This window comes from Halomonas saccharevitans (genome assembly GCF_900116405.1).
In the GTDB taxonomy this organism is placed as follows: Bacteria; Pseudomonadota; Gammaproteobacteria; order Pseudomonadales; family Halomonadaceae; genus Halomonas; species Halomonas saccharevitans.
The window spans coordinates 1-87733 of the sequence record NZ_FPAQ01000012.1; the positions used below are offsets into that span (position 1 = coordinate 1).

The following is an 87733-nucleotide window of genomic DNA, read 5'->3' on the forward strand; positions in this document are numbered from 1 at the left end:
CCGGGGCAGACCACGTAAGCGCTGTCGATACATCGTGGCCGACAAGGGCTATGACAGTGATCCTCTTCGCCGCTACTGCGACCGGCACCGCATGAAACCGATCATCGCCCGGCGCAAGATGAAGCGAAAGCCTCGACCAGGCGCCCCTCGGGGCTTCGACAAGCCCCGTTATCGAGAGCGCAACATCATCGAGCGCTGTTTCGCGTGGATCAAGGAACTGCGCCGCGTCTGCACCCGCTACGACAAGTTGGCCAGCAGCTTCAGAGCGATGGTATGCCTGGCCTGCATAGATCGTTGCCTACGTGCTGACTTTCCAGACAGAACCTAAGCGACACCATCACTCTGCCCGATCCAGCAGAAGGGGTTGAAGGCTACCTCCCACAGGTGGCCGTCGGGGTCGGCGAAGTAGCCGGAATAGCCGCCCCAGAAGACCGGCTGCGCGGGCTTGACTAAGGTGGCACCCGCGGCCACCGCCTGGGCGATGAGTGCGTCGACCTCCGCCTCGGAGCTCAGGTTATGGGCCAGGGCAACCCCGCGAAAGCCGCTTCCCTCGGCCGGCACGCCGGCGTCCTCGGCGAGCGCCCCGCGGCCATACAGGTCCAGCCAGCTGCCATTGAGCGGAAAGAAGGCCACTTCCGGGGGCGAGTCCATCCGCGGCAGGCCCAGGCCCTGCTCGTAGAAGCGGATCGCGCGCGCCAGGTCGCTGACGCCGAGGGTGATCATGCTGATTCTGGGATTCATGCGGCCTGCTCCTTCGCCGTGGCCTGAGAGACATCACGCCTCAGGGTGGTTGGCCTGGCCAGGCGGCACAAGCCGGGCTTGGTGATGGGGCACAAAAACGCCCGCCCCCGCCAGGCCGGAGCGGGCGTGGTGCTCTGCCACTATCCGCCAATCAGGCCGCTCAGGACGGCTAGCTGAACTGTGCACCCCCCTTGGTGCTGGGCTCAGGCCAACGCTGAGGACTCCCCAGCGGCGGGTGTCGAAGTGCACATCCACGTTACCTGTCGGAACGCGGCATGGAGCCCTCGTCCGCACCCTCTTGTGCTGGCCGAGACGGCTGCTGGCTTGCTCGCCGGTCCAGAAGGGCCATCACCCGATCACGGGCATGCCTGGGAAAGGTGCCGTGCACCGCGCCTCATCGCCCATGGCAGTTTCCTGCTGTTATATGTCGTCTATCTGTCAGTCAACGGTGCTCCATCTCTCTAGCCTGTGTCCTGCACGATTTTTCAATAATCACAACATCAAGCGAGGCTCTTGCATGGATTGGTTCCACTACGCTGTCGGCAACCTCGACCTGCTGATCTCACGAACGCTCGAGCATATCTCCCTGGTTGGAGTCGCCGTGGGCATCGCGACCCTGACCGGGGTCCCGATCGGTATCGCCATCACCAAGAACGAACGTGCGGCCAAGATCGTGCTCTATGTGGCGTCGATCATCGTCACCGTCCCGTCGATCGCACTGTTCGGCATCATGATCCCGGTGCTCTCGCTGATCGGCCAGGGCATCGGCTATCTGCCGGCGGTGATCGCCGTGCTGCTCTACTCGCAGCTGCCGATCATCCGCAACACCTATACCGCCATCAACAACGTCGATCCGGCGTTGCGCGAGGCGGCGCGCGGTATCGGCATGAGCCAGAACCAGCGCCTGCATAAGGTCGAAATCCCGCTGGCCGTGCCGGTAATCATGGCCGGCGTGCGCACCGCGGTGGTGCTCAACATCGGCGTCATGGCGATCGCCGCCTATATCGGCGCCGGCGGCCTCGGCACCTTTATCAGTCGCGGCATCTCCCAGTCCGATCCCCGCCAGCTGATCCTCGGTGCCGTGGCGGTCAGCCTGTTGGCGATCATCGTCGATTACGGCCTGCTTGCCCTGCAGAAGCGCCTGACGCCCAAGGGCATGGAACGCGCCGCTCTCGCCAGCTGACTCTCACGCTATCCCCTATTACAAGAAAGGATGACAGCATGATTCGTCTCGACAACCTGACCAAGGTGTTCGACACCCCCAAGGGCGCGGTGACCGCTGCCGATCAGATCACCATGGAGGTCCCCGCCGGAGAGATCTGCATCCTGCTCGGGCCTTCCGGCTGCGGCAAGACCACCTCCCTGAAGATGATCAATCGCATCATTCGTCCCACCTCGGGCAAGGTGTTCATCAACGGCGAGGATACCACCGGCCTGAATACCCAGGAGCTGCGCCGCAACATCGGCTACGTGATCCAGCAGATCGGGCTGTTTCCCAACATGACCATCGAGGAGAACATCTCGGTCGTGCCGAAGCTCCTGGGCTGGGACAAGACCAGGTACAAGGAGCGCGCCCGCGAGCTGATGCGCATGATCGCGCTGGAGCCCGACGCCTTCCTCAAGCGCTACCCCAGCGAGCTCTCGGGGGGGCAGCAGCAGCGCATCGGCGTCGCCAGAGCACTCGCCGCCGATCCCCCCGTGATGCTGATGGACGAACCCTTCGGCGCCATCGACCCGATCAACCGCGCGGTGATCCAGGATGAGTTCCTGAAGATGCAGCAGGACCTCAAGAAGACCATCATGTTCGTCAGCCACGACATCGACGAGGCGATCAAGATGGGTGATCACATCGCCATCTTCCGCGCCGGCCGGCTCGAACAGTACTCCCGCCCGGATGAGTTGCTGGCCAATCCCAAGGACGAATTCGTCGAGTCCTTCCTCGGCGAAGACCGCGCGCTGAAGCGCCTCAACCTGGTCAAGGTCCGCGACTTGGCCAGCGAGAACGTGGCCACCGTACTGCCGGAAGAGGACCTGCAGACGGCGCTCAATCGCATGGACGATCACGGCTATCCGGGTTCCATCATGATGGTCAACGACCGTCACCAGCCGGTGGGCGTCGTCCAGCGTCCGGTGGCCCAGACCACCAAGGGCTATTGCCGCGATCATTTCGAGACCGTGCCCACCATGGCGCGCCTGGATGACGACCTGCGCAAGGTGGCCTCGCTGATGTTTGCCCACGACATGACCTGGCTGCCATGCGTGGACGACAACGGCCGGCTGTGCGGCCAGATCACCCAGCGTGCCATCACCCACCACCTGGGGTCGCGCTATCGCGTCCAGCAGGCCGAGACCATCGCGGAGGTGTGAGTCATGCCGTTGCAGAATATGCGAGGCGCGCTGCGCCTGTTGCTGATCATCTTCGTCTTCGTCGCCGGCGTCTGGGTGCAGGCCAGCGGCACCATCGAAGAGCTGCTGTTCTACCTGCCCGACGTCAAATATCTGGTAGGCCAGCACCTGTGGCTGACCGTCATGTCGGGGGGGCTTGCCATCCTGGTCGCCATTCCGCTGGGCATCGTGCTCTCCCGGCCGAGCATGGCGCACCTCGCCGAGTCGGTCATGCAGGTGCTCAATGTCGGCACAACCATTCCGACCCTGGCGGTGCTGGCGCTGTCCATGAGTTTCCTCGGCATCGGCACACTGCCGGCGGTATTCGGGCTCTTCGTGGCCACCCTGTTGCCCATCACACGCAACACCTATGCCGGCCTCAAGGGGGTCTCCCCCGCCCTGCGGGAAGCCGCCTCGGGCATTGGAATGGCGCCGCTCCAGCGCCTGTTCAAGGTGGAGCTGCCCAATGCCCTCTACGTGATCTTCGCCGGCATCCGCACCGCGCTGACCATCAATGTGGGCACCGTGCCGCTGGCCTTCCTGATCGGCGCCGGCGGCCTAGGCGAGCTGATCTTCACCGGCATCGACCTCTACGACCCGTTGATGATGCTGGCCGGCGCCATTCCCACGGCGCTGCTGGCCATCTCGGTCGATGCCCTGATCGCCACCACCGCCTTCGCGGTAGTACCCCGTGGCGTCAACCCGTCGCGGGCCTGACGCCTCTCGACCTGCTCAACAATCACAACCAGGAGCCACACCATGAAACGACTGATCGCCCTGCTGTCCAGCCTCACCCTGGCGGGATCCATGACCACCGCCCACGCCGATGAGATCGTGGTCGGCGGCAAGAACTTCACCGAACAGCAGATCCTCGCCAGCATGACCGCCCAGTACCTGGATGCCCTGGGCTACGACGTCGAGAAACGTGCCGGCATGGGCTCCGCGGTGCTCCGCCAGGCTCAGGAGAACGGCCAGCTCGACCTCTACTGGGAATACACCGGAACCTCGCTGATCAACTACAACGACATCAGCGAGTCGCTCACCCCGGAAGAGACCTACCAGCGCGTGAAGACCCTCGACGCCGAGAAGGGCCTGGTCTGGCTGGAGCCCTCCGATGCCAACAACACCTACGCCCTGGCCATGCGCGAAGAGACCATCGAAGCCACCGGCATCGACAGCCTCTCCAAGACGACGAGGCGCTGACCTTTGCCATGAACGCCGAGTTCTACGCCCGCGAGGACGGCTGGCGCCCGCTGCAGCAAGCCTATGATTTCCGCGTCAGTCGCGGCGACATCAAGCGCATGGACTCCGGCCTGGTCTACCAGGCACTGCGCGATGGCCAGGTCGATGTGGGCCTGGTATTCGCTACCGATGGCCGTATTCCGGCCTTCGACTTCCAGGTACTCAAGGACGACCAGGACTTCTTCCCCGCCTACGCCCTGACGCCGGTGGTGCGCGAGGAGACCCTGGAGGCCAACCCGAAGCTGGCCGAGCAGATGGATGCCCTCTCCTCACTGCTCGACGACCAGACCATGGCCACTCTCAACGCCCGGGTGGACGTGGAGCGCGAGACCATCGAGGACGTGGCCCAGACATTCCTGAGCCGCAACGACCTGATCTAGCGCCACCCGGTCCGCAGAGAAACCTCTCATCCCACCGCCCCGAAAAGGCCGCGCCATGCGGCCTTTTCGCCGTTTCGCCTCTAGTACGGAGCCCCCGACATGCACTACCAGGATTCGCTTCGCGTCGCAGCCGCCCAGATCAACGCCAGCCTCGGCGAGGTGGATGCCAACCTCCAGCGCCATCTCGAGGTGATCGTCGAGGCCGCCGCGCACGGCGTCGAGCTGCTGGTCTTCCCCGAACTCTCGCTAACCGGCTATGGCCTGGCCGGCAACGTCATGCAGGTGGCCATGCCGCTGGAAGACCCGCGTCTCGCTCGGCTGGCTGAGGCCTGCGGCGCGATGCAGGCGGTCGTCGGTTTCGTCGAGGAGGCCAGCCCCGGCGAATACTACAACGCCCTGGCCATTCTCCAGGGCGGCGAGATCCTCGCCGTGCATCGCAAGCTCAACCTGCCCACCTACGGCGGCCTCGAGGAAGGCAAGTGGTTCAGCCACGGCAGCGAGCTCACCCAGGCCAACGTGCGCCGCGGCTGGTCGGCCACCCAGCTGATCTGCGCTGACCTTTGGAACCCGGCGCTTGTGCATGCCGCCCTGCTGCCGCGCCCCACCGTGCTCTGTGCGCCGATCAACTCGGCCTCGGGCATCGTCAGCGAGGACTTCTCCAACGAGCAGAATTGGCTGCTCAACGTGCGGTTCTACGCCATGACCTATGGCACCCCGGTCATCATGGCCAACCGCTTCGGCCCGGAGGGCGCCAGCCACTTCTGGGGCGGCTCGCGCATTCTCGGCCCCCGCGGCGAGGTGCTGGCCGAGGCCGAGGACCGCGAGATGCTGATCACCGCCACCCTGTCGCGCACGCATATCGCCAAGGCGCGCTTCGAGCTGCCCACCCATCGCGATGCTGACACCCCGCTGGTCCGCGAGCTGATGGCAGGCTACCGGTGAGGCAACATCGTAAAAGGCCGCTCGCCTGGGGCGAGCGGCCTTTTACAAGGGCAAACCAGCAGGGATCAGTCTCGGAAATAGAGTCGCTGCGGATTGTCGACCAGGATCTTCTCGCGAAGCTCGGCGCCGGGCGCCCAATCGGCGAGGGCATCGAGCAGCGGGCCATCGTTGGGCATCGGCACCGGGATATGCGGGTGGGGCCAGTCGGAGCCCCAGACGCACCGCTCGGGATTGGCCTCGATCAGTCGTCGGGCAAACGGCACGACGTCGTCGTAAGGGGTCTGTCGCTGACCGGTGATGCGATAGGCCCCGGAGAGCTTCACCCAAGCATCACCGCGCGCCATCAGCCGGCACAGCGCCTTGAAGCCGGGCTGGTCGATCCCCCGGCCGCAGTCCATGTGTCCCATATGATCCACGACGACCGGCACGGGCAGGCGCGCCACTCGAGCCTCGAGATCCTCGAAGGCGGATACGTCGACCAGGAACTGCAGGTGCCAGTTGCGGTCCGCGAGCCGCCCGGCGAGGGACTCCACGTCACCCCAGGCGATGCCGCCCTTGAACAGCAGATTGAGGCGCACGCCCCGGAAGCCGTCGGTGGCCAGGGCATCCAGCTCCTCGTCGGCGACCTCACTGTCGACCACCGCGATGCCGCGGTAGTCGTGGCCGTCGTCACGCAGGGCCCGCACTGCATCCCGGGTCGCTGAGTTATCGAGGCCGTAGACGCTCGGCTGGACCAGCACGCCCCGCTCGATGCCCAGGGTGCGATGCAGGTGGCGATACTGCTCGAGGCTGGCCTCCGGCGGCGTGTAAGTGCGCTTGGCCTGGAAGGGATAGCGGCTCGCCGGCCCGAAGACGTGGGCGTGGCAGTCCACCGCCCCCGCAGGGGCGATGAAGCCAGGGGCACGCGGTGCCGGGTCCATGGGATCACAGTAGGGAATCATGGCATCACCCGATTCGAGGCTCGTCATGTCGACGTCAGGCCACGGCCTGCTGGCTGACCGGCGACCAGATCGTCTCCTTCAACCACATCGCCACCTGGCCGGCGAAGGTCTGGAACTTGGGATCTTCGTCCAGCATCCACTCGGTGTGGCCGCCGTTGGGGAGCAGGTACATCGCCTTGGGTCCCGGATAGGTGGCGTACAGCGACTGTGCCTCGGTGACCGGATGGAGGTCATTCTGGCCGCCGTGGGCGATCAGCAGCGGCGTGCGCGCGAAGCGCTGATCGATGTGCGACTCCGGGCGGAAGGCGATCAGCGAGTCGGCGAAGTCCAGGTCGGAGGTCAGCCCGTAGCCCGGGTTTTGCCACAGCACCTCGTCGACGTAGCCCTTGGAGATCGGGTCCAGCGGGTAGATGTGGTGGGGATCAAGCTTCTGGGCCTCGCCGCCCTGGGCCAGGCGACGACGCTCCTGGTTGAGAAACTGCCGGAACTCCTTCCAGCCGAGCTCACCGCGCAGCGCCTTCTGTACGCGCACGGCGTCGAAGAAACCGTTCATGCTGATCAGGCCGTCGATCAGGTCCTCGGCTTGACGGAAAGCATCCAGCACCAGGCCACCGGCCATTCCCCAGCCAGCCAGCACCAGCTTGCGACCTTCCTGATCGGCGCGGGCCCGGACAAAGGCTACTACATTGGCGATATCGCGGACCTGCTCTTCCAGCAATACCTTGCCACGCGCGCCTTCGCTTTCACCGAAACCGCGGTAGTCAAAGCCGAAGCAGAGGAAACCCCGCTTGGTCAGAAAGCGGGCGAAACGCTCGGGGTGAATATCCTTCAAACCGGTAAAACCCGAGCAGACGATGACGATGGGTGAATCCTCGCTCACGACACCATCTTCCCAATAATAGGAACCGTCGAGTTTGAGGCCATCGCTGATGACTGAAACGCTTTCTGACTGCATGATTCTCTCCAGGGATTGTTTGTTGGCGCTGCCCTTATCGGCATTGACATCTTGCGATAAGCCTCGCATCGTTAAGAACATCGACACGACAAAAAAGACAAGGATCATGACACCCTCACATGATGACGCCCCACCCTTCACCGTGGGTTTCCTGCTCTTCCCTCACTTCGCCATGCTGTCATTCAGCTCGGTCATCGAGCCGCTGCGGATCGCCAACCGCCTGAGCGGTCAGTCGCTATATCGGTGGGAGCTACTCAGCCTCGACAACCAGGTCGTGGAAGCCAGTAACGGCATCCCCTTCACGCCGACCCTGGACCACGATGAGTGGCGACGCCTGGATGCCATCATCCTGGTGGCGGGCACGGGCACTAGCCTCATCGCGAGCGACAGGCTGTTCAAGTGGTTGCGCGAGGTGACACGCAGTCGGCGACTGCTGGGCTCGACCTCCACCGGTAGCATCCTGCTGGCCAAGGCCGGCGTGCTGCGCCACAAGCGCTGCACCATTCACTGGGAGGATCAGGCCAGCCTACAGGAGGAATATCCCGACCTGCTGGTCACCAACGAGCTCTTCGAGATCGAGGAGAACATCCTGACCTGCTCGGGAGGCACGGCAGGACTCGACATGATGCTCTCGCTCATCGATCGCCAGCAGGGCAGCGACCTCTCGAAACACATCGCCGATCAATGCATTCACCCCGACATCCGCCCCGCTCATGACAAGCAGAGAATGTCATTGGAAGAGCGCCTGGGCATTCACAATCCGGCACTGGCGTCCGCGATACATGTCATGCATTCACATATCGAGGACACCATCAATTGCGAACAACTCGCCGGGCTCGTCGGCATTTCTCATCGTCAACTCCAGCGACTCTTCAAGGAAAATTTCGGCATGACGCCGGCGGCCTATTATCTCGACATGCGGCTGGAACATGGCGACAACCTGCTCCGCAAGACCTCGCTGGACATCATCAATATCGCCACCGCTACCGGCTTCTCCTCCACATCGCATTTCAGCAAGTGTTACCGCAAGCGCTACGGCCTCGCTCCCCGCGAGCGCCGCAAGGCCCGTCACTGATTCACGCGGCCCCTCGCAGCACCTCCAGCAAGCCCTGAAGCGGATGGGCCAGGGTCGCATCCGACAGTCGCTTGACCTGGCTACGACAGGAGTAGCCGGTGGCCAACAGGCGGCCGGCATTGACCGGATCTTCTACCTGCGGCTGCCAGGACTGGGCGTAGATGGCCTGCGAAGTGTCGCGATTGCGCGCCTCGTGGCCATAGGTGCCGGACATCCCGCAGCAGCCGCTCGCCAGTACCTCCAGCTCCAGGCCGAAGGCGGCGAACACCCGCTGCCAGGCCTTGGGCGTGACCGGAACGTTGGTCTTCTCGGTGCAGTGGGCAAGCAGCCGGAAGCCAGGATCGTCCAGCCCCCGCGACTCGGGGGCCAGCGCCGAGGCCCGCTCCACCAGCCACTCGGGCAGCAGCTGCACCTCGGGAACGGCGTCCGCGCCCAGGGCCGTCACGTACTCCTGGCGGTAGGTCAGGGTCATGGCCGGGTCGATGCCCACCAGCGGCACCCCGAACTCGGCCAGCGCCTGGAGCCGCGCGGCCTGCCTCGCCGCGGTGCGCTCGAAGGCGCCGAGGAAGCCCTGGACGTGGAGCGGCTTTCCATTGGGGGCAAAGGGCGCGATGAAGACGCGCACGTCGAGGCGCCGCAGGAGTTCGACGATGTCCATGACCAGCCGGGACTCGAAATAGCTGGTGAAGGCGTCCTGCACCAGCACCACGCTGCGGGCCTTCTGGTCACCGGTGAGCCGGCCTAGCGTCGTGGGGGTCGCCTCGGCGACGCCCCAGGCGGCAAGCTGTTTCCTGAGGCTCGCCCGGGACAGGCGGGGGCTGTCGACCATGCCCACGGGGCCGGCCAGAAGGCGATCCACCAGGCGATTGCTCAAGGCGGCGTTATAGAGCGGCGCGACCCGTGACAGGGCCGGCACCATGAATTCCAGCCCGCCGATCAAGTAGTCGCGGACCGGGCGCAGGTAGCGGCCGTGATAGACCTCCAGGAACTGCGAGCGAAAGGCCGGCACGTTGACCTTCACCGGACACTGGCCGGCGCAGGACTTGCAGGAAAGACAGCCGGCCATGGCCTCATGAACCTCATGTGAGAAGTCCGCCTCGCCGCGCCGCCGGGCCAGGGTGTTCCTCAGGCGCCTCGGGAACGCCTTGACGAAGCCCCAGGCGCCCTCTCGCCGCTGCCGGCGCGACGCCTCGAGCACGTCGACACCGGCCTGGCCCTGCAGGCGCAGCCATTCACGCATCAGGCTGGAACGCCCCTTCGGCGAGTGGATGCGCTGCCGGGTGGCCTTCCAGGAGGGGCACATGGCGTCATCCGGGTCATAGTTGTAGCAGGCGCCGTTGCCGTTGCAGTAGACGGCATCGCCGTGAGCCTGCCAGACCCGCTCGTCGATCTGGCGATCGAGCTGGCCGCGCAGCGGCACGCCGTCGATGGCCAGCAGCCCCGGGTCGACCCACTTCACGGCCTGCTCGTCGACGCCATGCGTCTCATGATCGGCTGCGGGCGCCCACCCCGCGGTTTCGGGCGGGGTAGAGAATTCCGCGTCCTTGGGCGGGCTCCCCACGGTGTCGGGTGGGAGAGAAGGAGCGATCGGCGTGGCGATCTTGCCGGGATTGAGCTGGTTATGCGGGTCGAAGGTGCCCTTGAGCCGCTGCAGACTGGGATAGAGCGGGCCGAAGAAGGCCGGGGCGTACTCCGAGCGCACGCCCTTGCCGTGCTCGCCCCACAGCAATCCACCGTACTTCCGGGTCAGCGCGGCCACCTCGTCGGAGATATCGCGGATCAGCGCCACCTGAGCGGGGTCCTTCATGTCCAGCGCCGGGCGCACGTGCAGTACCCCGGCGTCGACGTGGCCGAACATGCCATAGTCGAGCTCGCGGGCGTCGAGCAGCGCGCGAAACTCGGCGATGTAGTCGGCCAGGTGCTCGGGAGGCACCGCGGTGTCCTCGACGAAGGGCAGCGGGCGCCGTTCACCCTGAACGTTGCCGAGCAGGCCCACGGCGCGCTTGCGCATGGCGTAGACCCGGGTGATCGCCTCGCGGCCATCGGCCCGCGTATGGCCCAGGCGATCGACGCTGGCGTCATCCTCGAGATGGCGGCAGAAGGCCTCGATCCGAGCGGAGAGGCGCGCGGGGTCGTCGTCATTGAACTCGACCAGATTGATACCGTGGGTCGGCATGCTCCCGGCATTCGGGAAGAACTCATCGACGCTGTCCCAGATGAAGTCCTGCTGGGCCAGGCCCAGCACGGTGTCGTCTACCGTCTCGATGGAGGTGGGCGCCGCAGTGGTGGCCATCAGCGCCTTGGCATCGCGCAGGGCGTCCATGAAGCCGGTGTAGCGCACGTTGACCAGGGTCGAGTGGGCCGGGATCGGCAGCACATTGAGTACCGCCTCGCTGGTGAAGGCCAGCGAGCCCTCGGCGCCGCACAGCACGCTGTTGAGGTCGAACTTGCCGTCCGGCGTTCTCAAGTGCGCCAGATCGTAGCCGGTCAGGCAGCGGTTGAGCGGCGGGAAGGTCTCGCGGATGCGCGCGCGCTCGGTGTCGATGATCTCGCGGGCCATCCGATGCACCCGGCCCAAGGCGTCGTCGCGTGCGCACAGGGCGTCGAGCTCGGCCTCGTCGACCGGCCGGCTGATCAGGCGCTCGCCGCCGAGCAGCACGCTGTCGAGTTCGAGCACGTGGTCGCGGGTCTTGCCGTACTCACAGCTGCCCTGGCCGCTGGCGTCGGTGGCGATCATGCCGCCGATCGTCGCGCGGTTGGAGGTGGAGAGCTCCGGGGCGAAGAAGAGGCCATGAGGCTTCAGCGCGGCGTTGAGCTGATCCTTGACCACCCCGGCCTGGACGCGCACCCGGCGATTCTCGACATCGATATCGAGGATGGCGTTCATGTGCCGGGAGACATCCACCACCAGGCCGTCGGTCAGCGACTGGCCGTTGGTCCCGGTGCCGCCGCCGCGAGGCGCCAGTACCACGCGGCGAAACTCGTCGCGTCCGGCGAGTCGGGCGAGGCGCTCCAGGTCGTCGGCGCCCTTCGGATAGAGCACCGCCTGAGGAAGACGCTGGTAAATCGAGTTGTCGGTGGCCAGCACCGTGCGGTTGGCGTAGTCCGGGGCGATATCGCCCGCGAAGCCGGCATCCGTCAGGGCCTCGAGGAAGTGCAGGTAGGGAGCATACCGATCCTGACGGTCGTCGGGGGCGAGTCGAGCGATCATGGTAGGGGTCGACCGGGCAAGAATGTGCGGCCCATCAAACCACGGCCCCCCTTCTATCGAGCGGCAGGAAGACGCCACCTCGGGACACTTTTCCGACATCCCGTGTCGGCCGGAAACGACGACGCCCCCGCACCGAAGGGCGCGGGGGCGTCGTGTGTATCGGCCCGCCAGGGTGCCGGAGAGACACGGTCAGTCCGACACGGTCAGTCCGACACGGTCAGTCCGACACCATCAATTTGACGGGAAGTTGAACTGGGCGCTCTCCTGGACGCTGCGCTCGGGCCAGCGCTGGGAGACGGCCTTGCGGCGGGTGTAGAAGCGCACGGCATCCGGGCCGTAGGCGTGCAGGTCGCCGAACAGCGACTCCTTCCAGCCGCCGAAGCTGTGGAAGGCTACCGGCACGGGCAGCGGCACGTTGATGCCGACCATGCCCACCTCGATGGCATCGGCGAAGCGGCGCGCGGCCTCGCCGTCGCGGGTGAACACGCAGGTGCCGTTGCCGTACTGGTGGGCGTTGATCAGCGCGATGGCCTCCTCATAGGTGTCGACGCGCACCACGCAGAGCACCGGACCGAAGATCTCGTCGCGGTAGATGCCCATCTCCGGGGTCACCCGGTCGAACAGGGTGGCTCCCAGGAAGTAGCCCGGCGACTCATCGACCAGCGGATGGGTACGGCCGTCGACCACCAGTTCGGCGCCGGCGGAGGCGCCCTGCTCGATGTAGCCGGCGACCTTGTCGCGATGGGCGGCGTTGACCAGCGCGCCCATGTCGAGGCCACGCTCGGTGCCCGGGCCGATCTTGAGCGTGCGCGCCTCGGCGGCGAGCTTGCCGACCAGGGCATCGGCGGTGTCGTCGCCGACGCAGACGGCCACGGAGATCGCCATGCAGCGCTCGCCTGCGCTGCCGAAGGCGGCCCCGATCAGGGTGCTGGCGGCGTTGTCTAGGTCGGCATCGGGCAGCACCACGGCGTGGTTCTTGGCGCCGCCCAGGGCCTGGACGCGCTTGCCGTTCTCGGCGCCGCGACGATAGATGGACTTGGCCACCGGGGTGGAGCCGACGAAGGAGAGCGCCTTGACGTCGGGTGCGTCGATCAACGCCTCGACCGCCTCGCGGTCGCCGTGCACCACGCTGAAGATGCCCCGGGGCAGGCCCGCCTCGTCTAGGAGCTCGGCCATCTTGATGGCGGCCGAGGGCACCTGCTCGGAGGGCTTGAGGATGAAGGCGTTACCGCAGGCGATGGCCATCGGGTACATCCACAGCGGCACCATGGCCGGGAAGTTGAACGGCGTGATGCCGGCGACGATGCCCAGCGGCTGGTGGTTGGACCAGGTGTCGATGCCGGGGCCGGCGTTGTGGGAGTACTCGCCCTTGAGCAGCTCCGGCACGCCGCAGGCGTACTCGACGTTCTCGATGCCGCGCTTGAGCTCGCCCATGGCGTCCTCGAGCACCTTGCCGTGCTCCTCGGCGACCAGGCGGCATATGTCGTCGGCGTCGCGCTCGAGCAGCATCTTGAAGCGGAACATCACCTGGGCGCGCTTGGCCGGCGGCAGGTCGCGCCAGGCCGGCTGCGCCTCTCGGGCGGCGGCGATGGCGCGCTCAACGGTGGCCACATCGCCCAGGGCGACGCGGCGGATCGCCTCGCCGGTCGCCGGGTTAAACACGTCGATCCTGCGCTCGCCGGCCACGAGGTCGCCGGCGATCCAGTGGTTCACGTCTGTCATGGGGTCTCTCTTTATCAATCGGAACGTCGGGCGATCACGCCGCCCGCTGATGCGGTGTTCTCAAGGGCCCGAAGAGAGGGACCCGGAGCCCCCCTCCCCGCCGGGATGAGATCAAGGAAGTCGTCTCAGACCTCCCGGTCGAGCAGCGCCTCGTCGAAGGAGTAGCGCGAGAGCTTCTCGATGCCGGTCTCGGTGACCAGCACCTCCTCCTCCAGCTTGACGCCGTCGGCGGCGCCGACCTCGCCGATGTAGCTCTCCACGGAGACGACCATGCCGGGCTCGAGGATGCCGTCCTTGGAGAAGCGGTCGAAGTCCATGTGGTGGGCGACCAGCGGCGTCTCGCCGTGCATGCCCACGCCGTGGATGATCGACGGGTAGCGGCGGTCGAGGAAGCGCTCGGGGATCTTCCAGGCGCTCTCGGCGATCTCGCGGTAGCTCATGCCGGGCTTGAGGATGCCCATGTTGTGGTGCACCTGGTCGTAGGCCATGCGGTAGAGGCTCTTCTGGTAGGCGCTCGGCTTGCCCGGGCCGACGTGGAAGGTGCGCGAGAAGTCGGAATAGTAGCCGTGGCAGCCGATGGTATCGGTGTCCAGCGCCACCAGTTCGCCGGGGCGGATCACCCGGTCGCTCGCCTCGTTGAACCAGGGGTTGGTGCGCGGGCCCGAGGAGAGCAGGCGCGTCTCGATGAACTCGCCGCCCTGCTTGATGATGTTGCCGTACATGGTGGCGAACAGGTCGTTCTCGGTGACGCCGGGCTTGATGGCGGCCTCCACCTCGGCCACGGCGGCCTCGGCGCCGGCCATGGACTGGGCCAGGCAGGCGATCTCTTCCGGGGTCTTGATGCGCCGGCAATGCAGCGTGTCCTGCATGCAGTCGTAGACCTCGAGCCCCTGGGCCTCCAGCGAGCGCGCCAGGTTCAGGGCGCAGCGATCCAGGCCGATCTTCCTGTTGCCGCGGCCGTACTCCTCCATCAGCTCGGCGATCTCGATGCCGAAGGGGTCGGACGACATATTGTCGCGCTGGTTGACCGCCGACCAGACCACCTTGGAGGTGCGCGCCTCGTCGATGGTCTCGAGCCAGGTCGAGACGTGGGCGCTGCCCGGGTATTCGAAGAGGATCACCGGGCCGTCGAGCGGCACGTAGATATAGCGGGTGGAGTTGCGCAGGAAGTAGCCGAACATGTTGCGCGAGCCGGTAGCGTAGCGCTGGTTGTAGGGGTCGAACAGCACCACCGCAGCATAGCCCTGCTCAGCCATCATGGCGCGCAGGCGCTCGAGGCGGCCGGCCCGCAGCTGCTTGGGGTCGAAGGCGGTGGGGATGCTGTCGCCGTTGGCCATGGGGGCCGAGGGAATGACCGGGATCTGGTCCGGTTCGTTGTCGGTCAGCTTCTCGAAATCCACGATGCTCATGTCAGGGTCTCTCTTGTGGGGCTCGCGTCAGGGTCTATCTCGGGCGTGTCGTCGAGATTGTCGTTCTCGGGCGGCGCCCGGAATACGGCGCCGCGTGCAGCGAGGTCAATCGGCCAGGCTGTCGGTGCGCTCCATCCCTTCCTCGAGCAGGCGCTCGTGGATCGGGGCCATGCGACCGAAGATGCGCTGGGCGCGCTCGGGGCGGCCGATGAAACCGGGCTCCTTGGCGTAGGCGAAGATCACCGTGTGGCGCTCCTTGTCGCCCTCCACCGGGGTGACCCGGTGCAGCGAGTAGCGGCCGAAGAAGACCTGCAGGTCGCCGGGCTGAAGGTCCAGCGACTTGAGCCGCGAGCGGTCGCCGTCGATCACCCGCTCGACCTCGTCGAAGTTCTCGCCCTCGGGGCTGCGGATGCCGGGGGCATACTCGAAGCGTCCGCCGCCGTGGGACTGGCGCGTCATCATGGTGACGATGAATTCGTTGGTGTCGTAGTGCCAGGGGTGCTGGCAGCCCTCGCGCAGCACGTTGATCACGAGCCCCGCCAGCGGGTCGGCGTAGGGGTGGATCTCCTCCTGCTCCACCACGCTTGCGATGAAGCGCTGGAAGCCGTCGTGCTGGTAGACCCGGCGGATGATGGTGTCTTCGTCGATGCAGTCACCGGCGACGAAGCCGTTGGTGCGGTCGTCGAAGCGGTTCTTGGGGTGACTGTCCGGCAGGTCGGGGTCGCCGGCGCTGTTGTAGGGGTTGGTCTCGGTCTGGTTGTAGTGCGCCTCGGGCGAGAGCCGCTCGGTCTCACGCTCCAGCCGCGCCAGCGCCTCATCCGGCACGAAGCCCTTGAGCACCACGCAGCCATCAACGCCCAGCTGGCGGCGGCACTCGGCGATCATCTCGCGGCCGCGCGGGCTGCCGAGGTGGTGGATCGGGTAGCGCTCAAGGTCGATCAAACCGTGAAGTGAAGCGTCGTCTTCCTGAACGAGGGCGTCTTGCATGGCGAGTCTCCTGCCTGATTCATAACGTCTGGACAGGGTAGTCAGCCGAGTTTAATAATAGAAATGAATGGTTCAGATAAAATACATTGCAAAGGCTCATAGATCATGGACACCGACCTGCTCCGCGCCTTCGTCACGGTGGCCGAGTGCGAAGGCTTCAGCGCCGCCGGCAAGGTGCTGCACCGCACTCAGTCGGCGGTCAGCCTGCAGATCAAGCGCCTCGAGGAGCAGATGGGCGAGACGCTTTTCGAGCGCACCAGCCGCAGCGTGGTGCTCACCACGCCGGGCGGCCGCCTGCTGCCCTACGCCCGGCATATCCTCAAGCTGCAGGACGAGGCACGCCAGGTGATGGGCGTGGATCGCCAGGGCGAGCTGATTCGCCTCGGCACCTCGGAGGAACAGGCCAGCACCTATCTGCCGGAGCTGCTGCCGCGCTTCGCCGCCCGCTTCCCCGAGGTGCGCCTGGAGGTGATGTGCGGCATCAGCGGCTCACTGGTCAACGACTTCCAGGAGGGGCTTTTGGACGTCGCCCTGGTGGTGCGCCACGGCCCCACTCACACCGGCCGGCTGCTGGGCCGTGAGCCGATGGTCTGGGTGGTGGCCGAAGGCCGTTCGATCGACGACTGGGAGACCCTGCCGCTGGCCCTGAACCCCGAGGGCTGCACCTTTCGCGCCCACGCCTTCGCGGCGCTGGGGGCCTCGGAGCGGCGCTGGGACGTGCGCTACGCCAGCCAGTCGCCCACCGGCAACAACCTGCCGGTCCAGGCGGGGCTCGCGGTGACCGTGAAGACGCCGCGCAGCATCCCCGAGGGCTGCCGCATCGTCGGCGACGACGAGGGCCTGCCTGAGCTTGGGTACGTCGAGATCGAGCTGCACCGCACGCCGGGCGTTTCAAGCGATGCCTTCACCGCCTTCTGCGATGAGCTGGAGGCGATCGTCACCGGCACCGACTCGCTGGAGTCGCTCGAATACGTGACGGGCGCAGGCTGAGAAAGCCGAGATACGGCGAGAAAGACCGTTGGAGTAGCTGCGGGATACCAAGGAGGGATTCAGGAAATACCAAGGGGGATTCAGGGGACAGAAAACGAAAAATCCCCGGCTGCGCCGGGGATGATGATCAACGCAAGACTAGCCGAAGGATTACTCCGGGTTGACCGAATCCACGCCGCTATCCGGGGCGACTTCGTCGTCGTCCAGGGAAGCGTCATCCGGCGTTTCAACCTCGACCTCATTGGCGCTGTCGACACCGCCCTCTTCGACGACGGCGCCTTCTTCCAGCATGCCCTCATCGGTGGTCGTGGTTTCACTGACCTCGTTGGCGGAGTCGACGCCGGTCGGCATCTCTTCAGTGTGGTGCTCCGCAAGGGCGGCACCAGAGAACATCATCATCAGAGTCAGAGCTGAAGCAGTGGTCACGACGCGATTCATATAGTGAACCTCTCATTCAGTGAATAGAACTTCGATGCATCCTTCGTACTTGTACGAATGCTGTACACAACCTATTCAAGTATTAGACATAACGCAACCCCTCGATCTTGGGGCATATTTAACGCACACCCTCGGGACACCCCGCCGACGGCGAGAGTTCCTGACACGACGAGAGGGGAATGGCTGACACCACGGGACGGTCGACGACAGATGCCAGCAGCGCATACTCAGCGGCGATAGCAGGCGGCTACTGGCGGCGCACCTGCCGTGGCGTTGTCCCGAAGTGCGCCTTGAAGGCGCGCGCGAAGCTGGAACCGGAAGTAAAGCCGCAGGCCAGCCCCACCGAGAGCACGTCCATGTCCGTCTCCACCAGCAGCTGACGGGCCCGTTCGAGCCGCAGCTTCAGGTACCAGGCTCGAGGGGAGCTATCGAGATGCTGCTCGAAGAGGCGCTGCAGCTGGCGAGGCGAGACCCCGCTGCGGCTGGCCACCTCGGCGAGCGACAGCGGCGCCTCCTGATAACGCTCCATCAGCGCGACCGCCTCGACCAGGCGGCGGTGGTGCACTCCGAGGCGCCGGGCCAGCGACATGCGCTGCTGATCGCGCCGGGTGCGAATCCGCTGGTGGATCAGCTGTTCCGAGACGTCGATGGCCAGGCGTGAGCCGTGTCGACGGGCGATCACTTCCAGCACCATGTCCATGGCGGCGGTGCCGCCGGCGCAAGAAAAACGCCGCTTGCCCAGCTCGAAGAGCTCGTCGGAGGTCTCGATGGCCGGAAAGCGTTCCTGGAAGGCCGGCAGGCTCTCCCAGTGCAGCGTGACTCGCTCGCCCTCCAGCAGGCCCGCCTCGGCGAGCAGGAAGCCGCCGGTGTCGAGGCCGCCGAGCACGCAGCCGGCCTGGTCCAGGCGGTGCAGCCAGGCCATCAGCGGGCGGCTCAGGGTGTCTTCGGGGCCGAAGCCGCTGCACACGGCGAGCGAGGGCAGATGGTGCACCTCGCCGATGCCGCGATCGGCGAGCAGGGTCATGCCGTTGGAGGCCGTGACCGGCGCCCCGTTCTCGCTGATCAGCTGCCAGTCGAACAGCGGCCGCGCCGCGATCCGGTTGGCGATACGCAGCGGCTCGACGGCCGAGAAGAAGGCCATCATCGAGAAGCGCGGCAGCAGCAGGAAGCCGACGGCTTCAGGCAGCAGCCCATGGTAGTCCAGACGCAAGGTACGACTCCTTTCGAACGATCGGCCCCCCTTCGACAACGGGGCGCGCGACCGGTATGCGTGTCCACGGCGATGAGGATACCCGCTGTGCGGCGAGCGATCACGAAGCGAGAGCCCATCCCCTCGCACCAGGGGTGGCCCGGCGGCTAGACTGAGCGCCAGAGTTCCCAACGCGAGGCGTCGCCATGTCTGACCACGAGAAAACCATCCTGGCCTTCGATGAGGCCGGTAACGAATACTTCATCGACATGTTCGTCAGCGTCCGCGATCTCTCCGGCCTGCAGCACGCCGGCGCGACCGGAAGCGGCCTGCCCGCCTTCCGGACCCGCGAGGGTCATGCGGTCACCCACCTGGGCGGTGGCGAGTTTGCCGTGACGGTCCCCGGGGAGGAAGCATCGCTTACCGTCAGGACGCAGGATTCCGACTTCGTGTGAAGGATCGGCGGCGCCGTACGACGTCGCCCTCAGGCAAGCGCATGACGCCCTCGCCCCTCCGAGAGCCCCTCCGCCGCCACGTGAAAGGCTATACTGAAGGATGCGCCAGTTCGGCAGCGCCCACCTCACAGGAGGGACGAGAGTCATGCCTTCATCGACGCATCACGTGTCACCCAACCCCAAGGGGGGCTGGAGCGTTCGCCGGCGCGGAGGTCAGCGCGCCAGCCGTCACTTCGCCACCAAGAAGGCCGCCGAGGCATACGGCCGGCAGGTCAGCTTCAATCAGCAGACCGTGCTGATCGTCCATCACGCCGACGGTTCCACGTCCTCCTCTAACGAGTCATCCTCCGATCGGCCGAAAACGCGCCGGCGGACCTCGACCCAGGAACACTGACCCGCCTCGGTGCCTCCGCCACTCTGGCAACACCAACGTCAAGGCCAACGTCCATCCCCCGCCACGCCGCGCTGAGGTAGACTCTCCTGCATCATGCGTCACTGATCTAACCGGCGAGGGGAACACCCATGAACTATCTCGGCGCTCACGTCAGCGCAGCGGGCGGGGTCGACAAGGCGGTCGAGCGGGCCGTGGCGATCGGCGCCGACGCCTTCGCCCTGTTCACCAAGAACCAGCGCCAGTGGCAGGCAAAGCCGCTGGCCGACGCGACCATCGAGGCCTTTCGCGCAGCCTGCGAGGCCCACGGCTTCGGCCCCGGCCAGATCCTTCCCCACGACAGCTACCTGATCAACCTGGGCCATCCGGAGGCCGAGGGGCTCGCCAAGTCGCGCGCCGCCTTCCTCGAGGAGTTTCGCCGCTGCGAGCAACTCGGGCTCTCGCTGCTCAACTTCCACCCCGGCAGCCACCTGAGAAAGATCAGCGAAAGCGACTGCCTCGCCCGCATCGCCGAGTCCATCAACCAGGTGCTCGCCGAGACCCAGGGCGTCACCGCGGTGATCGAGAACACCGCAGGCCAGGGCAGCAACCTCGGCTGGCGCTTCGAGCAGCTGGCCGAGATCATCGATCAGGTCGACGACAAGAGCCGCGTTGGGGTATGCATCGATACCTGCCATGCCTTCGCCGCCGGCTATGACCTGCGCACGTCCGACGCCTGCACCGCCACCTTCGACGAGCTCGACCGGGTGGTGGGCCTTGGCTACCTGCGCGGCATGCACCTGAACGATGCCAAGAGCGAGCTCGGCAGCCGCGTGGATCGCCACCACAGCCTGGGCCAGGGCAACATCGGCCTGGCGGCCTTCACCACCCTGATGCGCGACCCGCGCATCGGCGGCATCCCCATGATCCTCGAGACCATCGATCCCTCGATCTGGGCCGAGGAGATCGCCTGGCTGCGTGCCCAGGCGGGTTGATCGCCTGAAGGGCGGCGCTCAAAGGGGGGCACTCAAAGGGGGCGCTGTCACGGCCCACCCGATGCTCAGGCCTCATGAGATGCGTGCCTGAAGTCCAGTTGACCCTCGGCACTGGCCTCGGGCATGCTCAGCAAGCGATTGACACAACAAGGAAAAACGATAATGAAAGGTTTTGCACGCACGACGCTGGCACTCTCCGTCTCGCTGGCCATGACAGCCGGCGCCCAGGCCGCCGACTTCGATGACATGGATCCGATCACCCTGCGCCTGGCCCACGTGGTCAACGAGCAGGACGGCTTCCATATCGCCGCCGAGAAGTTCGAGACGCTGGTGGAGGCGCGAACCGAGGGCAAGGTGGACATCGAGCTCTATCCCAACGCCACCCTGGGCGATGAGCGCACGCTGCTCGAGGCCATGCAGATCGGCGCCGTGGACATGGGCGTCATCACCAACGGCCCGGTGGCCAACTTCGTCGAGGAGATGGCGGTCTTCGAGCTGCCCTTCCTCTTCCCCTCCCCGGAGGCCGCCTACGAGGTGCTGGACGGCCCGATCGGCCAGGAGCTGCTCGCCAAGCTCACCGACGTCAACCTCAAGGGCCTGGCCTACGCCGAGCGCGGCTTTCGCAACCTGACGAACAGCGAGCGTGCCGTGACCTCCCCCGCGGATATCGACGGCCTGCGCATCCGCGTCATGGAGAACCCGGTCTACGTCGACACCTTCCGGGAGCTGGGCGCCAACGCCATCCCCATGGCCTGGACCGAGGCGCTCACCGCCATGCAGCAGGGCACCATCGACGGCCAGGAGAACCCGGTCAACGTCATTCACTCCTTCAAGCTCTACGAGACCCAGGAGCACATGACCCTGTCGCGCCACACCTATGCCCCGGCGATCTTCGTGATGGGCATGCCGGCCTGGAGCCAGCTGCCCGAGGCGGCCCAGGCGGTGCTGGCCGAGGCCGCCCAGGAGGCCGCCGAGCACGAGCGGCGCGTCAATGCCGAAATGGCCGCCGAACAGCTGGCAGAGCTGCGCGAGGCCGGCATGCAGATCGTCGAGGAGCCGGACATCGCAGCCTTTCAGGAGGCCGTAGCGCCGGTCTATGAGCAGTACGGCGAGCAGTTCGGCGACTATCTGCCGCGCATCCAGGAGGCGCTGAAGTAAGTGTCTCGACCGCTCCTGTCCGTGCTGTCAGCCGCGCTGACGCCCCTGCACCGCATCGAGCGCCTCATCGACGCCGCCCTTCGCCCCGTGGTCTTCGCGGGCATGGCGGCGTTGATCGGCGTGATCACGCTGCAGATCGTCTCGCGGGTGTTCTTTCAGGCGGTGGGCTGGACCGAGGAGGTGGCGCGGTTCCTGCTGGTCTGGATCACCTTCCTCGGCGCCACCCTGGCCTTCCAGCGGGGCCGCCATATCGCCGTGACTTTCCTGGTCGATGCCCTGCCCGGCGGGCTCCAGCGGCTCGCGCGCAGCGTCGCGGTGCTCGTGGTACTCGGCTTCATGATCGCCCTGGTGATCATCGGCTGGGAGTACATGCAGGTGCAGAGCTTCCAGAAGTCGGCCTCGCTGCGTCTCTCCATGACCTGGGTGTATGCCGTGATGCCGCTCTGCGCCGCGCTGATGGCCTGGTACGCCTTCGTCGACCTGGTCGGCCTGATCGTCACCGGCAACGTGGACGGTGATCCCGGCGGTGACGACGACGGTGATGCCGACAGTGACGACCAGCCCCGCCGCACCGAGGAGCCTCCGGCATGACCGCCCTGCTGTTCGTGCTGTTCTTCGTCTTCATGCTGCTGGGCGTGCCGGTCGCCCTGGCGATCGGCGCGAGTACCCTGCTGGCCCTGCAGGCTCAGGGCGTGCCGCTGATGGTGGTCACCCAGCAGATGTTCCAGGGCATCAACTCCTTCGCCCTGGTGGCGGTGCCCATGTTCATACTCGCCGGCGACCTGATGGCCCAGGGCAAGGTCAGCGAGAAGCTGGTCGACTTCGCCGATGCGCTGTTCGGCTTCCTCAAGGGCGGGCTCTCCATCGTCTCGGTGGGCGCCGGCATGTTCTTCGCCGCCATCTCCGGCTCGGGGGCGGCGACCACCGCCGCCGTGGGCTCGAGCCTGGTGCCGGAGCTGCGCAAGAAGGGCTACGAGCCCGCCTCGGCGGCCAGCCTGATCGCCGCCAGCGGCACCATCGGCGTGGTGATTCCCCCCTCGGTGCCGATGATCATCTATGCGGTGATCGCCCAGCAGTCGGTCTCCAAGCTCTTTCTCAGCGGCTTCTTGCCCGGACTCGCCATGGGGGTGGGCCTGGCCACCATCGCCATCGTCCAGGCCTACCGGCGCAACTACCCGCGTGGCGCGGCCTTCTCGCTGGCGACCATCTGGCAGACCCTGAAGAGCGCCAGCTGGGGGCTGGCCACGCCGGTGATCATCCTCGGCGGCATCTTCTCCGGCATCTTCACGCCCAGCGAGGCCGCGGTGGTGGCGGTCAACTACGCGCTGATGGTGTCGCTGTTCGTCTATCGCGACCTCGGCATCAAGGACGTCTATCGCATCCTGATCCGCTCGGCGATCACCACCTCGGTGATCATGCTGGTGATCGCGACCTCGGCGGTGCTCAGCTGGACGCTCTCCAGCTGGCAGGTGCCAGGCGCCATCGCCCAGTCGGTGCTGTCGATCTCCACCGATCCCTACGTGATCATGCTGCTGGTGGTCGCGGTGATCCTGCTCACCGGGGTGTTCATCGAGACCGCCAGCGCCCTGATCATCCTCACCCCGGTGCTGCTGCCGCTGGTCACCCAGCTTGGCATCGACCCGATCCACTTCGGCCTGATCATCGTGGTGGGGCTGGCCATCGGCATGATCACCCCGCCGGTGGCGATCAACCTCTACGTGGCCTCGTCGGTCACGCAGCTGCCGCTGGAGCGCATCACCCGCGCCATCATTCCCTACCTGCTGGGACTGATCGCGGTGCTGCTGATGGTGGTCTATGTCCCGATACTGCTCGGCCTCTCCGGCTAGGAGAGGCCGCAAACGTCACGTCAAGGAGACCCCCCTGGATGCATAGAACCTTACCCCTGGTCGCCGGCTTGCTCGCCCTCGGCCTGCTGACCGGCTGCACCACCTACACCTGGGAGGACGGCCGCCGGGAGACCGTGTGGGGCGTGCCCGCCGAGGACGAGACGTCGACTCGCCAGGAACGCCAGGCCGAGGGCGTGCAGTATCGGGTGCCGGGCGAGCTCCCGGAGTAGCGAGCACGCCGAACGGATCGTCAGGCCCAGGCCGCCTCTGAAGCTAGCCGCGTCTGAAACGCTAGGCCCGGCGCAAGATCAGGCTGAGGTTGTTGGCGGGCATCTCCACCACCCGCTCGAGGACGAGATCGCGCTCCGCGGCCGCCTCGGCGACCGTTGCCAGATCGCGGATGCCGAAGCGCGGGTCGCGCTGTCGCAGGTCGGCATCGAAGGCGGCGTTGCTGGGCGACGTATGGCGCCCCTCGCGCGTGAAGGGGCCATAGAGGAAGAGCACGCCACCCGAGGGCAGTCGTTGCCCGGCGCAGTCGAGCAGCGCCTCGCCGACCGCCCAGGGCGCAATATGCAACAGATTGATCGCCACCATGGCATCAAGCTGCTCCGCCGGGCAGAGCGTGGTCACGTCCAGCGCCAGGGGCGCGTGCAGGTTGGCCAGGCCCGAGTGCTCACGCCAGGCCTCGATCGAGCCGCGCGCATGCGGGTTGGGGTCGCTGGGCTGCCAGGTCCAGCCCGGCATCGCGCCGGCGCAGTGAACGGCGTGCTCGCCGCTGCCGCTGGCCACCTCCAGCACCCGCGCCCGGTCCGGCAGCACCGTCTTCAGCACCTCGAGGATCGGCTGGCGATTGCGCGCCGCGGCGGGGCTCTGGAGCCGCTCATCGCTCATGACGTTCTCCTGATCGCGCGCTGGCGATTATCGATAGTTACTTCTTGCCCCGCGCCTTGCGCGCCGCGTTGCCGGGCTTCTGGCGCTGGCCGGTCGCGCGCGACGGCTGGGCCTTGACCTTCCTGCCACCGGGCGCCGGCTTGCCCCCCTTGGCCTGACGGGGCGGCGCCTTGCCGGCGCCCTTGGCCGGACCACTGCCCTTGCCAGCACCGCTCCTGGCCGGCTTGGCGCCCTTGGCGGGTGCGCCCCGCTTGGCCGAGGCGCCGGCTTTGGCAGGCCCATCGCGCTTGGCGGAGGCACCGGCCTTGCCAGGCGCACCGCGTTTAGCGCTCTTGCTCGGGGTCTTGGCCTGGGGCTTGCTCTTGGCCTTAGCCTTGGCCTTAGCCTTGGCCGGCGCCTGAGCCTGGGAAGATGAATGCTCGGTCTGGGCCAGAATCGTGGCCACCTCATCCTGCGTCAGGTCGCGCCAGTCCCCCAGCGCCAGGCCCTTGAGCGAGACGTTCATGATGCGGATGCGCTCGAGCTTGACCACCTCATAGCCGAACACCTCGCACATGCGCCGGATCTGGCGATTCAGCCCCTGTACCAGGGTGATGTTGAACACGAAGCGCGACTCCTTGACCACTCGGCACGGCTTGGTGGTCTCGCCGAGGATCCGCACGCCGCTGCCCATGCCGGCGATGAAGTCGTCGGTGATGGGCTTGTTGACGGTGACCAGGTACTCCTTCTCGTGATGGTTGCTCGCGCGCAGAATGCGGTTGACCAGGTCGCCGTTGTTGGTCAGGAAGATCAGGCCCTGGGAATCCTTGTCCAGGCGGCCGATCGGGAAGATGCGCGTGCCGTGCTTGACGAAGTCGACGATGTTGGCCTTCTCGCTGGACTCCGTGGTGCTGACGATGCCGACCGGCTTGTTGAGCGCGATGAACACCAGGTCCTCTTCCTCCATGGGCTCGATCACCTGGCCGTTGACCTTGACCACGCTGCCCGGGAAGACCTGGTCGCCGGTGGTGGCACGCCGGCCGTCGATGGTGACGTTGCCCTGCTCGATGTAGCGGTCCGCATCCCGCCGGGAGCACATCCCGCTCTCGCGAATGTACTTGTTGATGCGCTTCGAGAGGTCTTGGGCCATGGGATCACTACCGGGCTGCTGGAAGAAGGGAAAAGGCCGTGGAGGCACGGCCGCTCGACCGGGCAGTGTAAGGGCTGCCCCGCCCGGCGGCCAGTCGCGCCGCAGCGCAACGCCTGTCGTAAAGAGCGTCGCGTTCAACCCAGGCCGCAGCAGGCCTTGAACTTGCGCCCGCTGCCGCAGGGGCAGGCGTCGTTGCGGCCGGGCTTGAGACGCGTCACCGAGGGCTCGCCGTCGAGATAGCGCCAGCGTCCGTCTTCAAGCACGAAACGCGACGCCTCCACCAGGACGCCCCAGCGCCGCCCTTCCTGGAAGGTGGCGCGAAAGTGCACCCGGCCGTGATCGCCCTGCTCGTCGTGGTCGAGGATCTCCAGGCGCCGCCAGCGGGTGGCGTCGTCGGCCGGCAGGCTCGCCGGGCGGCTGCTCGAATGCCAAGTCTCGCGCAGGTAGTCGGTGAGGTCGAGGGCGAAGGCGCTGTAGCGCGAGCGCATCAGCGCCTCGGGGCTCGGCGCCGCCTCGCCCTGGTGATAGCGGCCGCAGCACTCGCAAAGAGGCCGTTGGCTGCCGCAGGGGCAGGCCTGATCGGGGGGCGTGGCGGCGGTCATGGCGGGTCTCCCAAAAAAGTCGCCATTGTGCCATCTCGCGAGACGCGGTTCCCGCCCCCGCGCGTCCCATGAACCATGACCTGGATTACCGCACTGCAGCATAGAGTGTGGTACACCTGTCAGGGTACCACCCTCACGCGACGCAAGGAGGACAGGGATGACCCGCCACGCACCCGCCCACGACCGCCACTGGCATGCCCTATCGCCCGAGGAGGCGCTGGCGGAGCTCGACGCCGCCCAGGATGGGCTCTCGGAAGACGACGCCCGCGAGCGCCTGGCGCAACACGGGCCAAACCGGCTCCAGCAAGGCCAGGGACGGCCCGCCTGGCGGCGCCTGCTGGCCCAGTTCAACAACCTGCTGATGCTGATCCTGCTGGTCGCCGCGGTGGCGAGCCTGGGGCTTGGCCATGCACTGGACGCCGTCGCCATCGCCGGGGTGGTGCTGATCATCGCGCTGATCGGCTTCTTCCAGGAGGGCAAGGCCGAGCAGGCGCTGGACAGCATCCGCAACATGCTCTCGCCGCGCGCCCAGGTGCTGCGCGACGGCCGACGCCATGAGGTCGATGCCGAAGCGCTGGTGCCCGGCGACGTCGTGCTGCTGGAGAGCGGCGACCGGGTGCCCGCCGACCTGCGCCTGCTCGAGGCCAAGCGGCTGCGCGACGAGGAGGCGGCGCTGACCGGGGAGTCCACCCCGGTGGACAAGGCGATCGGCGCGGTGGACGCCCAGAGCGAGCTGGCCGAGCGCAGCTCGATGGCCTATGCCGGCACCCTGGTGGTCCAGGGCAGTGCCCAGGGGCTAGTGGTGGCGACCGGCGAGCGCACCGAGATCGGGCGCATCTCCGAGCTGCTGCGCGGGGTCGAGACGCTGAGGACGCCACTGCTGCGCCAGCTCGACCGGGCCGGGCGCGTGCTGGCGCTGATCATCACGGTGATGGCGATGCTGACAGCGGCCTTCGGGGTGCTGGTGCATGACGAGCCCCTCGGCGACATGTTCATGGCCGCGGTGGGGCTGGCCGTGGCCGCCATCCCCGAGGGCATGCCGGCGATCGTCACCATCGGCCTGGCGCTCGGCGTGCAGGCCATGGCGCGACAGAACGCCATCATCCGCCGCCTGCCCGCGGTGGAGACCCTGGGCTCGATCTCCACCATCTTCTCCGACAAGACCGGCACCCTGACCCGCAACGAGATGACCGCCCGGGCGATCCGCCTGCCCGAGGGCGAGTTCCGCCTAGAGGGGACCGGCTTCGCCCCCGAGGGCGCGTTCCACCGGGTGTGCGACGGCGAGGCGCTCGATGCCCCCCTCGGCCTCGACGACGCCCCGGCGCTGCGCCACTTCCTCAAGGTCGGCGTGCTGTGCAACGACGCCGAGCTCGCCCGGGACGAGGGCCGTTGGCGCATCCACGGCGACCCCACCGAGGGCGCGCTGGTGGTGGCCGCCGCCAAGGCCGGCCTCGAGGCCCGCGAACTGCGCGGCCATCACGCCCGCCATGACGCCATCCCCTTCGAGTCCGAGCGCCAGTACATGGCCACCCTCCACGAAATGGACGGCGAGCCGTGGCTGCTGGTCAAAGGCGCCCCGGACCGCCTGCTGGAGCGCTGCCAGCGGGTGCGCAGCGCGGCCGGGGACGTCGCGCTGGACCCCGCCGAGTGGCAGGCGCATCTCCACGCGCTGTCGGCCCAGGGACTTCGCGTGCTGGCCCTGGCCGAGAAGCGGGCCGAGGGCGTCAACGAGCTGGCCGACGAACATGCCGAGGACGGCCTGGTGCTGCTGGGGCTGGTGGGGCTGCAGGACCCGCCCCGGGACGAGGCCGTGGCCGCGGTGAAGGACTGTCTCGCCGCCGGCATCCGCCCGGTGATGGTGACCGGCGATCATGCCGTCACCGCCCAGGCCATCGCCCGCCAGCTCGGCTTCCTGCACACCGAGCGGGCGATCTCCGGGCGGGAGATCGAGGCGATGTCCGACGCCGAGCTCGAGGAGGTCATCCTCGATGTCGACGTCTATGCACGCGCCTCCCCCGAACACAAGTTGCGCCTGGTCACCGCCATGCAGGCCCGGGGCGGCGTTTGCGCCATGACCGGCGACGGCGTCAACGACGGCCCGGCGCTCAAGCGCGCCGACGTGGGCGTGGCCATGGGCATCCAGGGCACCGAGGCGGCCAAGGAGGCCGCCGAGATGGTGCTGGCCGACGACAACTTCGCCACCATCGTCGGCGCCATCCGCGAGGGCCGTAAGGTCTACGACAACATCCGCAAGACCATCACCTTCCTGCTGCCCACCAACGGCGCCCAGGGCCTGGCCATCCTGATCGCCGTACTGGCCGGTAGCGTGCTGCCGGTTACCCCGCTGCAGGCGCTGTGGGTAAATATGGTGGTCGCGGTGACCCTCGGCCTCGCCCTGGCCTTCGAGTCCGGCGAGCGCGACCTGATGCGCCGGCGCCCCCGCGACCCGAGCGCCCCGCTGCTCGACCTCTTCCTGCTGTGGCGGGTGGTGTTCGTCTCGGTGCTGCTGCTGCTCGGGGTGTTCGGGATCTTCTCATGGCTCTTCAACGGCCAGGGCACGAGCCTCGAGCTGGCCCGCGCCGCGGCCGTCAACATGCTGATCACCGGCTGCGCGGCCTACCTGATCAACAGCCGCTTCATGCACCGCAGCAGCCTCTCCCTCCAGGGGCTCTTCGGCAGCCGCCCGGTGTGGATCGCCATCGCCCTGGTGATGGTCCTGCAGCTCGGCTGGACCTACCTGCCGATCATGCAGCGGATATTCGGCAGCGCCGCCCTGGGGCTCGACCACTGGCTGGCGATCCTCGCCGTCGCCGTGGCGATCTTCCTTTCGGTGGAGCTGGAGAAGGGGGCGCGGCGCCGCCTGCATCGCCGGCGTGGCGAGCGCAAGGCCTTTGATGATCGCGGTCATCCGGGCGACGAAACAGCTCGCATAGACGAACAGAAAGACGAACGAAAAGACGAGCACGCCGAGGCACGCTGAGGCACTTGCGCCGGGCTCAGTCGCTTGCGTCGGGCTCAGTCGCTTGCACCGGGCTCAGCCGCGCCGCTTGGTGCGGGCGGTCGCCTCGGCGGCCAGCGGATCCTCGGGCCAGGGGTGCTTGGGGTAGCGACCGCGCATCTCGCGACGCACCTCCGGGTAGCCGTTGGCCCAGAAGCTTGCGAGATCGGCGGTGACCTGCAGCGGCCTACGCGCCGGCGAGAGCAGGTGCAGGAGCACCGGCTCGCGGCCGTCGGCCACGCGCGGCGAGCCCTGCCAGCCGAAGCACTCCTGCAGCTTGACCGCCAGCACCGGCGGCTTGCCCGCAAGGCACGGCGTGTAGTCCAGCCGATGACTCGCGCCGCTGGGCACTGCCAGGCGCGGCGGCGCCAGTGCCTCGAGGCGCGCGCGCAGCGGCCAGGCCAGCGAATCGGTGAGGATGCGCGCCAGCGGCAGCTTCTCCACCGCCTCGAGGCGGCTCACGCCGTCGAGATAGGGCCCTAGCCACGTCTCCAGGGTCTCGAGCAGGGCCGACATCGACCAGTCCGGCCACGCCTCTTCCCCTTCTCTGCCACCGTCATCGCCCTCGTCGCGATTCAGCGTGCGGCGCAGCAGCGCCACCCGACCGCGCAGCTGTTCGGCCTCGTCACCAAAAGGCAGCCGCTCGCGGCGGCGCAGGGCCGCCAGCAGCGCGGCGCGCACCGCTTCCGGCGGCAGGCGGTGAAGCGGCCGAAGCTCGAGCACCACCGCATCGAGCCCCCTCACCTGCTCGCCGAGCATCCGGCCCTGGGCGTCGGACCACTCGAGGCTGGCCCGCCACTCGCGGGTCTGCGGATAGAGCGCCTCGAGGCGCTCTATCGCCAGCGCCACGGCGCGGAAGATGCGCGCCCCGCTCGCCTCGCCATCGAGCTCGGCGGCCACCAGCAGGGGGGCATGGGCCAGCGGATGCGCCTCGGGCAGGGTCGCCAGCGTGCCGCCCGCCAGGCGAAAGCGCCCGGGCTCGAGGCGCTGCCCGATGCGCTCCGGGTAGGCCAGCGCCAAGAGTTCACCGAGCGGCGCCAGGTCGACCCTCCTCCCTTCGCCGAGCTCAGCGCCGGCGATGCGCGCCAGGCGCCGGGCCTCCTGATGCCACTGGCGATGCTCCTTGGGGGCGGCCAGCCGAGCGGCCAGCGCCCGCTCCAGATCGCGCTCCTGATCGAGGTCGCGCCCCTCCAGGGCGGCCACCAGGGCACAGGCCAGCGGCCGTGCGTCGAGCTCGGCCGAGCGCTCCAGCATCACCGCCAGGCGCGGATGGGTCGGCCAGCGCACGCAGGCGCGGCCCAGGGCGCTGAGGTGACAGGCGGCGTCCAGCACGCCGAGGCGCGTCAGCAGCGCACGTCCAGCCGCCAGGGCCCCGGCCGGCGGCGGCGTCACCCAGGAGAGCTCGCCCGGCTCGGTGATGCCCCAGCGGGCCAGCTCGAAGGCCAGCGGCGACAGGTCCGCCTGGCGGATCTCCGGCTCGCCGTGGGGGATCAGCGGCTGCTCCTCGGCCCACAGCCGCACGCAGCGCCCCGGCCCCTGGCGGCCGGCGCGGCCTCGGCGCTGGTCGGCGCTGGCTCGATTGACGCGGCGCGTCTCCAGCCGGGTCAGCCCGGTGCGCGGCTGGAAGACCGGCACCCGCTCCTGGCCAGCGTCGACCACCAGGCGCACGCCGTCCACCGTGACGCTCGACTCGGCGATGGCGGTGGCCAGCACCACCCGCCGGCGCCCCTCGGGATCGGGGCGCAGCGCGCGCCGCTGGGCCTCCAGCGGCAGGCGGCCGTGCAGCTCCATGACGGCAAGTTCAGGCGCGCGGGCCGTGAGTTCACGGGCCAGGCGGCGAATCTCGCCCACCCCGGGCAGGATCACCAGGGCGTCGCCCGTCCCGTCGTCATTCGCGGTCCTCTCGGTGAGCGCCTCGTCCAGTGACTCGAGGACCGCGGCGGCCTGCTGGCGGGCAGTATCCTCGCGCGGGCGCAGGGAACGATGGCGGGTCTCGACGGGGAAGCTGCGCCCCGGGCAGTCGATCACCGGCGTGGCCTCACCGAGCACTCCCAGCAGGGCGTCGACATCCAGGGTCGCCGACATCACCAGCAGGCGCAGGTCGTCGCGCAGACCCTGCTGGGCATCGAGGGTCAGGGCGAGCCCCAGGTCGGCCTCCAGGCTGCGCTCGTGGAACTCGTCGAAGATCACGCCCGAGACCCCGTCGAGCATGGGATCCTCCTGGAGCATCCGGGTCAGCACGCCCTGGGTGACCACCTCGAGGCGGGTGGTCGGCCCCACCCGGCTCTCGCCGCGCATGCGATAGCCCACCGTCTCGCCGACCCGTTCGCCCAGCGACTCGGCCATGAAGCCGGCCGCCAGCCGCGCCGCCACCCGCCGCGGCTCCAGCAGCAACAGCCGCCCGTCACGGCACCAGTCGGCGTCGAGCAGCGCCAGAGGCACCCGGGTGGTCTTGCCGGCGCCGGGCTCGGCGACCAGCAGCGCCCGCGAATGGGCGGCCAGGGCGGCCTGGATCTCGTCCAGCCGCGCCTCGATGGGCAGGGCGGCCGGGGAAGGGTCGTCAACGCGGTTCATTCGTTCACTCTGGTTGGTTCGTTCACTTTGGTCCTGCGCCCAGGCCCCGGGGCCTCTGGCCTCACGCGGGGCAGGCGTCGTTGAAAGTCGATTCGTACGGCCGGCTTGCCGGCGAAGACGTCCGGCACTAGCCTTGCTCCTCGCAACTTGACCGATAGGTCAGGAAGTGTCAGCTTCGAGTTCCCCGACCACAACAACAATAGGTTTCGGTATGCAACAGACCTCCACGACCCGCGCCGATGGGCGCTCTCGCTCGCCCTCATCCCCAAGCGACGGGCTACCGCTGCTCGACCGCTGGTTTGGCGTCAGCCGCCGCGGCTCGACGCTGAAGACCGAGATCCTGGCCGGGATCGCCACCTTCCTGGCCGGTATGTACATCATCGTGGTCAACCCGGCCGTGCTTTCGGACGCCGGCATTCCCTTCACCGCCGCCCTCTCGGCCACGGTACTGATCAGCTTCATGAGCAGTCTGGCCATGGGGCTCTATGCCCGGAATCCCATCCTGGTGGCGCCGGGCATGGGCATGAACGCGCTGTTCACCTACACCCTGGTGCTGGGCGCCGGCCTGACCTGGCAGGTCGCGCTGGGCTGCGTCTTCTGGTCCGGGGTGATGTTCGCCGTGCTGGCAATGTTCAACGTGCGCAGCGCGATCATCGAGGCCATCCCACTGTCGCTGCGCTACGCCATCACCTGCGGCATCGGGCTCTTCATCACCTTCATCGGCCTGCAGAACGCTGGCTTCATCGTCGGCAGCGACGCCACCCTGGTCACCTTGGGCAACATGGATGCGAGCCTCGCGACCTTCTTCTTCGGCCTGGTGGCCACCGGGGTATTCGTGATCCTGCGCTTCAACGGCGCCCTGATCATGGGCATCGCTCTGACCACCCTGCTGGCAGTCCCCATGGGCCGGCTGTGGGGCGACGAGGTGATGGTGGCCTGGAACGGCCTGGCCGCCTGGCCCGACTTCAGCGCCGTGATGCAGGTCGACATCCTCGGTGCACTGAAGGTGGCCTACCTGCCGTTCATCTTCGTGATGCTGTTCACCAACTTCTTCGATGCGCTCTCCTGCTTCATGGCGCTATCGGAGTCGGCGGATCTGAAGGACAAGGACGGCAACCCGCGCAACCTCGAGCGTTCGATGACGGTGGATGCCTTCGCCTCGATGATCGCCGCGCCGCTCGGCACCAGCGCCGCCCAGACCTTCATCGAATCCGGCGCCGGCGTGGCCCAGGGCGGACGCACCGGCCTGGTGGCCGTGGTCATCGCCCTGCTCTTCCTGCCCTTCCTGTTCCTGTCGCCGCTGCTGTCGCTGGTGCCCGGCATCGCCACCGCCCCGGCCCTGGTGCTGGTGGGGCTGTTCATGATGGCGCCCATTGCCAAGATCGACTGGAACCATTTCGATCAGGCCCTGCCGGCCTTCTTGGCCATCATCCTGATGCCGCTGACCTACTCGATCACCCTGGGCATCGCCTTCGGCTTCATGAGCTTCGTGCTGATCAAGGCCCTCACCGGACGGATCGGCGAGATCAAGCCGGCGATGTGGGTCTCCGCGGCCCTCTCGGTGCTGATGCTGCTCACCGCCCAGTGAGGGGCACCGGATCCTCGCTACGGGCCGCGGGGTGCTTCACCCCGCAGCCCTTGATCACCACCCGGGTCAGGAAGTCGGTGATGTGCTCGAGGTCATCGTCGTTGAGCGCCTCGCGGCCGGTGATGCCCAGCACCTGGGCCTCGAAGTCGGCGTAGTGCTGGGTGGAGGACCAGATCAAGAAGATCAGCCAGACCGGGTCGACCGGGTCCATCAGGCCCCGGTCGGCCCACTCGCGAAACACCGCGGCGCGGCTCTGCACCCAGTCGCGCAGCTCACCGCTCAGGTACTCCTGCAGGAAGGGCGCCCCGCCGAGGATCTCGCTGGCGAACAGCCGCGAGCCCTCGGGGTGACGGCGCGACATCTGCATCTTGGAGCGGATGAAGGCGGAGAGCACCTCGGCCGGATCGTCCTCCGCGGAGATGTCATCGAGCATCACGTTCCAGCGCTCCATCATCCGCTCGAGCAGGCGAACGTAGAGCTCACGCTTGCTGCCCATGTAGTAGAGGACGTTGGACTTCGGCAGGCCCGCCTCCTCGGCGATCGCCTGGAGGCTCGCCCCCCGATAGCCGTGCCGGGCGAAGACCCGCTCCGCGGCCGCCAGGATCGCCTGCTCGTTGCGCCGGCGGATGGCGCCGCCTTCCTGCTCGTTGGGGTGTTCTGCCTTGGCCATGGGCCCTCGCTGCTGTCGACGCGGACGTTTCGGCCCTGAGCTTGCCTGAGAGGCGCCCCACAAGGCAATTCGGCATGGAATACCGTCAACGGAGAAAGAGCGAAGGCAAGTCGACGAGGAGGTCCTAGGCCAGGGGTGAGCAGCACTGCTCCGAACGGGCTGGCCATGGATGGCCAGCACCGGTCCTGCAAGACGGAGCAGGATGCCTGAGCGCCGCAGGGCGTCGGTAGCGCCCAGGGACGGGTTCACAGCGCCTCCTCGATGGTCCGGCACCCCGGGACTGGCCTTCGAAAAGAAAAAAACGTCACGGCTTGCCAAAGCTGACCATGTGGTCAAGAATTAAGGTGTTCCCTGATGCTTCGGCCACTACAACCACAAACGGAGCCGACCATGATCGACTTCCACCTCAATGGCAGGCGCCAGCGCTGTGCCGACGTGCGCGCCGACGAGAGCGTGCTCGAACTGCTGCGCACGACCCTGGGTCAGACCGGCACCAAGGAGGGCTGCGCCTCCGGCGACTGCGGGGCCTGTACCGTGGCCATCGGCGAGCCGGACGCTTCGGGCGAGCTCGTCTATCACAGCGCCAACGCCTGTATCACCCCGGCCCACCAGCTCGAGGGTTGCCACCTGGTGACCGTCGAGGGCCTGGCCGAAGGCGAGCGGCTGCACCCCGCCCAGGCGGCCATGGTCGACTGCCACGCCAGCCAGTGCGGCTTCTGCACGCCGGGCATCGTGATGTCGCTGTTTACCCTCTATGAGCAGCAGCGCCGGAGTGATGAAGAGCCCCCGCCCCCGCTGACCCAGGAACGCCTCGAAGCGGCGCTCGGCGGCAACCTCTGCCGCTGCACCGGCTACCGGCCGATCCGCGACGCGGCGCTGGCCATGGGCGACTATCCGGCGGTCGATCCCGCCTGGATCACCAACGCAGAGCTTGGCCATCCCGCCGACGGCCAGATCGCCACCGCCGACGCCGGCCACTACGTGGCGCCCCGGGATCTCGCCGCGCTGCGCGCCCTCAAGGCCGAGCGGCCCCACGCCCGGCTGGTGGCCGGCGCCACCGACCTGTGGCTCGAGACCACTCAGCAGCTCAAGGCGCTCGATGAGCTCATCGACGTGCGCCGGGTCGCCGAGCTCAACGCCATCGAGGAGGTGGAGGCGGGCTGGTGGATCGGCGGTGCGATGACGCTCGCCCGGCTCATGCCAGTGCTGGCCGAGCCCTACCCGGCCTTCGAGCACCTGATGCACCGCTTCGCCTCCTCGCAGATCCGCCACCGCGCAACCCTGGGCGGCAACATCGCCAACGCCTCGCCGATCGGCGACACCCCACCGGTGCTGCTGGCCCTCGACGCCCGGCTGCGTCTGGACGGCCCGCGGGGAGAGCGCGAGCTGCCCCTGGCGGAGTTCTTCCTCGACTACAAGCGCACGGCGCTGGCCGAGGACGAGTTCATCGCCGCGATCTTCCTGCCACGGCCCACCGCCGGGCACCACCTCAAGGTCTGGAAGCTCTCCAAGCGGCGCGAGGACGACATCTCGGCGGTACTGGCCGCCTTCGCCTGGCGCCTGGAGGAGGGTGTGATGCGCGACGTCCACCTGGCCTTCGGCGGCATGGCGGCGATTCCATGCCGGGCGCCGGCCGCCGAGGCCGCTCTGGAGGGCCGCGCCCCCGACGCAGAGGCCTTCGCCGCCGCCCGCGCGGCGCTCGCCGAGGAGCTGACGCCGATGACCGACGTGCGCGGCAGCGCCGAGTACCGTCGTCTAGCCGCCGGCAACCTGCTCGAGCGACTGCGCCTGATGATAGAGGCCGAGGGCAACCCGACCGACAACAACAGCGACAACCGCGATTCCGCGACCAAGGTGACTCTCGATGCGTACGCTCACTGACATTGCCCAAGACACCTCCCGGCGCAACCAGGGCGATGCGCCGCTGGCCCGCGAGACCGTCGCCCCCCAGGGGGGCGCCGGCAGCTCCCGCGCCCACGAGAGCGCCGTCAAGCACGTCACCGGTCGCGCCGCCTATATCGACGACCTGCCGGTCCCGCGGGACTGCCTGCACGTGGCGATAGGCCTGTCGCCGGTGGCCCATGGCCGGCTGACTCGCCTCGACCTCGAGAAGGTCCGCGCCGCGCCCGGGGTAGTGGACGTGATCGCGCTTGCCGACGTGCCCGGCCATACCGACGTCGGCCCGGTGTTCCCCGGCGACCCGCTGTTCGCCGATGACGAGATCAGCTACGTCGGCCAGTGCCTGTTCGCCGTGGCCGCCGAGAGCCACCGCGCCGCCCGCCTGGCCGTCAAGGCAGCGGTGGTCGAGATCGACGAACAGCCGGCCTGCCTGGATCCGGTGACGGCCGCAGAGCGCGGTGAGTTCGTGCGCCCGCCCCATACCCATGAGCGCGGCGACTGGCAACAGGCCTTGGGCACGGCGCCCCACGTGCTGGAGGGCGAGCAGTTCGTCGGTGGCCAGGAGCACTTCTACCTGGAAGGCCAGGCGTGTCTCGCGCAGCCCACCGAGGACGAGGGGGTGATGGTCTACACCTCCAACCAGCACCCCAGCGAGACCCAGAAGCTGGTCGCCGAGGTGCTCGGCATCCCCTTCCACGCGGTGACCATGGAGATGCGGCGCATGGGCGGCGGCTTCGGCGGCAAGGAAACCCAGGCCTCGCCCTGGGCCTGCATCGCCGCCCTGCTCGCCCGTCGCACCGGCCGGGCCACCAAGCTGCGCCTGCCCCGCGCCGAGGACACCCGCGCCACCGGCAAGCGCCATCCCTTCCACAACCGCTATCGGCTCGGCTTCGACGACCGGGGCGTGCTGGCCGGAGGCGAGATCACGGTGATCGGCGACTGCGGCTACTCGCCGGACCTGTCCGACGCCATCGTCGATCGCGCCATGTTCCACGCCGACAACGCCTACTCCCTGGGCGCCGCCCGGGTCACCGGGCAGCGCGCTCGGACCCACACGGCTTCCAACACCGCCTTTCGCGGCTTCGGCGGCCCCCAGGGCATGATGATCATCGAGCAGGCCATGGACGACATCGCCCGTCACCTCGGCGAGGACCCGCTGACCATCCGCCAGCGCAACCTCTATCGCGCCACCGACCCGGACGGCACGCCACGCGACGTTACCCGCGATATCACCCACTATGGCCAGCGCGTCGAGCAGCTCGCCCTGCTCCACGACCTGATCGGCCAGCTCGAGGAAAGCAGCGACTACTGGGCGCGCCGCCGCGAGATCACGGCGTTCAATGCCCAAAGCCCGATCATCAAGAAGGGCCTGGCGCTGACGCCGGTGAAGTTCGGCATCTCCTTCACCGTTCAGCACTTGAACCAGGCCGGGGCGCTGCTGCTCGTCTATACCGACGGCAGCGTGATGATCAATCACGGCGGCACCGAGATGGGCCAGGGCCTGCACACTAAGGTCTGCCAGGTGGTGGCCCGGGAGCTAGGGCTCGATCTGGAGCGGGTGCGCATCAGCGCCACCCGCACCGACAAGGTGCCCAACACCTCGCCCACCGCCGCCTCCAGCGGCGCCGACCTGAACGGCCAGGCCGCCCGGGACGCCGCCGCCAAGCTGCGCGAGCGGCTGTTCGACTTCGCCGCCACCCACTTCGATCGCGACGCCGGCGGGCTCGACCGCGAGGCCATGCGCCTGGAAGACGGTCACTTGGTGGCCGGCATCGGCGAGGCCGAGCGGCGCATTCCCTGGGGCGAGCTGGTCCAGGCGGCCTACATGGGCCGGGTCTCGCTCTCCGAGAAGGGCTTCTACGCCACCCCTCTGATCCACTACGACCGCGCCACCGGCCGCGGCCGTCCCTTCTACTACTACGCCTATGGCGCCGCGGTGGCCGAGGTGGAGGTGGATACCCTCTCCGGCGAGTACCGGGTCAGCCGCGCCGACATCCTCCACGACGTTGGTGACTCCCTGAGCCCGGCCATCGATATCGGCCAGATCGAGGGCGCCTTCATCCAGGGCATGGGCTGGCTGACCAGCGAGGAACTGGTCTGGAACGACGCCGGCCGACTGGTCACCGACGGCCCGGCCACCTACAAGATCCCGGCTTTCGGCGACCTGCCGCCGACCTTCAACGTCGACCTGCTGCAGGGTCATCCCAACTCCCAGGCCAGCATCTACCGCTCCAAGGCCGTGGGCGAGCCGCCCTTCATGCTGGCCATCTCGGTGTGGTCGGCGCTGCGCGATGCCCTGGCGAGCCTCGCCGACTATCGCATCAGCCCGGCCCTCGACACCCCGGCCACCCCGGAGCGGGTGCTGATGGCCGCCGAGGGGCTGCGCGCCCGCCACAAGGCACGGCCAGTGGACCAGGAGGAGCCCGCATGAGCGCCGCGGATATCCGGCCCGAGCCCTGGCACGCTGCCCTGCACCGCCTGCAGCGCGAGGGGCTGCCCCACGTGCTGGCAACCCAGGTCACCAGCGCCGGCTCGACCCCCCGGGAGCCCGGCGCGCGCATGGTGATCACCGCCGAGGCGGTATATGACACCCTGGGCGGCGGCACCTTCGAGTGGCAGACCATCGAGGCCGCCCGACGGCGCCTGGCGGGCGTCGATGGCAGCGCCGAGGGCCGGGGCGATGGCAGAGCCGAGGCCGGCATGAGCCTGGAGGCCTTCTCCCTGGGCGGGCGCAGCGGCCAGTGCTGCGGCGGCTTCGTCAACGTGCTGCTCGAGGTCTTCCCGGGCAGCCCCGCGACGCTCGCCATCTTCGGCGCCGGCCACGTGGGCCAGGCGCTGGTGCGCCTGGCCGCCCCGCTGCCGTGGCGGGTGCTGTGGCACGATAGCCGCGCGGACGCCTTCCCCGACTGGGCCGCCGGCGAGCCGAGGCTCGAGTGTCGCCAGGCGCCAGACCCCGCCGCGGCCGTGGCCGCCCTGCCAGCCGGCGCCCACGCCCTGGTGCTGACCCACGATCACGCCGAGGACCGCGCCCTGGTGGACGCCCTGCTCGCCCGCGGCGACACGGCCTCGCTGGGGCTGATCGGCTCGCGCAGCAAGTGGGCGAGCTTTCGTCGCCGGCTGGGCGAGGCCGGCCACGACGAGGCGGCGCTGGCCACGGTCCGCTGCCCCATCGGCACGGCGGCCGGCGGCACGGGCGGCGACAAGACGCCCTACGCCATCGCCCTGGCCGCCATCGCCGAGCTGCTGCCCTTGATGGCCGGCGAGGAGCGCCCCGACCGGCGCGGCCTCGACCCGGCCGAACTGCGCGGCGCCCTGAGCGATACCCTTCGCGACGAACCGAACGCGACGGCCTGACGCCGACCGTCACGCCCCCTGTCACGACCCCCGAGACGAGCCCCGACGACATGAGCCTCGATGTGATGACCCCTGATACCGCGCGCGTGCTGCGCGCCGACCTGCTGAGCTTCGACACCGACCCCGGCGAGGGCGATACCCCCGCCGCGGGGAGCGTGCGCCATATCGAGGATGGCGCCCTGTGGATCGAGAACGGCCGCATCCGCGCGCTGGACGCCTGGGCGCGGCTGGCCCCCGACCTGCCCGAGGGCATCGAGGTCGTCGATCATCGCGGCAAGCTGATCGTGCCCGGCTTCATCGACAGCCACGTGCACTACGTGCAGCTGGAGATCATGGCCTCCTGGGGCCGCCAGCTGCTCGATTGGCTGAACGACTACACCTTCCCCGAGGAGTGTCGCTTCGCCGTTGCCGAGCACGCCCGGGCCCAGTCGGGGGCCTTTCTCGACGAGATGCTGCGGGTCGGCACCACCACCGCCCAGGTGTTCTGCTCGAGCCACCCCGGCTCGGTGGACGCCTTCTTCACCGAGTGTCGCGAGCGCGGCCTGCGCATGCTCGCCGGCAAGGTGCTGATGGATCGCCACGCGCCCGAAGCGCTGTGCGACGACACCCAGGGCGGCATCCGCGACAGCGAGCGGCTGATCAGCGACTGGCACGGCCGGGACCGGCTCGGCTACAGCCTGACGCCGCGCTTCGCGCCCACCTCCACTCGGGCGCAGCTCGATGCCACCGGGGGGCTTCTGCGCACCGACCCGAGCCTGTGGCTACAGACGCACCTCGCCGAGAACACCGGCGAGCTCGACTGGGTGGCCGAGCTCTTCCCCGAGAGCCGCGACTACCTCGAGGTCTACGAGCAGTCGGGGCTCGTCGGCCCCCGCAGCACCTTCGCCCACGGCATCCATCTCGACCAGGAGATGCGCGGTCGACTGGCGGCGCGGGGCGCCAACCTGGCCTTCTGCCCGAGCTCGAACATGTTCCTGGGCAGCGGCCTGTTCGACCGCCTCGCCGCCCGGGAGGCCGGCCTTGCCATCAGCTATGCCAGCGATGTCGGCGGCGGCACCGACCTCTCGGGCCTAGCCACCCTCAAGACCGCCTATCAGGTCGGCCAGCTGCGCGGCCAGCCGCTCACCGCCTGGCAGGGCTTCTACGGGCTGACGCTCGGCAACGCCCGGGCGCTCTCCCTGGACGACCACATCGGCAGGCTCGCCCCGGGCATGGAGGCGGACCTCGTGGTGCTCGACCCCGCCGCGACCCCGCTGATGGCCAGGCGCACGGCCAGAAGCCAGAGTCTCGCCGAGACGCTCTTCGCGCTAATGATGCTCGGCGACGACCGCACGGTGGCCGAGACCTGGAGCGGCGGGCGCCGAGCACATCGCCGCGACGCGCCTTAGCGACGCGCCTTAGCGACGCGCCCTTTGGCCGGCCCCGATCGACGCCTGGCTTGATGCAGGTCAATCATCCCTTTATCCGACCGCGGCGGCGGTTGATTCGCCGCGGGACTCGAGCGTTACTAGCTACATTAGTGCAATCCATTTTTGGCGTGCCCGAGTCACCAACGGAAGGGAATTTCTCATGCGCAAGCGCCTGCTGGTCAGCGCCATCGCTCTTGGCTCCACGCTCGGCCTCGTCGGCACCGCCCTCGCCGACGACGGCCTCGCCGACTACCGCGATCGCTTCGAGCCGCTGCCTCACCTGCCGAGCATTCCGGCCGACAACTCTCTTACCAAGGAGAAGGTCAGGCTCGGCAACATGCTGTTCTTCGAGCCGCGCATCTCCGCCAGCGGCGTGATCAGCTGCGCCACCTGCCATAATCCGGCGCTGGGCTGGAGCGACCGCATTCCTCGCGCCACCGGCCACGATGGCCAGATCGGCAAGCGCAATACGCCCACGGTGCTCAACGCCGGTTTCCTGGAGTCGCAGTTCTGGGATGGGCGCGAGCCCGACCTGGAAAGCCAGGCCCTGGGCCCGATCCAGGCCGATGTCGAGATGGCCATGGACCTGGAGGGTGCGCTCTCTCGCCTGGAGGGCTTCGAGCTCTACCAGCGTCGCTTCGCCGAGGCCTTCCCGGGCGACCCCGCGCCGATCAGCGCGGATCATCTCGCCGAGGCCCTGGCCAGCTTCCAGCGCACGCTCAACACGCCGGACTCGCCCTTCGACCGCTATCTGCGAGGCGATCTCGAGGCCCTGAGCGAACAGCAGAAAGCCGGCATGGCGGCCTTCGTGGACAGCGGCTGCATCGCCTGCCATCGCGGCGCGAATCTCTCCGACAGCCAGTTCCACCGCATCCAGGTGCCGGGCTCCACCGACGTGGGGCGCTTCGACGTCACCGGCGAGGAGAGCGATCGCCATCGCTTCCGCACCCCGACCCTGCGCAACGTGGCGGTGACCTATCCGTACATGAACAACGGCGCCACCGAGACCCTCGAGGAGGCCGTGGCCATCATGGGCCAGGAGATGCTCGGCCGAGATTTCGAGCAGGCCACCATCGACGACATCACCGCCTTCCTGCACAGCCTGACCGGCGAGATGCCTGACATCGAGGTGCCCGCCCTGCCCTGATCCCGATGGGCCGACACGCAAAGCCCGGCGAGGCCGGGGTTTTGCATTAGCGACAGGCAGGGACGTCAGGTCGTGACAGAGTACCGAATACAGGGTGTCGACGACGGAGTGCCGTCAGCTCACCTCGGCCAGCCGCCGCCGCAGCTCCTGGCGGCGCTCATCGCTCATGAAGGCGGCCTCGAGGGCATTATCGGCAAGCGCAACGAAGACCTCCTGCGACCAGCCGAAGGCCTCGTGGCAGGCCTCGAAATTGGGCAACATGCCGCCGCCGAAGTAGGCGGGATCGTCGGAGTTGAGGGTCAGGCGCAGGCCGGCCTCGAGCAGCTGCGGCAGGGGATGGTCGGCCATTCGCTCGACCACCCGCAGGCGCACGTTGGAGAGCGGGCAGACGGTGAGCACGATCTGCTCGTCTCGCAGCCTGGCCACCAGCGCGGGATCCTCCAGGCAGCGCACGCCGTGATCGACACGACAGACGTTCAGCAGGTCCAGCGCCTCATGGATGTAGGCGGGAGGTCCCTCCTCCCCGGCATGGGCCACGCGGGGAATGCCGAGCTCGCGGGCGAAGCGGAAGACTTCGGTAAACTTCGCCGGCGGATTGCCCTGCTCGGCGCTGTCCAGACCCACGGCGTCGAGCATCTCCCAATAGGGAGCGGCGCTCTCCATCACCGCCATGGCCTCCTCGGCCGGACGGTCGCGCAGGAAGGCCATGATCATCGCGCTGGACATGCCGAGCTCGCGCCAGGCCTCACGGCGCGCCAGGGAGAGCCCCTCCATCACCACCGGCAGCTCGATGCCCCGCGCCAGATGCGCCTGGGGATCGAAGTGCATCTCCACGTGCACGACGCCCTCGGCGCTGGCCCGGCGAAAGTAGTCCATGGCGAGATCATGGAAGTCCTCGGCAGTACGCAGCACGCTCATTCCCTGGTAGTAGAGATCGAGGAAGGACTGCAGATCGGCGAAATCATAGGCCTCGCGAACCTCCTCCACCGAGGCACAGGGCAGGCGGATCCCGTTGCGCTCGGCCAGGGAGAACATCAGTTCGGGCTCCAGCGAGCCCTCGATGTGCAGGTGGAGTTCGGCCTTGGGCAGGCGCCTGAGGAAGTCACGCATGGCACACCTCATGGAAAATGATCGGTCCTATCCTGAAACATCCTGACCATCCGTGCAAAGCGCACCTTCACGCAGGGTCAGGCGCTGATCGATGCCCGGCGGATCGACGGCCTCGCCGAGCTGGTGCACCAGGTAGATGACGCTGCGACCGGCAAGCCACCCGTCGAGACGGGCGGCCAGGCGTGCCGCGGTGGGCGCATCGAGCCCGGCGAAGGGTTCGTCGAGGATCACCAGGTCGGGCTCCCGAAGCAGCAGCCGGGCCAGGCCGACGCGTCGAGCCTGACCGCCGGAGAGCCGTCGTCCGCCCTCGCCCACCCGGGTCTCGAGCCCCTCGGGCAACGCGTCCGCCCAGCCGGCGAGCTCGACCATCGACAGCACCCGCCACAGCCGCGCCTCGTCCGCCTCGGAGTCGCCCAGGCGCAGGTTGGCGGCCAGGCTATCGTCGAACAGCTCCACCTGCTGGGTGAGGCAGGCCACCCGCTGGCGCAGCGTCGCCTCGTCGATCGCCTCCACGGGAACGCCGCCGAGAGTGATTCGCCCGGCGCTCGGGGCGAGCTGGCGCGTGAGCAGCTGTGCCACGCTGGACTTGCCGGCGCCCGAGGCACCGCAAAGCGCCAGTCGCTGGCCCGCCGGCAGCGAGAGGTCCAGCGCAGTGAGCGCCGGCTGCAGGGCGCCCGGATAGTGCAGGTCGACCGCATCGAGGGTCACATCGAGAGGCCCAGGGTGCGGCGCCTGTCCCGCGGCGCTCGTCTCGCACGAGACGGCGGCGGCGCTCGGGCGGCGGGCGGCCTCCAGGGCGTTGAGGCGCTCGGCGGCGGCCCGCGTGGCGCCGAGCCGGGTGAAGGCCATGGGCAGCGCGGCTAGCGCCTCGTTCAGCGCCATCACCGCCAGCGGCATCAGCACCATCACCGGGCCTGAGAGCGCCCCGGCCTGCCAGGCCAGGGCCGCCAGCACCAGCACCGCGAGCCAGGTGGCGCCGACGGCGAATCCCGCCAGGGCCGAGCCTAGGGCCGCGACCCGGGCCAGCCGCCACTGATCGACCTGCAGGCGACGCTCGATCGCCTCTAGCCGCGCGCGGTGGGTGGCCAGACTGCCGTAGGCCTCGAGCTCGGCGAGCCCCCGCAGGTGCTCGAGCATCCGGCCACGCAGCGCCTCCAGCGCCTCGACCTGACCGCGGCTCGCGGCCATGCCGCGCCGGGCCTGGCCCAGGGTGAGCCACAGCCAGGCCGACAGCAGCAGCGCGAGCGCGACAAGGCCGGCCCGGGGCAGCCACAGGGCGAGCAGGCCCGACAGCGCCAGGATGGCCAGCAGCGCCACGCCGGCCGGGGCCACGAGGCGCAGGTAGAGGCCGTCCAGGGTGTCGATATCGGCGGTGAGGCGATCGAGCCAGTCGCTGGCGCGACGCCGCGACAGGGTTCGCCCGTCGAGCCCGGCCATCACGCCGAACAGGTGACCACGCAGATCGGCCAGCAGGCGCAGCACGGTATCGTGGTTATAGAGCCGTTCGACGTAGCGCGAGACGGTGCGGGTAACGGCGAAGAAGCGTATCCCGCCGCCGGGCACGTACACGTCCAGAAACGCCGAAAGCCCGGCAGCGAGGGCCAGGCCGGTCAGCGCCGTGGCGGTGATGAACCACCCCGAGAGCGCCAGCAGTCCGATGCCTGCCGCCACGGTGAGCAGCATCAGGCAAGCTCCGACGAGCAGCCGGCCGCGACGGCGATCGAGCAGCCGCCACCAGGGACGCAGAGTCGTGATCAGTGAGGCCTCTCGCACGTCAGGCATCGACGGACTCCCGAACGGGGGCGGCCTCGAGCGCCAGCCGACGATCGGCCAGCGCCAGAAGCGCGGGATGGTGGGTGGCGATGACCAAGGTGCGCCCCTCGGCGGCCAGCCGCCCCAGGGCCTCGATGACCCGCGCCTCGGTCCGGGCGTCCAGGCTCGCGGTCGGCTCGTCGAGCAGCACCAGCGGCGCCGGAGATAGGAACACTCGGGCGAGTGCCAGGCGCTGCACCTGCCCCCCGGAGAGGCCCTCGCCGCGCTCGCCGAGCGAGGTATCGAGCCCGTCGGGCAGGCGCTCGAGCAGCTCGGCAAGCCCGGCCCGGCCTAGCGCCGAGCGCATCTGCGCCCCGCTTACCTCGGGTGCGGCCAGGCGCAGGTTGTCGGCGAGGCTCCCCTGGACCAGCAGCGGGCGCTGATCCAACCAGGCGAAGCCGGCATCGGCGGCCAGGCGCCGCTCGCCCTTGGTCGGGGCGATGAAACCCGCCATCACTTGCAGCAGGCTCGACTTGCCGGCCCCCGAAGGCCCCGTCACCACCAGCGTCTCGCCGCGCGCGAGGCGAAGGTCCAGCGGCCCCAGAACCCGGCCGCGCCCAGCGTGGGTGAGCGTGACGGCCTCGAGTTCGAGCAGGCTGTCGGGCGACATCGGGCGCACAGGCTCGGCTGCCTCATCGGCGCCGCGTCCGGCGTCGGGCGTCTCCTGGAGCAGCGTCACCAGGCCAGCGGCGGCGCCCAGAGCCGCCGCCCGGTCATGATAGTGCTGGGCGAGGCTTCTCAGCGGCTGGAAGAACTCCGGCGCCAGCAGCAGCACCAGCAGGCCGGTGAAGAGCGTCAGCTCGTCCGCCGGCCCGTACTCGATATAGCCAAGCAGCCCGAAGCCGACATAGATCGCCACCACGGCGATGGCCACCGAGGAGAAGAACTCCAACACCGCCGAGGAGAGGAAGGCCAGGCGCAGGGTGCGCATGCTGCGCCGCCGATAGTCATCGGCCACGGCCTCCACCTCCCGGGTCGCCTGGGCGGTGCGCCCGAACAGCTGCAACGTGGTGATGCCGCGTACCCGATCGATGAAGTGCCCGGCCAGGCGCGCCACGGCCACGAACTGCTCCTGGTTCAGGCGCTCCGCGCCCATGCCCACCAGGGCCATGAACAGCGGAATCAGCGGTGTAGCGATCAGCAGGAAGAGCGCGGCCAGCCAATCGAGCCAGGCCACCACCGCGAGGATCATCAGCGGAACCGCTACCGCCAGCATCTGCTGGGGCAGATAGCGCGAAAAATAGCCGTCCAGGGCCTCGACCTGGTCGACCAGGCGCTGGGCGAGCCCCGCACCGTGATGAGCGGTGAGGCGCAACGGGCCCAGGCGTTCCAGATGATCGAGCAGCTCGGCGCGGGCTCGCCGGCGGATGCGCAGGCTGGCCGCCTGGCCGGCCACCTCCTGCCCCCACTGGGCCAGGGCCCGCAGCGGCAGGACCGCCATCAGGCCCAGCAGCCAGGGAACGAGCTCATCGAGCGCTCGCTCATCGACCAGCAGAGCGCTGATCAGGGCGGCGAGCAGTGCCATCTGGACGATGGTCGCGACGCCGACCGCCCCGCCGGCCAGCAGGGCTAGGCGCTGATAGCGGCGCTCGCCGGCGGCGAGTCGCGACAGCCACGCCCGGGCCGAGGGCCCGGGCGCTTCGGCTTTGGCCCTCACCTCAGTGATAGCCCTCGCCGGGGCGGACCTTGCCGCGGAACACCCAGTAGGACCAGGCGGTGTAGGCCAGCACGATGGGGATCACGAAGAGCACGCCGATCAGCAGGAAGAGCTGGGAGCCCGGGTCGGAGGCGGCGTCCCAGATGGTGTAGTCCGGCGGCACGATGACCGGCCACTTGCTGACCACCAGCCCCAGGTAGGTGAAGAGGAACAGGCCCAGGGTGGCAATGAAGGGCTGGCCCTCGCGGCGCTGGAGAACGGCACGCCACAGCAGGCCCGCACAGGCCAGCGCCAGCGCCGGGAAGATCCAGATCAGCTGCAGATGGCCGAACCAGCGATCGCGCACGCCGACATCCACGAAGGGCGTCCAGAGGCTGATGATCAAGAACACGCCGAGTACCGCCAGCAGCAGGCGCGGAGCGAGACGGTAGGCCCACTCCTGGAGCGCGCCCTCGGTCTTCAGGATCAGCCAGGTGGCGCCGAGCAGCGCATAGCCGGCCATCAGCCCGAGGCCCGTGAGCACGCTGAACGGCGTCAGCCAGTCGAACGGGCCGCCGACGTAGACGAAGTCCTCGACGGGGAAGCCCTGGATGTAGGCCCCCACCACCACACCCTGGGCGAAGGCCGCCACGGCGGATCCCCAGCAGAAGGCGCGGTTCCACCAGTGGCGGTTGCGGTGAGACTTGAAGCGAAATTCGAAGGCGATGCCGCGGAAGATCAGCCCGGCGAGCATCAGGAAGACGCCGAGGTAGAGCGCCGGCAGAAACACCGAGTAGACCAGTGGGAAGGCGCCCAGAAGCCCCGCCCCGCCCAGCACCAGCCAGGTCTCGTTACCGTCCCACACCGGGGCGACCGTATTCATCATCACGTCCCGTGACTCCTCGTTCGGGGCGAAGGGAAAGAGGATCCCCACGCCCAGATCGAAGCCGTCCATCAGCACGTACATGATCACGCCGAAGCCGATGATCACGGCCCAGATAATGCTCAGATCGAACATGGCCATGGTTCAGTTCCTTCCCGGTTGGCTGGAGGCGTCCTCGAAAGGCACGTCGGCGGCAGAGAGCGGGCGCTTGGGCCGGTGCACCTCGTCGCCGTGGGCGGTTTCGGGCAGCATGCCCTGGCGCACCACGCGGGTGAGATAGTAGACCCCGCAGAAGAACACCACCGCGTAGACGGCCATGTAGCCGATCAACGTGAACAGGGCCATGCCCCCGGTCAGCGAGGGCGTCAGCGCCTCGGCGTGGCTCATCAGGCCGTAAACCACCCAGGGCGCGCGGCCGGTTTCGGTGACCACCCAGCCGGCCAGCACCGCGATGAAGGGTGTAACGGTCATCACGCGCATCAGCTGCAGGAAGCCGCGATGCTCATAGACCCGGCCGCCACGGCGCAGCCACAGGCCGACCAGCGCCGCGCCGATCATGGCAAAGCCGAGAGCCACCATGATGCGGAACGACCAGAAGACGATCCAGACCGGCGGCTGCTCCTCGGGAGGCACCTCGCTGATGCCCGGCACCTCGCCCTCGGCGTGGTGGGTCAGGATGATGCTCGCAAGGCTCGGAATGCCGATCTCGAAGCGGTTCTCCTGAGCTTCCTGGTCCGGCAGGGCAAACAGCAACAGCGGCGTGTTCGAGCTGCGCTCCCAATTGCCCTCCATGGCGGCCACCTTGGTCGGTTGGTGCTCCAGGGTGTTGAGGCCGTGGAAGTCCCCCACCACCGCCTGAGTCGGCGCCAGCACCAGTAGCAGCCACAGGCACATGGAGAGCGCCTTGCGGTTGGCCTCCCGGTCGCGCCCGATCAGCAGGTACCAGGCGCTGACCCCCGCGACCACGAAGCCGCCGGTCAGGAACGAAGCCAGCACCATGTGAGTGAAGCGATACGGGAAGGAGGGGTTGAAGATCGCCGCGCTCCAGTCAGTGACGTGGAAGCGCCCGTCGATCAGCTCTACGCCAGCCGGGGTCTGCATCCAGCTGTTGGCCGAGAGAATCCAGAACGAAGAAATGAACGTGCCGATGGCAACCATGATGGCGGCGAAGAGGTGCACGCCTTGCGGCACCTTGCCGCGTCCGAACAGCAGCACGCCAAGGAAGGCCGCCTCCAGGAAGAAGGCCGTGACCACCTCGTAGCTCAGCACCGGTCCCAGGAAGTTCGACGCCGCAAAGGAAAAGTTGCTCCAGTTGGTGCCGAACTGGAAGGACATGACGATACCCGAGACCACACCCATGCCGAAGACCACGGCGAAGACCTTGGTCCAGAACAGCGCGAGGCGGTCCCAGGCAGGATTTTCCGTCTTGAAGAAGAGCCCGTTCAGCAGGGCGATGTAGGACGCCAAACCGATGGTGAACACCGGGAAGATGGCGTGAAAGGCCACCACGAAGGCAAATTGCAGCCTCGATAGCAGCAGGGGATCCAGTTCCATGAGGCACTCCTCGTTCCTGCGGGTCGTGGGTACGGGATGCGTCGGGCACTGGACGTGCTCTTGTGCGTGGGGCTTTGACACCCTGCCGCATTCTGATCGATCGGAGAACGGTCACTCAACGTAGATGCTCGGCCTCAGGGGTGGTGAGATCGAAATCGAATGACCTTATTCTCATAATCGTCAAGCCATCATACTCCTCGGACTCGTCCCGGGGGGAGACAGTTCGCGACATCATGGCGTGTCGCGTTGTCGCAGCCCGATCCTCAGGATGTGCCGCCTCGGGCCACCAGGCTGATCATGTACGCGGTGTAGCCGATGAACATCGCCAGCAGCACGGCGCCCTCGACGCGGTTGATGCGCCCTGCCCGGCTGCGCCAGCCCATGGCGAAGATCGCCAGCATCACGGTCATGACCATCATCAGGCTCCAGTCGCGCAGCAGCACCTCGCGGCCGGCCTCGATGGGCGCGATCACCGCGGCCAGGCCCACCACCCCGAGGGTGTTGAAGAGGTTCGAGCCCACCACGTTGCCGAGCACCAGGTCGTGCTCGCCCCGGCGCAGCGCGCTGATCGAGGAGGCGAGCTCCGGCAGCGAGGTGCCCACGGCGACCACCGTCAGGCCGATCACCAGGTCACTGACGCCGAACCCCTGGGCGATGGCCACCGCCCCCCACACCAGCACCCGCGAGCTTGCCACCAGCAGCACCAGGCCCACCCCGGTCCAGACCAGGCCGGCCTTGAGCGACATGGGGTGCTCCGCCAGGCTCTCCTCGGTCTCGGGCCCCAGCACATCACCGCTCTGGCGCAGGCCGAGATAGATGCTGTAGCCGATGAAGGCCGCCAGCAGCACCAGCAGCAGCGCGCCCTCCAGACGCTCGATCATGCCGCCCCACAGCAGCGCGGCGGAGCCCAGGGTGACGGCGCCGAGCACCGGCAGCTCGCGACGCACCACGCCGGAGTGCACCGCCAGCGGCGAGATGAGCGCCACCAGGCCCAGGATCAGGCCGATATTGGCGATGTTGGAGCCATAGGCGTTGCCCAGCGCCAGGCCGGGGTTGCCCTGGCTGGCCGCCAGGGCGGAGACCACGAGCTCCGGGGCCGAGGTGCCGAAGCCGATCACCAGCATGCCGATCAGCAGCGGCGATAGCCCCAGTCGCGCCGATGTCGCCGCGGCCCCGTCGACGAAGCGCTCGGCGCTCCACACCAGCAGGACCAGGCCTGCCAACACCGCCATCGCGGGCACGATCATGTCATCTCCTCCTGAACATTCAGGCGTGCATGTTTGACTATGGTGCCCCCCGCGTCAACGTGACACACTTTCCGCGTGTCGACTTCATCGCCAGGAGACCCTCATCGCCGTGCCCAGGCCTGCCCTACGCGCCCCCAGCCTGCCCCGGGGGACCCCGCTGGTGGATCGCTCGCCGCCGGAGACGCGCACCTCACTGCGTCGGCTGCGCGCCTGCCACGAGTGCGACTGGCTGACGGCGCTGCCGCCGCTGCACGGCGGTGAGAAGGCCGAATGTCCGCGCTGCGGCCACGTGCTGGCTACCCGCCACCACCGCCCGGCCCAGCGCAGCATGGCGCTGGCGCTTGCCTCGCTGGTCGCGCTGGCGCTGGCCGTCTCCTTCCCCTTCATCAGCTTCACCGTCAGCGGCATCGGCAATCGCATCGAGCTGACGCAGACCGCCACCACCCTGATCGGCTTTCACCAGCCGCTGGTGGCGATCGCGGTGGTGCTGACCATCGGCGTGCTGCCCGCCGTCTACCTGGTGGGCGTGGTGTGGCTGCAGGCCGGGCTGCTACGCGGCGATCCGCTACCGGCCAGCCGCAGCATCGCCCGCTCGCTCTCGCATCTTCACCCCTGGATGATGGCCGATGTCTTCATCGTCGGGGCCCTGGTCAGCCTCATCAAGATCGCCGGCATGGCCGAGGTGGGGCTCGGCATCTCCTTCTGGGCCTTCTGTGCCTTCGCCCTGCTGCTGCTGCTGACCACCCAGTCGCTGGACGCCGACTGGATGTGGTTCTCCCTGGTCGGCGAGCCCCTGGCCCCGGAGGGCGCGCGCACCGGCGAGACCGCCGCCCCCCAGGGGCTGGCCGGCTGCACCACCTGTGGCCTGGTCAACCGCCTGGACGGCGAGGGCCACGGCCGCTGTCGTCGCTGCGGCGAGCGCCTGCATGCCCGCAAGCCCGATAGCCAGCAGCGCACCTGGGCGCTGCTGGCGGCCGCCACCGTGATGTACCTGCCGGCTAACCTCTACCCGATCATGACCACCACGAGCCTCGGCCATGACACCCCCTCCACCATCATCGGCGGCGTGGTGCAGCTGATGCAGATGGGCTCCTGGCCGGTGGCCGTGGTGATCTTCGTCGCCAGCGTGATCGTGCCGGTGGGGAAGCTGGTGGCCCTGGCCTGGCTGTGCCTGGTGGCCAAACGCAGCAACGAACTCAACGCGGCGACCCGCACGCGGCTCTACCGCCTCACCGAGTTCATCGGCCGCTGGTCGATGGTCGATGTCTTCGTGGTGGCGATCCTGGTGGCGCTGATCCGCGCCGGTGCGTTGCTGTCGATCTCCCCTGGCCCCGCCGCCCTGGCCTTCGCCAGCGTAGTGGTCATCACCATGCTCGCCGCCATGACCTTCGACCCCCGAATGCTCTGGGACGCGCCGCTGCCGCGTGACGCCCGACCCGCCCAAGGATACTCGCCATGACCGACACCCCCGCCCCGTCCGAGCGAGACGGGCACCGCGCCCGCGCCACGCCCCAGGCGCGGCTGTCGCCGATCTGGATCGTGCCCATCGTGGCGATCCTGATCGGCGCCTGGCTGGTCTTCGACAACTACCGCAGCCGCGGGCCGGAAATCACCCTGATCACCGACAGCGCCGAGGGCATCGAGGCGGGCAACACCCTGATCAAGACGCGCAACGTCGAGGTCGGGCGCGTCGAGCGGGTGCACCTCTCGGAGGACCTGAGCCGCGCGGTGATCACCGCCCGCATGAGCCCGGACAGCGACGACATGCTGGTCGAGGACAGCCGCTTCTGGGTGGTCAAGCCGCGCATCGGCCGCGAGGGGATAAGCGGCCTGGGCACGGTGCTGTCCGGCGCCTACATTCAGCTCGAGCCGGGCCAGAGCGAGATCGACGCTCGGGAGTTCGAGGTCAGCGACCAGCCGCCGGTCTCACCGGCCGGCGCCAAAGGCTTGCGCATCAACCTGATCAGCCAGCTCGGCAACGCGCCTAGCGTCGGCGACCCGGTCACTTTCCAGGGCCTCACCGTCGGCCGCGTCGAGGAGGCCAACTTCGATGGCACCACCCGACGCATGCACCATCGCCTCTTCATCGAGAGCCCCTACCACGACCTGGTCACCGACGGCACCCGTTTCTGGGCCGCCAGCGGCGTCGACCTGCGTCTCGACTCCGAGGGCGTCCGGGTCAACATCGACTCCCTGGAGGCGCTGCTCGGCGGCGGCGTCACCTTCGGCGTGCCCGAGGATCTCCCCCAGGGCAGGCCGGTGGAGGCGGACACCACCTTCACCCTCCACCCCGACGAGGAGAGCGCCCGACAGGGCACCTTCAGTCGCTACCTGGAGTACGTGCTGCTGATCGAAGACACCGTGCGCGGCCTCTCCCGGGGGGCGCCGGTGGAGTTTCGCGGCGTGCGCGTCGGCACCGTGGCTACGGTGCCCTGGCAGTTCAGCGCGCCCCAGCCCGATTCCCGCGACAATTTCGCCATCCCGGTGCTGATTCGCATCGAACCCCAGCGCCTGGGCGTCGATGCCGAGTCCCTCGAGCTCGAGCAGTGGCGGGAGCGCTTCGAACGGCTCTTCGGGCTAGGCCTCACGGCCTCGCTGAAGAGCGGCAGCCTGCTGACCGGGGCGCTGTTCGTCGACCTCAACTTCCAGCGCGACGAAGCGGGTTACGCCGAGATCGACTACGTCGCCGAGACCTTCGCCGAGCGCACCGTCTTCCCCACGACCTCCAGCGGCTTCGCCCAGATCGAGGCGCAGGTGACGGCCCTGCTCGACAAGCTCAATGGCCTGGAGCTCGAGCCGCTGCTGGCCGGGCTAGATCGCAACCTCGATGCCTCAGAGGCCACCCTTGAGCAGGTCAATGCGCTCACCGAAAGCGTCCGCGGCCTGGTCGAGGACCCCGGCATGCGCGAGCTGCCCGGCAACCTCAATGCCACCCTCGAGGCGCTGCGCACCACCCTCGAGGGCGTGTCGCCCGAGTCCCGCGCGTACCGCGACGTCAGCACGACCCTCGCGCAGCTCGAGCGGCTGCTGCGCGACCTGCAGCCCACCGCCCGTACCCTGCGCGACAATCCCAGCGCCCTGCTCTTCGATCGCCTGGACACCGAGGACCCGATCCCCCGGGCGCCGACCTCCCCCCAGCAAGGAAGCTCGCCATGAGCGCCATCAAAGCCCTTGCGGCCGCCCTGGCCGCGCTGTGGCTGGCCGGCTGCGCCACCGATGCCCCGCCGTCCAACCGCTACACCCTCCCCGATGACGCCATGGCGGCCCCCACTGGCGTGGCCGGGGCCGAGGCCGCCCACCGGCTGCGCGTGGCCCCGCCGACCCTGGCGCGCTTCCTCGCCGTCGACGGCCTGGTGCTCAAGCTCGACGACATCACCCTCAACGAGGCGAGCGGACACCTGTGGGCCGAGCCCCTCGGCCTGCAGCTCGAGCGCCGCCTGAAGGGGCGTCTGGCCATACGCCTGCCGGATACCCGGATCATGGGTGAGGCCGCCGGCGAGCCTAGGGAGCAAGCCGCCACCCTGCGCCTGACGGTGGACCGCTTCCACGGCCGCTTCGATGGCCAGGCGGTGGTGGCGGGCCAGTGGCAGCTCAACGACGCCGAGGGCGAGCTGCTGGCGCTCTCCCCCTTTGCGGTGGAGGTACCCCTGGCGCGGGACGGCTATCCCGCCCTGGTGCGCGCGCTGGGCCGCGGCTGGAACAGGGTGGTCGACGAGATCGCCGGAGAAATCAAACGGCTGCGTTAACTCACGCGCTATGGCATACTGCGCGCCACGCGGCGATCGATGGTCCCTCCTGCCGCGCCAGATTCCTTTTCCACGCCTTGGCCAGGGACTGACCACGTCGACACGACGCGGCGCGACCAAGGCGTCTCTGCGGAGACCGCATGACCTTTTCCGACCTCGGCCTGCGTGCCGAACTGCTCCGTGCCGTCGAGGCACAGGGCTATACCACCCCGACCCCGATCCAGCATCAGGCGATTCCCGCCGTCCTCAAGGGCGGTGACCTGCTGGCCAGCGCCCAGACCGGCACCGGCAAGACCGCCGGCTTCACCCTGCCGATGCTACAGCGCCTCGCCGACGGCCCGCGCCCGGCGGCGCGCCAGATCCGCGCCCTGGTGCTGACGCCGACCCGCGAGCTCGCCGCCCAGGTGGGCGAGAGCGTGGCCGACTACGGCCGTCACCTGACGCTCAAGTCCCACGTGATCTTCGGCGGGGTCGGCCAGCAGCCTCAGGTCGACGCCATCCGCAAGGGTCTCGACGTTCTCGTGGCCACCCCCGGCCGCCTGCTCGACCTGCAGCAGCAAAAGCACGTCGACCTCTCCAAGGTCGAGATCCTGGTGCTCGACGAAGCCGACCGCATGCTCGACATGGGCTTCATCCACGACATCAAGAAGATCCTGCGCGTGCTGCCCGAGAAGCGCCAGAACCTGCTGTTCTCGGCCACCTTCTCCAACGAGATTCAGGCGCTCGCCAACAAGCTGCTCGACGATCCGGCGATGATCGAGGTGGCGCGTCGCAACACCACCGCCGAACTCGTCGACCAGGCAATCTACCGCGTCGATCGCGAGAAGAAGCGCGACCTGCTGGCGCACCTGATCACCCGTCATGACTGGCAGCAGGTGCTGGTGTTCACCCGCACCAAGCATGGCGCCAACCGCCTGGCCGAACAGCTGTCCAAGCAGGACATCCCGTCCATGGCGATCCACGGCAACAAGAGCCAGTCGGCGCGCACCAAGGCGCTGGCCGCCTTCAAGACCGGCGACCTGCAGGTACTGGTCGCCACCGACATCGCCGCCCGCGGCCTGGACATCGAGGAGCTGCCCCACGTGGTCAACTTCGAGCTGCCCAACGTGGCCGAAGACTACGTGCACCGCATCGGCCGTACCGGCCGGGCCGGCAGCGAAGGCAAGGCGGTGTCGCTGGTCTGCGTCGACGAGCACGGCCTGCTCAAGGGCATCGAGCGACTGATCAAGCGCGACCTCGAGAAGCGCATCGAGCCCGGCTTCGAGCCCGACCCCGACGCCAAGCCCGAGCCGATCGAGAACGGCCGCGGCAAGCGCGGCGGCGGTGGCGGCCGCAACGGCCAGGGCCAGCGTCGCCAGGGCCAGGCCTCCGGCCAGCGCAGAGGCGGCGACGAGGCCCGTGCTCCCAGACGCCAGCGCGGCGGCCGTGGCGGCTCGCGCCAGGCCTGACGGGCTGCCTGGCGGGCTACATCAAGATATGGGAATGTAGTCCGCCGGGCGTCGCGTCATCGACTGCCCCCGTCCACCCTCTACGTCAGGATGCCTCCATGGATGACACGACCCTGATCAGCGACTACCGGCGCTGGCTGAGCTTCCAGCATCAGGCCCGGCTCGACCGTGAGCACCAGGCGGCGAGCCAGCGACTCGAGACGTCGAAGGTCTCCGCCACGCGCATGACCGAAGCCTATCGCAGCATGGCCGAGAAGGGCGCCAGCGAAGGCGCCAGCTATCGCACCCTCTTCCTGCGCGATCACGGCGATACGGCACTGGCCTGCGAGGGCTGGCTGTTCGTGCGCCGCGTGCTGGCCGAAGGCGGATCCACCCGGGTGCGCGCCACCCTGCTGACCACCTTCACCCTTGGGTCGGGCCGCCTCGAGCCCGGCAGCCAGCCGGCCGAGAAGCTGACCCTGGAGATCTTCGATCAGCTGAATATCGATCGCGGCATGAGCAGCGTGGTGCGCGTCGACCGCACCGATGGCGGCCGCGACACGCGTTTCATCACCCTGCTCGACACCGTGCGAGGCGATCTGCGCCGCCATATGGTGTAGCCCGACATGCTCAAGCTGAAACGACTGTTCCACCGTCCTCCCGTCAAGGTCTGGGTCATCAAGCAGATCGATCGAGACCTGCTGCACCTGTGTGGCCAGGCCGAACTGGATCCCAAAGCCAAACGCAAGCAGGTACTCGCCGAGCTGGCGCGCGGCGAGTATCGGGGTGCCGTGCGCATGGCGGGGGGCGGCCTGGTCTTCAATGCCCGGCTGTTCGCGGCGCTGATACCGCTGGACGAGCTGACGCTCACCGACGATGGACAGGCCCGCTGGCGAGAACGCCTGTGGCGCGTCAGCCAGGTGCCCCAGCGCTGCTGGAGCTTCGAAGGCTCCCTGATCGCCGAGCCGGCGAGCCATGTCGGCGGCTCGGGCCTGGTCAGCAGCGAGGATGTCTCGGGCATCCGCTCGCGCATCGATCCCGATACGCCGACGCTTCCCGGCGAGGTCACCTTCCGGGCCGAGGACGAGCTCGAGGCGCCCGAACCGTTCGACTCGCGCTACGCTACCCGGTCGCTGAAGCGACGCGGGAGGCACCATTAGGCCACTTGATACCGACGCCGCGCGCCCCGAGGTTCGAGCCCTCGACTCTCGCCGCCTGGCGCTGTTCATCGGCTTGATGGTGCTGGTCGGGCTCAACCTGCGCCCGGCCCTCTCCACCCTGGCCCCGCTGCTGGCGCGCATCCAGCAGGATACCGGGCTATCGGCGCTGTCGATCGGCGCCCTGACCACCCTGCCGGTGCTCTGCCTGGGGATCTTCGCCCCGCTGGCGCCCTGGCTCGCCAAGCGCCTCGGCCCGGAGAACACCCTGGCCGCCGCCCTGCTGCTGCTGGCCGGCGGCCTTGCGCTGCGCGGCGTGCCGGCTATCGTCGCGCTGTTTGGCGGCACCTTGATGGTGGGCGCCGCCATCGGCGTGGCCGGCACCCTGCTGCCGGCGCTGGTCAAGCGCGAGCTGCCGGCCGGGGCCGACCTGATGACCGGCGTCTATACCATGGCCCTGTGCCTGGGTGGCGCCCTGGGGGCGGGGCTCAGCGTGCCGCTCGCCGATCGGCTGGGGAACTGGTCCACGGGGCTCGCCAGCTGGACCCTGCTGGCGCTGGCCGCCCTAGTCGCCTGGCGACTGCTGATGCCCCGCCACGACGCCGCCAAGGCCGCGCCCGACACCGGCGGCTCCCTTCGCGAGCTGCTGAGCCAGCCGCTGGCCTGGCAGGTAATGCTCTTCATGGGCAGCCAGTCGTCGCTCGCCTACATCGTCTTCGGCTGGCTGCCCACCCTGCTGATGGCGCGTGGTTACAGCGAGGCCGAGGCCGGCTGGATGATGGGCGCCTCGGTGATGGTGCAACTGGTCGCGGCGCTGTCGGCGCCCTGGCTAGCTCGCCTGGGCCGCGATCAGCGCCCCGCCCTGCTGATCGTGCTGACCATGGTCGCCGGCGGCTTCTGGCTACTGCTGCAGGCGCCGGCCATGTGGCGCTGGCCCGGCGCCGTGCTGCTGGGCCTCGGCCAGGGCGGCGGCTTCAGCCTCGCCCTGACCCTGATCGTGCTGCGCACCGCTGACTCGCGGCTGGCCGGCAAGCTGTCGGGGCTGGTACAGGGGGGCGGCTATACCCTGGCCGCACTGGGCCCGCTGGCGATCGGCGTGATGCTGCAGTTTGACGTGGGGCTGACCGTTCTGACCCGCGTGCTGCTGGGCATCGTCGCCGTCAGCATGGGCTTCGCGCTGTTCGCCGGGCGCAACCGCCGCCTGGAGGTCGACGACGCGGGACGGCTGCTCACCCGCTAGACTCCAGTCGAGAGACGGGAGGAGCGCGGCGGATGGACAACGACAGGGACGTGGTCCTGACGACCCGAGGGCTGACCCGGCACTACCACATGGGCGAGGTCACCATCCAGGCGCTACGCGGCGTCGACCTCGACCTGCATCGCGGCGAACTCATCGTGATGCTCGGGGCTTCGGGCTCCGGCAAGTCGACCCTGCTCAACATCCTCGGCGGCCTGGACCGAGCCTCGTCCGGCACCGTGCACGTCGGCGCCGACGACCTGACCCACGCCTCCCAGCGCCAGCTGACGGCCTACCGGCGCCATCACGTGGGCTTCGTCTTCCAGTTCTACAACCTGATCGCCAGCCTCACCGCCCGCGAAAACGTGGCGATGGTCACCGACATCAGCCGCGACCCGCTGACGCCCGAAGCGGCCCTGTACCGGGTCGGACTCGAGGATCGGCTCGACCACTTCCCCTCCCAGCTCTCCGGCGGCGAACAGCAGCGAGTGGCGATCGCCCGGGCCATCGCCAAGCGACCCTCGCTGCTGCTCTGCGATGAGCCGACCGGCGCGCTGGACTCGCACACCGGCATTCGCGTGCTCGAGGTGATCGAGACCCTCAACCGCGAGTCCGAGACCACCATGGCGATCATCACCCACAACGCGGTGATCGGCGACATGGCCGACCGGGTGGTGCACCTGCGCGACGGCCGTGTGGAGGGCATCACGGTGCCGACGCGGCGTCGCCGAGCCAAAGAGCTTCGGTGGTGAGCCAGTGAAAGCCCTGCATCGCAAGCTGCTGCGCGACCTCGGTCGGCTGAAGGGCCAGGCGCTGGCCATCGCCGTGGTGGTCGCGGGTGGGGTGATGACGCTGATCCTCGCGGTGACGATGCTCGACGCCCTGACCCGTGCCCAGGAACGCTTCTATGCCAGCCATCACTTCGCCGAGGTGTTCGCCGACGTCACGCGCGCACCGCTCGGGCTCGTCGAGCGCCTGCAGCGAGTGCCCGGGGTCAACCTCATCGAGGCGCGCGTAACCGCGCCAGTGAGGCTCAGGGTCCCCGACTTCGAGGACCCGGTGCGCGGCCAGCTGGTCTCGATTCCCGACGGCCGTCAGCCGACGCTCAACCGACTTCACCTGGTAGCAGGCCAGCTGCCCACCGCAGGCCGCGAGGGGCAGGTAGTGGTGAGCGACGCCTTCGCCGAGGCCCACGGACTCACCCCCGGGGATAGCCTCGAGGCGATCATCAATGGACGCCGTACCCTCCTGGATCTCAGCGGCATCGCCCTGAGCCCCGAGTTCCTCTACCAGGCCGGCCCCACGGACCTGGTTCCCGACTACCGGCGCTATGCCATCCTCTGGATGAACCAGGAGGCGCTGGCCGACGCCTACGGCATGGAGGGCGCCTTCAACCAGCTCTCGCTGACCCTCCAGTCAGGGGCAGATCGGGAAACCATCATCGACGCCCTGGACCTGGCCCTCGCCCGCTACGGCGGCACCGGTGCCCGCACCCGCCACGACCAGCCGTCCCATCGCTTCCTCGAGGAGGAGCTGGATCAGCAGCGCGCCCAGGCCAGGATCCTGCCCACCATCTTCCTGCTGGTCTCGGCCTTCCTGCTGAATGTCGTGATGACCCGCATCATCCAGACCCAGCGCGAACAGATCGCCATCCTCAAGGCCTTCGGCTACCGCGACGCCGAGCTGGCACGCCACTACGCCGGACTCGCCCTGCTGATCGTGCTGCTGGGCTGGGCACTGGGCGTGGGGCTCGGCGCCTGGACCGCCCGCTGGATGGCCGGCCTCTATGCCGACTATTTCCGCTTCCCCGAGATGCGTTTCCCGGTTCCGCCCTGGGCGCTTGCGCTGTCGCTGCTGTTGGCCGGCCTGTCGGCGCTGGCGGGCACCTGGCGGGCCGTCTGGCAGTCGGTCAGCGCACCGCCCGCCGAGGCGATGCGACCGCCGGCGCCGCAGCGCTTCCGGCGCAGCTGGCTCGAGCGCTCCGCGCTTCGCCATGCCCTGGGCGGTGAAGGACGGATCATCCTGCGCCAGCTGGCCCGGCAACCGGCCAAGATGGCACTGTCGGTGATCGGCATCGCCCTCTCGGCGGGCCTCTTGATGATGGGCGCCTGGCAGATCGCCGCGCTGGACCAGATGCTGGACCGCCAGTACCGGGACATCCTGCGCATGGACATCGAGCTGACCTTCAACGACCCCACCCCGGTCAGGGCCCTGGGCGAGCTTCGTCACCTGCCCGGCGTGCTGGCCGTGGAGACCTGGCGCCGGGTCCCCGCCACCCTGATCCATGGCCATCGCCGCTACCGGACCAGCCTGACGGGGCTCGAGGCCACGCCACGCCTGCGCCCGATCGTGGACGCGGCAGGCAACGCACAACCCCTGCCCCCCGAGGGCCTGGTACTGACCCGCTACCTGGGCGAGTGGCTGGGGGTCGCAGCCGGCGACCGCCTGGAGGTGGCGATCATGGAGGGGCACCGCCGTCGTCTGTCGCTGCCCGTGGCCACCCTGGTGGACGAACCGGTCGGGGTCGGTGCCTACCTGCGCCGGGAGCGTCTCAACCGCCTGATGCGGGAGGGCCCCGCCATCGGCGGGGCCTGGCTGCTGGTCGATGATAACCGGCGCGATGCCCTGATCGATGCGCTCCATGACCTGCCGGTGGTGGCGGGCATCGGCCTGATGGACGAGGCCGAGCGCGACGTGCGCCGCTACCTGGACGAGACGCTTCAGGTGTTCGCGATCGTGTTCGTGGTCCTGGCCGGCTCGATCGGCTTCGGGGTGATCTACAACAACGCCCGGATCAGCTTCGCCGAGCGCTCCCGGGAACTGGCCACCCTGCTCGTGCTGGGCTACACCCGAGCCGAGGTATCACGGATACTGCTGGGGGAGATCGCCCTGCTCGGGGTGCTGGCCATCCTCCCGGGCTGGGCCGTCGGCGCAGGCTTCTGCGCCCTGCTCAGCGAGGCCTTCAGCAGCGAGCTGTTTCGTATCCCGCTGATCTTCACGCCGCGCCTCTTCGGCCTCTCGGTGGCCGGCGTGGTGGCGGCCTCGGCGCTGGTGGGGCTGCTGATGCTGCGCCGACTGTGGCACCTGGACAAGGTCGCCGTCCTCAAGGCGCCGGAGTAAGGCCCGCCGCTGCGTCCTCGACCGACCGTCGCCGACCGACATGGAGTCCGCTATGTCCCGTCAGCTGCTCACCCCTCGCCGCCTGCTCTGGGCCCTGGCCGCCCTGATCGCGCTGGGCCTGCTGATCTGGGCACTGCGCCCGATGCCGGTCCGCGTGAACACGGTCACGGTTCAAAGCGCCCCCTTCGTCGACTCGGTCAACGAGGAGGGACGCACCCGCCTTCGCGACACCTGGCACGTCACGGCCCCGATCACCGGCTACCTGCGGCGGGTGATGCTTGAGGTGGGCGACGCCGTCGAACAGGGCCAGGTGCTGTTCCGCCTCGAGCCGAGCCCGGCGCCCGCCCTGGATGCGCGCAGTCGCGAGCAGGCCGAGGACGCCCTGCAGGCCGCACGGGCCCGCTTCCACGCCGCCGAGGCCAACCTGGAGACGGCCCGGGCCGAGCGGCGCTTCGCCGAGGCCGAGTACCGGCGCTATCAACGGCTGCATCAGCGCAACCTGGTCTCAACCGCCGATCTCGAGCATCGCGAGAGCCTGCGCGATCGCCAGCGCGCGCTGGAGCGGGCCGCCGCCTCGAGCGTGGAGGCGGCGAGTTTCGAGGTGGAGAGTGCCCGGGCGGTGCTCGCGGTGACCAGCGGCCAGCGCAGCGGCACCGAGCAGCCGATGCTCGAGGTGGCCGCCCCGGTGACCGGTGTGGTGCTCGAGCGGTTCCGCTGCTGCGAGGGCGCGGTGGAGGCCGGCCAGCCGATCGTCGAGATCGGCCGACTGGCGGACATGGAGATCCTCGTCGACCTGCTCTCCATGGACGCGGTCCGCCTGAAGTCGGGCATGGACGTGCGCATCACCGGCTGGGGCGGGGCGCCGCTGTCCGGCAGCGTCCGGCGCATCGAGCCGGCCGGCTTCACCCGCGTCTCGGCGCTGGGGGTCGATGAGCAGCGGGTCCCGGTGGTCATCGACTTCGCCGAGGGGACCGACGCCGCCGCCCAGGGGCTCGGCACTGGCTTCCGGGTCGAGGTGGAGTTCCTGATCTGGCAGGCCGATGACGTGTTGCAGGTACCTACCAGCGCCCTCTTTCGCGACGATGGCCGCTGGGCGGCCTTCGCAGTCGAGGACGGCCGCGCCCGGCTTCGCCACCTGAAGATCGGCCGCCAGAGCGGGCTCGCCAGCCAGGTCCTCGAGGGCCTAGAGGCCGGGGAGCGCATCGTGACCCACCCTGGCGACGCCCTCACCGACGGCGCGGCGGTCACCCAGGGCAATTGACGCCGACGACTTGCCTGGCGCCGCACCGGCCGTATCATGGGGACCCGACCGCTCGACCCGCCAGGAGCCCCCATGACCGCCGGACCCGATCTCGACGCCCCCATACTGGTGATCTACACCGGTGGCACCCTGGGCATGGTGCAAGGCCCTCAAGGGCTCACGCCGGGTCATGACATCGAGGCCCGCCTGCACCGGGCGCTGGCCACCCTGCCCCCGGCCCGTCAAGCCAGCCTGCCCGCCTTCGAGGTGCTCGAGACCGAGCGTCCCATCGACTCCAGCAGTGCCACGCCGAGGGACTGGCAGGCGCTGGCCGCGCTGGTGGCCCGCCACTACCGCCGCCATGCCGGCATCGTCATCCTCCACGGCACCGACACCCTGGCCTGGACGGCCTCGAGCCTCGCCTTCCAGCTGCAGGGCATCGATCGCCCGGTGATCCTCACCGGCGCCATGCGCCCCCTGGAGGCCGAGGGCAGCGACGCCACCGCCAACGTCGCAGATGCCCTACGCTTCGCCATGACGCCGCGCCTCAAGGAGGTGGCGCTCTGCTTCGCCGGCCAGCTGCTGCGCGGCTGTCGCACCCGCAAGTGGCAGACCCAGGACGCCGCCGCCTTCGAAAGCCCTAACCTCGCGCCGCTCGGCGAACGGGTCGACGATGAGGTGGTGCTCTACCCCGGCCGCGGCCTGGCCGATCACCAGCGCGGCGCACCGCGCTTCGAGCTGCCGGACTATGCGCCGCTGGCGGCCGGCGGCGTGGTCCGCCTGGCCCTGTGGCCCGGCATTGAAGCCTGGCAGGTCGAGGCCTGGCTCGGCGACGAGCGCGTCAGGGGCGCGGTGCTGGAGGTGTGGGGCGGCGGCAACCTGCCGGACGACCCGGCGCTGATCGGGGCGCTGGCCCGGGCGAGCGGCGAGGGTAAGCTGCTGGCCGCCCTCAGCCAGTGCCCCCGTGGCGCGGTGGCCTTCGGCGACTACGCCGCGGGCCAGGGACTGAGCGATGCCGGCGTGCTCAGCGCCGAGGACATGACCCCCGAGGCCACCTTCGCCAAGCTGGTCCACCTGCTGGCCCAGCCACTAGAGGAGCACGAGCGACGCGGGCGCTTTCTCACGCCGCTGGTCGGCGAGCGTTGACGCGCATCATGCACGCCGAGGCGGAAATCGTTAAGGTGAGAGGACCCTCACCGGTCAGCAGGAGTCAATCCATGGAACATCCCGACCACCCCTTCACCGAACTCTTCGAGCAGCTTGGCCTCGCCTCCGATCACGCGGCCATCAAGCGCTTCATCGATCAGCACGCGCCGATTCCCGAGGAAATCGCGCTACCGGACGCGCCCTGCTGGAACGAGGGCCAGGCGGAGTTTCTGCGCGAGGCCCTCCAGGAGGACGCCGACTGGGCCGAGGTCGTCGATCACCTCGATGCCTCGCTGCGCAAGGGCTGAGGATGTCGCCCCGAGATCACGTGGCAAACAACGACGCCGCCCGTCATCGTGACGGGCGGCGTCGTTAGTTGGCCGCGCAGGGCGAGCGAGGTCAGGCGCCTGCCGGCTAGAGCCGCGCCTCGACGCGCTCCAGGATCTGTCGGCTGACCTTGCCCACCAGGGGCCTGGCCGCTCGATTGACGGCCTTCTCCAGCAGGCGATTACGAATCGTGTAGGTCAGGGTCAGGGCCACCTGGGTACCGCCCTCGACCGGGGTCAGGCGATAGCAGCCCTGATTGTGGACGCCGTCCAGCGACTCCCAGGCCAGCACCTCCGGCGCACGCGCCTCGGTGATGGCGACATCGAAGGTCCAGTCCATTCCCACCGCGTGCACGTGCCAGCGGTAGCGATCCTGACCCAGCGGCTCGATCGCCTTGATCAGGTCGGAATAGTCGGCAAAGTCCTCGACCCGCTCGAGCAGGGCGAAGACCCGCTCCGGGGATGCCTTGAGAATCGCGCTGTGTTCGATGGTCGCCATGACGCTCCCTGTTCGACTGCCAACGGTTCGACGTCTCGCTGTTCGACGGTCAATCGTCCCCTACCATGTCGTCGGCGGCCGAGGAAGTCCAGCCGCGCGGTGAATCAGAGGTCGCGCATCAGCAGCGCGAACTCGATGCGTTCGGGCGAGATCGCCTCACCCGGCACGGGAATGCGCACCACGTGACCGGAGCCCGGCGCCGCCCCCACCGACTCGCCGCGACGGTTCTCGATGTGCTCGAGCGCGAAGCGGCGGTTGCCGCCGGGCAGCATCAGCTCCATGGAGTCGCCGACCTCGAAGCGGTTCTTGACGTCGATCTCCAGCACGCCGCGATCCGGGTCATAGGCGGTGACCTCGCCGACGAACTGCTGGTGCACCCCCACCGAGTTGCCCTGTTCGTAGTTCTGGTACTGGTCGTGGACGTGGCGGCGGTAGAAGCCCTCCGTGTAGCCGCGGTTGGCGAGGTTATCGAGCTCGTCCATCAGGCGCATGTCGAAAGGGCGGCCGGCCACGGCGTCATCGATAGCGCGGCGATAGACCTGGGCGGTGCGCGCCACGTAGTAGGGCGACTTGGTACGGCCCTCGATCTTCAGCGAGGTGACGCCCATCTCGGCCAGGCGCGGCACGTGCTGCACCGCGCGCAGGTCCTTGGAGTTCATGATGTAAGTGCCGTGCTCGTCCTCGTACACCGGCATCAGCTCGCCGGGCCGGCTGCGATCCTCGATCAGCGCCGATAGCTCGTCCTGCCCCTCGGTGCCGCCCGCGGTGGCGGTACTCATCTCAGCCGCCTCGGCACTGCCGCCACCCGAGGCGATCAGCCCTCCGCCCTGCGGTGATGACTGACCCGGCGTCCAGATGCCGCTGGCGGCGTGGGCGCGCGCCGAGTTGGCCGGCACCAGGTCGCCGGTCTCGTCCTCGGAGGCCGCCACGGTGTTGTACTTCCAGCGGCAGGCATTGGTGCAGGTGCCCTGGTTGGGGTCGCGATGGTTGAAGTAGCCCGAGAGCAGGCAGCGCCCGGAATAGGCGATGCACAGCGCGCCGTGGACGAAGGTCTCGATCTCGAGATCCGGGCACTCGGCGCGGATCTGGGCGATCTCCTCCAGCGACAGCTCCCGCGAGAGGATGATGCGGCTGATGCCCTGCTGCTGCCAGAAGCGCGCGGCCGCGTAGTTGACCACGTTGGACTGCACGGAGAGGTGGATGACCTGCTCGGGCCAACGCTCGCGGATCATCATGATCAGCCCGGGATCGGACATGATCAGCGCGTCGGGCCCGGCCTCGATCACCGGCTCCATGTCGCGCAGGTAGGTCCTGAGCTTGCTGTTGTGGGGCGCGATGTTGGACGCCACGTAGAACTGCTTGCCCCGCTCGTGGGCGTAGGCGATGCCCTTGTGCAGGTTGTCGATCTTGAAGTCGTTGTTGCGCACGCGCAGCGAGTAGCGCGGCTGGCCGGCATAGACCGCATCCGCCCCATAGGCGAAGGCGTAGCGCATGTTCTTGAAGGTGCCGGCGGGCGACAGCAGTTCAGGGGCTTTCATGGAATTCACCGTTGTCAGGACGATGGCACCGCCGTCGGCCGAAGCCGCGGGTGCAGGGATGGAAGGCGCGAAAGTCTAGCAATTGGCACCGATTCTGGCCAGATAAGACGGCCTTGCGTACACTGTCGCGCGCCGGACCGGACCCCGGCGCCCTCTCCCGACGCGTTGCTCGTTACGCGCCGGGGGCGACAAATTCTCCGACCAGAGTTTCCGACATGACCCACACCCCCTATCCCGCCACCGTGGTGATCTACTCCGGCGGCATGGACTCCTTTACCGTGCTGCACCGCGCCCTGCGCGAGGGCCTCGACGTCCACGCCCTCTCCTTCGACTACGGCCAGCGCCATCGCCGTGAGCTCGAGGTGGCCGCGCGCGTCTGCCGCGAGCTGGGCGTGCCCCACCAGATAGTCGACATCACCGCCATCCACGGCCTTATCGACTCATCGGCACTTACCGACGAAAGCCGCGCAATGCCCGAGGGCGACTACGCCGAGGACAACCTGACCGCTACCGTGGTGCCCAACCGCAACATGGTGCTGCTCTCATTGGCCATCGCCAAGGCGGTCAACATTGGCGCCGGCCGGGTCGACTACGGCGCCCACGGCGGCGATCACGTGCTCTACCCGGACTGCCGACCCGCCTTCGTCGAGGCGATGAACGACGTGGCCGGCATCGCCAACTTCGAGGCGGTGACGATCCACGCGCCCTACCTGCGCTCGAGCAAGGCCGAGATCCTCGCCGAGGGCCTGGCCATGGGCCTCGACTACGCCGACACCTGGACCTGCTACCGCGGCGAAGCACTCGCCTGCGGGCGCTGCGGCAGCTGTCGGGAGCGCCTGGCAGCCTTCGCCGCTAACGGCGCCGTCGATCCCCTGGGTTATCTACAGCGGCCCGATGACGCGGCCGACTCACAGCGGCCCGACCCCGCCGCCGCCATTCAGCGGCCCGATGACGCCGCCACCGCTCAGCGGCCCGATGACGCCGCCGATGCCCAGCGACCTGAAACCGCCGCAGATTTACAGCGCCCCGGCGCCGACGCGGGAGACTCCTGATGTACAGCGTCAAGGAAGCCTTCTACTCGCTGCAGGGCGAAGGGGGCCAGGCGGGCCGCGCCAGCGTCTTCTGCCGCTTCAGCGGCTGCAACCTCTGGTCGGGCCGCGAGGCGGACCGCACCACGGCGGCCTGCCGCTTCTGCGATACCGACTTCATCGGCACCGACGGCCAGAACGGCGGGCGCTTCCGGGAGGCCGCGGCGCTGGCCGACCATCTCACCGCGCTGTGGCCCGATCACGGCGGGGTGGCCACGCCCTACGTGGTGTTCACCGGCGGCGAGCCGCTGCTGCAGCTGGACGAGGTCCTGGTGGCCGCCATGCACGAGAGCGGCTTCGAGGTCGCGGTGGAGACCAACGGCACCCTGCCACCCCCCGCCGGCATCGACTGGCTCTGCGTGAGTCCCAAGGGCGACAACCCGCTGGTGGTCACCGGCGGCGACGAGCTCAAGCTGGTCCACCCCCAGGCCGGGGTCACGCCCGAGCGCTTCGCGCGGCTGGATTTCGCCCACTTCTTCCTGCAACCCATGGACACCACCCCCGCCGGCCTTGAGGGCGACGGCGCTTCCAATACCATGGCCGAGACGGTGGCCTACTGCCTGGCCCATCCCCAGTGGCGGCTGTCGCTGCAGACCCACAAGATCGCGGGAGTCGACTGATGACCCTCTTCGTCAACCGCCTCACCCAGCTCGATGCCTCGCTGTGGTGCCCGAGGCGCGGCCTCGTCGGCGCGAGCTGGCAGGTCGACGTCGAACTCGACGGCGAGCTCGGCGAGGACGGCATGCTCTTCGACTTCGGCGAGGTGAAGCCCTGGATCAAGGGCGCGATCGACGGTGGCGTCGATCACACCCTGCTGGTACCGACCGAGGCGCCGGGCGTGACGCTTCACGACTGTCGGGAGGGCCTCTGCCTGCGCAGCGAGGTCCCCTATCCGCTCGAGATGCGCGCCCCGCGCCAGGCGCTGAGCCTGCTGCCCTGGTCCGAGATCACGCCGGAGCGCCTCGCCCGTCATCTGGCCGACGAGCTGATGCGCCGTCCGCCGCCGCGGGTCGGCGACATCCGCCTGACCCTGCGCGAGGAGGCGATCGAGGGCGCCGCCTACGGCTACAGCCACGGCCTGAAACGCCATGTCGGCAACTGCCAGCGCATCGCCCACGGCCATCGTTCACGGCTGCATGTGTGGCAGGACGGAGAGCGCCAGCCGGCGTTGGAGGCGCGCTGGGCCGACTGGCTCGGTGAGCGCTACCTGGTCGACGCGGCCGACATCGTCGAGGACGACGAGTCGGGCCTCGATGACCGCCTGACCACCCGCTACCGCGCCGAGCAGGGGCAGTTCTTCCTGCGCCTGCCTCGCCGCCGCTGCGCCGTGCTGCCGACCCCTACCACCGTGGAGCAGATCGCCGCCTGGCTGGCCGAGGCCATCGCCCGGGAGAGCGGTCGCGCCACTCGGGTCCAGGCCTTCGAGGGGATCGACAAGGGCGCCATCGCCGAGGCGCGCCCGTGACGCCCGCCCCCGGCGAGTGCCGTCCGGGCTGCGGCGCCTGCTGCATCGCGCCGTCGATCAGCTCGCCGATTCCCGGCATGCCCGATGGCAAGCCGGCGGGCGTGCGCTGCGCTCAGCTCGACGACGCCAACCTCTGCCGGCTGTTCGGCGACCCTCGCCGCCCGGCGGTGTGCGAGCGCTTCGACCATGACGCCGAGCTGTGTGGCGACGATCGCGACGATGCGCTCGAGCGCATCGCGGCCCTGGAACTCGCCACCTGACTCGACTCGCCCCCGGCCCCCGCCGGGGCAGATAGCACGAACGACAACGGCGCCCTGGAGGCGCCGTTGTCGTCTGCGGGCATCGCGTCAGCGGTCAGTTCCTCATGAGGAGAGATCCTCGACGTGGGGCAGTCGACGGTCGAGCAGGCTTCGCCAGCGCATCAGCACCGGGGCATCGCCGTGGCTCACCACGCCCAGCAGACGGCGAAACTCGACCTGAGCCGCCTCGTCGCGCGGGTCGATCAGCGTCAGCCAGAGCTCCAGCACCGAGAGCTGCTGGTGCAGGTTGCCATCCTCCCGAGCGTGAGCCAGGGCCTGTTCGGCCAGGCTCCTGACCTCATCACGGGAGTACCCCAGGCGGTGGCGGATCCGCGCCAGGTTGAGCGCCAGTTCCGAGACGAACAGCGTGGTGCGCTCGCGGGCGATCATCAGGCACTGATCGAGGTAGGCCTCGGCGCGGGAGAGCTCGCCCAAGGCCACGCAGGCATCCACGTACCAGAGGGCCGGACGCTGGTAAGGGTCGCGCCCGGTCACCTCGGCCAGCTCCTCCAGGGCCGCCTCGATCGTGGCCAGGCCATCGCGGTCGCCCGCCAGCGCCCGCTGCCAGCCCAGCACGCAGCGCGAGGCCACCTGCCAGAGGTGCAGATCCGGCGTGCCGGTCAGCTCGAAGGCGCGCTCGGCGCGCACGGTGGCCAGGTGCACGTGGCCCAGCTGGCGGTAGAGGGCCGCGGCGTACATCAGCGCCATGGCCAGGCTGCCCGGGTGATTGATGCGCTCGGCCAGGCGAATGGCCGACTCCACCTGCCGCTCGGCCCGCTGATAGTCGCCGCGCAGGCAGAGCGTCCAGCCCTGGAAGCAGGCCGCGGCCACCTGGGGGTGATCGGAGAACGGCAGCCACTCGATCATCATCGGGGCATTGAGCGGATCGATCTCCTCGAGGTGGTCATAGGCCTGGGAGATGCGTCCCGCCCAGTACTCGCAGCTGGCGCGGGCGAAATCGGCCAGGCGCCGATAGCGGGGATCCTCCAGGCGATCGGCCAGGCCGGCCAGCCGCGAGGCCAGCGAGAAGGCGTCGGCATGGGCATGGCGCTGGCTGCAGCCCACCCACAGCCCCCACTTGACCAGGAAGGCCTGCTCCAGGTCGCCGCCCTCCTCCGGGCTCTCCGCCTGCTGGGCCAGCAGTTCCCGGGCGCGCACGAAGCTCTCGTGGGCGGTGGGCGAGCCGTGGCCCTCCAGGGCGAAGGCCGCCTGGCCCCGCACGGTGAGCAGGCTGATCTCACGCTCGGCCTGATCCTCGACGTGGCGCAGGCTGGCGAGGCCGAAATCGGCCATCTTCAGCGCCGTGCGGTTGGCGCTGACCTTGAGGGCCTCCCGGGCGGCCAGCTCGAAGTAGCGGGCGCCGCGCGCATAGTGGCCGCTGCGCCGCAGATGGGTGGCGAAGTCGCCGGGATGGCGACTGATCCACATCGGGAAGTGTTCCTCGATCAGGCTGACCACCTGGCGATGAATGCTGACCCGCACGTCGCGCGGGCAGGCCAGGTAGGCGGCCTCCTGGAGCAGCTGATGGGTGAACTGGTACTCGCGCTCGGCCGACTCGCCCTCGGTAGGCTCGATGATCTCGAGCCGGCGCATGTGCTCCAGCGCCGTGGAGAGTCGACTCATCTCCCAGCCGCTGCACTCGGCGAGAAAATCGAGACGGAAGCGGCGGCCCAGTACCGCCGCCACGTGGGCCACCTCGCGGTCGCCGTCGAGCTGGTCGATGCGGCTGGCCAGCAGCCCCAGCAGGCCGTGGGGCAGCTCGTCGAGCTGCACGCTGCGCCCCTCACGGCGATCCATGTCGACCCGCCGGCAGATCTCCTGCAGGTAGAGCGGCACACCGTCACAGCGCTCGATGATCTGGCCGCGCAGCCGCGGGCTGAGGTGGATCCGGTAGCGACGCGCCAGCTGGGAGAGCAGCCGGGAGGACTGGGTGGGATCGAGCCGCCCCAGCGAGATCTGCTGGTCCCAGTGCAGGCGCGCCGGCAGGGCCTCGCGGCCGTGGTGGCTGGCCACCAGCAGGAAAGGACAGTTGATCGGCAGCCGCGCCTGCAGGCCGGCCAGCACCTTGAAGGAGGGCTCGTCGAGCCACTGCAGGTCGTCGATCATCAGCACCAGGGTGCGCTGGCGGGTCAGCTCGCCGATCAGGCGATGCAGCAGCCCCACCACCAGCTCCACGGCCTCGCCGCTCTGGGCCAGTGCGGCCATCTCGCGGGGCTCGCGCACGCCGAGCGCCTCCTCGAGCAGCAGCCGCGGGTCCGTATCCGGTGCCAGCGCTTCGTCGTCGGCCAGCAGGCGCGATATCGCGGCCTCCTCAATGCGCCCGCCAAGGTGCCAGCGCAGCAACTGGCGCGCCACGCCGTAGGGCTCCTGCACGGAGAGCCGGGTGGTCGGCTGCCAGCAGATCGCCGCCTCGCGGCTCTGCTCGAGCTGGCGAAATCCGACCAGCAGCGCCGACTTGCCGAGTCCCGAGGGGCCGCGCACCAGCACGCTCTGGCGCAGGCCGATGCCGGCGCGGGCCAGGGCGTCGCGCAGCGTGCGCAGCGAGGTCTCGCGGCCCACCAGGCTTGGGGGCAGCGCCTCGCGCCCGCCTTCGTTCGCGCCGAGAACGAGCGCCCGCAGGCGCACGCGACCGTCGCTGGCCACCAGGCGCGTAGAGAGGCGCGGCTGCAGATCCAGGGCCGGCGGCATGTGCTGGCTGGCATCCTGGGAGATCACCAGCTCGCTGCCCCCGGCGGCGCTCATCAGATCCAGGGAGCCCTGGGTCACCTGCCCCAGCGGGTCGACCAGGTGGCGCTCGGGCAGATACACCACGCGCCCGCTGTCGAGCCCCGCGGCCAGCTCGATGCTGGGTGGCTCGCCCTCGCCGCTCCAGTGACGCAGCGACTCCTCGGGCAGCACGCGGCGGCAGTGCTCATAGAGCGCGACCAGCTCGGCCAGCTGATGGGCCGGGCCGTGGGTACCGAAGCAGGCCAGCCCCAGGCCGCCGGTCGCCCCGGGCAGCCAGAAGCCGCCCAGGTGGTGACACTGCTGCTCGAGCCAGCGCATCAGCTCGACCTGCAGCGCCAGGCAGGCGCGGGCATCGGCGCGATCCGAGAGATCGGCCTTGAGCCGCAGTCGGATGGCCATGACCGAGAGCTGCCGCTGCTCGATCTCATCCTCGCGCAGCGGCGCACTGTCCGTGGCCAGGGTTCGCGAGAAGGCCCCGCTGGGCCCCAGCGGCGAGCCCTCGGCCGGCGCATCGGACCAATAGCGGGCGAGCTGCAGGAAGGCGGGCTCGGGCTGCTGACCGGAGAGCGCCAGCAGCTGCAGGTAGGCGTTGTACTGCTCATGGGCGGCGGCCAGCTGCCCCTGCTCGGCAAGCTGGCGCACCAGCCGCTCGTGAAAGGGGCCGTAGCCCGAGAAACGGCTGACCAGCGCCTCCAACACCTCGGCGGGCACCGGTTCCTGGTGCTCGAGCACGCCTTCGGCGAAGCGGATCACCCGCTGGCGCCACTCGTTGCGCACCTGCACCAGCCAGCGCTGATATTCGGCGCAGCTTCCGAGCTGCAGCTCCTCGACGAGATCGCCCCGGTAGCAGGCCAGCGCCGCCTCGAGGGTGGCCACGTCGCCGGGGCCGTCGAGCAGCGTCTGCAGGCGATGCATGTCGAAGCGCCAGGGTTCCGGCAGCCGGAAGGCGATGGTCTGGCGGGTCACCGCCAGCACCCGTTCGGCCTCGTCACCCAGCGACTGGCGCAGGCAGTGCAGGGCGTGACGCAGGTTGGTGCGCCCCGACGACAGACCCTGATCGGGCCACAGCAGCTCGGCCAGGGTGGCGCGGTTGACGGGCTGGTCATGCAGCAGAAGGTAGACCAGCAGGGCCTTTACCTTGTCGTAACTGAACTGGGTCAGGACGTCGTCGCCCAGGTTCAGTGAAAAGTGGCCGAAGAGTGCCAGGTGATCCCGGTCGTTCTCGTATATGTCGTCGGCTGCATCCCGCATGGTGAGCATTCCTGCGTGGCGGAAGTGATGGCGTCAGGCCGGCACACCGCTGTGAAAACGAAAGACCGTGTCCGGCATGGTGACCAGCTCGGCCTCGCGATCGGAAAAGAAGGCGATGCGTTCGTCGATGGGCGCCGTGGCCAGGCGGCGCGCCAGCATCAGATAGTCCTCGAAATGGCGACCTTCCGACTTAACCAGACTGCGATAGAACTTGGCAAGTTCATCATCCAGATGCGGAATCAGCCGGGCGAAGCGCTCGCAGCTGCGCGCCTCGATCAGCGCCCCGATGATCAGGATATCGATCAGCCGCTCGGGCTCCTCCCCGCGAACGTGTCGGCGCAGCCCCTCGGCATAGCGCGATGCGCTGATATGGCGATAAACGACTCCCCGCGCCTCCATCAGCTTGACGACCTGCTCGAAGTGCAGCAGCTCCTCCCGGGCGAGCTGGCTCATCTTGGAGAGCAGCAGCGGCTGGTCCACATAGCGATAGAGCAGGCTCATGGCCGTGGAGGCGGCCTTCTTCTCGCACTGAGCATGATCGATCAGCAGCAGTTCGGGGTTGTCGAGCGCCCAGTCCACCCAGGCATCCGGAGTGGCACAGGGCAGGAAGGACAGCAGCTCGGCGGGCAGCAGTTCCTGGCACGCGGTCGATTCGAGGGTGTCGGTCGAGGGCATCATGGTGTCGGCAGGTCGGTGGAATCGAAGGAGGTCGCCAGGCGCCGGTCCGCGGTGGCGAGCAGGTCACGGGCGATCGCGGCGTGCAGCGAGGCGGCATCCTGGTGATCGAGGCCGGCCAGGCCGTAGCGCGCGAGCTCTTGGATGCGCCCGCGGCCCACCCGCAGCAGCTCCACGGCCCGGGAGAGCGCCGGCTGATCCTCGCGGAAGCGAATGCGATAGCGTTGCAGCTGGGTCTCGAGGAGTGCGGCGTCCTCGACGACCAGGTGGCGCGCGGCAACCTCGGCACGCAGCCGGTCGATGTCGACCAGGCGGGCGCGGCGCTCGCCGCCGCTGTAGGCCGGCCAGTCGCGGATCTCGCTGTCGGTGCGCTGACAGCCGCGACACACCCGGTCTCCCAGGGTGGTCGAGCAGACGCCGACGCAGGGCGAGACGATGCGCTCTCCCATATGACCTCCCGTTGACGTTCAGGTGTATTGGCAAACGTTCATGGTACCGCGCAGGGCGGCGCTCTGGCATCCCGAAGTTGTGCCCGGCGGCCACCGCCGACCAAAGTTCAAGGCCCCAACCACGGGCTCGCCTTAACATTGTCGACAGTTTCATCTATCATCGCGGCACCGCTGACACCCTGGCCAAACCGGGCGGGTCCGCCGGCTCCGCGCCCCTGTCGGCGCGGTCCGCACGACGCGTCTCGCCGGCCCTGGCCGCCACTACCGATGAGGGTCCCCACGTGCTTGAAGCCTATCGCCAACATGTCGAGGAGCGCGCCGCCGAGGGCGTGCCGCCGAAGCCGCTGAACGCCGAGCAGGTCGCCGCTCTGGTCGAGCTGCTGAAGAACCCGCCGGCCGGCGAGGAGGAGTTCGTCCTCGACCTGCTCACCAATCGAGTTCCGCCCGGTGTCGACGAGGCGGCCTACGTCAAGGCCGGCTTCCTCACCGCCATCGCCAAGGGTGAGGCCGAGTCGCCGCTGATCGACCGCATCCACGCGGTGAAGCTGCTGGGCACCATGCAGGGCGGCTACAACATCGTCTCGCTGGTCGAGCTGCTGGACGATGCCGACCTGGCCCGCGAAGTCGGCGAGCAGCTCAAGCACACCCTGCTGATGTTCGATGCCTTCCACGACGTGGAAGAGCGCGCCAAGGCCGGCAACGCCGTGGCCAAGGACGTCATCCAGTCCTGGGCCGAGGCCGAGTGGTTCCTCTCCAAGCCCGCGCTGGACGAGAAGATCACCCTCAGCGTCTTCAAGGTGCCGGGCGAGACCAACACCGACGACCTCTCCCCCGCCCCGGATGCCTGGTCGCGTCCCGATATCCCGGTGCACGCCAACGCCATGCTCAAGAACGAGCGTGACGGCATCGAGCCCGAGGAGCAGGGCGTCAAGGGCCCGCTGGCACAGATCGAGGCGGTGAAGGCCAAGGGCTACCCGGTCGCCTACGTGGGCGACGTGGTCGGCACCGGCTCCTCGCGCAAGTCCGCGACCAACTCCGTGCTGTGGTTCTTCGGTGACGACATCCCCAACGTCCCGAACAAGCGTGCCGGCGGCTTCTGCTTCGGCGGCAAGATCGCCCCGATCTTCTTCAACACCATGGAAGATTCCGGTGCCCTGCCCGTCGAGATGGACGTCGAGAAGCTCGAGATGGGCGACGTCATCGACGTCTACCCGTACGAGGGCAAGGTGTGCAAGCACGGCACCGACGAGGTGCTCACCACCTTCGAGCTCAAGACTCAGCTGATCCTCGACGAGGTGCGTGCTGGCGGGCGCATCCCGCTGATCATCGGTCGCGGCCTGACCACCAAGGCGCGCGAGTCTCTGGGCCTCGCCCCCTCCGACGTCTTCCGCCTGCCCGAGCAGCCGGCCGACACCGGCAAGGGCTTCACCCTGGCCCAGAAGATGGTCGGCAAGGCCTGCGGCATGGACGGCGTGCGTCCCGGCATGTACTGCGAGCCGAAGATGAGCACCGTGGGCTCCCAGGACACCACCGGGCCCATGACCCGCGACGAGCTCAAGGACCTGGCCTGCCTGGGCTTCCAGGCCGACCTGGTGATGCAGTCCTTCTGCCACACCGCGGCCTACCCCAAGCCGGTCGATGTGGATACCCACCACACCCTGCCCGACTTCATCATGAACCGCGGCGGCGTCTCGCTGCGCCCGGGCGACGGCATCATCCACAGCTGGCTCAACCGCATGCTGCTGCCCGACACCGTCGGCACCGGCGGCGACTCCCACACCCGCTTCCCGCTGGGCATCTCCTTCCCGGCAGGCTCCGGCCTGGTCGCCTTCGCCGCCGCCACCGGCGTGATGCCGCTGGACATGCCGGAGTCGGTCCTGGTGCGCTTCAAGGGCGAGCGTCAGCCCGGCGTCACCCTGCGTGATCTGGTCCACGCCATCCCCTACTACGCCATCCAGCAGGGGCTGCTGACCGTCGAGAAGTCCGGCAAGAAGAACGCCTTCTCCGGTCGCGTGCTGGAGATCGAGGGCCTCGAGGACCTCACCGTCGAGCAGGCCTTCGAGCTTTCCGACGCCTCCGCCGAGCGCTCCGCCGCGGGCTGCACCATCACCCTGGGTGATGACTCCGTCGCCGAGTACCTGAAGTCCAACATCACCCTGCTCAAGTGGATGATCGCCAACGGCTACGGCGACCGCCGTACCATCGAGCGTCGTATCCAGGGCATGGAAGAGTGGCTGGCCAACCCGAGCATGATGCGCGCCGACAAGGACGCCGAGTACGCCGAGGTCATCGAGATCGACCTCGAGCAGCTCAAGGAGCCGGTCCTGTGCGCCCCGAACGATCCGGACGACGCGCGTCTGCTCTCCGAGGTCGCCGGCGAGAAGATCGATGAGGTCTTCATCGGCTCGTGCATGACCAACATCGGCCACTTCCGCGCCGCGGGCAAGCTGCTCGAGAAGCAGCCGGCCGGCAGCCTGAAGACCAAGCTGTGGCTGGCGCCGCCGACCAAGATGGATCAGCACCAGCTGACCGAGGAAGGCTACTACGGCATCTACGGTCGTGCCGGTGCGCGCATGGAGATGCCGGGCTGCTCGCTGTGCATGGGTAACCAGGCGCGCGTGGCCGCCAAGAGCACCGTGGTCTCGACCTCGACCCGCAACTTCCCCAACCGCCTGGGCGATGGCGCCAACGTCTATCTGGCGTCCGCCGAGCTCGCGGCCGTGGCCGCGGTGGAGGGTCGCCTGCCGAGCGTCGACGAGTATCGCCGCTACATGAGCGAGTTCGACGCCATGGCCGGCGAGATCTATCGCTACATGAACTTCCACGAGATCGAGGAGTATCAGAACGCCGCGTCCAACGTGATTCCGGTCGCCCAGGAAGCCTGATACCCGACGTCGTGAGAACGTCAGCTCGACTCCGATGCTCGCAACATCGAAGGCCGCCGCTCGCGGTGGCCGGAGCCGATGACAGAAGCGCCTCTCCGGGGGCGCTTTTTTTGGCTCTTTTTACCCTCTTCCCTGCCCCATCGAGCGGCGTCTGCCACCAAAGGAGGCCTGTCGCTGTGCTCCGAGCGTGGCATCATCGACGAGTCTCGATATCAAGACCGACATCAGGAGCCATCCCCGTGAGCCAGATCGTTACCCCGGATATTTGCGACGCCTACCCCGAGGTCCAGGTGCTCGACCCGATCTTCGTCAATGCCGGCGGCCTGGAGGCCTTCTACGGCCCGATTCGCACCGTCAAGTGCTTCGAGGACAACTCCAGAGTCAAGGAAGCCGTGGCCGAGCCCGGTGACGGCGCCGTGCTGGTGGTCGACGCCGGTGGCTCGACCCGCTGCGCCATGCTTGGCGACATGCTGGCCGAGCAGGCCGCCGGCAACGGCTGGGCCGGCGTGGTGATGTACGGCTGCGTGCGCGACGTCGACGTCCTGGCCGAGACCGAGCTCGGCATCCAGGCGCTGGGCGCCCATCCGCGCAAGAGTGAAAAGCGCGGCGAAGGGCAGCGGGACCTGCCCGTGACCTTCGCCGGCGTGACCATCGAGCCCGGTCAGTGGCTCTATGCCGACAACAACGGCATCCTGATTGCCGACGAGCGGCTGGACCTGGAACGCTGAGCCCTACTATTCATCACGATGGCCCCGCGAGCGTTCGCGGGGCTCGTCGGCCAGGCGGCGGGGCCGCCTGCGAATCGGTACGGTACGCTCCCCTTCCCTTGCCCGAGCGTGAGACGCGATGTCACCCTGAGGGCTCCGAAGTCACCCTTGCGCGTCCATGCTGGCCCTGTCACGACTGAGCGGCGACGTGCTGCGCACCCTGCGCGAGCACCTGCGACCGCTGATCGCCTATCACCTCTTTTTCACCCTGCTGGCCTCGAGCCTGCTGCTGCCGGCCGTGGGCTGGACGCTATCGAGCCTGCTCGGGGAGTTCGGCCGGCCGGTGATCACCAACGGCGAGCTGCTCGCCCTGCTGATGAGCCCGGCCGGGCTCGTGTGGCTGCTGGCCGCGGTGGGCCTGACCTTCCTGGTACTCTACCTGCAGCAGTCCGGCATGATCCTCGTCGCGGTGCGTCCTCACGGCCAGCACGTGCGCCTGGCCTTCGAGGCGCTCTGGGCCACGCTGCGCCGCCTGCCGGCGATCAGCGGCCTGATCGCAATGCAGGTCGGTACCCAGCTGCTGCTGCTCGCCCCCCTGGCCTTCGCCCTGGGCGGGCTGCACGAGCTGTTCCTCGGGGATCTGGATCCCTACTTCGTGCAGCGCGCGCGTCCCCCGGCCTTCTGGGCCTTCCTCGCCAGCGCCCTGGTGCCGGTGCTGGCCTGGGCCCTGCTGGCGGGCGGCCTCTACGTGCGCTGGCACCTGGCACTGACGGTGCTGACCCTGGAAGGGATGCCTCCCCGGGCGGCTCTCGCGCGCAGCATGCGGCTGACCCGGGGCCAGGGTCGCCATATCGCCGCGGCAGTGCTGCTGTTGCTGCTCGGCATCGTCGGCCTGCCCTTGGTCGCCACCGCCCTGTTCGACCGGGTCGTCACGCCGCTGCTGTGGTGGCTGCCCGAGCGCAACGCGGTGCTGATCCCGGCCATGCTCGCCTACCTCACCGCCTACCTGCTCATCACCCTGGCCATCGCCTTCGGCGGCATCGCCGCCAATGCCCTGCAGGCCACCTGCCTCTATCTGCGGCTGGCGCACCGCGAGCCACGCCCCGAGCCTCCCCCGCCCGGCAGCCATCCGCGTCGCCTGGCCTGGGCCGTGGAGCTCGCCGTGGTGCTGTTCGCCATCGGCCAGGCCTGGCTGATCGTCAACCGCTTCGAGATCCGCGACGAGGTCGAGATCATCGCCCACCGTGGCAGCTCGCTGAAGGCACCGGAGAACACCCTGGCGGCGCTGGATCAGGCCATGCAGGACGGCGCCGACGGCATCGAGATCGACGTGCGGCTCACCGCCGACGATCGCGTCGTGCTCTACCACGATGCGAGTCTCCAGCGACTGACCGGCGATGATCGGCAACTCGGCACGCTGCCACGGGCATCCCTTGAGGCCTACGATGTCGGCCGCTGGTTCGACCCCGCCTTCGCTGGCGAGCGGATCCCGGGACTGGACGAGGCGCTCGCGACGGTGCGCGGGCGCGCCTGGCTGCTGATCGAACTCAAGCCGGACCCGGGGCGTGAGCTCGACCTGCTCGAGGCGGTGCTCGACGAGCTGAAGCTGGAACGGACCCATCGCCTGGACTGCCGGGCCCGCGCCGAGGACCGCGTGAGCGCTCTGGCCTGTGGCGACGCCGACATCATGGGGCAGATGCGCGTGGCCACCCGCTCGCCCTGGCTGCTGCGCGAGGCGTCACGGCGCGAGCCTCGCCTGGGCACCACGCTGCTGGCCCAGCTGGTGCTGTCGGGCAGCCTGGAGCGTCGCGGCTTCGATGCCCTGGCGCTGCGCCACAACCGCATCGACGAGGAGGAGATCCGCCTGGCCGGACACTACGGTTACGCGCTTCACGCCTGGACCCTCAACGAGCGCAACGCCATGTCACGACTGATCGACCTGGGGGTGGACGGCATCATCACCGACCGCCCGGCCCTGCTCGCCGAACTGATCGCCGAGCGTCGGCGCCTGGGCGATGGCGCCCTTCTGCTGGTCAAGCTGCGCAACTGGCTGAGGGGCTAGCGGGCCCGTGGCGCGATCGAAGTGGGTTTCACTCTCCCCGCACGACACCCTCGCGGCGTGGATCGGTGTCGCCGACGAAGCCTTGCCCGGTGCGCCGGAGCGCGTGCAGGCCGCCGGTCGGCTCGCGCTCCTCCACCTCGTGACCCAACTCGCGCAGGGCCTCAAGGGTAGCGGTCGGAAAGCGGCCCGCCTCCAGCGAGACCGGCCCACCCAGGGTGCTGGCATGGGGCAGGGCCAGCGCGCCTTCGACGTCCAGCCCCCAGTCGAGCATCGCCACCAGCGCGAGAGCGGTATCGGTAATGATGGCCGCGCCCCCTCTCGCTCCCAGGCTCGCCACCAGGGCACTGCCCTCGCCCTCGACGACCAACGTCGGGCTCAGGCTGGAACGCGGGCGCTTGCCCGGCTCCACCCGATTGGCGATGGGCGTGCCCTGATCGTCCGTGGGCGTGAAGGAAAAGTCGGTCAGGGCATTGTTGAGCAAAAAGCCTCCCGGCATGCCGGTGCCCCCGCCGGAGAGGATGCGCGCGCCGAAGGCCTGCCCTAGGGAGCTGGTCATGGCCAGCGCGTTGCCATGCGCATCGATGATGCTGATGTGGCTGGTGCCCGCCTCCGGCTGCGTCGGCTGCGCGGCCCAGGCGGTCGCCACGACACCCGGGGTGCCCGGACTCGCGCCGCCGCTGCCCAGGCTCTGCGTCGCCTCGATCAGGGCGGCGCGCTCCTCCAGATAGTCGGGCGCGATCATCAGCGACCAGTCTCCGCCGGGCGCTTCGACGAAGGCCGGATCGGCGATATAGCGCCCCCGGTCGGCGAAGGCCAGACGCGAGGCCTCGAGAAAACGATGTAGCCAGTCGACGCCGGGAAGGTCGTCCTCCAGACCCGCCTTCGAGGGCGGCAGCTGCGCCAGGATGCCGAGGATCTGCATCACGGTCAGGTGCCCCGACGAGGGCGGCGGAAAGCCGCAGAGGCGATGGTCCTGCCAGTCACTGCAGAGCGGCTCGCGCTCCTTTGCCGTGTAGGTGGCGAGATCCTCGAGGCTCAGGCTGCCGGGGATGGCGGGATGATTCTGCACCCGCCCCACGATGTCCCGGGCGACCTCCCCGGTGTGTAACGCCGAACTGTCCTGCTCGGCGACGCGCTGGAGGATCACGGCCAGCGCCGGGTTCTTGAGCCGGTGTCCCTCCGCCAGGGGCTCCCCCTGTTCGGTGAAGAAGAAGCCCGAGGCCTGGGCGTCGTCACGCAGGGCCTCGGTGTCGTCCAGGCTCGCGTGCAGCCTGGAACCGACCGGAAACCCATCGTCGGCCAGGGTGATGGCCGGCTCGAAGAGCACGGCCCAGGGCAGTCGCCCGTGCTCGCCGTGGGCCGTCTCCAGCATGCGCAGGGTGCCGGGCACGCCGACCGAACGGCCGCTGGCCACGGCCTTCATGAACGCCAGAGGCTCGCCGTCCTGACCCAGGAAGAGCCCTTCCTTGGCCGAGGAAGGCGCGGTCTCGCGCCCGTCGTAGGCCCGGGCCTCCTCGCCATCGTGATGCATCAGGAAAGAACCGCCGCCGATACCGCTGGACTGGGGTTCGACCAGCGTGAGCACCATCTGCACGGCGATGGCGGCATCGATCGCCGAGCCTCCCGCCGCCAGGATCTGATAGCCGGCGTCGGCAGCCAGGGGATGCGCCGCGGACACGGCGAAGCGCTGGAAGGGACCGCCGGGCGCCTTCTCGCTCTCGGCGCCCGGCGGCGGCGTGGCGTCGGGACGCTGGTACTGGAAGTCCACCTCTCCCAGGGCCGCCGGCGCCAGCAGCAGCGGGGAGAGGATCAGCAGCAGCGTCGCTGCGCGACGACGGGCGTCGGGGAGGGTCATGGCCATGGCTCCTTGTCTCGACTCGAGGCCATGTCAGCATAGGTGAGAGCGACTCGGGCGTCGCGACGCCTAGCGGCGACAGCGCCAGGCGGCCAGCAGGCTTACGGTGGCCAGGGTCAGCAGTCCGGCGGCGATCCAGCCCAGCACCTCGACGAGGCGGTGAAACTCCCCAGGGGCATCGCCAGGGCGAAAGGCCATGCCGTATTCGGCCAGGCGGCTCCCGCCATAGAGCAGCAGGGTCAGCAGGCCCAGCGGCAGTGACGAGCGCCGACGGGCCAGCCAGCTGGTCAGGCGCCAGGGCTCCGAGGGCGCCTTGGGGCTTCCCCCCTGAGGCGAGGCCTTGGTCTTGGCCTTGTTGGTGGCCTTGTTGGTGGCCTTGGGGGGCGCCTTGGCAGAGGTCTTGGGCGCGGCCCTCGGCCGATTCGGTGCCCGACGCCTCTTCTGCCGTGACGACGAGCTGCCTCCTCCGCGCAGCCGGCGACCCAGCCAGCGCCCCATGCCGATCAGCCCCCAGCCCAGGGTAAAGCAGACGGAGAGCGCCAGGCCTCCCATCACCAGCAAGTATGTCATCCCGATCGGTTCCCGCGTCGCCTGTTCAGGGGTCGCCATCTTGCCAAATTCTCGCCGCCCTGTGGGGCGGCATCGTTCAGGACAATGCCTGGGCCACTGCGACGTCGCTCAGGGCACCGCGATCAGGGCACCACAATCAGGGGAATCGGCAGCCGCGCCAGCAGGTCGGGGCCCTGCTCGGCCAGCCGCGCGACGAACGACCTGCGTGTTTAACGCTAATCTGCGATGCACCTATCATGACGGCGGACAAGGGACGCTGACGAACGGGCAAACGGGTTGCCACAAGCCGGGCGGCCGTCGCGAAAAAAGCCGGGGCCTTTTGGGCACCCGGCTTGAATGAGACGTTCGATGCGGCTCAGGAGGTTTGCGCGGCACTCTTCCCCGCGCCGACGCGAGACAGCAGAACGTAGCCCAGAAACGCCACCAGTATGGAATCCACGGACGGGATACCGCTTAGCGTGAACCAGCCGTTCACGGTGCAGAACCCCACGAATGAGGCCACCCCCCAGGCCACAAAGGTCCTCGGCTTGATGGCCGCGTCGCTGTCCAGCCGCGCCTCGTCAAAGCCTTTGCGACGGTTGACGAGGTAGTCAGCAATGTAGATGCCGCACACCGGTGGCGTCGCGATACCCAGAAACAGCAGGAAGGGGATAAACCAGCCCATGATGTCCATGCTGCCCACAACGGCAGCCAGCACTCCCAGTGCCACAGTGATCTTCCATTTTGCAAAAGCACTGAACAGCGTGGACACCACCAGAGTACCCTGGAACATATTGCCTGCGTTGCCGGTAATGCAGGCGAAGATCAGCAGTATGGTAGCCGGCAAGGTTGTGCCGATGATGGCCATGGCCGCCAGCAGGGAGTCCTGGGAGGTCATGGAGCCTGGTACCGCGCCCACCAGAAAGAGCACCGGATAGGCCACTCCGAAGGTCAGCAGGCCGGCGATGATGGCGTGCTTGCGGTTGTGGACGAAGGCGCCAAAGTCCGGCGAGGTGGCCACCAGCACGATGATAGTGCCCACGATGGAAGACACCGCGGCACCAAAGCTAAGATCACTGACTTTTTCCGCGATGGCCGGCGGCACCTCGCTGGTCAGCGCCAGGTACAGGATGTAGAACATCAGCAGCGCGATGATGGGCACCGCGAACCTGGCCACCTTGCCAAGCGCCTCGAAGCCGAAAGCGGTGGAGGCGACAAAGATCACGCAGCCGAAGGTCACGATGGCGGGTATTGGCAGCTCCAGGCCAAACTGGCGCGCCAGCAGATCATGGGCGCTATGGCCAAAGGTGTTGGCGGTGACCGCAATCCAGCCAAACAGGCTGATGGCCATCAGAATATTGATGGCGACCGCGCCCTTTCTGCCGAACGAGTATTTCACAATACCGTAGGTGGGCATTCGTGCCCGCTCACCAATGGAAATATTGATGGCCGCCAGCAACGCCAGGATGATGCTGCCGGCGGCGATGGCGATGGCCGCCGTCCCCAGGGTGAGCTGGCTGCCCAGGCTCGAGGACGCCAGCACCACCGGCGTCACGAGTATACCCAGCAGAATAATGGCGACCTGAAAGCCGGAGGCGGAATTACCGGTTGCTTCTGTCGCGCGGCTCATATTCCCTCTCCTTCGGTATAGCGACGCCAGCCGCCGGTGTCGGTGATTTCACGCTGGCCCTCCACCAGCCAGGGCTCGCCCAGGACACCCAGCACTTCGCTGCCGTCGGCCAGTTTCACCTTACCGATGGAGAGACCCGCCGGTTCGTTGCTGAGCACGGCGGCAAAGGCCGCCATCGGCAGCTCCCACACTTCCAGTTCCACTTGCGCGGCAGGTTCCAGGGTGCGGATCATCGCCGGATGGTCGTCGTTGATGGACCACAGGCGGTAATAACCGTCGGTTTTGTCTTCTCGCACGAAGCGGCCACCGGCGTTGGTCAGATTCGGATTCAGTTTCAGACCGCGCATCAGAGTGCCGTTCACGGCCAACAGGGCTGTCTCAGTCATGGTGCTTCTCCATCGGGTTAGTGCCAATCCAGGTGCCGGTGTGACGATCCATCGCCTGCATCAGGGTGCTGGCTTTGGTAATCAGGCCGCTGCCGTCAGGGTTGCCCTGCAGGAATTTCAGCAGGGCGTCCACCTTCGGTTTCATCGAGCCTTCGCCAAACTGGCCCTGCTCACTGAGGGCGCGAGCATCTGCCGGGGTCAGGCTGTCCAGCCACTGCTCGTCGGGCCGGCCGAAATTGATCGCCACTTTTTCCACACCGGTGGGAATAATCAGCATGTCGGCGTGCAACTCGCTGGCCAGCAGGGCCGAGGCAACGTCCTTGTCGATCACCGCTTCCACGCCGCGCAGGTTGCCGTCGTCGTCGCGCTCAACCGGAATACCGCCACCGCCGCAGGCAATGACCAGCGAGCCACTGTCGACCAGGCTGCGAATGCTCTCCAGTTCGATGATCTCCTGGGGCTGGGGGCTGGCCACGCAGCGCCGCCAGCCACGTCCGGAATCTTCCATGATGTGCCAGCCCAGCTCCGCAGCGCACTGCTCGGCGGAGGCCTTGTCCATGAACGCCCCGATGGGCTTGTTGGGGGTGGCAAAGGCCGGATCCTGCCAGCTGACTCGGGTCTGGGTGACCAGCGTCACCACCGGGCGCTGCAGGTTACGACGCTGCAGCTCGTTCACCATGGCCTTCTGGAACATGTAGCCGATGGCGCCCTGGGTATCGCCCACCGCGTAGTCCACCGGCACCGGGGCCACCTCGGGAGCGGCCAGCTCTGAGCGTCGTAAAATGAAGCCCACCTGGGGACCGTTGCCGTGGGTCAGCACCAGCGACCAGCCCTGCTCGATCAGGTCCACCAGATAGCCCACGCTGTTGCAGACCATCTGGTACTGGTCGTTGATGGAGCAGTGAGCGTCGTCGTCAATCAGCGCGTTACCACCGAAAGCAACGATCGCAAGCGGTTTTCTGGTCATGATGTTCTCCTAGCGGCTGATCTGCCGAGCCAGTGCGTTCAGGGCATCAACGAAACAGGACATGGGCGCAGTGGTGATGCCGGCGCCAATCTGGCCGACACCGGCCTCCTTGTGGGCGATACCGGTGTTGATAATGGGCAGTACCGAGCTGTCCAATACCTTGCGCGCATCAATCCCCGCAGCGGTGGGCGCAAAGTTCAGCGCCGGCAGAGTGAATGCCGGGTTGCTGCCCAGGGTGACGTGCTGCATGGAGCGGCTGTTCTGAGTGGCATCAGCGGGAGTTCCGCCAACGAATTTCACGATGGCGGGAGATGAAGCCATGGCAAAGCCACCCACTCCGGCGGTTTCGGTGATGGCGCTGTCACCGAGATCAGCGGCAGCATCGTCGACGCCATAGCCGGGGAAGAACAGACCGTCCACCGGATTCGCCGGCGCCTGGAACCAGGTGTCACCGGTGCTGGACAGGCGAATGCCGAAGTTCACGCCGTTGCGCGCCATCACCGTGACCATGGTGCTGCCGGGCACGCCTTCGGCGGCCTTGAGCATGCTCTTGCACGCCGCCATGGACAGGTTCAGGAAAAAGTGGTCGTTGGCGGTAATGAAACGGATGGCGCGCTGGATCTGCTCTATTGGTAACGCGGTGCTAAGCAGCGCCGGCAGTAGCTGCTTCAGCAGCAGGCCGGTGGCGGCAATGTTGCGGTTGTGCACTTCGTCGCCCATGTGCAGTGCCTGGGCCATGATCGGCTTCAGCTCAATCGGGCCGGATTCTGCCAGCATGGCTTTCATGGCCTCAGCCAGTTCGGTTCCCATCCAATGCAGGCGTTCAATCACTACATCGCCGTTGGCACCAAACCGCAGCACCTTGCCCAGGCCTTCGTTGAAGTTGCTGTACACACGCTGACTGTTTTCGGTGTTCTCGACCACCCACAGGGGCATCGAGCGGCTGATGATGCCGGCCATGGGGGCCACGGCATCGTAATGGTGGCAGGGCTCAAAGCTGACCTCGCCCTGTTCAATCAGCGCTTGCGCCTGCTCCAGGGTGTCGGCCCACTGCTCGTAGAGGATGGCCCCGAGAATGGCGCCCTGCACCGGGCCGCACATATCGTTCCATGCAATGGGCGGGCCCGCGTGCAGGATGCGCTTGTGCTTATCCAGGGCCGGTATGGCTTCTCCAGCGCGCATGACGTCAACCAGCATCGGCTGGGCGGCCAGATACTGCGCCATGGCCTGTTCATTGGCCGCTTCAATCTGCGGATGATTCAGCAGGCTAGCCAGCACCATGCCACCTTCGCGGTCGCCGCCGGCCGGGGGCTGCCAGCTCAGCGCGACGGCCTCGCCGCCGGCGCGGGTGATGTTATCGGCAAAGCTTTGCAAACCGGCGTTCAGAACCGTCAGTTGCTGAGTAAAAAGTGCGTTCACTGTGCTCACCATCTCGCTAAAAAAATGAAATCAGGGCAAAGCGCGATTACAGACTGGCCACCAGGCTGGCGGCCAGATGCGACGCGTGAGCGTTGCTGTCGGCCAGTTGCACGCCGGCGTCACGCAAGGCCATTTGGATCTGCTGACGGGATTGCGGGTCGGCATCGGTACCACATACGTGGGCGATAAATACCGGCGGCGCCGTCTGTTGCCGAGCCTGTTCGATCACCGTCAGCAGGTCGGTCAGCGGCTCTTCCGCAGCGCCGTAGCCCAGCACCAGATCAAACAGCACAGCCGCGGTTTCCGGGTCTTGCGCCTCCTGCAGTAAACGCTGGTTGCGCAGCGTGGGGTCGATCATTGGATGCGGACATCCCTGGGTGAAGGCGTCATCTCCCAGGTCCACGATGGTGTGGCCCTGGCTACGCCAGAGATCGGTCAGTTCGCTGTTACCTTTCGACGGCGTGTTGGAACTTGCCCGCAAGTCATAGCTCGCGGCAATGATCTGTGCCTCATAGCAGAAGGTGCCGCCGGCAAACACGCCGCGAATATAGCGCTGGGCGTCGCTCAAGCCCGCCGCAAGCCGCGATACGGTGTCGCTGTCGGCCTGGCTGCACGACTGTGCGGCCGGCTCCATCTGGTTGCGGTAAAGCGCCACGGCCACCTCGGCCGAGTGGGCCAGTGAGTCGGCGAAGTAAACGCCGTCCATTACCGTTGCCGGACTGCCCTGCCCCAGGAAGTTGACCACCACCGGTTTGGTGATGGAGGCGGCCCGGGCAAGAATCTTGTCGGCGATGGCCTGTGCGGGGGGTTTAGAAATGAGCACGACGACATCGGTTTGCGGGTCGTCTGCCAGCGCTTGCAGCCCATGCAGCATGGACAGTCCGCCCACGTCCTGATGCAGGTCGTGGCCGCCGGTGCCCAGCGCCTGCGACACGCCCTCACCCAGCTGATGAATGCGGCAAGTGGCTTCCTGCAGGCCGGTACCAGAGGCAGCCACCACGCCAATCGCGCCACGGCGCACCACATTGGCAAAGCCCAGGGGAATGCCGTTGATGATGGCGGTGCCGCAATCCGGCCCCATTACCATCAGGTTCTTTTCCTGGGCCAGATGCTTGATGGTCCGTTCGTCGGCGATGGAGACATTATCGCTGAACATCATCACGTTAAGGCCAAAGTTAAGCGCTTTGATGGCCTCCGCCGCGGCGTACTCCCCGGGCACGGAAATCAGTGCCAGGTTGGCCTGCGGATGCTGCTCCAGCGCCAGGGCAAAGCTGCGCACAGGCTGGGCAGTGGATACACCGTCACCGCTGTCATCGGGCTTTGCCGCCAGGGCCTGCTCAGCGGCAACCATGGCAGCATCGCAGGCGGCGGCGTCGCCCTGCACCGCAATCACCAGGTCGCTGGGCTTGGCGCTGATGCTCTCACCAAAACCGGCGTCCGCTATGCGCACCAGATTGGCCTCGGTACCCATCACCACGGACGCACCTTCGATGCCGTCCATCTGATCCAGTCGGGAAGAAACCTGCATCAGCGATACCGAATCCTGATACAGGTTTTTAAATACTTTGTGTTGCGTTGCCATAGGAAACCCCGTTCTTTCCTGAATTCAAGCAATAAGTGCAGCACCTGCGGTATCCAGGGCTCCTGAGTATTCCCCCAGGAATACCTGTGCCGGTGTCCGATAGCCGAGCCGTTTTCGAGGGCGGTCATTCAGCTTCCTGAGCACCCTGCGAAGCTCGGCATCGGTGACCTGGCGGAAGTCCGTTCCCTTGGGAAAGTACTGCCGTATCAGGCCATTGGTGTTCTCGTTGGTCCCACGCTGCCCGGAGCAGTAGGGATCACAGAAGTATGTCGCTGCTGTCACTGCCTTGGACACGGCTTGGTGCTCGGCGAATTCGGAGCCATTGTCCAGCGTGATGGTCTGGACCGCGCCCCGACGAGGTTTCAG

72 protein-coding genes and 2 pseudogenes are annotated in these 87733 nt (G+C 68.3%); 41 read left to right on the plus strand and 33 right to left on the minus strand.

All coding sequences use genetic code 11. The features are described 5' to 3' along the window. A partial coding sequence (locus BM388_RS07115) for a transposase (RefSeq protein ID WP_139233903.1) occupies positions 1-328 on the plus strand: 328 nt, incomplete at its 5' end. Here the strand turns inward: BM388_RS07115 and BM388_RS07120 are convergent. Beyond that, positions 325-741, minus strand: a complete 417-nt coding sequence (locus BM388_RS07120; RefSeq protein WP_089848588.1) for a VOC family protein — start codon at positions 739-741, stop codon at positions 325-327. The genes BM388_RS07115 and BM388_RS07120 overlap by 4 nt on opposite strands. 517 nt (positions 742-1258) lie before the next feature. On the opposite strand from BM388_RS07120, the gene BM388_RS07125 reads away from it, so the two are divergent. The 5 genes and pseudogenes from BM388_RS07125 to BM388_RS07145 all read left to right on the plus strand — a co-directional run bounded on the left by BM388_RS07125 (position 1259) and on the right by BM388_RS07145 (position 5690). Next, positions 1259-1924, plus strand: coding sequence for an ABC transporter permease (locus BM388_RS07125; protein ID WP_089848591.1), 666 nt, complete (start codon positions 1259-1261; stop codon positions 1922-1924). A gap of 38 nt (positions 1925-1962) precedes the next feature. Next, positions 1963-3108, plus strand: a complete 1146-nt coding sequence (locus tag BM388_RS07130; protein WP_089848593.1) for an ABC transporter ATP-binding protein — start codon at positions 1963-1965, stop codon at positions 3106-3108. Between the two features lie 3 nt (positions 3109-3111). Further along, complete coding sequence (locus BM388_RS07135) at positions 3112-3843, plus strand: ABC transporter permease (protein ID WP_089848595.1); 732 nt, start codon at positions 3112-3114, stop codon at positions 3841-3843. 42 nt (positions 3844-3885) lie between these two features. Further along, positions 3886-4748 (plus strand): annotated as a pseudogene (locus BM388_RS18250) (glycine betaine ABC transporter substrate-binding protein). A gap of 99 nt (positions 4749-4847) precedes the next feature. Further along, positions 4848-5690, plus strand: a complete 843-nt coding sequence (locus BM388_RS07145) for a nitrilase-related carbon-nitrogen hydrolase (RefSeq protein WP_089848597.1) — start codon at positions 4848-4850, stop codon at positions 5688-5690. A gap of 65 nt (positions 5691-5755) precedes the next feature. On the opposite strand, the gene BM388_RS07150 is transcribed toward BM388_RS07145, so the two are convergent. Continuing rightward, complete coding sequence (locus BM388_RS07150; protein WP_245781482.1) at positions 5756-6658, minus strand: amidohydrolase family protein; 903 nt, start codon at positions 6656-6658, stop codon at positions 5756-5758. A gap of 7 nt (positions 6659-6665) precedes the next feature. Further along, complete coding sequence (locus BM388_RS07155) at positions 6666-7511, minus strand: alpha/beta hydrolase (protein WP_245781483.1); 846 nt, start codon at positions 7509-7511, stop codon at positions 6666-6668. A 49-nt stretch (positions 7512-7560) separates the two neighbouring features. Between BM388_RS07155 and BM388_RS07160 the strand changes: the two genes are divergently transcribed. After that, positions 7561-8661: a GlxA family transcriptional regulator gene (locus BM388_RS07160; RefSeq protein WP_245781484.1), complete on the plus strand. Its 1101-nt coding sequence runs from the start codon at positions 7561-7563 to the stop codon at positions 8659-8661. Between the two features lies 1 nt (position 8662). On the opposite strand, the gene BM388_RS07165 is transcribed toward BM388_RS07160, so the two are convergent. The 4 genes from BM388_RS07165 to BM388_RS07180 all read right to left on the minus strand — a co-directional run bounded on the left by BM388_RS07165 (position 8663) and on the right by BM388_RS07180 (position 15990). Beyond that, the gene (locus BM388_RS07165; RefSeq protein ID WP_089848603.1) at positions 8663-11872 is read right to left on the minus strand and encodes an FAD-binding and (Fe-S)-binding domain-containing protein; all 3210 of its coding nucleotides are present in this window, start codon (positions 11870-11872) and stop codon (positions 8663-8665) included. A gap of 231 nt (positions 11873-12103) precedes the next feature. Beyond that, positions 12104-13594, minus strand: coding sequence for a CoA-acylating methylmalonate-semialdehyde dehydrogenase (locus BM388_RS07170; RefSeq protein ID WP_089848605.1), 1491 nt, complete (start codon positions 13592-13594; stop codon positions 12104-12106). Between the two features lie 125 nt (positions 13595-13719). Next, positions 13720-15003: a M24 family metallopeptidase gene (locus BM388_RS07175; protein ID WP_089848607.1), complete on the minus strand. Its 1284-nt coding sequence runs from the start codon at positions 15001-15003 to the stop codon at positions 13720-13722. Between the two features lie 105 nt (positions 15004-15108). Continuing rightward, entirely contained in the window at positions 15109-15990 is an 882-nt protein-coding gene (locus BM388_RS07180; RefSeq protein WP_089848609.1) for a HalD/BesD family halogenase, read from the minus strand. A gap of 105 nt (positions 15991-16095) precedes the next feature. Between BM388_RS07180 and BM388_RS07185 the strand changes: the two genes are divergently transcribed. After that, positions 16096-16980 (plus strand): LysR family transcriptional regulator, encoded by an 885-nt coding sequence (locus tag BM388_RS07185; protein WP_089848611.1) that lies wholly within the window; start codon positions 16096-16098, stop codon positions 16978-16980. 150 nt (positions 16981-17130) lie between these two features. Here BM388_RS07185 and BM388_RS07190 read toward each other — a convergent pair whose 3' ends face one another. Both BM388_RS07190 and BM388_RS07195 read right to left on the minus strand, forming a co-directional pair. Beyond that, complete coding sequence (locus tag BM388_RS07190; protein WP_089848613.1) at positions 17131-17418, minus strand: hypothetical protein; 288 nt, start codon at positions 17416-17418, stop codon at positions 17131-17133. Between the two features lie 247 nt (positions 17419-17665). Then, positions 17666-18628 (minus strand): GlxA family transcriptional regulator, encoded by a 963-nt coding sequence (locus BM388_RS07195; protein WP_089848615.1) that lies wholly within the window; start codon positions 18626-18628, stop codon positions 17666-17668. 185 nt (positions 18629-18813) lie between these two features. Between BM388_RS07195 and BM388_RS07200 the strand changes: the two genes are divergently transcribed. The 7 genes from BM388_RS07200 (at position 18814) to BM388_RS07230 (ending at position 23662) form a co-directional block, all read left to right on the plus strand. Continuing rightward, entirely contained in the window at positions 18814-19062 is a 249-nt protein-coding gene (locus tag BM388_RS07200) for a hypothetical protein (RefSeq protein ID WP_089848617.1), read from the plus strand. A gap of 145 nt (positions 19063-19207) precedes the next feature. Next, the gene (locus tag BM388_RS07205; protein ID WP_089848620.1) at positions 19208-19456 is read left to right on the plus strand and encodes a DUF2188 domain-containing protein; all 249 of its coding nucleotides are present in this window, start codon (positions 19208-19210) and stop codon (positions 19454-19456) included. Between the two features lie 128 nt (positions 19457-19584). After that, positions 19585-20427 (plus strand): deoxyribonuclease IV, encoded by an 843-nt coding sequence (gene nfo / locus BM388_RS07210; protein WP_089848622.1) that lies wholly within the window; start codon positions 19585-19587, stop codon positions 20425-20427. A gap of 162 nt (positions 20428-20589) precedes the next feature. Then, complete coding sequence (locus tag BM388_RS07215; protein ID WP_089848624.1) at positions 20590-21585, plus strand: TRAP transporter substrate-binding protein; 996 nt, start codon at positions 20590-20592, stop codon at positions 21583-21585. Continuing rightward, positions 21586-22176, plus strand: coding sequence for a TRAP transporter small permease (locus BM388_RS07220; protein ID WP_245781485.1), 591 nt, complete (start codon positions 21586-21588; stop codon positions 22174-22176). After that, positions 22173-23432, plus strand: coding sequence for a TRAP transporter large permease (locus tag BM388_RS07225; RefSeq protein WP_089848626.1), 1260 nt, complete (start codon positions 22173-22175; stop codon positions 23430-23432). Before BM388_RS07220 ends, BM388_RS07225 begins: the two co-directional genes overlap by 4 nt. 38 nt (positions 23433-23470) lie before the next feature. Beyond that, complete coding sequence (locus BM388_RS07230) at positions 23471-23662, plus strand: hypothetical protein (RefSeq protein WP_089848628.1); 192 nt, start codon at positions 23471-23473, stop codon at positions 23660-23662. A gap of 61 nt (positions 23663-23723) precedes the next feature. Here BM388_RS07230 and BM388_RS07235 read toward each other — a convergent pair whose 3' ends face one another. The 3 genes from BM388_RS07235 to BM388_RS07245 form a co-directional block, all read right to left on the minus strand. Continuing rightward, entirely contained in the window at positions 23724-24323 is a 600-nt protein-coding gene (locus tag BM388_RS07235) for a DUF938 domain-containing protein (protein ID WP_089848630.1), read from the minus strand. A 37-nt stretch (positions 24324-24360) separates the two neighbouring features. Further along, a complete protein-coding gene (gene rluF / locus BM388_RS07240; protein ID WP_089848632.1) occupies positions 24361-25452 on the minus strand; it encodes a 23S rRNA pseudouridine(2604) synthase RluF in 1092 nt (363 codons plus the stop codon). Between the two features lie 134 nt (positions 25453-25586). After that, a complete protein-coding gene (locus BM388_RS07245; RefSeq protein ID WP_089848634.1) occupies positions 25587-26054 on the minus strand; it encodes a YchJ family protein in 468 nt (155 codons plus the stop codon). Positions 26055-26211: 157 nt separating this feature from the next. Between BM388_RS07245 and BM388_RS07250 the strand changes: the two genes are divergently transcribed. Next, positions 26212-29034, plus strand: a complete 2823-nt coding sequence (locus BM388_RS07250) for an HAD-IC family P-type ATPase (protein ID WP_089848636.1) — start codon at positions 26212-26214, stop codon at positions 29032-29034. A 54-nt stretch (positions 29035-29088) separates the two neighbouring features. Here BM388_RS07250 and hrpB read toward each other — a convergent pair whose 3' ends face one another. Continuing rightward, positions 29089-31626 (minus strand): ATP-dependent helicase HrpB, encoded by a 2538-nt coding sequence (gene hrpB, locus BM388_RS07255; protein ID WP_089848638.1) that lies wholly within the window; start codon positions 31624-31626, stop codon positions 29089-29091. Between the two features lie 211 nt (positions 31627-31837). On the opposite strand from hrpB, the gene BM388_RS07260 reads away from it, so the two are divergent. Beyond that, a complete protein-coding gene (locus tag BM388_RS07260; protein WP_089848640.1) occupies positions 31838-33214 on the plus strand; it encodes an NCS2 family permease in 1377 nt (458 codons plus the stop codon). Here the strand turns inward: BM388_RS07260 and BM388_RS07265 are convergent. Beyond that, complete coding sequence (locus BM388_RS07265) at positions 33201-33884, minus strand: TetR/AcrR family transcriptional regulator (RefSeq protein ID WP_089848642.1); 684 nt, start codon at positions 33882-33884, stop codon at positions 33201-33203. The genes BM388_RS07260 and BM388_RS07265 overlap by 14 nt on opposite strands. Positions 33885-34274: 390 nt before the next feature. Here BM388_RS07265 and xdhA point away from each other — a divergent pair, with 390 nt between their 5' ends. From xdhA to BM388_RS07290, 5 genes are all read left to right on the plus strand, one after another. After that, entirely contained in the window at positions 34275-35765 is a 1491-nt protein-coding gene (xdhA, locus tag BM388_RS07270) for a xanthine dehydrogenase small subunit (protein ID WP_089848646.1), read from the plus strand. Then, positions 35749-38214, plus strand: a complete 2466-nt coding sequence (xdhB, locus tag BM388_RS07275; protein WP_089848647.1) for a xanthine dehydrogenase molybdopterin binding subunit — start codon at positions 35749-35751, stop codon at positions 38212-38214. The genes xdhA and xdhB overlap by 17 nt, the downstream gene beginning before the upstream one ends. Next, entirely contained in the window at positions 38211-39137 is a 927-nt protein-coding gene (gene xdhC, locus BM388_RS07280; RefSeq protein WP_089848648.1) for a xanthine dehydrogenase accessory protein XdhC, read from the plus strand. Before xdhB ends, xdhC begins: the two co-directional genes overlap by 4 nt. Positions 39138-39187: 50 nt before the next feature. Beyond that, on the plus strand, positions 39188-40525 hold the full coding sequence (gene guaD, locus BM388_RS07285; RefSeq protein WP_425431913.1) for a guanine deaminase: 1338 nt from the start codon (positions 39188-39190) through the stop codon (positions 40523-40525). Positions 40526-40706: 181 nt separating this feature from the next. Beyond that, on the plus strand, positions 40707-41693 hold the full coding sequence (locus BM388_RS07290; RefSeq protein WP_089848649.1) for a cytochrome-c peroxidase: 987 nt from the start codon (positions 40707-40709) through the stop codon (positions 41691-41693). Positions 41694-41807: 114 nt separating this feature from the next. Here the strand turns inward: BM388_RS07290 and BM388_RS07295 are convergent, their stop codons facing one another. From BM388_RS07295 to BM388_RS07320, 6 genes are all read right to left on the minus strand, one after another. Next, positions 41808-42803, minus strand: coding sequence for an adenosine deaminase (locus BM388_RS07295; RefSeq protein WP_089848651.1), 996 nt, complete (start codon positions 42801-42803; stop codon positions 41808-41810). A gap of 27 nt (positions 42804-42830) precedes the next feature. Beyond that, the gene (gene cydC / locus BM388_RS07300) at positions 42831-44585 is read right to left on the minus strand and encodes a thiol reductant ABC exporter subunit CydC (protein ID WP_089848653.1); all 1755 of its coding nucleotides are present in this window, start codon (positions 44583-44585) and stop codon (positions 42831-42833) included. Next, entirely contained in the window at positions 44578-46272 is a 1695-nt protein-coding gene (gene cydD / locus BM388_RS07305; protein ID WP_089848655.1) for a thiol reductant ABC exporter subunit CydD, read from the minus strand. Before cydD ends, cydC begins: the two co-directional genes overlap by 8 nt. Before the next feature lies 1 nt (position 46273). After that, positions 46274-47275, minus strand: a complete 1002-nt coding sequence (gene cydB / locus BM388_RS07310; protein WP_089848657.1) for a cytochrome d ubiquinol oxidase subunit II — start codon at positions 47273-47275, stop codon at positions 46274-46276. A gap of 3 nt (positions 47276-47278) precedes the next feature. Then, positions 47279-48688 (minus strand): cytochrome ubiquinol oxidase subunit I, encoded by a 1410-nt coding sequence (locus BM388_RS07315; protein WP_089848659.1) that lies wholly within the window; start codon positions 48686-48688, stop codon positions 47279-47281. A 263-nt stretch (positions 48689-48951) separates the two neighbouring features. Further along, entirely contained in the window at positions 48952-49935 is a 984-nt protein-coding gene (locus tag BM388_RS07320; RefSeq protein WP_089848661.1) for a calcium/sodium antiporter, read from the minus strand. Between the two features lie 109 nt (positions 49936-50044). On the opposite strand from BM388_RS07320, the gene BM388_RS07325 reads away from it, so the two are divergent. The 12 genes from BM388_RS07325 (at position 50045) to BM388_RS07380 (ending at position 63316) form a co-directional block, all read left to right on the plus strand. Then, positions 50045-51394 (plus strand): paraquat-inducible protein A, encoded by a 1350-nt coding sequence (locus BM388_RS07325; RefSeq protein ID WP_089848663.1) that lies wholly within the window; start codon positions 50045-50047, stop codon positions 51392-51394. After that, entirely contained in the window at positions 51391-53091 is a 1701-nt protein-coding gene (gene pqiB, locus BM388_RS07330) for an intermembrane transport protein PqiB (protein WP_089848665.1), read from the plus strand. Before BM388_RS07325 ends, pqiB begins: the two co-directional genes overlap by 4 nt. Continuing rightward, the gene (locus tag BM388_RS07335) at positions 53088-53681 is read left to right on the plus strand and encodes a PqiC family protein (protein WP_089848667.1); all 594 of its coding nucleotides are present in this window, start codon (positions 53088-53090) and stop codon (positions 53679-53681) included. The genes pqiB and BM388_RS07335 overlap by 4 nt, the downstream gene beginning before the upstream one ends. Positions 53682-53821: 140 nt before the next feature. Then, entirely contained in the window at positions 53822-55129 is a 1308-nt protein-coding gene (locus BM388_RS07340) for a DEAD/DEAH box helicase (protein ID WP_089848670.1), read from the plus strand. 98 nt (positions 55130-55227) lie between these two features. After that, a complete protein-coding gene (locus tag BM388_RS07345; RefSeq protein WP_089848672.1) occupies positions 55228-55728 on the plus strand; it encodes a hypothetical protein in 501 nt (166 codons plus the stop codon). A gap of 6 nt (positions 55729-55734) precedes the next feature. After that, positions 55735-56268, plus strand: coding sequence for a hypothetical protein (locus BM388_RS07350; RefSeq protein WP_089848674.1), 534 nt, complete (start codon positions 55735-55737; stop codon positions 56266-56268). Positions 56269-56344: 76 nt separating this feature from the next. After that, positions 56345-57505: an MFS transporter gene (locus tag BM388_RS07355; protein ID WP_089848676.1), complete on the plus strand. Its 1161-nt coding sequence runs from the start codon at positions 56345-56347 to the stop codon at positions 57503-57505. 32 nt (positions 57506-57537) lie between these two features. Next, positions 57538-58254 (plus strand): ABC transporter ATP-binding protein, encoded by a 717-nt coding sequence (locus BM388_RS07360; RefSeq protein WP_089848677.1) that lies wholly within the window; start codon positions 57538-57540, stop codon positions 58252-58254. A gap of 4 nt (positions 58255-58258) precedes the next feature. After that, on the plus strand, positions 58259-60622 hold the full coding sequence (locus BM388_RS07365; protein ID WP_089848679.1) for an ABC transporter permease: 2364 nt from the start codon (positions 58259-58261) through the stop codon (positions 60620-60622). A gap of 52 nt (positions 60623-60674) precedes the next feature. Next, positions 60675-61883 carry an efflux RND transporter periplasmic adaptor subunit gene (locus BM388_RS07370; protein ID WP_089848681.1) on the plus strand — a complete coding sequence of 403 codons (1209 nt, stop codon included), beginning with the start codon at positions 60675-60677 and terminating at the stop codon, positions 61881-61883. Between the two features lie 72 nt (positions 61884-61955). Beyond that, positions 61956-63008, plus strand: a complete 1053-nt coding sequence (locus BM388_RS07375) for an asparaginase (RefSeq protein WP_089848684.1) — start codon at positions 61956-61958, stop codon at positions 63006-63008. A 71-nt stretch (positions 63009-63079) separates the two neighbouring features. Then, positions 63080-63316 carry a DUF2789 domain-containing protein gene (locus tag BM388_RS07380; protein WP_089848686.1) on the plus strand — a complete coding sequence of 79 codons (237 nt, stop codon included), beginning with the start codon at positions 63080-63082 and terminating at the stop codon, positions 63314-63316. Positions 63317-63422: 106 nt separating this feature from the next. Here BM388_RS07380 and BM388_RS07385 read toward each other — a convergent pair whose 3' ends face one another. Together BM388_RS07385 and trhP are read right to left on the minus strand one after the other, a co-directional pair. Beyond that, positions 63423-63833 carry an SRPBCC family protein gene (locus BM388_RS07385; RefSeq protein ID WP_089848689.1) on the minus strand — a complete coding sequence of 137 codons (411 nt, stop codon included), beginning with the start codon at positions 63831-63833 and terminating at the stop codon, positions 63423-63425. Positions 63834-63937: 104 nt separating this feature from the next. Then, on the minus strand, positions 63938-65371 hold the full coding sequence (gene trhP, locus BM388_RS07390; RefSeq protein ID WP_089848691.1) for a prephenate-dependent tRNA uridine(34) hydroxylase TrhP: 1434 nt from the start codon (positions 65369-65371) through the stop codon (positions 63938-63940). 215 nt (positions 65372-65586) lie between these two features. Between trhP and queC the strand changes: the two are divergent. The 4 genes and pseudogenes from queC to BM388_RS07410 form a co-directional block, all read left to right on the plus strand. Continuing rightward, positions 65587-66252: pseudogene (gene queC, locus BM388_RS07395) on the plus strand (7-cyano-7-deazaguanine synthase QueC); the annotation flags it as partial. Between the two features lie 170 nt (positions 66253-66422). Further along, positions 66423-67079 (plus strand): 7-carboxy-7-deazaguanine synthase, encoded by a 657-nt coding sequence (gene queE / locus BM388_RS07400; protein WP_089848695.1) that lies wholly within the window; start codon positions 66423-66425, stop codon positions 67077-67079. Continuing rightward, positions 67079-67924, plus strand: a complete 846-nt coding sequence (locus BM388_RS07405; RefSeq protein WP_089848697.1) for a 6-carboxytetrahydropterin synthase — start codon at positions 67079-67081, stop codon at positions 67922-67924. The genes queE and BM388_RS07405 overlap by 1 nt, the downstream gene beginning before the upstream one ends. Then, complete coding sequence (locus BM388_RS07410; protein WP_089848699.1) at positions 67921-68184, plus strand: YkgJ family cysteine cluster protein; 264 nt, start codon at positions 67921-67923, stop codon at positions 68182-68184. Before BM388_RS07405 ends, BM388_RS07410 begins: the two co-directional genes overlap by 4 nt. A gap of 102 nt (positions 68185-68286) precedes the next feature. Here the strand turns inward: BM388_RS07410 and BM388_RS07415 are convergent, their stop codons facing one another. Genes BM388_RS07415 through BM388_RS07425 form a run of 3 tightly spaced genes read right to left on the minus strand, consistent with a single transcriptional unit; the run spans position 68287 to position 73325 of the window. Further along, on the minus strand, positions 68287-72201 hold the full coding sequence (locus BM388_RS07415) for an ATP-binding protein (protein WP_089848702.1): 3915 nt from the start codon (positions 72199-72201) through the stop codon (positions 68287-68289). Positions 72202-72234: 33 nt separating this feature from the next. Further along, positions 72235-72876: a MiaE family protein gene (locus BM388_RS07420; protein WP_089848731.1), complete on the minus strand. Its 642-nt coding sequence runs from the start codon at positions 72874-72876 to the stop codon at positions 72235-72237. After that, positions 72876-73325, minus strand: coding sequence for a DUF1289 domain-containing protein (locus tag BM388_RS07425; protein ID WP_089848704.1), 450 nt, complete (start codon positions 73323-73325; stop codon positions 72876-72878). The genes BM388_RS07420 and BM388_RS07425 overlap by 1 nt, the downstream gene beginning before the upstream one ends. Positions 73326-73606: 281 nt before the next feature. Between BM388_RS07425 and acnB the strand changes: the two genes are divergently transcribed. From acnB to BM388_RS07440, 3 genes are all read left to right on the plus strand, one after another. Further along, entirely contained in the window at positions 73607-76210 is a 2604-nt protein-coding gene (acnB, locus tag BM388_RS07430; RefSeq protein WP_089848706.1) for a bifunctional aconitate hydratase 2/2-methylisocitrate dehydratase, read from the plus strand. A gap of 239 nt (positions 76211-76449) precedes the next feature. Continuing rightward, positions 76450-76938, plus strand: a complete 489-nt coding sequence (rraA, locus tag BM388_RS07435) for a ribonuclease E activity regulator RraA (RefSeq protein ID WP_089848707.1) — start codon at positions 76450-76452, stop codon at positions 76936-76938. Positions 76939-77095: 157 nt separating this feature from the next. Continuing rightward, positions 77096-78979, plus strand: coding sequence for a glycerophosphodiester phosphodiesterase (locus BM388_RS07440; protein ID WP_089848709.1), 1884 nt, complete (start codon positions 77096-77098; stop codon positions 78977-78979). A 28-nt stretch (positions 78980-79007) separates the two neighbouring features. Here BM388_RS07440 and BM388_RS07445 read toward each other — a convergent pair whose 3' ends face one another. The 8 genes from BM388_RS07445 to BM388_RS07480 form a co-directional block, all read right to left on the minus strand. After that, a complete protein-coding gene (locus BM388_RS07445; protein ID WP_089848711.1) occupies positions 79008-80834 on the minus strand; it encodes a gamma-glutamyltransferase family protein in 1827 nt (608 codons plus the stop codon). A gap of 69 nt (positions 80835-80903) precedes the next feature. Next, positions 80904-81404 carry a hypothetical protein gene (locus BM388_RS07450; protein ID WP_139233904.1) on the minus strand — a complete coding sequence of 167 codons (501 nt, stop codon included), beginning with the start codon at positions 81402-81404 and terminating at the stop codon, positions 80904-80906. 355 nt (positions 81405-81759) lie between these two features. Then, positions 81760-83013 carry a cytosine permease gene (locus tag BM388_RS07455; protein WP_089848714.1) on the minus strand — a complete coding sequence of 418 codons (1254 nt, stop codon included), beginning with the start codon at positions 83011-83013 and terminating at the stop codon, positions 81760-81762. After that, positions 83010-83399 (minus strand): allophanate hydrolase-related protein, encoded by a 390-nt coding sequence (locus BM388_RS07460; protein WP_089848716.1) that lies wholly within the window; start codon positions 83397-83399, stop codon positions 83010-83012. The genes BM388_RS07455 and BM388_RS07460 overlap by 4 nt, the downstream gene beginning before the upstream one ends. Beyond that, entirely contained in the window at positions 83392-84366 is a 975-nt protein-coding gene (locus BM388_RS07465) for a carbamate kinase (RefSeq protein WP_089848719.1), read from the minus strand. Before BM388_RS07465 ends, BM388_RS07460 begins: the two co-directional genes overlap by 8 nt. A 9-nt stretch (positions 84367-84375) precedes the next feature. Then, positions 84376-85785 carry a YlbE family protein gene (locus BM388_RS07470; RefSeq protein WP_089848721.1) on the minus strand — a complete coding sequence of 470 codons (1410 nt, stop codon included), beginning with the start codon at positions 85783-85785 and terminating at the stop codon, positions 84376-84378. Between the two features lie 46 nt (positions 85786-85831). Next, positions 85832-87367 (minus strand): acyl-CoA synthetase FdrA, encoded by a 1536-nt coding sequence (gene fdrA, locus BM388_RS07475; RefSeq protein WP_089848723.1) that lies wholly within the window; start codon positions 87365-87367, stop codon positions 85832-85834. A gap of 24 nt (positions 87368-87391) precedes the next feature. Beyond that, positions 87392-87733: IS30 family transposase (locus BM388_RS07480; protein ID WP_139233905.1), on the minus strand; the 342-nt coding region annotated here is incomplete at its 5' end.

What these genes read in the sequence shown, in the direction of transcription:
- queE (WP_089848695.1), top strand. Translation starts at nt 66,423, where the DNA reads ATGTACAGCGTCAAGGAAGCCTTCTACTCGCTGCAGGGCGAAGGGGGC.
- xdhB (WP_089848647.1), top strand. Translation starts at nt 35,749, where the DNA reads ATGCGTACGCTCACTGACATTGCCCAAGACACCTCCCGGCGCAACCAG.
- BM388_RS07355 (WP_089848676.1), top strand. Translation starts at nt 56,345, where the DNA reads ATGGTGCTGGTCGGGCTCAACCTGCGCCCGGCCCTCTCCACCCTGGCC.
- BM388_RS07455 (WP_089848714.1), bottom strand. Translation starts at nt 83,013, where the DNA reads ATGAGCCGCGCGACAGAAGCAACCGGTAATTCCGCCTCCGGCTTTCAG.
- rluF (WP_089848632.1), bottom strand. Translation starts at nt 25,452, where the DNA reads ATGGCCCAAGACCTCTCGAAGCGCATCAACAAGTACATTCGCGAGAGC.
- BM388_RS07190 (WP_089848613.1), bottom strand. Translation starts at nt 17,418, where the DNA reads ATGAATCGCGTCGTGACCACTGCTTCAGCTCTGACTCTGATGATGATG.
- BM388_RS07370 (WP_089848681.1), top strand. Translation starts at nt 60,675, where the DNA reads ATGTCCCGTCAGCTGCTCACCCCTCGCCGCCTGCTCTGGGCCCTGGCC.
- BM388_RS07250 (WP_089848636.1), top strand. Translation starts at nt 26,212, where the DNA reads ATGACCCGCCACGCACCCGCCCACGACCGCCACTGGCATGCCCTATCG.
- BM388_RS07465 (WP_089848719.1), bottom strand. Translation starts at nt 84,366, where the DNA reads ATGACCAGAAAACCGCTTGCGATCGTTGCTTTCGGTGGTAACGCGCTG.
- BM388_RS07145 (WP_089848597.1), top strand. Translation starts at nt 4,848, where the DNA reads ATGCACTACCAGGATTCGCTTCGCGTCGCAGCCGCCCAGATCAACGCC.
- BM388_RS07345 (WP_089848672.1), top strand. Translation starts at nt 55,228, where the DNA reads ATGGATGACACGACCCTGATCAGCGACTACCGGCGCTGGCTGAGCTTC.
- BM388_RS07165 (WP_089848603.1), bottom strand. Translation starts at nt 11,872, where the DNA reads ATGATCGCTCGACTCGCCCCCGACGACCGTCAGGATCGGTATGCTCCC.
- BM388_RS07200 (WP_089848617.1), top strand. Translation starts at nt 18,814, where the DNA reads ATGTCTGACCACGAGAAAACCATCCTGGCCTTCGATGAGGCCGGTAAC.
- BM388_RS07380 (WP_089848686.1), top strand. Translation starts at nt 63,080, where the DNA reads ATGGAACATCCCGACCACCCCTTCACCGAACTCTTCGAGCAGCTTGGC.
- BM388_RS07230 (WP_089848628.1), top strand. Translation starts at nt 23,471, where the DNA reads ATGCATAGAACCTTACCCCTGGTCGCCGGCTTGCTCGCCCTCGGCCTG.
- fdrA (WP_089848723.1), bottom strand. Translation starts at nt 87,367, where the DNA reads ATGGCAACGCAACACAAAGTATTTAAAAACCTGTATCAGGATTCGGTA.
- BM388_RS07170 (WP_089848605.1), bottom strand. Translation starts at nt 13,594, where the DNA reads ATGACAGACGTGAACCACTGGATCGCCGGCGACCTCGTGGCCGGCGAG.
- BM388_RS07315 (WP_089848659.1), bottom strand. Translation starts at nt 48,688, where the DNA reads ATGGAACTGGATCCCCTGCTGCTATCGAGGCTGCAATTTGCCTTCGTG.
- BM388_RS07420 (WP_089848731.1), bottom strand. Translation starts at nt 72,876, where the DNA reads ATGCCCTCGACCGACACCCTCGAATCGACCGCGTGCCAGGAACTGCTG.
- BM388_RS07215 (WP_089848624.1), top strand. Translation starts at nt 20,590, where the DNA reads ATGAAAGGTTTTGCACGCACGACGCTGGCACTCTCCGTCTCGCTGGCC.
- BM388_RS07340 (WP_089848670.1), top strand. Translation starts at nt 53,822, where the DNA reads ATGACCTTTTCCGACCTCGGCCTGCGTGCCGAACTGCTCCGTGCCGTC.
- BM388_RS07175 (WP_089848607.1), bottom strand. Translation starts at nt 15,003, where the DNA reads ATGAGCATCGTGGATTTCGAGAAGCTGACCGACAACGAACCGGACCAG.
- trhP (WP_089848691.1), bottom strand. Translation starts at nt 65,371, where the DNA reads ATGAAAGCCCCTGAACTGCTGTCGCCCGCCGGCACCTTCAAGAACATG.
- cydB (WP_089848657.1), bottom strand. Translation starts at nt 47,275, where the DNA reads ATGGCCATGTTCGATCTGAGCATTATCTGGGCCGTGATCATCGGCTTC.
- BM388_RS07225 (WP_089848626.1), top strand. Translation starts at nt 22,173, where the DNA reads ATGACCGCCCTGCTGTTCGTGCTGTTCTTCGTCTTCATGCTGCTGGGC.
- BM388_RS07360 (WP_089848677.1), top strand. Translation starts at nt 57,538, where the DNA reads ATGGACAACGACAGGGACGTGGTCCTGACGACCCGAGGGCTGACCCGG.
- BM388_RS07235 (WP_089848630.1), bottom strand. Translation starts at nt 24,323, where the DNA reads ATGAGCGATGAGCGGCTCCAGAGCCCCGCCGCGGCGCGCAATCGCCAG.
- guaD (WP_425431913.1), top strand. Translation starts at nt 39,188, where the DNA reads ATGAGCCTCGATGTGATGACCCCTGATACCGCGCGCGTGCTGCGCGCC.
- BM388_RS07150 (WP_245781482.1), bottom strand. Translation starts at nt 6,658, where the DNA reads ATGACGAGCCTCGAATCGGGTGATGCCATGATTCCCTACTGTGATCCC.
- BM388_RS07245 (WP_089848634.1), bottom strand. Translation starts at nt 26,054, where the DNA reads ATGACCGCCGCCACGCCCCCCGATCAGGCCTGCCCCTGCGGCAGCCAA.
- BM388_RS07265 (WP_089848642.1), bottom strand. Translation starts at nt 33,884, where the DNA reads ATGGCCAAGGCAGAACACCCCAACGAGCAGGAAGGCGGCGCCATCCGC.
- nfo (WP_089848622.1), top strand. Translation starts at nt 19,585, where the DNA reads ATGAACTATCTCGGCGCTCACGTCAGCGCAGCGGGCGGGGTCGACAAG.
- xdhA (WP_089848646.1), top strand. Translation starts at nt 34,275, where the DNA reads ATGATCGACTTCCACCTCAATGGCAGGCGCCAGCGCTGTGCCGACGTG.
- BM388_RS07415 (WP_089848702.1), bottom strand. Translation starts at nt 72,201, where the DNA reads ATGCGGGATGCAGCCGACGACATATACGAGAACGACCGGGATCACCTG.
- BM388_RS07350 (WP_089848674.1), top strand. Translation starts at nt 55,735, where the DNA reads ATGCTCAAGCTGAAACGACTGTTCCACCGTCCTCCCGTCAAGGTCTGG.
- BM388_RS07445 (WP_089848711.1), bottom strand. Translation starts at nt 80,834, where the DNA reads ATGACCCTCCCCGACGCCCGTCGTCGCGCAGCGACGCTGCTGCTGATC.
- BM388_RS07450 (WP_139233904.1), bottom strand. Translation starts at nt 81,404, where the DNA reads ATGACATACTTGCTGGTGATGGGAGGCCTGGCGCTCTCCGTCTGCTTT.
- BM388_RS07185 (WP_089848611.1), top strand. Translation starts at nt 16,096, where the DNA reads ATGGACACCGACCTGCTCCGCGCCTTCGTCACGGTGGCCGAGTGCGAA.
- BM388_RS07460 (WP_089848716.1), bottom strand. Translation starts at nt 83,399, where the DNA reads ATGACTGAGACAGCCCTGTTGGCCGTGAACGGCACTCTGATGCGCGGT.
- BM388_RS07205 (WP_089848620.1), top strand. Translation starts at nt 19,208, where the DNA reads ATGCCTTCATCGACGCATCACGTGTCACCCAACCCCAAGGGGGGCTGG.
- BM388_RS07440 (WP_089848709.1), top strand. Translation starts at nt 77,096, where the DNA reads ATGCTGGCCCTGTCACGACTGAGCGGCGACGTGCTGCGCACCCTGCGC.
- BM388_RS07125 (WP_089848591.1), top strand. Translation starts at nt 1,259, where the DNA reads ATGGATTGGTTCCACTACGCTGTCGGCAACCTCGACCTGCTGATCTCA.
- BM388_RS07375 (WP_089848684.1), top strand. Translation starts at nt 61,956, where the DNA reads ATGACCGCCGGACCCGATCTCGACGCCCCCATACTGGTGATCTACACC.
- cydC (WP_089848653.1), bottom strand. Translation starts at nt 44,585, where the DNA reads ATGCCTGACGTGCGAGAGGCCTCACTGATCACGACTCTGCGTCCCTGG.
- BM388_RS07335 (WP_089848667.1), top strand. Translation starts at nt 53,088, where the DNA reads ATGAGCGCCATCAAAGCCCTTGCGGCCGCCCTGGCCGCGCTGTGGCTG.
- BM388_RS07120 (WP_089848588.1), bottom strand. Translation starts at nt 741, where the DNA reads ATGAATCCCAGAATCAGCATGATCACCCTCGGCGTCAGCGACCTGGCG.
- BM388_RS07160 (WP_245781484.1), top strand. Translation starts at nt 7,561, where the DNA reads ATGACTGAAACGCTTTCTGACTGCATGATTCTCTCCAGGGATTGTTTG.
- BM388_RS07385 (WP_089848689.1), bottom strand. Translation starts at nt 63,833, where the DNA reads ATGGCGACCATCGAACACAGCGCGATTCTCAAGGCATCCCCGGAGCGG.
- BM388_RS07135 (WP_089848595.1), top strand. Translation starts at nt 3,112, where the DNA reads ATGCCGTTGCAGAATATGCGAGGCGCGCTGCGCCTGTTGCTGATCATC.
- BM388_RS07425 (WP_089848704.1), bottom strand. Translation starts at nt 73,325, where the DNA reads ATGGGAGAGCGCATCGTCTCGCCCTGCGTCGGCGTCTGCTCGACCACC.
- BM388_RS07260 (WP_089848640.1), top strand. Translation starts at nt 31,838, where the DNA reads ATGCAACAGACCTCCACGACCCGCGCCGATGGGCGCTCTCGCTCGCCC.
- BM388_RS07290 (WP_089848649.1), top strand. Translation starts at nt 40,707, where the DNA reads ATGCGCAAGCGCCTGCTGGTCAGCGCCATCGCTCTTGGCTCCACGCTC.
- xdhC (WP_089848648.1), top strand. Translation starts at nt 38,211, where the DNA reads ATGAGCGCCGCGGATATCCGGCCCGAGCCCTGGCACGCTGCCCTGCAC.
- BM388_RS07295 (WP_089848651.1), bottom strand. Translation starts at nt 42,803, where the DNA reads ATGCGTGACTTCCTCAGGCGCCTGCCCAAGGCCGAACTCCACCTGCAC.
- BM388_RS07180 (WP_089848609.1), bottom strand. Translation starts at nt 15,990, where the DNA reads ATGCAAGACGCCCTCGTTCAGGAAGACGACGCTTCACTTCACGGTTTG.
- hrpB (WP_089848638.1), bottom strand. Translation starts at nt 31,626, where the DNA reads ATGAACCGCGTTGACGACCCTTCCCCGGCCGCCCTGCCCATCGAGGCG.
- BM388_RS07130 (WP_089848593.1), top strand. Translation starts at nt 1,963, where the DNA reads ATGATTCGTCTCGACAACCTGACCAAGGTGTTCGACACCCCCAAGGGC.
- BM388_RS07405 (WP_089848697.1), top strand. Translation starts at nt 67,079, where the DNA reads ATGACCCTCTTCGTCAACCGCCTCACCCAGCTCGATGCCTCGCTGTGG.
- pqiB (WP_089848665.1), top strand. Translation starts at nt 51,391, where the DNA reads ATGACCGACACCCCCGCCCCGTCCGAGCGAGACGGGCACCGCGCCCGC.
- BM388_RS07320 (WP_089848661.1), bottom strand. Translation starts at nt 49,935, where the DNA reads ATGATCGTGCCCGCGATGGCGGTGTTGGCAGGCCTGGTCCTGCTGGTG.